This window comes from Comamonas halotolerans (genome assembly GCF_030162935.1).
In the GTDB taxonomy this organism is placed as follows: domain Bacteria; phylum Pseudomonadota; class Gammaproteobacteria; order Burkholderiales; family Burkholderiaceae_C; genus Comamonas; species Comamonas halotolerans.
In genome coordinates this window covers 57,672-171,724 of sequence record NZ_JASAUZ010000045.1, presented here as the reverse complement: position 1 = coordinate 171,724, position 114,053 = coordinate 57,672, and the positions used below count along the sequence as shown (strand labels likewise).

Annotated in this window: 108 protein-coding genes and 1 tRNA gene (2 of these 109 cut by a window edge); 40 read left to right on the top strand and 69 right to left on the bottom strand. The window is 56.8% G+C overall.

All coding sequences use genetic code 11. The annotated features are described in order from the left end of the window. Together QEP11_RS15145 and QEP11_RS15140 are read left to right on the top strand one after the other, a co-directional pair. Nucleotides 1–1,092, top strand: partial view of a phenylacetate--CoA ligase family protein gene (locus tag QEP11_RS15145; protein ID WP_284337482.1) — the 3' portion only. 156 nt of this gene lie to the left of the window's left edge; only the last 1,092 of its 1,248 coding nucleotides appear in the window; its start codon lies beyond the left edge, outside the window; its stop codon occupies nt 1,090–1,092. Nucleotides 1,093–1,413: 321 nt separating this feature from the next. Then, a complete protein-coding gene (locus tag QEP11_RS15140; RefSeq protein WP_284337481.1) occupies nt 1,414–2,403 on the top strand; it encodes a tripartite tricarboxylate transporter substrate-binding protein in 990 nt (329 codons plus the stop codon). 113 nt (nt 2,404–2,516) lie between these two features. Here the strand turns inward: QEP11_RS15140 and QEP11_RS15135 are convergent, their stop codons facing one another. From QEP11_RS15135 to QEP11_RS15125, 3 genes are all read right to left on the bottom strand, one after another. Further along, entirely contained in the window at nt 2,517–2,870 is a 354-nt protein-coding gene (locus QEP11_RS15135) for a DUF1840 domain-containing protein (protein WP_284337480.1), read from the bottom strand. A 4-nt stretch (nt 2,871–2,874) separates the two neighbouring features. Further along, nucleotides 2,875–4,140, bottom strand: coding sequence for a class I SAM-dependent methyltransferase (locus QEP11_RS15130; RefSeq protein WP_284337479.1), 1,266 nt, complete (start codon nt 4,138–4,140; stop codon nt 2,875–2,877). Nucleotides 4,141–4,266: 126 nt separating this feature from the next. Continuing rightward, on the bottom strand, nt 4,267–4,881 hold the full coding sequence (locus QEP11_RS15125) for a hypothetical protein (protein WP_284337478.1): 615 nt from the start codon (nt 4,879–4,881) through the stop codon (nt 4,267–4,269). A gap of 117 nt (nt 4,882–4,998) precedes the next feature. Between QEP11_RS15125 and QEP11_RS15120 the strand changes: the two genes are divergently transcribed. Beyond that, nucleotides 4,999–5,292: a polyhydroxyalkanoic acid system family protein gene (locus QEP11_RS15120; RefSeq protein ID WP_284337477.1), complete on the top strand. Its 294-nt coding sequence runs from the start codon at nt 4,999–5,001 to the stop codon at nt 5,290–5,292. Between the two features lie 141 nt (nt 5,293–5,433). Here QEP11_RS15120 and QEP11_RS15115 read toward each other — a convergent pair whose 3' ends face one another. Beyond that, complete coding sequence (locus QEP11_RS15115; RefSeq protein WP_284337577.1) at nt 5,434–5,688, bottom strand: acyl-CoA-binding protein; 255 nt, start codon at nt 5,686–5,688, stop codon at nt 5,434–5,436. Nucleotides 5,689–5,903: 215 nt separating this feature from the next. Here QEP11_RS15115 and QEP11_RS15110 point away from each other — a divergent pair, with 215 nt between their 5' ends. The 3 genes from QEP11_RS15110 to ycaC all read left to right on the top strand — a co-directional run bounded on the left by QEP11_RS15110 (nt 5,904) and on the right by ycaC (nt 10,051). Beyond that, on the top strand, nt 5,904–7,937 hold the full coding sequence (locus tag QEP11_RS15110; protein WP_284337476.1) for a molybdopterin-containing oxidoreductase family protein: 2,034 nt from the start codon (nt 5,904–5,906) through the stop codon (nt 7,935–7,937). Between the two features lie 8 nt (nt 7,938–7,945). Next, nucleotides 7,946–8,869 carry a LysR family transcriptional regulator gene (locus QEP11_RS15105; protein WP_284337475.1) on the top strand — a complete coding sequence of 308 codons (924 nt, stop codon included), beginning with the start codon at nt 7,946–7,948 and terminating at the stop codon, nt 8,867–8,869. 543 nt (nt 8,870–9,412) lie between these two features. Beyond that, nucleotides 9,413–10,051: an isochorismate family cysteine hydrolase YcaC gene (ycaC, locus tag QEP11_RS15100; RefSeq protein ID WP_284337474.1), complete on the top strand. Its 639-nt coding sequence runs from the start codon at nt 9,413–9,415 to the stop codon at nt 10,049–10,051. Between the two features lie 95 nt (nt 10,052–10,146). Here the strand turns inward: ycaC and QEP11_RS15095 are convergent, their stop codons facing one another. Continuing rightward, nucleotides 10,147–10,515: a winged helix-turn-helix transcriptional regulator gene (locus QEP11_RS15095; protein WP_284337473.1), complete on the bottom strand. Its 369-nt coding sequence runs from the start codon at nt 10,513–10,515 to the stop codon at nt 10,147–10,149. Between the two features lie 181 nt (nt 10,516–10,696). Between QEP11_RS15095 and QEP11_RS15090 the strand changes: the two genes are divergently transcribed. From QEP11_RS15090 to QEP11_RS15080, 3 genes are all read left to right on the top strand, one after another. Then, nucleotides 10,697–11,704 (top strand): zinc-dependent alcohol dehydrogenase family protein, encoded by a 1,008-nt coding sequence (locus tag QEP11_RS15090; protein WP_284337472.1) that lies wholly within the window; start codon nt 10,697–10,699, stop codon nt 11,702–11,704. Nucleotides 11,705–11,827: 123 nt separating this feature from the next. Continuing rightward, the gene (locus tag QEP11_RS15085; RefSeq protein ID WP_284337471.1) at nt 11,828–13,516 is read left to right on the top strand and encodes an ABC1 kinase family protein; all 1,689 of its coding nucleotides are present in this window, start codon (nt 11,828–11,830) and stop codon (nt 13,514–13,516) included. Nucleotides 13,517–13,525: 9 nt separating this feature from the next. Beyond that, on the top strand, nt 13,526–14,626 hold the full coding sequence (locus QEP11_RS15080; RefSeq protein WP_284337470.1) for a DUF3108 domain-containing protein: 1,101 nt from the start codon (nt 13,526–13,528) through the stop codon (nt 14,624–14,626). A 35-nt stretch (nt 14,627–14,661) separates the two neighbouring features. Here QEP11_RS15080 and QEP11_RS15075 read toward each other — a convergent pair whose 3' ends face one another. Beyond that, complete coding sequence (locus QEP11_RS15075) at nt 14,662–15,261, bottom strand: cytochrome b (protein ID WP_284337469.1); 600 nt, start codon at nt 15,259–15,261, stop codon at nt 14,662–14,664. A gap of 148 nt (nt 15,262–15,409) precedes the next feature. Continuing rightward, on the bottom strand, nt 15,410–16,435 hold the full coding sequence (locus tag QEP11_RS15070) for a fumarylacetoacetate hydrolase family protein (RefSeq protein ID WP_284337468.1): 1,026 nt from the start codon (nt 16,433–16,435) through the stop codon (nt 15,410–15,412). 127 nt (nt 16,436–16,562) lie between these two features. Between QEP11_RS15070 and QEP11_RS15065 the strand changes: the two genes are divergently transcribed. Next, nucleotides 16,563–17,372, top strand: a complete 810-nt coding sequence (locus QEP11_RS15065) for a DUF3108 domain-containing protein (RefSeq protein ID WP_284337467.1) — start codon at nt 16,563–16,565, stop codon at nt 17,370–17,372. Between the two features lie 157 nt (nt 17,373–17,529). Next, nucleotides 17,530–17,826: a BTH_I0359 family protein gene (locus tag QEP11_RS15060; RefSeq protein ID WP_284337466.1), complete on the top strand. Its 297-nt coding sequence runs from the start codon at nt 17,530–17,532 to the stop codon at nt 17,824–17,826. A 60-nt stretch (nt 17,827–17,886) separates the two neighbouring features. Here the strand turns inward: QEP11_RS15060 and QEP11_RS15055 are convergent, their stop codons facing one another. After that, nucleotides 17,887–20,229 (bottom strand): putative bifunctional diguanylate cyclase/phosphodiesterase, encoded by a 2,343-nt coding sequence (locus QEP11_RS15055; protein WP_284337465.1) that lies wholly within the window; start codon nt 20,227–20,229, stop codon nt 17,887–17,889. Nucleotides 20,230–20,282: 53 nt separating this feature from the next. Between QEP11_RS15055 and purU the strand changes: the two genes are divergently transcribed. From purU to QEP11_RS15040, 3 genes are all read left to right on the top strand, one after another. Then, nucleotides 20,283–21,131, top strand: coding sequence for a formyltetrahydrofolate deformylase (purU, locus tag QEP11_RS15050; RefSeq protein ID WP_284337464.1), 849 nt, complete (start codon nt 20,283–20,285; stop codon nt 21,129–21,131). Nucleotides 21,132–21,272: 141 nt separating this feature from the next. Then, entirely contained in the window at nt 21,273–22,193 is a 921-nt protein-coding gene (locus tag QEP11_RS15045) for a LysR substrate-binding domain-containing protein (protein ID WP_284337463.1), read from the top strand. A gap of 147 nt (nt 22,194–22,340) precedes the next feature. Next, entirely contained in the window at nt 22,341–23,825 is a 1,485-nt protein-coding gene (locus tag QEP11_RS15040) for an FAD-linked oxidase C-terminal domain-containing protein (protein WP_284337462.1), read from the top strand. A gap of 124 nt (nt 23,826–23,949) precedes the next feature. On the opposite strand, the gene QEP11_RS15035 is transcribed toward QEP11_RS15040, so the two are convergent. The 5 genes from QEP11_RS15035 to QEP11_RS15015 all read right to left on the bottom strand — a co-directional run bounded on the left by QEP11_RS15035 (nt 23,950) and on the right by QEP11_RS15015 (nt 29,545). Next, nucleotides 23,950–24,945 carry a TauD/TfdA family dioxygenase gene (locus tag QEP11_RS15035; protein ID WP_284337461.1) on the bottom strand — a complete coding sequence of 332 codons (996 nt, stop codon included), beginning with the start codon at nt 24,943–24,945 and terminating at the stop codon, nt 23,950–23,952. A 443-nt stretch (nt 24,946–25,388) separates the two neighbouring features. Next, nucleotides 25,389–26,336: an ABC transporter permease gene (locus QEP11_RS15030; RefSeq protein ID WP_284337460.1), complete on the bottom strand. Its 948-nt coding sequence runs from the start codon at nt 26,334–26,336 to the stop codon at nt 25,389–25,391. A gap of 8 nt (nt 26,337–26,344) precedes the next feature. Then, on the bottom strand, nt 26,345–27,421 hold the full coding sequence (locus tag QEP11_RS15025; protein WP_284337459.1) for an ABC transporter ATP-binding protein: 1,077 nt from the start codon (nt 27,419–27,421) through the stop codon (nt 26,345–26,347). Between the two features lie 27 nt (nt 27,422–27,448). Then, on the bottom strand, nt 27,449–28,492 hold the full coding sequence (locus tag QEP11_RS15020; protein WP_284337458.1) for an ABC transporter substrate-binding protein: 1,044 nt from the start codon (nt 28,490–28,492) through the stop codon (nt 27,449–27,451). A gap of 117 nt (nt 28,493–28,609) precedes the next feature. Further along, nucleotides 28,610–29,545, bottom strand: coding sequence for a TauD/TfdA dioxygenase family protein (locus QEP11_RS15015; protein WP_284337457.1), 936 nt, complete (start codon nt 29,543–29,545; stop codon nt 28,610–28,612). Nucleotides 29,546–29,747: 202 nt separating this feature from the next. On the opposite strand from QEP11_RS15015, the gene QEP11_RS15010 reads away from it, so the two are divergent. Further along, the gene (locus QEP11_RS15010; protein WP_284337456.1) at nt 29,748–30,182 is read left to right on the top strand and encodes a hypothetical protein; all 435 of its coding nucleotides are present in this window, start codon (nt 29,748–29,750) and stop codon (nt 30,180–30,182) included. A gap of 21 nt (nt 30,183–30,203) precedes the next feature. Here QEP11_RS15010 and QEP11_RS15005 read toward each other — a convergent pair whose 3' ends face one another. Together QEP11_RS15005 and QEP11_RS15000 are read right to left on the bottom strand one after the other, a co-directional pair. Beyond that, nucleotides 30,204–32,003, bottom strand: coding sequence for a phosphoethanolamine transferase (locus QEP11_RS15005; RefSeq protein WP_284337455.1), 1,800 nt, complete (start codon nt 32,001–32,003; stop codon nt 30,204–30,206). Between the two features lie 332 nt (nt 32,004–32,335). Beyond that, on the bottom strand, nt 32,336–33,280 hold the full coding sequence (locus tag QEP11_RS15000) for a siderophore ABC transporter substrate-binding protein (protein WP_284337454.1): 945 nt from the start codon (nt 33,278–33,280) through the stop codon (nt 32,336–32,338). 153 nt (nt 33,281–33,433) lie between these two features. Between QEP11_RS15000 and QEP11_RS14995 the strand changes: the two genes are divergently transcribed. Next, entirely contained in the window at nt 33,434–35,659 is a 2,226-nt protein-coding gene (locus QEP11_RS14995; RefSeq protein WP_284337453.1) for a FepA family TonB-dependent siderophore receptor, read from the top strand. A gap of 115 nt (nt 35,660–35,774) precedes the next feature. Next, a complete protein-coding gene (locus QEP11_RS14990; RefSeq protein WP_284337452.1) occupies nt 35,775–37,217 on the top strand; it encodes a class I SAM-dependent methyltransferase in 1,443 nt (480 codons plus the stop codon). Nucleotides 37,218–37,451: 234 nt separating this feature from the next. On the opposite strand, the gene QEP11_RS14985 is transcribed toward QEP11_RS14990, so the two are convergent. Beyond that, nucleotides 37,452–39,431, bottom strand: a complete 1,980-nt coding sequence (locus tag QEP11_RS14985; RefSeq protein WP_284337451.1) for a ligand-gated channel protein — start codon at nt 39,429–39,431, stop codon at nt 37,452–37,454. A 91-nt stretch (nt 39,432–39,522) separates the two neighbouring features. Beyond that, nucleotides 39,523–40,800: a DUF445 domain-containing protein gene (locus QEP11_RS14980; protein ID WP_284337450.1), complete on the bottom strand. Its 1,278-nt coding sequence runs from the start codon at nt 40,798–40,800 to the stop codon at nt 39,523–39,525. Nucleotides 40,801–41,104: 304 nt separating this feature from the next. Between QEP11_RS14980 and QEP11_RS14975 the strand changes: the two genes are divergently transcribed. Continuing rightward, a complete protein-coding gene (locus QEP11_RS14975) occupies nt 41,105–43,303 on the top strand; it encodes a TonB-dependent receptor domain-containing protein (protein ID WP_284337449.1) in 2,199 nt (732 codons plus the stop codon). A gap of 180 nt (nt 43,304–43,483) precedes the next feature. On the opposite strand, the gene QEP11_RS14970 is transcribed toward QEP11_RS14975, so the two are convergent. The 3 genes from QEP11_RS14970 to QEP11_RS14960 form a co-directional block, all read right to left on the bottom strand. After that, on the bottom strand, nt 43,484–43,888 hold the full coding sequence (locus QEP11_RS14970; protein ID WP_284337448.1) for an FKBP-type peptidyl-prolyl cis-trans isomerase: 405 nt from the start codon (nt 43,886–43,888) through the stop codon (nt 43,484–43,486). A gap of 34 nt (nt 43,889–43,922) precedes the next feature. Next, nucleotides 43,923–45,074, bottom strand: a complete 1,152-nt coding sequence (locus QEP11_RS14965) for an aminotransferase class V-fold PLP-dependent enzyme (protein WP_284337447.1) — start codon at nt 45,072–45,074, stop codon at nt 43,923–43,925. A 166-nt stretch (nt 45,075–45,240) separates the two neighbouring features. Further along, nucleotides 45,241–45,963, bottom strand: a complete 723-nt coding sequence (locus QEP11_RS14960) for a YggS family pyridoxal phosphate-dependent enzyme (RefSeq protein WP_284337446.1) — start codon at nt 45,961–45,963, stop codon at nt 45,241–45,243. Between the two features lie 93 nt (nt 45,964–46,056). On the opposite strand from QEP11_RS14960, the gene QEP11_RS14955 reads away from it, so the two are divergent. Further along, a complete protein-coding gene (locus QEP11_RS14955) occupies nt 46,057–47,100 on the top strand; it encodes a type IV pilus twitching motility protein PilT (protein WP_284337445.1) in 1,044 nt (347 codons plus the stop codon). A 24-nt stretch (nt 47,101–47,124) separates the two neighbouring features. Beyond that, a complete protein-coding gene (locus QEP11_RS14950; RefSeq protein ID WP_284337444.1) occupies nt 47,125–48,261 on the top strand; it encodes a PilT/PilU family type 4a pilus ATPase in 1,137 nt (378 codons plus the stop codon). Between the two features lie 63 nt (nt 48,262–48,324). Here QEP11_RS14950 and QEP11_RS14945 read toward each other — a convergent pair whose 3' ends face one another. The 3 genes from QEP11_RS14945 to QEP11_RS14935 form a co-directional block, all read right to left on the bottom strand. Then, nucleotides 48,325–48,987 (bottom strand): BON domain-containing protein, encoded by a 663-nt coding sequence (locus QEP11_RS14945; RefSeq protein ID WP_284337443.1) that lies wholly within the window; start codon nt 48,985–48,987, stop codon nt 48,325–48,327. Beyond that, nucleotides 48,987–49,583: an SIS domain-containing protein gene (locus QEP11_RS14940; RefSeq protein WP_284337442.1), complete on the bottom strand. Its 597-nt coding sequence runs from the start codon at nt 49,581–49,583 to the stop codon at nt 48,987–48,989. The genes QEP11_RS14945 and QEP11_RS14940 overlap by 1 nt, the downstream gene beginning before the upstream one ends. A gap of 97 nt (nt 49,584–49,680) precedes the next feature. Further along, nucleotides 49,681–50,076, bottom strand: coding sequence for a YraN family protein (locus QEP11_RS14935; RefSeq protein ID WP_284337441.1), 396 nt, complete (start codon nt 50,074–50,076; stop codon nt 49,681–49,683). On the opposite strand from QEP11_RS14935, the gene rsmI reads away from it, so the two are divergent. Then, nucleotides 50,076–50,999 carry a 16S rRNA (cytidine(1402)-2'-O)-methyltransferase gene (rsmI, locus tag QEP11_RS14930; protein ID WP_284337440.1) on the top strand — a complete coding sequence of 308 codons (924 nt, stop codon included), beginning with the start codon at nt 50,076–50,078 and terminating at the stop codon, nt 50,997–50,999. The two genes, QEP11_RS14935 and rsmI, sit on opposite strands and share 1 nt — an antisense overlap. Nucleotides 51,000–51,119: 120 nt before the next feature. On the opposite strand, the gene QEP11_RS14925 is transcribed toward rsmI, so the two are convergent. Further along, on the bottom strand, nt 51,120–52,370 hold the full coding sequence (locus QEP11_RS14925) for an Hsp70 family protein (RefSeq protein ID WP_284337439.1): 1,251 nt from the start codon (nt 52,368–52,370) through the stop codon (nt 51,120–51,122). A gap of 1,215 nt (nt 52,371–53,585) precedes the next feature. On the opposite strand from QEP11_RS14925, the gene QEP11_RS14920 reads away from it, so the two are divergent. After that, nucleotides 53,586–53,768, top strand: coding sequence for a hypothetical protein (locus QEP11_RS14920; RefSeq protein ID WP_284337438.1), 183 nt, complete (start codon nt 53,586–53,588; stop codon nt 53,766–53,768). A 580-nt stretch (nt 53,769–54,348) separates the two neighbouring features. Here the strand turns inward: QEP11_RS14920 and QEP11_RS14915 are convergent. Genes QEP11_RS14915 through QEP11_RS14905 form a run of 3 tightly spaced genes read right to left on the bottom strand, consistent with a single transcriptional unit; the run spans nt 54,349 to nt 60,048 of the window. Further along, entirely contained in the window at nt 54,349–55,761 is a 1,413-nt protein-coding gene (locus QEP11_RS14915; protein ID WP_284337437.1) for an efflux transporter outer membrane subunit, read from the bottom strand. Next, entirely contained in the window at nt 55,758–58,910 is a 3,153-nt protein-coding gene (locus tag QEP11_RS14910) for an efflux RND transporter permease subunit (RefSeq protein ID WP_284337436.1), read from the bottom strand. Before QEP11_RS14910 ends, QEP11_RS14915 begins: the two co-directional genes overlap by 4 nt. Before the next feature lie 10 nt (nt 58,911–58,920). Then, a complete protein-coding gene (locus QEP11_RS14905; RefSeq protein ID WP_284337435.1) occupies nt 58,921–60,048 on the bottom strand; it encodes an efflux RND transporter periplasmic adaptor subunit in 1,128 nt (375 codons plus the stop codon). Nucleotides 60,049–60,282: 234 nt separating this feature from the next. Between QEP11_RS14905 and QEP11_RS14900 the strand changes: the two genes are divergently transcribed. Together QEP11_RS14900 and QEP11_RS14895 are read left to right on the top strand one after the other, a co-directional pair. Further along, nucleotides 60,283–61,068, top strand: a complete 786-nt coding sequence (locus QEP11_RS14900) for an IclR family transcriptional regulator (protein ID WP_284337434.1) — start codon at nt 60,283–60,285, stop codon at nt 61,066–61,068. Nucleotides 61,069–61,096: 28 nt separating this feature from the next. Further along, on the top strand, nt 61,097–61,339 hold the full coding sequence (locus QEP11_RS14895) for a hypothetical protein (RefSeq protein WP_284337433.1): 243 nt from the start codon (nt 61,097–61,099) through the stop codon (nt 61,337–61,339). 24 nt (nt 61,340–61,363) lie between these two features. On the opposite strand, the gene QEP11_RS14890 is transcribed toward QEP11_RS14895, so the two are convergent. From QEP11_RS14890 to QEP11_RS14800, 19 genes are all read right to left on the bottom strand, one after another. Then, a tRNA-Met gene (locus QEP11_RS14890) sits at nt 61,364–61,440 on the bottom strand. Nucleotides 61,441–61,464: 24 nt separating this feature from the next. Beyond that, complete coding sequence (gene rplQ / locus QEP11_RS14885; protein ID WP_284337432.1) at nt 61,465–61,845, bottom strand: 50S ribosomal protein L17; 381 nt, start codon at nt 61,843–61,845, stop codon at nt 61,465–61,467. A 125-nt stretch (nt 61,846–61,970) separates the two neighbouring features. Beyond that, on the bottom strand, nt 61,971–62,969 hold the full coding sequence (locus QEP11_RS14880) for a DNA-directed RNA polymerase subunit alpha (RefSeq protein ID WP_284337431.1): 999 nt from the start codon (nt 62,967–62,969) through the stop codon (nt 61,971–61,973). 116 nt (nt 62,970–63,085) lie between these two features. Continuing rightward, on the bottom strand, nt 63,086–63,709 hold the full coding sequence (rpsD, locus tag QEP11_RS14875; RefSeq protein WP_284337430.1) for a 30S ribosomal protein S4: 624 nt from the start codon (nt 63,707–63,709) through the stop codon (nt 63,086–63,088). A gap of 90 nt (nt 63,710–63,799) precedes the next feature. Beyond that, nucleotides 63,800–64,201 (bottom strand): 30S ribosomal protein S11, encoded by a 402-nt coding sequence (gene rpsK / locus QEP11_RS14870; RefSeq protein WP_174862330.1) that lies wholly within the window; start codon nt 64,199–64,201, stop codon nt 63,800–63,802. 17 nt (nt 64,202–64,218) lie between these two features. Then, nucleotides 64,219–64,584, bottom strand: a complete 366-nt coding sequence (rpsM, locus tag QEP11_RS14865; RefSeq protein WP_284337429.1) for a 30S ribosomal protein S13 — start codon at nt 64,582–64,584, stop codon at nt 64,219–64,221. A 22-nt stretch (nt 64,585–64,606) separates the two neighbouring features. Beyond that, nucleotides 64,607–64,720 (bottom strand): 50S ribosomal protein L36, encoded by a 114-nt coding sequence (rpmJ, locus tag QEP11_RS14860; protein WP_003050535.1) that lies wholly within the window; start codon nt 64,718–64,720, stop codon nt 64,607–64,609. A gap of 142 nt (nt 64,721–64,862) precedes the next feature. Then, a complete protein-coding gene (gene secY / locus QEP11_RS14855; protein ID WP_284337428.1) occupies nt 64,863–66,176 on the bottom strand; it encodes a preprotein translocase subunit SecY in 1,314 nt (437 codons plus the stop codon). A 22-nt stretch (nt 66,177–66,198) separates the two neighbouring features. Beyond that, on the bottom strand, nt 66,199–66,630 hold the full coding sequence (gene rplO / locus QEP11_RS14850) for a 50S ribosomal protein L15 (RefSeq protein WP_284337576.1): 432 nt from the start codon (nt 66,628–66,630) through the stop codon (nt 66,199–66,201). A gap of 11 nt (nt 66,631–66,641) precedes the next feature. After that, complete coding sequence (gene rpmD / locus QEP11_RS14845; protein ID WP_284337427.1) at nt 66,642–66,824, bottom strand: 50S ribosomal protein L30; 183 nt, start codon at nt 66,822–66,824, stop codon at nt 66,642–66,644. Between the two features lie 14 nt (nt 66,825–66,838). Continuing rightward, entirely contained in the window at nt 66,839–67,360 is a 522-nt protein-coding gene (rpsE, locus tag QEP11_RS14840; protein ID WP_284337426.1) for a 30S ribosomal protein S5, read from the bottom strand. A gap of 15 nt (nt 67,361–67,375) precedes the next feature. Then, nucleotides 67,376–67,741, bottom strand: a complete 366-nt coding sequence (rplR, locus tag QEP11_RS14835) for a 50S ribosomal protein L18 (RefSeq protein ID WP_191722413.1) — start codon at nt 67,739–67,741, stop codon at nt 67,376–67,378. Nucleotides 67,742–67,752: 11 nt separating this feature from the next. After that, a complete protein-coding gene (rplF, locus tag QEP11_RS14830; RefSeq protein WP_284337425.1) occupies nt 67,753–68,286 on the bottom strand; it encodes a 50S ribosomal protein L6 in 534 nt (177 codons plus the stop codon). 24 nt (nt 68,287–68,310) lie between these two features. Next, a complete protein-coding gene (gene rpsH / locus QEP11_RS14825) occupies nt 68,311–68,706 on the bottom strand; it encodes a 30S ribosomal protein S8 (RefSeq protein WP_284337424.1) in 396 nt (131 codons plus the stop codon). 20 nt (nt 68,707–68,726) lie between these two features. After that, nucleotides 68,727–69,032 carry a 30S ribosomal protein S14 gene (rpsN, locus tag QEP11_RS14820; protein ID WP_054065032.1) on the bottom strand — a complete coding sequence of 102 codons (306 nt, stop codon included), beginning with the start codon at nt 69,030–69,032 and terminating at the stop codon, nt 68,727–68,729. An 8-nt stretch (nt 69,033–69,040) separates the two neighbouring features. Further along, entirely contained in the window at nt 69,041–69,580 is a 540-nt protein-coding gene (rplE, locus tag QEP11_RS14815; RefSeq protein ID WP_003050507.1) for a 50S ribosomal protein L5, read from the bottom strand. A gap of 10 nt (nt 69,581–69,590) precedes the next feature. Beyond that, nucleotides 69,591–69,908, bottom strand: a complete 318-nt coding sequence (gene rplX / locus QEP11_RS14810) for a 50S ribosomal protein L24 (RefSeq protein ID WP_174862324.1) — start codon at nt 69,906–69,908, stop codon at nt 69,591–69,593. A 9-nt stretch (nt 69,909–69,917) separates the two neighbouring features. After that, nucleotides 69,918–70,286, bottom strand: coding sequence for a 50S ribosomal protein L14 (gene rplN / locus QEP11_RS14805; protein ID WP_042417471.1), 369 nt, complete (start codon nt 70,284–70,286; stop codon nt 69,918–69,920). Nucleotides 70,287–70,674: 388 nt separating this feature from the next. After that, entirely contained in the window at nt 70,675–72,273 is a 1,599-nt protein-coding gene (locus tag QEP11_RS14800) for a glycerol-3-phosphate dehydrogenase/oxidase (protein WP_284337422.1), read from the bottom strand. A gap of 179 nt (nt 72,274–72,452) precedes the next feature. Here QEP11_RS14800 and QEP11_RS14795 point away from each other — a divergent pair, with 179 nt between their 5' ends. The 4 genes from QEP11_RS14795 (at nt 72,453) to proC (ending at nt 76,185) form a co-directional block, all read left to right on the top strand. After that, complete coding sequence (locus QEP11_RS14795; protein WP_461782049.1) at nt 72,453–73,256, top strand: DeoR/GlpR family DNA-binding transcription regulator; 804 nt, start codon at nt 72,453–72,455, stop codon at nt 73,254–73,256. Then, complete coding sequence (locus QEP11_RS14790) at nt 73,253–73,717, top strand: GNAT family N-acetyltransferase (protein WP_284337420.1); 465 nt, start codon at nt 73,253–73,255, stop codon at nt 73,715–73,717. Before QEP11_RS14795 ends, QEP11_RS14790 begins: the two co-directional genes overlap by 4 nt. 17 nt (nt 73,718–73,734) lie before the next feature. After that, nucleotides 73,735–75,231 carry a glycerol kinase GlpK gene (gene glpK / locus QEP11_RS14785; RefSeq protein WP_284337419.1) on the top strand — a complete coding sequence of 499 codons (1,497 nt, stop codon included), beginning with the start codon at nt 73,735–73,737 and terminating at the stop codon, nt 75,229–75,231. 129 nt (nt 75,232–75,360) lie between these two features. Then, nucleotides 75,361–76,185 carry a pyrroline-5-carboxylate reductase gene (gene proC, locus QEP11_RS14780; protein WP_284337418.1) on the top strand — a complete coding sequence of 275 codons (825 nt, stop codon included), beginning with the start codon at nt 75,361–75,363 and terminating at the stop codon, nt 76,183–76,185. A gap of 120 nt (nt 76,186–76,305) precedes the next feature. Here the strand turns inward: proC and ygiD are convergent, their stop codons facing one another. The 6 genes from ygiD to QEP11_RS14750 form a co-directional block, all read right to left on the bottom strand. Further along, nucleotides 76,306–77,181 carry a 4,5-DOPA-extradiol-dioxygenase gene (gene ygiD, locus QEP11_RS14775; protein WP_284337417.1) on the bottom strand — a complete coding sequence of 292 codons (876 nt, stop codon included), beginning with the start codon at nt 77,179–77,181 and terminating at the stop codon, nt 76,306–76,308. Nucleotides 77,182–77,371: 190 nt separating this feature from the next. Continuing rightward, nucleotides 77,372–78,268 (bottom strand): 4-hydroxybenzoate octaprenyltransferase, encoded by an 897-nt coding sequence (ubiA, locus tag QEP11_RS14770; RefSeq protein ID WP_284337416.1) that lies wholly within the window; start codon nt 78,266–78,268, stop codon nt 77,372–77,374. A gap of 104 nt (nt 78,269–78,372) precedes the next feature. Further along, a complete protein-coding gene (locus QEP11_RS14765; protein WP_284337415.1) occupies nt 78,373–78,900 on the bottom strand; it encodes a Dps family protein in 528 nt (175 codons plus the stop codon). 138 nt (nt 78,901–79,038) lie between these two features. Then, nucleotides 79,039–80,001 (bottom strand): LysR substrate-binding domain-containing protein, encoded by a 963-nt coding sequence (locus QEP11_RS14760; protein WP_284337414.1) that lies wholly within the window; start codon nt 79,999–80,001, stop codon nt 79,039–79,041. Between the two features lie 114 nt (nt 80,002–80,115). Next, nucleotides 80,116–82,239, bottom strand: coding sequence for an ATP-dependent DNA helicase RecG (gene recG, locus QEP11_RS14755; protein ID WP_284337413.1), 2,124 nt, complete (start codon nt 82,237–82,239; stop codon nt 80,116–80,118). Between the two features lie 253 nt (nt 82,240–82,492). Further along, nucleotides 82,493–83,626, bottom strand: a complete 1,134-nt coding sequence (locus QEP11_RS14750) for a sensor domain-containing diguanylate cyclase (protein WP_284337412.1) — start codon at nt 83,624–83,626, stop codon at nt 82,493–82,495. A gap of 234 nt (nt 83,627–83,860) precedes the next feature. Between QEP11_RS14750 and queA the strand changes: the two genes are divergently transcribed. After that, nucleotides 83,861–84,949, top strand: a complete 1,089-nt coding sequence (gene queA / locus QEP11_RS14745; protein WP_284337411.1) for a tRNA preQ1(34) S-adenosylmethionine ribosyltransferase-isomerase QueA — start codon at nt 83,861–83,863, stop codon at nt 84,947–84,949. A 108-nt stretch (nt 84,950–85,057) separates the two neighbouring features. On the opposite strand, the gene QEP11_RS14740 is transcribed toward queA, so the two are convergent. The 6 genes from QEP11_RS14740 to QEP11_RS14715 form a co-directional block, all read right to left on the bottom strand. Beyond that, on the bottom strand, nt 85,058–86,959 hold the full coding sequence (locus tag QEP11_RS14740; protein ID WP_284337410.1) for a DUF4153 domain-containing protein: 1,902 nt from the start codon (nt 86,957–86,959) through the stop codon (nt 85,058–85,060). Nucleotides 86,960–87,064: 105 nt separating this feature from the next. After that, nucleotides 87,065–88,774, bottom strand: coding sequence for an enterochelin esterase domain-containing protein (locus tag QEP11_RS14735; RefSeq protein WP_284337409.1), 1,710 nt, complete (start codon nt 88,772–88,774; stop codon nt 87,065–87,067). Between the two features lie 101 nt (nt 88,775–88,875). Then, nucleotides 88,876–89,634, bottom strand: a complete 759-nt coding sequence (locus QEP11_RS14730; RefSeq protein WP_284337408.1) for an iron ABC transporter ATP-binding protein — start codon at nt 89,632–89,634, stop codon at nt 88,876–88,878. Next, nucleotides 89,634–90,620 carry an iron chelate uptake ABC transporter family permease subunit gene (locus tag QEP11_RS14725; protein WP_284337407.1) on the bottom strand — a complete coding sequence of 329 codons (987 nt, stop codon included), beginning with the start codon at nt 90,618–90,620 and terminating at the stop codon, nt 89,634–89,636. Before QEP11_RS14725 ends, QEP11_RS14730 begins: the two co-directional genes overlap by 1 nt. Before the next feature lie 4 nt (nt 90,621–90,624). Beyond that, nucleotides 90,625–91,626 (bottom strand): ABC transporter permease, encoded by a 1,002-nt coding sequence (locus QEP11_RS14720; protein WP_284337406.1) that lies wholly within the window; start codon nt 91,624–91,626, stop codon nt 90,625–90,627. Next, nucleotides 91,610–92,539 carry a siderophore ABC transporter substrate-binding protein gene (locus tag QEP11_RS14715; protein WP_284337405.1) on the bottom strand — a complete coding sequence of 310 codons (930 nt, stop codon included), beginning with the start codon at nt 92,537–92,539 and terminating at the stop codon, nt 91,610–91,612. Before QEP11_RS14715 ends, QEP11_RS14720 begins: the two co-directional genes overlap by 17 nt. A gap of 269 nt (nt 92,540–92,808) precedes the next feature. Here QEP11_RS14715 and QEP11_RS14710 point away from each other — a divergent pair, with 269 nt between their 5' ends. Together QEP11_RS14710 and QEP11_RS14705 are read left to right on the top strand one after the other, a co-directional pair. Continuing rightward, a complete protein-coding gene (locus tag QEP11_RS14710) occupies nt 92,809–93,714 on the top strand; it encodes a DMT family transporter (RefSeq protein WP_284337404.1) in 906 nt (301 codons plus the stop codon). 55 nt (nt 93,715–93,769) lie between these two features. Beyond that, nucleotides 93,770–94,636: a Wzz/FepE/Etk N-terminal domain-containing protein gene (locus QEP11_RS14705; RefSeq protein WP_284337403.1), complete on the top strand. Its 867-nt coding sequence runs from the start codon at nt 93,770–93,772 to the stop codon at nt 94,634–94,636. A gap of 58 nt (nt 94,637–94,694) precedes the next feature. Here QEP11_RS14705 and QEP11_RS14700 read toward each other — a convergent pair whose 3' ends face one another. The 8 genes from QEP11_RS14700 to trpE form a co-directional block, all read right to left on the bottom strand. Beyond that, nucleotides 94,695–95,414 carry a uracil-DNA glycosylase gene (locus QEP11_RS14700; RefSeq protein ID WP_284337402.1) on the bottom strand — a complete coding sequence of 240 codons (720 nt, stop codon included), beginning with the start codon at nt 95,412–95,414 and terminating at the stop codon, nt 94,695–94,697. A 47-nt stretch (nt 95,415–95,461) separates the two neighbouring features. Further along, nucleotides 95,462–96,262 carry an indole-3-glycerol phosphate synthase TrpC gene (trpC, locus tag QEP11_RS14695; RefSeq protein ID WP_284337401.1) on the bottom strand — a complete coding sequence of 267 codons (801 nt, stop codon included), beginning with the start codon at nt 96,260–96,262 and terminating at the stop codon, nt 95,462–95,464. A gap of 256 nt (nt 96,263–96,518) precedes the next feature. Further along, on the bottom strand, nt 96,519–97,088 hold the full coding sequence (locus tag QEP11_RS14690) for a hypothetical protein (protein ID WP_284337400.1): 570 nt from the start codon (nt 97,086–97,088) through the stop codon (nt 96,519–96,521). 334 nt (nt 97,089–97,422) lie between these two features. Then, complete coding sequence (locus QEP11_RS14685; RefSeq protein ID WP_284337399.1) at nt 97,423–98,040, bottom strand: hypothetical protein; 618 nt, start codon at nt 98,038–98,040, stop codon at nt 97,423–97,425. Beyond that, nucleotides 98,037–99,071, bottom strand: coding sequence for an anthranilate phosphoribosyltransferase (gene trpD / locus QEP11_RS14680; RefSeq protein WP_284337398.1), 1,035 nt, complete (start codon nt 99,069–99,071; stop codon nt 98,037–98,039). Before trpD ends, QEP11_RS14685 begins: the two co-directional genes overlap by 4 nt. A gap of 144 nt (nt 99,072–99,215) precedes the next feature. Next, the gene (locus tag QEP11_RS14675) at nt 99,216–99,797 is read right to left on the bottom strand and encodes an anthranilate synthase component II (protein WP_284337397.1); all 582 of its coding nucleotides are present in this window, start codon (nt 99,795–99,797) and stop codon (nt 99,216–99,218) included. Beyond that, complete coding sequence (locus QEP11_RS14670) at nt 99,794–100,135, bottom strand: chorismate mutase (RefSeq protein WP_284337396.1); 342 nt, start codon at nt 100,133–100,135, stop codon at nt 99,794–99,796. The genes QEP11_RS14675 and QEP11_RS14670 overlap by 4 nt, the downstream gene beginning before the upstream one ends. Beyond that, entirely contained in the window at nt 100,132–101,631 is a 1,500-nt protein-coding gene (gene trpE, locus QEP11_RS14665; RefSeq protein WP_284337575.1) for an anthranilate synthase component I, read from the bottom strand. The genes QEP11_RS14670 and trpE overlap by 4 nt, the downstream gene beginning before the upstream one ends. Before the next feature lie 419 nt (nt 101,632–102,050). Between trpE and QEP11_RS14660 the strand changes: the two genes are divergently transcribed. After that, nucleotides 102,051–102,677, top strand: coding sequence for a chalcone isomerase family protein (locus tag QEP11_RS14660; RefSeq protein WP_284337395.1), 627 nt, complete (start codon nt 102,051–102,053; stop codon nt 102,675–102,677). Between the two features lie 63 nt (nt 102,678–102,740). Here the strand turns inward: QEP11_RS14660 and speE are convergent, their stop codons facing one another. The 3 genes from speE to rpe all read right to left on the bottom strand — a co-directional run bounded on the left by speE (nt 102,741) and on the right by rpe (nt 105,639). Continuing rightward, entirely contained in the window at nt 102,741–103,982 is a 1,242-nt protein-coding gene (speE, locus tag QEP11_RS14655) for a polyamine aminopropyltransferase (RefSeq protein WP_284337394.1), read from the bottom strand. Nucleotides 103,983–104,125: 143 nt separating this feature from the next. Further along, nucleotides 104,126–104,818 carry a phosphoglycolate phosphatase gene (locus QEP11_RS14650; RefSeq protein WP_284337393.1) on the bottom strand — a complete coding sequence of 231 codons (693 nt, stop codon included), beginning with the start codon at nt 104,816–104,818 and terminating at the stop codon, nt 104,126–104,128. Between the two features lie 137 nt (nt 104,819–104,955). After that, nucleotides 104,956–105,639, bottom strand: coding sequence for a ribulose-phosphate 3-epimerase (rpe, locus tag QEP11_RS14645; RefSeq protein ID WP_284337574.1), 684 nt, complete (start codon nt 105,637–105,639; stop codon nt 104,956–104,958). Between the two features lie 30 nt (nt 105,640–105,669). Here rpe and apaG point away from each other — a divergent pair, with 30 nt between their 5' ends. The 8 genes from apaG to QEP11_RS14605 all read left to right on the top strand — a co-directional run. Beyond that, a complete protein-coding gene (apaG, locus tag QEP11_RS14640) occupies nt 105,670–106,086 on the top strand; it encodes a Co2+/Mg2+ efflux protein ApaG (RefSeq protein ID WP_284337392.1) in 417 nt (138 codons plus the stop codon). Next, the gene (locus QEP11_RS14635) at nt 106,087–108,051 is read left to right on the top strand and encodes a site-specific recombinase (RefSeq protein WP_284337391.1); all 1,965 of its coding nucleotides are present in this window, start codon (nt 106,087–106,089) and stop codon (nt 108,049–108,051) included. Nucleotides 108,052–108,121: 70 nt separating this feature from the next. Further along, nucleotides 108,122–109,372 (top strand): cation:proton antiporter, encoded by a 1,251-nt coding sequence (locus QEP11_RS14630; RefSeq protein WP_284337390.1) that lies wholly within the window; start codon nt 108,122–108,124, stop codon nt 109,370–109,372. Between the two features lie 2 nt (nt 109,373–109,374). Then, nucleotides 109,375–110,499, top strand: coding sequence for a YbdK family carboxylate-amine ligase (locus QEP11_RS14625; protein ID WP_284337389.1), 1,125 nt, complete (start codon nt 109,375–109,377; stop codon nt 110,497–110,499). Nucleotides 110,500–110,600: 101 nt separating this feature from the next. Then, on the top strand, nt 110,601–111,569 hold the full coding sequence (thiL, locus tag QEP11_RS14620; RefSeq protein ID WP_284337388.1) for a thiamine-phosphate kinase: 969 nt from the start codon (nt 110,601–110,603) through the stop codon (nt 111,567–111,569). 155 nt (nt 111,570–111,724) lie between these two features. After that, a complete protein-coding gene (locus QEP11_RS14615) occupies nt 111,725–112,201 on the top strand; it encodes a phosphatidylglycerophosphatase A family protein (protein WP_284337573.1) in 477 nt (158 codons plus the stop codon). 15 nt (nt 112,202–112,216) lie between these two features. Next, nucleotides 112,217–113,782 (top strand): DUF4139 domain-containing protein, encoded by a 1,566-nt coding sequence (locus QEP11_RS14610; protein WP_284337387.1) that lies wholly within the window; start codon nt 112,217–112,219, stop codon nt 113,780–113,782. Nucleotides 113,783–113,810: 28 nt separating this feature from the next. Beyond that, nucleotides 113,811–114,053 carry the 5' portion of a CinA family protein gene (locus QEP11_RS14605; RefSeq protein ID WP_284337386.1) on the top strand. 249 nt of this gene lie beyond the right edge of the window, so only the first 243 of its 492 coding nucleotides appear in the window; it begins with the start codon at nt 113,811–113,813; its stop codon lies beyond the right edge, outside the window.

The window sequence follows — 114,053 nt, the reverse complement described above, 5'->3', positions numbered from 1 at the left end:
CGCGCGGCGCTGGCTAAGTTGCCCGTCACGCGCAAATACGAGTTGCTCGCGCAGCAGCAGGCTCAACGGACAAGCTCCCCTTTTGGTGGTTTCAATACCCAGCCCTTTGGCCCCCAAATGCCTCGCGTCTTTGCCAGCCCAGGCACGATTTACGAGCCTGAGGGCACACGCGCTGATTACTGGCGCATGGCCCGTGCCATCTACGCAGCGGGCTTTCGCACGGGTGAGCTGATTCACAACTGCTTCAGCTACCACTTTGTGCCAGCAGGCTCCATGATGGAAACCGGTGCCCATGCCTTGGGCTGTACCGTATTCCCCGGCGGCACAGGTCAAACCGAGCAGCAGGTGCAAGCCATGGCCGAGCTACGCCCTTCGGGCTATATAGGCACCCCCAGCTTCCTGAAGTTGATTGTGGAGAAAGCACAAAGCCTGGGCATTGCCATTCCCAGCGTACGCAAAGCGTTGGTCAGTGGCGAAGCATTTCCCCCTTCTTTACGCGACTGGCTGCGCGCCCAAGGTATCGAAGGCTACCAATGCTATGCCACCGCCGATTTGGGTCTGATTGCCTATGAGACATCTGCGCGAGAAGGTCTTGTCTTGGATGAGCACGTGATCGTGGAAATCGTGCGCCCCGGTACAGGAGAGCCTGTCCCTGAAGGTGAGGTCGGAGAGCTGGTCGTCACCACACTTAATCCCGATTACCCACTGATTCGATTTGGAACCGGTGATTTGTCAGCCATCTTGCCTGGCCGCTGCCCCACAGGTCGCACCAACCAGCGCATCAAAGGCTGGATGGGCCGCGCCGACCAGACCACCAAGGTACGCGGCATGTTTGTGCATCCTGGACAAATTTCGGATGTCATCAAGCGCTTTCCGCAAGCAGGCAAAGCTCGGCTGGTGGTCAGCGGAGCCATGGCCAACGACTGTATGACGCTGTTGGTGGAAAGCCAGGAAACCTCTGAAGGTCTGGCGCGTTTGATCAGCGAAGCCATGCGTGATGTCACCAAGCTACGTGCTGAGATTCAACTGGTCGCCCCTGGCAGCCTGCCCAACGACGGCAAAGTCATTGAAGACGCGCGCAGTTACGCCTGATTTTTTACATTGCAAAAACAGCTTTTCACCATGCAAAAACACGTTGTTCACACTTGCGAATAACGTTAAGTTTTGCATCCCTCTCCACCTTACCCACAGCAATCACCAAAAAGACAAAAGAGAACTTTTAGACAAAATTAAACACACAATCACTCGTTCTAAATACAAATGCCAAATTTGGAACTCTTGCTCATTGCTGATTCAGATCAAGCAAATCCTGTTCTTAGAATTTCTGCCACGTAACCTAGGGAATGTGCTGAGACTCTGCACTCCGTCCGTTTTCTAGCATCGCTACCCATTACAAGCATCGGAGATTCACACATGAAGCAAGTTTTCCAAATCAGCGCTATCGCATTGGCGACTGCAACCCTTTCGCTGGGCGCCATTGCCCAGGATTTCCCTGCAGCCGGCAAGAGCGTGACCATCGTGGTGCCATTCACTGCAGGAGGCCCGACCGACCGCGTGGCCCGTGATCTGGCTGAAGCCATGCGCAAGCCTCTGGGCACCACCGTGGTGATTGAAAACGCTGATGGTGCTGGTAGCTCCATTGGCACCGCCAAGGTGGCGCGCTCCAAGGCTGATGGCTACACCCTGCTGCTGAACCACATCGGCATGTCCACCATGCCTTCGCTGTACCGCAAGCTCTCGTTCAGCGTTCCCAATGACTTCGAATACCTGGGCATCGTCAATGATGTGCCGATGACGCTGATCACCCGCCCCACCATGGAAGCCAAGGACTTCAAGGAGCTGTCAGGCTGGATCTCCAAGGAAAAGGACAAAGTCAACTTGGCCCACGCTGGCCTGGGCTCGGCTTCACACCTTTGTGGCCTGATGCTGCAAAGTGCGCTCAATACGCAGATGACCACCGTGCCTTATAAAGGCGCTGCTCCTGCCATTACCGACCTGATGGGCAACACCGTGGACGTGCTCTGTGACCAGACCACCAATACCACCTCTCAAATCGAAGGCAAGAAGGTGAAGGCTTATGCCGTCACCACGCCCCAGCGTCTGAAGTCGCCCGCGCTCAAGGATTTGCCCACACTGGATGAAGTCGGCATCAAGAACTTTAACGTGGCCATCTGGCACGGTCTGTATGCACCCAAGGGCACCCCTGCAGATGTGTTGACCAAACTGAACAATGCACTCAAGGAAGCCGTCAAGGATCCGGAGTTCGTGCGCAAGCAAGAAGGCCTGGGCGCAGTGGTGGTTGCCGACAAGCGTGTGGAGCCTGCTGAACACAAGAAGTTTGTGCTGTCTGAAATTGAAAAATGGGGCAAGGTCATCAAGGCCGCGGGCCAGTTTGCCGACTAATCAAACTCATTTCAGACCTTGCTGTGCCAAGGTTTGATTCAATAAAAATGCCCGGCGCTTGTGCATCGGGCATTTTTTTGAAGGTGAAGCGCCGGGTCTCGGCAACCGGGCCCTCAGCCTACGGTCCAGGTCACCGCCTTGCCTTCTGCCGCACTGCGGCGCAGCATGTCCGAGAAGGGAACCACGCGCTGACGCAAACTCACAGGCCCTAGCTGGGCTGCCTCTGCAGCAACAGAGGCATGGTCTGCACCATCACCGCGCTCTTCCATCCCTTCTTTGATGGCCTGGCGACGAGCCTCGTCTTCCTGAACGGCTTTATCCAGCAACTCCAGCACTTGTGGGATCTGCTCCACCGTGATGATGCCGGACTCGTTCAAAGGTTTGTCCAACAGTTTCAATATCTGCTCTGCCGTACCCTTCAGCATGATCAGATCAGCCGTTGCGCGCGATTGGAAGGTGTATGCCATTTGCTTATCCTTTGGAGTACATGTATTGCCGTTGGAATGGATATTTCGATTGTGCGCCATGCAGTGCCCCAACGGCCAGATCGCCTGATGGGTGTGTGACCAATATTTGGTGCAAGCCCATCCAGCCTTGCTCAAACCCCATGGCAGACCCAGCCAGGTACAAACGGTAAGCACGCAGCGCGCGACCGGAGCGCTCTGCATCAGTCTGTGCCGTCAAAATCTGCTGTGCTTGCGGCAGCTGCATCTCCAGCGCATCCGACCACGCCCACAAAGTACGTGCGTAATGTGGGCGAAGGTTCTCGGTATCCACCATCTCCAATCCTGCATCCGCCATGGCATGCAGCACGGCGCTGACATGCACCAGCTCCCCGCCAGGGAAAATGTAGCGTCCGATGAATTCCCCCATTCCCGCACCCAGCTGACGATTGCGCGTACCTCCTGCGGTGATTCCATGAATCAGCGCCATACCTGCCGGTTGCAGCAATCTGCGCACCGTTTGAAAGTACGTGGGCAAATTGGCGTGGCCCACATGCTCGAACATACCGACCGAGGCCAACTTGTCATAGGGTTGGTCGCTCATTTGTCGGTAGTCACATAACTCCACCTGGACCTGCGCCTCCAGTCCCATCTCCCGGATACGCTGTCGCACATGGTTGTACTGGTTACGTGACAAGGTAATGCCTTTGGCTTTGACCCCATAATGCTGCGCAGCCCAGAGAATCAATCCTCCCCAGCCGCAGCCAATGTCCAGAAAACGCTCCTGGGGCTGCAAATCCAGCTTGCGACAAATATGATCCAGCTTGGCTTCCTGCGCCTGCGCCAGTGTCATATCCGGCTTGCGAAAGTAAGCGCAGGAATACACCCTGCGGGGATCGAGCCACAGCGCGTAGAAATCGTCGGATAAGTCGTAGTGAAACTGCACCTGGTGAGCATCACGCTCCAGCGTATGCAGCGCCATGGAGCGTGCACGGGCCATGGTCTGCGACCACCAACTGGCGTTGCCACGCAAGGGGTCTGCTTGCAGCAGGCTGCGCGCCGCCAACATGATGTTGCGCATGCTGCCTTGCAGGTCCACCCAGCCCTCCACCACTGCTGCCCCCAGTGAGCCTATCTGCCCTTGGCTCAGTGCCAGCAATGCAGCAGGCGAGCGCAGCGTGATATGGACATCCCCTTGCTCGGGGCCAAGACGTTGGCCGCTGGGCAACTCCACTGTCACACGAACAGGAAGTGCGGCAAGCCGATTCTCCAATGTGGCAAGCATGTTTTTCATGCTGCTATTTTTGGGACAGGCTGCCCGCCACGTCAATACGACAAAGCACTCGGGTTTGAAAGAAGTCTTCCGATTAAGAGCAGTTTGAGGTGATTAACGCAACAAAAACGCCACGTTACCGCAATGTCACGCTGCGCCAATCAAACGCTGGTAGGCCTTCAAAGTGCTCGGTGCCACAGACTTGAGCACTTGCTCATAAGGCGTCTTCTGTCTCGCAATCAGGCGCATGGAAGCAATGGTGCGCGTTTTGCAGAACCAGTGGCAAGTGTGTTGCAACAGCAGCAGTTCCGCAGTCATCGTGAAAGCCATCCGCTTGCGCGTGGCCAAATCCACATCATCAGGGGCACACGCGTCGCGCACTGCACGGGCATGCATTTTCAGCGCTTCGCGCATATCGAACGTATGCGAAGGCAGCAAACGATCAAAGTAAGGCAATGCCAAGGGCAAAGTGCTGACGCGCGTGTCTTGTGCAGGTTCCTGGGCAAAGGTTTCTGAAAGGCGCTGAAGCTGGTCTGCCAACGCTTTCTCGCTATTTTCAAGGATGGCCCAGACTTGCTTGCTGCGTTCAGCATCTTTTTCATCCAGCGCACGCATATAGCCTTCAATCAGCCCACCCATGAGCTTCTCCACTTGGGTCGATGCCAGGTGAGCCCCGAGCAAGCGTACGCGGCGGCGATGCTCCATACCTTGCAGCACATAGACGGCAATGGAGCCCACAATAATCCAAGTCAAAAAATCCATAGCGCAACGTTTGCCTGAGTGATAACCAAACCCTAAGTGTATTCAGCCCTTGCCAGCCTGAAGTCAAGCAGACTTTTATGATTCCGCCCTTATTCCTCGTTTTCAGAAATTTCACCTGTGTCCCACATCCTCATTGAACGCCAGCACACGCTGGGCTTGCCTGTCGCCCGCCAACACGCCCGGACTTGGGCAGATAAAGCCAGCGCCAAATTTGGCGTGCAATGCCGCTACGAAGAAGGCGAAAAGCTGGATGTGCTTCACTTTGCTGGCAATGGCATGGAAGGGCAGTTGCATGTCAGTGACCAACTGCTCAAACTGGAAGCCCAACTGGGCTTTTTGGCCGCCATGTTCCAGGAAAAGATTGAGGCCAAGCTGAATGCGCAGTTTGACGCCATGGTAGCCTCCCACTGAAGCTGCGGCTATTTTGCCTATACGCCACCAGCCCCTGTGGCCAACTCCTCCGCTCACCTTGCCTGACCAAGGACACAAAAAAAGCAGCCTCATGGCTGCCTTTTTTGGCGCAAGCTCGTCCAGGCTTGTGCTGGCGGCTGCTTAACGCAATGAATTGATCAGCTCAATGTACTGCTGCTTGGCTTCGTCCTGCGTGGTGTCCTTGAGCTTCTCCCAGGCATCCCATTTCGCACGGGCCACCATATCGGTAAAGCTGGGTTTTTTGGCCTCGTTGTCACCTTCGGTGGCTTGCTTGTACAAGGCATAGATTTTGAGCAGCGTGGCGTTGTCTGGACGCTCGCTGAGCGTCGTGGAATTTTTGACGGCCTCTTCAAAAGTGGCGTTGAGATCGGACATCATCAGTCTCCTTGTGATTGGTATTGGGTCAGTGTAGCGAAAAAAACCATAAAAAGCACGATCGTTCTAAACCAGAAAACTATCTCTCCTTCGCCAATGAAGCTGCATGGATACTGGCCGTCAGGCTTACAAATACATGCACTCACCGATGTGACTGAGGCCACTCGCGTGCTTAAATCTCAGCCTTGATGCTTGGCAGTAAATTGGCTGGTTTGATGACTGATAAAACAATTCTGGGCGCATGCCCCCACGACTGTCCTGATACCTGCGCCCTGGTCACCACCGTGGTCGATGGCGTTGCCACCCGTGTGCAAGGCAATCCTGCCCACCCCATGACGGGCGGCGTGCTATGCGCCAAGGTCAGCAAATACACCGAGCGCAGCTACCACCCGGAGCGCATCCTCACGCCACTCAAGCGAACCGGGGCCAAGGGCAGCGGGCAGTTTGCCCCCGTAAGCTGGGACGAAGCCCTGGGCGATATTGCCCAGCGCCTGCACACCATTGCCCAGCGCAACCCAGAGGCCATCCTGCCCTACAGCTACGCAGGCACCATGGGGTTGGTGCAGGGCGAAAGCATGGACCGCCGCTTCTTCCATCAATTGGGAGCGAGCTTGCTGGATCGCACCATTTGTGCCAGCGCGGGCAGCGAAGCCCTGCTGCACACCTATGGCGGCAAACTGGGCATGCATGTGCAGTTTTTTGCGGAAAGCCAGTTGATCCTCATCTGGGGCAGCAATTCGATTGGCAGCAACCTGCACTTTTGGCGCATTGCGCAAGAAGCCAAGCGCCATGGCGCCAAACTGGTGTGCATTGATCCGCGCAAATCCGAAACTGCCGACAAGTGCCATGAGCACCTGCAGCTGCTGCCAGGCACCGACGCTGCACTGGCGCTGGCCTTGATGCACGAGCTTATCGTGCATGACTGGCTGGATCATGATTACATTGCCCGGCACACCCTGGGCTGGGAGCAGCTCAAGGCACGTGCGCTGGAATGGCCACCCGAGCGTGCTGCCCAGGTCTGCGGCCTGCCGGTAGAACAGATCACCCAGCTTGCACGCGAGTACGGTAACACCCGGCCAGCCGCCATTCGCCTGAACTACGGCATGCAGCGCACCCGCGGCGGTGGCAATGCCGTGCGGGCAATTGCCTGCCTGCCTGCACTGGTGGGTGCCTGGCGACACCGCGCGGGTGGGCTGCTGCTGTCGGCGTCTTCGCATTCACCTGCCAATCGCACGCGCCTGCACATGCCACAGCTACTGGCAGAACGCCGCCCACGCCTGATCAATATGAGCACGATTGGCAATGCGCTGCTCGATACGGCTGCACCCATTGAGGCCCTGGTGGTCTACAACAGCAACCCCGTAGCCGTGGCCCCCGAGTCCGCCAAGGTGGTGCAAGGCTTTGCACGCGAAGACCTGTTCACCGTGGTCCTCGAACACTTCATGACGGACACCGCCGACTACGCTGACTATGTGTTGCCTGCGACGACGCAGCTGGAGCACTGGGACATTCATACCAGCTACGGCCACACCGATGTGCTGCTCAACCAGCCTGCGATTGCACCCGTAGGACAGTCCAAGAGCAACGCACAGATCTTTCGTGAATTGGCGACTTATATGGCACGCTACAACGATGCCTTTGCTGCACCCCATTTTCAGGACGACGACGAACTCCTGTGCCGTCAGGCACTGGAAGGCAGCACCATCGATTTCAACGCCCTGCTGCAGCACGGTTTTGCGCAGCAAGACCTGCCCGACGCACCTTTTGCAGAAGGCGGCTTTGCCACCCCCTCGGGCAAGTGCGAGTTTGTCAGCCCTGCCCTGGAGACGCTGGGTGTGAATCCGCTGCCAGATTACCTTCCCAACTATGAAATTCCCAGTGCAAAGCACCCGCTGGCCATGATCTCTCCGCCGGCACGCAATTTTCTGAATTCCACCTTTGTGAACGTCAAAACACTGCGCCACATTGAAGGCCGTCCGGAGCTGGAAATACACCCCGACGACGCGGCTGCCCGCGGCATTGCCAACGGTGACCTGGTGCGCGTATTCAACGACCGTGGCGAACATCTCTGTCATGCCACGGTGAATGGCCGCGCTCGCCCAGGCGTTGTCGTAGGTCTTGGTATCTGGTGGCGCAAGGACGGCACCAACGGCACCAATGTCAACGAGCTGACGCACCAGCATCTGACCGATATCGGCCGTGCGCCCACCTTCTATGACTGTGCCGTCCAGGTAGCTCGGCGACACTAAATCACGCCATGCCGTTTCACTTCCCGGTTTCGATGGACTTTAACGATCTGTACTACTTTGTGCAGGTGGTGGATCACGGAGGTTTTGCGCCAGCCGGCAGAGCGCTGAACCAGCCCAAATCCAAGCTGTCACGCCGTATTGCGCTGCTGGAAGCACGGCTGGGCGCACGGCTCATTCAGCGCTCCACCCGGCGCTTTGCAGTGACCGAGATTGGCCAAGCCTATTACCAGCGCTGTGTGGCCATGCTGGTGGAAGCCGAGGCGGCCCAGGCCCTGATTGCCAATACCCAGACCGCTCCACGCGGCGTGGTGCGCCTGGCCTGTCCCCCTGCCCTGCTGGACTACCACCTGGGCGATGCACTGGGCCGCTTTATGGTGCAGTGCCCCGAAGTGGAACTGCACATTGAAAGCACCAACCGGCGTGTAGATGTCATCCTGGAAGGCCTGGACATTGCCATCCGCGTGCGCTTTCCACCCCTGGACGACAGTGAACTGGTATTCAAGGTGTTGGGCGAAAGTCACCAGTGCCTGCTTGCCAGCCCGGATTTGATCTCCCGCATGGGCGGCCTGCCCACTATTGCCGATCTGGGTGAGTGGCCCAGCCTGGGCTCTGTGCAGGGCGGCAAAGACTTTGCCTGGAATCTTTGGGGCCCCGAGAATGCTCAGGCCCGCATTCTGACCAAGCCACGCATGGTGACCGATGACCGCATCGCCCTGTGGCGCGCTGCTTTGCACGGGGCAGGCGTCGTTATGTTGCCCACTGCAATGGTACAGACGGATATTGATGCCGGGCGACTGGTCCAATTGCTGCCCCAGTGGCATCCCCGCGCCGGCATTGTCCACGCAGTCTTTCCCTCCCGCAGAGGTCTGCTGCCAGCCGTGCGTGCGCTGCTCGATTTTCTGGCCCAGGAGTTCGTGACACGGCCTGCATAAAAATGCACGCATCCCCGAATGGTTCTGCATCCATCGTTCCTCCAATAGAACGATGAGACCAAATATTGACTCCTGGACGCCTCATCGTTGCACTGTCAAAGTACATACCTATGGCGCAGCAAGCTGCTGTGCAGCCCGACAGGAGTACACCATGAGCCAGACAGAGCAAAGCACCTACAGCCCGACCGACCCGCATTGAGTGGGCAAGGGCGCGCACTTTGACTGACCACACCTGCCACGGCGTTGGTCTCTACCTCCAAACGGGCTAGAAGCCGTAAACCTCGCTTGTGAATATGAAGCCCAATGGATGAATGGATAACTGCTGTCCGGCAAGACAGAAAAGGGCAGTTTGGCAATGAACACACTGCAGAAAGTGACACAAGCTTTTGACGATGTCTACGCCACCAGCTTCAGCCTGATGCCAGCAGCCGCTTAGTGGCATGCGCAACCCATTTTTTCGCCAGCCCACTGCGCCAACGTGTTGACGCCAAGGCTACTTCCCCGCGTTTTTACTCGCCAACTCTACTTCTCAAGGAGATTCCCATGCCTCAACACAAGCCTTATGTGCGTCTTGACAAGAACGATGCTGCTGTCCTGCTGGTCGATCACCAAACCGGCCTGCTCTCGCTGGTGCGTGACATCGACCCCGACAAGTTCAAGAACAATGTGCTTGCCCTGGCCGATATGGCCGAGTACTTCAAGCTTCCGACCATCTTGACCACCAGCTTTGAGAATGGCCCCAACGGCCCTCTGGTGCCAGAGCTGAAGGCCCAGTTCCCCGACGCACCCTACATTGCACGCCCTGGGCAGATCAATGCCTGGGATAACGAAGATTTCGTCAAAGCAGTGAGAGCCACAGGCAAGAAGCAGTTGATCATTGCCGGAGTGGTTACCGAAGTGTGCGTCGCCTTTCCCGTGCTGTCAGCGATTGCGGAAGGCTTTGACGTGTTTGTGATCACCGATGCTTCCGGCACCTTCAATACCATGACCCAGCAAGCCGCATGGAGCCGCATGGAACAAGCCGGAGCCCAGTTGATGACCTGGTTTGGTGCTGCCTGCGAGCTGCACCGCGACTGGCGCAACGACGTGCAGGGACTGGGAGAACTGTTTAGCAAACATATCCCTGACTATCGCAACCTGATGAACAGCTACGCGTCACTGGCCGCAGGCAAGCAAGCCTGAACGATCTGACGTAAAACCAGCAGGCCATTGCTCCTGCTGGTTTTTACACTTTTGCCGGCCTGCACGGGTTGGTGCGCATGAGACCAATCCACGCTTTACGCAGAGCCCACAGCGCATTGCTCACTCAGACTTTCGTCTTGTCCGCGTCCACTAGCGTACTCCGTGCCCCAATCGCGCATGGCGACCAGCACCGGCTGCAGACTATGCCCCAGCGGGGTCAGCTCATAGTCCACACGCGGTGGCACTTCCGCGTGAACGGTTCGCAGCACAATTCCAGCCTCCTCCAGCTCCCGCAACTGCAGCGTCAGCATGCGCTGAGTAATGCCCCCTATCAAGCGATTCAACTCACTGAAACGCTTTTTCCCATGCAGCAGATGGAACAGGACGACGGGCTTCCAGGTCCCACCCATTACGGACAGCGTCACCTCCACGGCGCAGCCACTCTTGCTGTTCAGTCGTTTCATAATTTGCCTTCAGTTTGCGCCACGGTCTGACCGCCGACAGAGAGCAGCATACTAGTGCCAGACCTGCATTCATGCATAACTTACATTTTTAACACTACCCCACAAATATGTTGGTTCTGGCAAAAGGTGATGCATCCGCGCAAGATGTAGACATCTAGGTTTCTCTCTTGGAAGGATAGCCATGAAAGCCATGCAGATTGCCGCCCCAGGCGGCCTCACGAACATCAAGACGGTCAATCTGCCGGAGCCTGCCGCCCCTGCAGCAGGCGAAATTCAGGTGCGACTGCACGCAAGCTCACTCAACTACCATGACTTGCTGGTGGCCACCACTCTCAATGCCACTGCCGATGGCCGCATCCCCATGTCCGATGGTGCTGGCGTGGTCATCGCCGTGGGCGCGGATGTGACAGACTTCGCCGTGGGCGATGCAGTGGTCTCCACTTTTTTCCCGCAATGGTTGGCGGGCCGCCATGCTCCATCGGATTTCAAGCTCGTGCCCGGCGATGGCTGTGATGGGTATGCACGTGAAATGGTTACCAGGCCTGCCACCGCGTTCACCCATGCGCCCCAAGGCTATAGCCACGAAGAAGCGTCCACCCTCACCACTGCAGGCCTGACCGCCTGGCGTGCACTGGTGGTAGATGCTCAGATCCAGGCCGGAGACACTGTGCTGGTATTGGGCACTGGTGGCGTTTCCATCTTCGCTCTGCAAATGGCGAAAAGCATGGGAGCGCGCGTCATAGCCACCACCTCCAGCGACGCCAAGGCCGGGCGCCTCAAGACCTTGGGTGCCGATGTCGTCATCAACTACAAGACCACTCCTGAATGGGGCAATGCCGTGCTGGAAGCCACCGGTGGCCGTGGTGCTGACATCGTCGTGGAGGTAGGTGGCCCCAATACCTTGCCCCAGTCCATCCGCGCCTGTGCCACGGGCGGACACATTGCACTGATTGGCGTGCTGACAGGAATGGCCGGACACATTCCCACGGTAGAACTCATGACCAAGCAGCAAACCCTCAAAGGTTTGATCGTGGGCAGCCGCGAGCACCAGCAAGAGATGGTGCGTGCTTTGGAGGGATTCAACTGGAAGCCGGTGATTGACCGCAGCTTTCCATTGACACAGATTGCTGAGGCTTTTGCGCATCAGCAATCTGGGCAGCACTTTGGCAAGATTTGCTTGCACTACTGACAGCGGGGCCCACACGCCACAAGCCGCGGCGTAATCAGCATCGCGACTGACCTGCCTATGCTTGCACTGCGTTTATGCTTCTGAGCAAAGGCTGGGCCTCCAGCCTGCTGGAGAATCTCTGCCATGCTGCATACCGCTGTTGTTGCTGTTCGTGATCGTGCCCGCCTGCAGGAAATCGTGGGCACTCTGCTGCGCTTTGGTCTGGCCGATCTGGTGCAGACACTTGGCCTTTCACGCTGGTCCAAGTGGCGCACCAGCGGCGAGCATCGCGCAGCCAATGAGGACGCCGCTCACCCCATGGCGCAGGCCAGCCGCCCAGAACGGCTGCGCATGGCGATAGAAGCCTTGGGCCCAACTTTCGTCAAACTTGGCCAGATTCTGGCCACTCGCTCTGACCTGCTACCCGCTGAGTGGACGCAGGCACTGGAACAGCTGCACAACAAGGCCACGCCGCTGCCATGGGCGCTGATGCAGCCACATATTGAAGCGCAGCTGGGCATGTCCATTGAGCAGGCTTTCACACGCTTTGACAGCACGCCACTGGCTGCGGCATCCATCGCGCAGGTCTATCGCGCGCAAATCCAGTGCGCAGACGGCAGCTTGCGCGAAGTTGTCGTGAAGGTACAGCGCCCCAGCATTCGTGCAGGCCTGGAGGCTGATGCCCGCTTGCTGCGCCACATTGCAGCTTTGGTGGAAGACCGTTTTCCGCAACTGGAGCGCTACCGCCCCACCGATGTAGCCCGCCAGGTAGGAGAAGCACTGCAAGAGGAGCTGGATTTCACCATTGAAGGGCGCAACAACGAGCTGGTCGCCCAGGCCTTTGTGCAGCAGCCCGAGATCGTCATCCCGCGCATTGCCTGGGACTTGAGTACTCCCGAATTGCTGGTACAGGACTGGCTTGACGGTGTACCAGCCAATCTCGCGGCTGCAGACCTGAGCTTTAATGGCCGTTTGCTTGCACAGCGCGGTGCCCAAGCGTTTTTGCACATGGTGCTGCGCGATGGCCTTTTCCACGCCGACCCACACCCAGGCAATGTGTTTGCATTGGACGGCAACCGCGTGGGCTTTCTGGACTTCGGGCTTGTAGGCCACCTCTCACCGCATCGGCGTGACCAGTTTCTGGTGCTGCTGCGGGCCATGGTGGAGGGGGATGCGGACGGACTGGTCATGGTGTTGCTGGAGTGGACGGGCGATGCTCGCGTAGAAATTGCGCTGATGGAATCGGCCGTGGAGCGCTACATCGCACGCCGCGACAATGGACCCTTGCGGTTGGGAGACTCCATCAAGGAGTTCATGGACCTGGCGCGTGAGTCACAGATATCAATGCCTGCCGATATGGCGCTGCTGTTCAAGGCACTGATCACTGCGGATCGGGTGCTGCTGCAGCTTGATCCTGACTTTGATGTCATCAGCACCGCCAAACCTTTGGTGAAAGAACAGATGCGTGCACGCTATGCGCCACAGCGCTTGCTGCGTGAGCAACGTGCCGCCGCCATGCAGATGTACGAAATGACGGCTGATGTGCCCAAAACCCTGCGCTTGCTGATGTACCGACTCAAACAAGGGCGGGTGGGCATCGATATGGAGGTGCGCCATCTGCACCGGGTCTCCTCTGCGCTGGAGCGCGCTGCCACGCGCCTGTCTCTGGCTGTAGTTGCTGGCGCATTCATTCTGGGTATTGGCCCCACATTGCTAGCCTGGGACGTGCGCTTGCTGGGCATTCCGGTCTTCCCGGTACTGGGCGGCCTGGGCGCTGTGGTCAGTCTGGCGGTCTTGGTGATGACCATGCGCAGACAAAGAGCACTGGATTGAGCTCCAGACATGCGCAAGCGCTCTGTTCTTTTTGTACTGGTCATTGTGGCAGCTGCGCATTGGGCGGCGATCTTTAGTCCATGGAAATGGAGCACACACTTGCCGTCTTTGACCGCTGAGGCAACTCAACGCATGGATACGGTCTGGGTCACACCTGCCCCACGCATGGAGCAGCCACCGCCACAGCCTCCGGCGCCCAGCGTTCAGCCCACCATGCCCCCCAAGCAAAAATTCGTCAAACGCCAGGCGGCTAATAGCCACGTCGTTGAGCCTGTGCCGGTATCACACACTGTCCAGGACAATCCCGCTGCACCAGAAGAGGAAGCCCAATCACTCCCTGAAGCCGAGCCATTCGCAACGCTAGCGCCACAGGCCGAAGCTGAATCGACGGGTCAACAAGAGAAATCCCCTTCAGGCCCCAGCTTTCAGGCGCTTGATGCCAGGGGAGATGCTGTGCCAATCATCTTCCCCGGCGGTGCGCCACCGCTGCAGCGGCAAATGCTGCTGCGCTTCAAGGTACACGGTTTTGTGGATGGCATGGAATACCACGCCAATGCCGAGTTGGAATGGACGCTACAAGGCGATCAGTACCAGGCACGCCAGTCGGTTTCCGCATTTCTGCTGGGGTCGATGGAGCAACGCAGCAGCGGCTCCATCACCCCTCAAGGGTTGCAACCTTTAGAGTTTTCCGATCGCCGCCTTGCCAAACGCCGCATGGTGCACTTTGATTGGCTGGCTGAGCACGCCACCTTCGACCCACCTCGCGCCGCCACGCCCATCGGCTCTGGAGCCCAAGACCGCTTGAGCGTTTTTCTGCAGCTGGCAGCCCTGCTCAAAGCCATGCCGGAGTTGCGCGTACCAGGCACACGCCTGGAGATTCCTACCCTGGGATCACGTCGCCTGCAAATGTGGGTGTTTGTGGTGCAAGCACAGGAACAGCTGGAGCTGCCAGCGGGTTCAGTGGCCACGCTGCGCCTGCAGCGTCTTGCGCAAGCTGGCGATTCAGAAAATGCGCAGTTGTGGGTCAACCTTGAACAAGGCTTTGTGCCTGCACGCATTCGGATTGAAGAGCGCAATGGTGATGTGATGGATTTTTCGCTCAAATCATGATGCTCTGGTCACCACCAGTTACGCCCCCAAAGCCGCTAAACGCGGCCGATCATTCGCTGCGGCACATCGTCTTTGCGCAAACAGTGCACCAGCACCATCAGGACATGGCCGCAGATCAGGAGCAGCAAAATCCAGCCTAGCAAACCATGGGCTGCACTGGCTGGAGCCGTCATCCATTCGACCTTCTCGCCCAGGCCATCGTTCAGGGGAATGATGCCAAACCAGCTGAAGGGGCGGTCATTGCCCAGCATGCGCAAGGCTGCCAGCAACGGCACCACCAGCATCAAAACGTAGAGCAAGGCATGCCCCAGCCATGCAGCTACACCGCCCAGCCCGGCGCCATTGGAAGGGCGGCGCCCTGTATTTACCAGTCCCCACGCCCCTCGCATCACCATCAGCACCAAAAGCAGCAAGCCTACATGGGCATGTGCGCCGGACAACATGGAAGTCAGGGGGGCATCACGGCCTAAAGTGACTTTGGCCAGCATGCCCGCAAACTGCCATGCCAACAACAGTGCCATGCCCCAATGCAACCAACGACTGATTCGTCCATAGCGCTGTGGTGAGTCACGCCACACACTGCCAGGAATCGGTAGCGCCGCCGAACTTGATTTGCTTTTGAACGATTGGCTCATGTGCTCTCTCCTGTTAAGGGAATCACTCTACTCACCACATCAACATAACATGGGTAAAGCTGCCTGCCACGCTGCAACACCACGTTAAATCACATCAACCAAGAAACTATTGGTGCTTTCCGCCAGCGCGATGAAAGAAGAACAATGCTTATGCCTCGCTGCTGCCCTCACCCAGAGGTGACACCATGGTGTGCTCCAGGGCGCCAAAAATGCTATGTCCATCCTTGTTTTTCATGTCAATGCGGACCGTGTCGCCAAACTGCATGTAAGAGGTGCTGACCTCGCCACTTTGCTGCAACTCCAAGGCGCGCTTTTCCGCAATGCTGTGATACCCCTTGGGCCAATCCATGCGACGGTCTTTACCTTTGCCACCAGGCACCCCCGCATTGCTCACCACACCAGTGCCCACAACACTGCCTGCTCCGATGGTGCGCGTTTTAGCCACATGGGCCAGCAATTGCGGAAAGGAAAATGCCATGTCCTCTCCCGCATCGCACATCCCCACCTTTCGACCATTCCAGCTGCTATGCACTGGCAGATGCACCTTCCCGCCGCGCCATGACTCTCCCAGCTCATCCACGGTCACTGCCACTGGACTAAAGCCTACGGCAGGCCAGCTGTTCAAATTATTCCAGACCGACACCCCTGAAGTGGGTATCAAGTTGCGCAGGCTGATCGTGTTGCTCAGCATCAGCAAACGAATGCCGTGAAGCGCCTGCTCTGTGGTCGCACCCATGGGGATTTCTGCAGTGATGGCTGCCAAACCCGTACCAAAGTCAATGCCCATGGCCGAGCTGCCAATGACCACTTCATCACAGGCTCCCACAAAGCAGTCTCCGCTACCTTGCCGCATGGTGGGTTCGGTCAGGCTCAATGCGCTTTCAGGCTGAATCAATGTCAGGTGCGATGGATAGGCTGCGGCCTCCACCCATTGATAGCTCCGCGGCAGCGGGGCCATGCATTGCGTAGGGTCGAACGCAAATGCGTGGGCGGCACGACCAGCGTTCAACTGGGTGTAGAGGTCTTGCAACTGAGGAGCCATGAAACTCCAGTCATCCAGCACTTGCTGCATGCGCGAGGCAATACCCGTGGCGTAATGGGCCAGGCGCAGGTCGCGTGAGACCACGATCAGTTGTCCATCGCGAGAGCCATCTTTGTAAGTAGCAAGTTTCATGAGCTAAGAGTTGTAGACGCTAAGGCCATACGGCAGCAGCCCTCAAAAGCTGCTGCCAAAATGAAAGAATTGGGGTGGGCCGCTATGCGCAGCCCACGGTATGTGCCATAAATTCTAAGGTTCCCCTATGCCATCACGTTTCTTGATGCTTCGCACGGCGCGACACTACCTGTCTCATTGTCTGGCACTCAGCATGACGCTGGTGACCGCCAGCGTACACGCACAAGCCACCACGCCCCCTGTCGAAGTGCGTACCGCCCAAGGGCAGCTTGTGCAAAAAACGCCTGCCTGGAAAGCCCCTGAAGCAGCACGCCTGCAATTCACTGTGCAGGGCAAATACAAGAATCTGCCCTATCAAACCAAGGCCCAGCTTGACTGGCTGCCACAAGGCCAACGTTACGAAGCAGCACAAGAAGTACAGATTCCGATCGTCGGCAGCCGCCGTCAGGCCAGCGTAGGTGCGATAGGTACGCATGGCCTGCAGCCTGAAATATTCATTGATCGGGGCCGCAAGGAATACAGTGCAAGCTTTGACACGCAAGCTGGGCAGATACGTTTTAGCCGTGGCAGCGATCCTGCGAAACTCGTGGCTGGCACGCAAGACCGCATGAGCGTGTTTTTTCAGGTGGCAGGTATGCTTGCTGCCGCTCCCCAGCAATACCCTCAGGGCACAAAAATCATTGTGCAGGCAGCCAGCAGCAAAAGGGTTTCTCCCTGGACATTCACTGTGCGCAGCACAGAAACCTTGCAATTGCCCGCAGGCAGCATGGCCGCTATCAAACTCGAACACAACTCCGAAAACAATGATGCAGAGGGAGTGCAATCGGCATTGTGGCTAGCACCTGGTTTGGGGTATTTGCCCGTACGCATTCGCATGCTGGAAGACGATGGGCGTGACGAGCTGGACTTGAAGCTGCTGTCTCACAGCAAACCCTAGTGTTTGCTGACTGCGCGTGCGCGCACGGTTTTCGTATTCATGGAATACTGGGCCTGCATGCAGCAATTCCTTCATGCACCTTGAAACTGCCTGTTCGACACCCATCTGGAAGCCACCAGATTCATTGCTGTACAACAGTCAAGAAAGGAGGACCACCATGCAAATGCTTTACGACTCCGACACTTTTGTGGTGCTCCATCTCAAGCCAGACTTGGGCTTGCCCACGGAAGTGCTGCTGGCGGACGGGCAAACTCCTGCCCCGGCATTACCTCGCCACGGCTTTGAAATTGTGGACAAGCGCTCTGGCAAAGAGGTCTACCTGGATGGTTCCTGGGCGGAACTGTTCCAGCAAGTCATCCAGGAATGGCAGCGCGAATCGCCCAGCGAGGAAGAAGTCGAGGACACCTTGGAGCGCTACGCCCAACTGGCGCAAAACCCTGTAGTCATTCATTAATCCACGAAAAAAGAGGTCTTCAAGACCTCTTTCAAGAAAAAGTGAGAGTGAAAGGCTCCATCAAATCTCGAAGTTGCTGCAGAGTTTGGCATGCTCGAGACGGCGTTGCTCTCCTTGCAGGAGTTGAGTGAATTCAGCCCCTGTAATAGGTTTGCTGCAAAAGAATCCCTGGTAATAATTACAGCCATGCTGGCGTAAAAATTCCAGCTGCGCAGCCGTTTCGACTCCTTCTGCCAATACTTTCAGCCCCATGTTCTGCCCCATGGCGATCACTGCCCTGCTAATGGCCATGTCATCCGCGCTGTCGGGTATGTCACGAATAAACCCCTGATCGATCTTGAGCAGGTCAATCGGGAACTGCTTGAGATGTGCCAAGGACGAATAGCCGGTTCCGAAGTCATCAATGGCCAGTCGCAGCCCAAGCTCCTTCAGGCTTCGCAACACCGTCAAGGCTTCTTCGGGGCGCGCCGCCAAAGCACTCTCCGTGATTTCCAATTCCAGCCGCGCGGCAGGCAAACCGGAGCGTTCAAGGGCCTTGCGCGTGCAGCCGACAATATCGGTCAGCAAAAACTGATGCAGCGACATGTTCACCGCCATCGATATGGGAGGCAAACCCTGAGCAGTCCAAGCCTGCGCCTGACGGCAGACTTCTTCCAGCGCCCACTCGCCCAAAGGACCAATCAAACCTGAGGTTTCTGCCACCGGAATAAAGCGGGTAGGAGAAATCATGCCCTCTACGGGATCAAACCAGCGCATCAAGGCCTCACAGCCCACGACGTTTCCAGTATCAATGTCAATCTGGGGCTGGTAGAACATCTGTAAATGCCCTTGCTCCAATGCATTGCGCAGCCGGGACTCCAGTGCAATGCGCTCCCGCGCAGCCCGAGTCATGTCTTTGTTAAAAAAGCACCACTGGTTGCTCGTGCCCTTGCCTCTTTTTGCTCCATATACCGCCGCATGTGCGCCTTGTACCAGTGATGTCGCATTTTGCGCGTGCTGCGGATAGCAACAAATACCGGCGCTCACACTGGCTACAACCGCAAATCCGTCGGGTGATTTCCATGGCTGCGCCACTGCATTAATCAAACGCTCTGCAATGACGCCAGCATCCTTGGCACTAGTGAGTCCGCGCGTCAGCACCACAATTTCATCACCGGCCATCCGCGCGATCAGATCTCCTGGTGTCAAGGCCGATTGCACTTGGCGAGCGCAGTGTCGCAACACCTCATCTCCGATGGAGTGACCATAGCTGTCATTCACATCCTTGAAGCGATTGAGGTTGAGCAAGATGACGGCAAATTGCTCTTTTTCGCGTTGTGCTGCTTGAACACAACGCTCCAGCTCCTGCACAAACCAGGCCCTGTTCGACAAGCCCGTCAAGGCATCGCGGTGTGCCAAAAACTGCAGTTGCTCCTCGCGCTTTTTTTCCTGCGAAATGTCGCTGAACATACACACATAGTGGGTCGTTTCGCCCTTGGCATCCTTGACCGCGTTGAGTGACATGCGCTCCGGAAAGATCTCGCCATTTTTTCGACGGTTCCAGATCTCCCCCCGCCATTGGCCTGTACTGAGCAAACTCGCCCACATGGCCTCATAAAACGCTTTGTCATGCCTGCCGGACTTGAATGTCGAGGGGCGCTTCCCCTTCAGCTCCCAAGCCTCATAGCCCAGCAAGCGCGAAAACGCAGGATTTGTCGAAATGATATTGGTGTGCACATCGGTCACCACAATGCCTTCGGCTGTGTTATCCACCACCGCTGCTGCCAGACGCAACCGCTCCTCCTCCGTCCTTTGCTTGGTTTTGTCCACCAATATCCCGGAAAAACGCACCGGCCGACCGCCTGTATCCAAGTGGCGATTGCCACGCGCTTCAAACCAGCGATATTGATCGTCAAAGCCCTTGATACGAGCCGTAAGCAAGAAGGGCACCCCGTCTTGCAGCGAGTGGCGGGTTTGTGCCTTCACCATCGCCAGATCTTCGGGATGTATGCGTGAGCGCAGATCAAAGTCCCGCGCAAAGTCATCCCCCTCATAACGCATCATGCTGGACATTCCACCGGAAAAGCTATGACGCCGCGACACCATGTCCAGGTCCCACATGCCAATGCCGCTGGCCTCCAGCGCCAGACGCATGTGCTCTTCGCTTTGCGCCAGGGCTTGCCGCGCCACTTCACGGCGCTCGTTGGCACGTATGGCGCAGGCAACCAGCCACGCTGCGTAACAACCGGAGAGCAATACAAAGATGTAATCCTGCGCACGCTGCAGCATGATGTATAGCTGCTGGTCCTTCACCAGCAGTGGCATCACAGCATCGCCAGCTCCAAACCACAGCAAGCCCGCGACCAAATACAGCACCAACGCGCGCCAGCACGCTTGGTGCAGAACTGATCTTTCTTGTTGCATGTATTTCCTCAATTCACTCTCAGCTGCGGCCATGCTGCGACAATTGCGTTGCTATGACCCAAGCCTACATCCTTACTCTTTCCTGCCCAGACCGCCGCGGCCTGGTGCATGCCGTCTCCGGCTTTTTGCTGGAGCAAGGTGCCAACATCGAAGAAGCCTCCCAGTTCAACGATAGTGCCACCGGCCTGTTTTTTATGCGTGTCCAGTTCGCTTGTGAAAACACCGACATTGCAGCACTCAAAGAAGCAACCGCCGCCCTGGCGGAACCCTATGGCATGAAATGGAGTCTTCACTCCATGGCTGAACGCATGAAAACCGTACTCATGGTCAGCCGCCAAGGCCACTGCCTGAACGACTTGTTGTTCCGTTGGAGTTCTGGTCAGCTGCCGATCGACATCAAAGCCATCATCAGCAATCACCGCGACTTCTACCAACTCGCGGCCAGCCATAACATCCCCTTTCACCACATTCCTGTGACGGCTGCCACCAAGGCTCAAGCCGAAGCGAAACAGTTTGAGATTATCCAGGCTGAAGGGGCTGAGTTGGTGGTGCTAGCACGATATATGCAGGTGCTTTCCAATGATTTGTGTCAAAAGTTATCCGGCAAAGCCATCAATATCCACCACAGCTTCCTGCCGAGCTTCAAGGGAGCCAAGCCCTACTACCAGGCTAACGAGCGTGGAGTGAAGCTGATTGGTGCCACTGCCCACTATGTGACGGCGGACCTGGACGAAGGGCCGATTATTGAGCAGGATGTGGCCCGCGCAGACCACACTGATACCGTGCAAGACCTGACCACGCGCGGCCAGGATACCGAAAGTCAGGTACTGGCCCGTGCGGTGAAATGGCACAGTGAGCACCGCGTCATCTTGAATGGTCACAAGACCGTGGTGTTCCGCTAAGGTCGTACTGCCCATCAAAGCAAAGCGTACTGCGCTTGTTGCCTCATACTTTTCGAATTGCCAAATTAGGGAAGTTCAGAGCAACAAGCGTTTTTTGCTTTCTAAAGCATAGCGTTTGCGCTCAGTTTTTTTGTCAGCACCATGTCAACACCTCGTAACAACGGCCAGCGCCCCACCCGTTTTTTTGACAGTCGCTCGGCCCGCCGTATCCCTCCGATTCAGTGTCTGCTGACCTTTGAAGCCTTGGCTCGCCTGCGCAGCGTCACCCTCACGGCGGAAGAACTCAGCGTCACCCCCAGCGCCGTCAGCCATCGCGTGCGCCAACTCGAGCAGGTGCTGGGCACACAACTGTTCGGGCGCACTGACTTTTCGCTCACCACTGACGGACAGAACTACCTGCAACAAGTACGCGAAGGCTTGGGCGCACTCCAGTGCTTTCCCAATCATCCTGTTGCCTCCGGCCGCGCACGCCTGAAAATCGCAGTGACGCCCACTTTTGCACGCTGCATGCTGATTCCTCGTCTGGCCCAATTCACCGAGGCCTATCCCGAAATCGACATCACGCTGCAAGTTGCCATTCCGCTGCTCGACGTTGTCGCCGAAGATGCCGACCTCATGGTGCGTTATGGCGTTGGCCACTATGCCGATGTAGAGCACCAGGAGATTGCCCGCGATGTCTACACACCGCTGGCCTCTCCCACTTTTTTGCGCCAGCACGGTCCCATCGAAAAGCCCGAAGACTTGCAAGAGTTGCCGCTGCTACGCAGCCCATTGGAATCCTGGCGGCCATGGTTTCAGGCTGCTGGCCTGGACTGGCCCGAACCCACCGAAGGCTCGCAGTTCAACGATGTCGGCCTGCTGTGCGATGCCGCCTCTGCGGGCTTGGGGATAGCTCCTGTGCGCCTCAAGCTCGGCGCACCATGGCTGGACAATGGCACTCTGGTGCGCTTGTTTGACCTGGATGTGCCCAGCCCTCACGCGCACTATTTGTGTTGGCGCACCGGCACCATGGACCGCTGGGAGTGCCAGGCATTTGCCGAATGGCTTGCCAAAACCATGTAGACCTGAGCTGCTCGCCACGTTTCTGGCTCACCCCACACCCCCTGTATGTTGCTGGAAAAGCAGCGTCGTCTCATACGCGACGCTTTCACGCAGTCTTGCAAGAAAAATCACAGCGCTGCGCCCAAGCTTGCCCTACAGTCATCCACCATGACATCCGCCAGCCTTTCCGAACGCGCAACCCGCCAAGCCGAGGTCGTGCAAGCCCTGTCCCAGCACGTGCCAGCGCATGCCTTGCTGTGGAATGCCGAAGACACCACGCCCTATGAGTGCGACGGTCTGACCGCCTACCGCCAGCGGCCTTTGGTAGTGTGCCTGCCAGAGACTTATGCACAAGTACAGGCTGTACTCAAAACCTGCCATGCACTGAGCGTCCCGGTGGTGGCCCGTGGCGCGGGTACGGGGCTGTCCGGGGGGGCCATGCCCCATGCCATGGGTGTCACGCTGTCACTCGCCAAGTTCAACCAGATTCTTCAGGTCGATCCTTACAGCCGCACCGCAGTGGTGCAGTGTGGGGTACGCAATCTTGCTATCAGCGAAGCAGCTGCACCCTATGGCTTGTACTACGCACCTGACCCCAGCAGCCAGATTGCCTGCACCATTGGTGGCAACGTCGCTGAGAACTCTGGCGGTGTGCACTGTCTGAAATACGGTCTGACCGTGCACAACATCCTGAAAGTCAAAGGTTTCACCATTGAAGGGGAACCCGTGGAGTTTGGCTCAGACGCGCTCGACACCCCCGGTTATGACTTGCTGGCCGCACTTATTGGCAGTGAAGGCATGCTGGCAGTAACCACCGAAGTCACCGTCAAACTGATCCCCAAGCCACAACTGGCACGCTGCATCATGGCCAGCTTTGACGATGTGCGCAAAGCCGGCGATGCCGTGGCCGCCGTGATTGCAGCAGGCATCATCCCTGCGGGACTGGAGATGATGGACAAGCCCATGACCGCCGCGGTGGAAGACTTTGTGCGCGCAGGCTATGACCTGAGCGCCGAAGCCATCTTGCTGTGCGAGTCCGACGGCACGCCCGAAGAGGTGGAAGAAGAAATAGCCCGCATGAGCGATGTGCTGCGCACTGCTGGCGCAACCGCCATTGCCGTAAGCAACAGCGAAGAGGAGCGTATGCGCTTTTGGAGTGGGCGCAAGAATGCCTTCCCGGCCTCTGGACGCATCAGCCCTGACTATATGTGCATGGACTCCACCATTCCGCGCAAGCGCCTGGCCGACATTCTGCTGGCCATCCAGGAGATGGAAAAGAAATACGGTCTGCGCTGCGCCAACGTGTTCCACGCGGGCGATGGCAATCTGCACCCGCTGATTCTGTTTGATGCGAACGACCCCGATGAGCTGCACCGCTGTGAGCTGTTTGGCGCCGACATTCTGGAGACCAGCGTGGCCATGGGCGGTACTGTGACAGGCGAGCATGGCGTGGGGGTGGAAAAGCTCAACTCCATGTGCACGCAGTTCACCACGGAAGAGAATCTGCAGATGTTTGCGCTCAAAGCCGCGTTTGACCCAGCGGGTTTGCTCAACCCTGGCAAAGTCATACCGACACACAACCGCTGCGCAGAATACGGCAAGATGCTGGTGCGTGGCGGGCAAATCAGCCACCCCGACCTGCCGCGCTTTTGACAAAAAGGCTACCAAAGACTTGGCGGCCTTTCATGGGCGCATTCCTTGCCCAAGACATGCGCTTTATCGCATCGCCATCACTGGGTAGCAGCAACTGCGTGGGGCAGGTAAAAAGGCCTGTGAGTCAGGCCACCGCAGCCACTTGCTCCGGAAAGCCATTGCGTCCAGGGAACTCCGGCGCCAATGCACGGGCGTTGGGCATCTTCAACCACAGGCGCAGCAGTTTGCGGCGCTGCTCGGGTTCGTCAAAGTCTTCAAATCCATTGCGCGAATGCAGCACCGCATAGTTGTTGGCAAACTGCATGTCACCGGGCTCCAGCATCATGTCCAGGCGTAGCTCGGGCATATGGATGATCTGGTCAAACAGGTCCAGCGCCTCGATCTCCACCGGACTCAACGGCAGGTTTTTCATTTCATGGCCCAGCTCCAGATACTGGCGCAAATAGCGACAGCTGAGCTTGCCCTGATGGAAGCTAAAAATAGGCGTCAGGCCCGGCTCATCACCCTGTTCGCACAGGTGTGCGCAGTACCACTGGCGATAGTAAAGTGCCAGGTACTCCGGGTGTGTACGCAAGATTTCGTTGTAGATCGCACCCACGCTCACCAAGCTGGACAGCCCGCCTTCCTTGGCTTTGCGCACACACAGCAGACCCACTACATCCGATGGATCCGTGTGATAGGGCAAATAGCTGTTGGTTTCATAGACACGCGTGGTTTTTTTGGTCTTGTCGCCCACGTTCATCACCAAACCCAGCAAATCACCGCGCGGATTCTGGCGTACAGGCTGGCCCAGATGCAGCCCGACGCCGTAATAGATGGCATTGATCTCTGCGTCGCTATAGCGCTCAACGGGCAAGCCGCGCAGCACCAGAAAGCCACGCCCGTTTTCCAGTGTGTCCGCATGGGCGCGCAACGCTGCACGGAAGTTTTCAGACAAAGGAAAGTCTGTTTGCGAAAAATGGGGGAATGCCAAGCCTTTGGCCTTCAGGTGTGCCAGCGCAAAATCCAGCGCAGCAATCGCGTCTTGACTGAGCTGGTGAATCCATGAAGTATCACCGGCCAGATCTTCGCCGCGCCATGCTGCGGGGCCAGTTAAAGGTTTTTGAAGAATGATGCTCACGCTGTATTACCCAAAAGACAAGGGTTAACCCGAAAGCTTCATCCTAGACTGCATGGCGCAAACCTGCAGTGCTTGGCAGTGCTGGCGGTTAAATCTAGCTTTGCAGTGCCACCTTCACGGGCACTGCATCCAAATGCTGCCCCGAACAGGCATTCGGCACACCGCAAAACTGCTGCGTCTTTTTTCTGGAGTTGGAAAGATTTTTTCAAGGAACAATCCAGACACGCTCAAAAACTCACCCCTCTTTGCACCTAACACAGCGCGAGCAATTCTTCTGGCACAGCGCCAAAGCACCTTCACATGGTCAGTTATGCGCTGCACGACAGAAACTGCAAGCTCAGCCACACGCACTCCATCTATAGCGACTAAACGCCACTGCTGCCAGTTTCAAATACCGCAAACCGCTTTGCGACAAGCTTGCGTACAGGCCGTGCTGAACAGCTTTAACGCTGTGCCCCCCATTTACGTACTGTCAGCCGCTCCAGCGTGTGAAAGCCCAGAGTCTCGACCAGCAAGCCGATTCCAATCACCGTCAGCAAGCCTGCGAACACCTTGTCGGTATAGAGTTCATTGCGGTTCTGGAAGATGTACCACCCCAGCCCGCCTTTGCCAGAAGATGCGCCAAACACCAGCTCCGCTGCAATCAAGGTACGCCATGCAAACGCCCAGGCGATCTTGAGCCCAGAAAGAATGGAAGGCAAAGCGGCCGGGATGAGGATTTGCACCACATACCGCACACCGCTCAACCCATAGTTGCGCCCGGCCATGCGCAAGGTATCGGGTACAGCCTGAAAGCCCGCATAGGTGTTGAGTGCCAGCGGCCACAAAACCGAATGCACCAGCACAAACAGCAAGCTGCCCTGGCCCAGCCCAAACCACAACAATGCCAGCGGCAACAGCGCAATGGCTGGCAATGGATTGAACATGCTGGTGAGCGTGGTGAGCAAATCTCGCCCCAGCTGCGTCGACACCGCCAGCGTGGTCAGCACCAGTGCCCCCACAATTCCCAGCAGATAGCCCTGCACCAACACACCAAGCGAAATAGCAACTTTTCCCAGCAATTCACCGCTGCCCCAGCCATCCAGAAGAGCTTGCAACGTCGAGGTAAAGCTGGGCAATAGCAACTCGTTGTCTTGCCATACTGCCAGTGCCTGCCAGGCTAGCGCCAGCAACCCCAGGATCAACAAACGGCGCACGGCGGCCAGCCTCCAAAGCCTCGCTGTCCACGCCAGTGGACGAGTTGGAGTTACATCCCCCAGCGGCGGCAAGGCACGCTCATATTCGGCACGAATGGGCGGTACCGCCGCTGCATGCTCACTGGATGCAGGATGGGAGTGAGTTTGTGCAGAAGCAGAAGCAGAAGCTGCAGTAGGCAAAGGCAAAACAGACATGGCTACACTCACAAGCTGACAGGAGTCGAGACCCAGGCGGGAGCACGGGTGGCTTCAGCTTCTCGCTCCACCGCTGAAGGCATGGGCTGTGTGGCAGGTATGACCGTTACCCCAGGGGCGGGCTCAAACAGCAAACGGTGAATGCGCTGTGCCGTCGCCTGGAATGCCGCACTGCCTTGGCTGGACAAATCAAACTGGTGACTGTTGATCTCCGCTCGCACCCGCCCTGGATGGGGTGAGAGGATGGCAATGCGGTTGCCCACCACCAGCGCCTCTTCAATGGAATGGGTCACGAAAACCAGCGTGAAGCGAAACTCTTCCCACAGCGCCAGCAACTCCTCTTGCATGCGGCGGCGTGTCAGCGCATCCAGCGCAGCAAACGGCTCGTCCATCAGCAGCACGCGCGGTTGCATGGCCAGTGCGCGGGCAATGGCCACACGTTGTTTCATCCCCCCAGAGAGCTGGTGCGGATGCGCATCGGCAAATTGCGCAAGCCCCACCTTCTCGATCACCGCATCGGCGCGGGAACGGGCTGCCTCGCGGCCCAACTGCCCCGAGGCCAGCAAGGGAAACATCACGTTCTCACGCACGGTTTTCCACGGAGGCAGCTGATCAAACTCCTGAAACACCACCACGCGATCCGGCCCTGGTCCATACACGGCCTTACCGTCCAGCAAAATCTGCCCTTCTGCTGGATCGATGAAACCACCCAGCGCTTTGAGCAAACTGCTTTTGCCGCAACCTGATGCGCCCAGCAGCACAAAGCGGTCACCTTCATGCACATCCAGACTCACACGGTGTGTGGCACGCACCTGCTGCTTGGCGGTGGCATAGATCAGACTCACATCCTGGATTTGCAACAACGGTGTCACCACAGCAGATACAGCACTTGATTCAGGCGCATTCACAGCTCCTGCGCTGCGACCAGAGGCAAGCCTATCGTCCGGCTCTGCCAGATCGCTACTCCAGCTACCGCTTGGGCCTTCCCATTCAGCGGCCCAGCGCTGCCAGAACCGCTGGGCCAGGGAGGGCTTCACCGGCGCGACTGCTGTGCTGCGAACGAAGGCATGTGCAAGACGTGGCATGGGAGGCTCCTTTCCTTGGGTTCCAGATCAGTTGCCGCCCGTCACACGCGGGTCGTCAAAGAAGTAGTCAGACAGCTGCGTGGGTGAGTTCTTGATGACTCCCACGCTGTGCATGAATTGCCCCAGGCCCAAGGTGCGCTGTGGCTGCACGGTGAACTGCACCAGCGGATCCTTGATCACCTCCAGCACCAGTTTGCGATCCTGTTTGGCACCGCTGGCTTTCAAATAGATGTCGGCGGCCTGCTCCGGGTTTTGCTGCACAAACTGCGCAGCTTCATACAGCGCATCCAGGAATGCGCGGTAGGTTTTTGGGCTCTCGTTCTTGTACTTTTCCGTGGTGTACAGCACTGTGGACGAGGCCGGACCACCTTGAACGTCGTAAGAGTTCAGCACCACATGTGCGTCAGGATTGCCTGCCAGTTCCTGCTGATGAAACGGTGGGCTGCCAAAGTGCGCATTGATCTCTGTACCCCCTTTGAGCAAAGCCGCGACTGCTTCCGGATGGGGTAAAGCCACCTGAAATTTATCCAGCCGCTGGAATTCCGAAAGCCCCCATTGCTTGGCCACCGCCATTTGCAACAAACGTGCCTGCACAGACACTCCCACCGCAGGCAGCGCGATGCGGTCCTTGTCGCTGAAGTCGGCAATCGTCTTGACCTTGGGGTTGATGCTCACCAACTGGTAGGGAAAGTTACCCAGCGAAGCCACGCCTTTGACGTTCTGCCTGCCCTTGGTGCGATCCCAGAGCGTGAACAGCGGGCCTACGCCAGCACCGGCAATGTCCACCTTGCCCGCCAGCAAGGCGTCGTTGATCACCGGCCCACCGGAAAATTGCAGCAGCTCCACCTTGATATCCACGCCCTGTGCCTTGCCGTGCTTTTCAATCAGTTTTTGTTCCTGCGCCACATTCAGCAGCAGGTAAACAATGCCGAACTGCTGGGCAATGCGCAGCTCGCCCTCTTTGGCATGGGCTGCCACAGGAGCGCTGAGAGCGGCAGCCATGACAGTAGAAGCGGCGAATGCGCCCGTGAGGGTGCGGCGTAAACGGAAGAAAGACGGAGTCAAAGACATAGAGAGTTCCAATTCGATACAGAAGCAGTGGCCGGATTTCAGAAGGCGCGGCTACAGCCACTCGCAGCGTGCGTGGCGAGAGCAACTTCAAAGCGCATGCGGGAAGAGCGGTGGCGATCAGGCCTGGGGTTTGCTGCCTTCAACCGTGGTGCGATAAAGCTTGCGGCGCAGATGCTCAGGCGTGCCCGCTGCCAGATGCAGCACCGAACGGTTGTCCCAAAACACCATGTCGTGCGGTTGCCAGTGGTGACGGTAAACAAACTGTGGCTGCACGCTGTGTGCAAACAGCTGCTGCAGCAAATCACGACTTTCGTCTTCCGGCAGGCCGACAATCCGGCTGGTGAAATGCTCGCTGACAAACAACGCCTTGCGACCATTGCCAGGGTGCGTGGTCACCACCGGGTGCACTGCCGGTTTGACTTCATCTATCTGCGACTGGGTCAGCTTGGGCCGCCATGGGCTGTTGGCGTTGTAGTGCAGCAGATAGCTATGCTCCGCCTGCAGCCCCGCCAGTTGCTGCTTCAGAGCCAGGGGCAAAGCGTCGTAGGCGGCATGCTGATCGGCAAACAAGGTATCGCCCCCTTCGCAGGGCAGTTCCTGCGCATGCAGCAAACTGCCCAGACTGGGCACTTCCTTGTAAGACAGATCGGAATGCCACATCTGACCAGCATCGCCCAGGCCTTCAGGGTGGCCTTTGGAGTCGCGGATATTGGAGACCTGCAGGATTTCTGGATGACCGGGCAACTGAAACTGGCGCAATACATGAATTTGCAGCGGTCCCCAAAGACGGCTGAATGCAACCTGCTGCGCCGGAGTGATACGCAGGTCGCGAAACACCAGCACATGGTGCTTCCAGTGCGCCTGCTGCAGGCGATCAAAATCAACGGCGGACAGCGGTTGGGACAGATCCAAACCCACTACTTCAGCGCCCAGCTCCCCCACACTGCCTTGCAATGGAATGATGCGAAACGCTGCCGTGTCTGCCACACGGTCAGCAACCACAGAGGTACGAGATACAACAGCAGGAGCCTCGACGGCAAAAGCAACAGACATGGCGCGATTCCTTCCAACAATCACAAGACTGCAGCCAGTCTAGAAATTGCGTCCTCTGCTGTGAACGAAGCTTTTCAAGCATGCTTATGCATAAAACGAGTAAGCCCGACGCACCCGGGCTCTCGGGCGAAGAAGTCAGCTGTCGCGCACGCTTAAACGCTGCAGGTCACAATGCACATCTCTGAGAGACTGCCTTCGCACCATGACTGCATTGAGTTTTGAACAGCACCTGCAATCCGGCAACGCCTTGGTTGCACAGGCCCAGCAGGCCGCCACCACCGACTTCCAACGCGCTCGCGCACTGTGGCAGGAAGCGGGCAAACATTTTTTTCATGCTCACAAAGCCGAGCCCATGCACGCAGAAGCCGCTTTTCGGCTCGCTCAGGCGTGGATGGCAGAAGCCTATGCACTCCAGAAAGAAGAATCCGCCAACGCCTTGGTGATGTGGAGCAACGCGGCAGCTCAGTGTGAACTGGCTTTTGACCTGGACCCTGAAAATGGGCGCATCGCCATGACAGCCGCCAGCTGCCACCACTTTGCTGGCGAACACGATGCCGCCAAGGCCTGGAAGCAAATTGGCGAGCACCTGCTGGCTGACGAAAAAGCGGCCGCTGAGCAAGATGCCAGCAAGAACTGACCACAGCCCGAACCGCTCTTTTTAACGCTTCTGAGCCAGCCAGCGCTGCTTGTCTGGAGCGTCAAAGGGCTCCATGGCATGCGTTGAGCGACAGGGTGCAAGCAGATCCAACGCAGCCTGATAGTGCGGCGTCTGCACATCCAGCAAACCCAACACCGTATGGAAGTAGTTGTCGTGCGAAATCGGTGTCCCTGTCGCTTTCGCTACGCAGCCCAGGTCCACGCCGGTACGTGATGGCAATTGGCCCGGCCACCACACCCAGGGGATATGCGTTTGCGCGCTGGGAGCCATGTCGTAAGGTGCTGCGTGCATGTACACACCACCCTCTCCCAAAGACTCGCCATGATCGGACACATACAGCAAGCTTGTGGCGTAATGGCCTGCCTGCGATTGGAGCCAGTCAATGGTCTGCGCCAGAAACTTGTCGGTTTCCGCCATGCTGTTGTCGTACGCATTCACCAGTGCCTCATGGCTGCAACTGGCGATCTCGTTGCTCTGACACTCCTCCTGAAAACGCTTGGTATCCGCTGCTGAACGTCGGTAGTACGCAGGACCGTGGCTGCCCATCTGGTGCAAGACCAGCACTGCACCCCGCTGTCGTGCCACCGCTGGCAAGCTCGCCAGTTGCTTGTCCAGCACCTCCACCATCAAACGATCCAGACATTCACCATTCTTGCACCATCGCTGAATGGCATCGGGTGTTGCCACATGGTCGGCCTGCAGATAAGGAATCCGCGCGCACACACCCTGACAGCCTGCCTGGTTGTCCAGCCAGCTCACCCCCAGCCCTGCGTTCTGTAGCAAATCCAGAAGATTTTGATAGTCTGCAGCACGGCGCTTGAACTGCGTCCGTCCCAGGTGCGAGAACATGCACGGCACCGAGACATTGGTGCTGGTTCCGCAAGACTGCGCATTGCTCCAGTTCAGCACATCGCGTGCGGCCAATTCTGGTGTTGTGGAGCGTGGATAGCCATTCAGCGAGAAATGGTCGCCCCGCGTGGTCTCTCCCACCACCAAAACCAGCAGCGGAGGTTTTTCAGTCATCGCCTGCTGTGGATTTTGCACATAGCTTCTACCCAGAGCCAACCCTTCGCGAATGTCGTGCAGCGGTCTTCTTTCCTGCCACAACGGTTTGATCACCACATCATGGGCCGAAACCAGCGCAGCCAGAGGATTCATCATGTAACGAATGGCTTTGTGCGTCCGCACCATCGGCGCTGTCATCTGATAGCCCACCGCAACCAGCAACGCTGTAACCATCACCATGGCTGCGCCCCAGGCCACAGAGCTTCTGAGTGCTTGGCTCCAGGACTGTGCCTTGAAATGCACACACAACCACAGCCACGCCATGGGCACGCCTGCAAACACCAGCACATGCCACAGCAATGCAGAAGTCAGCAAGGCCAACGCTTCATGGGTATTCGTATTGAGCACATTGCGCACCATGGACGTATCCATCATCACGCCATAACGCAACATATAAAACTGCACCAGAGCTGCTAGCAACAGCGTCGCAGACCACATCCAGCGCCGCACTTTGGCCCATGACCACAGCAACAGCCACAGATAACAGCCACAAGCGAGCATGGCGGCAAGCACCAGCCGCTTCGCACCCCAGGCATCATCCAAATCAGGCAGCGCCCAAAGATGCTTCCACAGTGCCTGATTGAGAAAGAGCGTGATCCACAGTGTCAATACCAGTGCTGCGGCCTGAGCAGATAACCGATGTGCAAACCAGACAGATTGCGTGCGAGCGCCGAGTTGCCTTTTTTCTTTGTCCGGCATGTTGTAAGAGAGAAAAAGTGTGCGCAAAGTCTTCATAGCGGCAGGCACTGTGCGCGTTGAAATTGAAGAACGCCTGAACCCGCGGTTCAGGCAGTGTTCAGCTAGGTCTGCGATAGAGGTGGCTATTGCTCACGCCACAGCGGCCGCAGCGCTGCCCCCCTGACTGAAAGCGATGCTGCGTGCAACTTCCTGACCTCTTGCGTGCGCCGTACGCCATGCGCAAGCGGTTGGCAGATTCAGGAAAGCCCTCTCACGAGGGCTTTCCTGGCCAAGCGGTTATGGAGATGCAAAGCAGCTGCCTTCAACGGCTGGAGCCATACCTAGCTGTGATACAGGACGAGAATGGAGCGCTGCTGCGCGCCGCATGATTACTGCTTCAGTGCAGTGCTATAGGCTTGTTTGAGCTGAGCCACGTTATTGAGCAACGCAGTAGGGCCAGCGCTGCCCATGAGATACCAGCCCTTGGGATCCAGGAAAACCACCTGCCCCTTTTGGCCTGCAGGTGTTGCCTTGACCTTGTCGTTATCAAACACCTTGGTGGAAGGAATGATCTCACCACCGCCCGCAGCAGATCCAACCGCCGTGTTGCGGTCAATCACATAAATCCACTCCGGCTGCAGCTTGGCCAGATCATCAAAGGTGTAAGCCGGACCACCACGGGCAGGCACATCTTTGGCCGTCAGCGCAGACTTGGCCCCAAGAACATCAAACAGGAATCCAAAGCGCGCACCAGGGGCTTGCGGCATGATTTTTTCATTCACAGCCATCAGCAAAACACCGGGCGCCGCCTGGCTGGAGAGCTGCTTCAACTCCGCAACTTCCCGCTGAATCCTAGATACCAAAGCTTCGCCCTGAGCCTGCTTGCCATACATGCCAGCAATCTTGGCGATATTGCGCTCCATGTCTTCCAACATGGTGGCTGGTTTGACGCTGAAGTCCAGTGTGGGAGCCAGCTTGCCCAGCACTTCTGCCTTGGCGGCAGAGCGGCCTCCCACGATGATCAAGTCGGGTTTGATTTTGCTGAGCACATCGTAGTCAGGCTCAAACAGTGACCCTGCCACCGTGTACCTGGCATCGGCATAACCAGCCATATAGGCCGGAAACTGCGCCTTGGGCACACCCGTCACCGCAATACCCAGCGCCTGCATGGTATCGAGTGTGGCGAGGTCATAAACCACCACGTTCTGAGGCTGGCCGGCTCCGGACATCCCACTCTGCGCAGACTGTGCATGGCCAGAAACGCTCCATGCCAAAACACACAGAGCAGCGCCTGTTCGCCAATGACGCTGCATACGGTTGTTGCCCAAAGCCATTTCAAGGTCCCTTCAATAAAAAAACAAAAAGAAGGTCTGTGTAGTCACTGGATGTATCAGTGAAACCACAAAGATCAACTAGGAATCAATCTCATTATCATCTTTTTACATACAATTGAATAGGAAACGTTCTCATTATCAAAACTTACCAACATGACGAAGCACCCTAAAAACCGCTTGTTCGCATTGTCTGCCGTTGCCTTCGCGGCGCACAGCTTTGTAGCAGTCCACGCTCAAGAGACTGTGATGAGCGAAACCACCGTCCGCTCCACTGCAGAAGAAGAACTCAAGCAGGCTTTGGGGGTGTCTGTCATCACACAGGAAGAGTTGACCGAGCGTCCCCCCGCCAACGACATTTCCGAATTGGTGCGCACCATGCCCGGCGTGAATCTGACCGGGAACTCTTCGTCTGGTCAGTACGGCAACAACCGTCAGATTGATCTGCGCGGTATGGGCCCTGAAAACACCTTGATCCTGATTGATGGCAAGCCTGTGCAATCTCGCAACGGAGCCAAGATGGGGCGCAGCGGTGAGCGCGACACACGTGGCGACTCCAACTGGGTCCCTGTTGAAGCCATTGAGCGCATTGAAGTCATCCGTGGCCCTGCTGCAGCACGTTACGGCTCGGGTGCTTCTGGCGGTGTGGTCAACATCATCACCAAAAAGCCTACTGACAAGCTCCAGGGCTCTGTCACCGTGTATGGCAAGTTCCAGGAAGACTCCAAAGAAGGTGACACCAAACGCGGCAGCTTCAACCTGTCCGGACCGCTTGCAGAAAACCTGTCATTCCGTGTGTACGGCAATGCCGCCAAGACTGACGCTGACAGCCCTGATCTGAACCGCACTTCCGCGACCACCACAGCCATCGCGCCCGCCGGGCGTGAAGGTGTGGAGAACAAAGACATCAATACCATGCTGCGTTGGGATCTGACACCCCAGCAAGTGCTGGAGCTGGAGCTGGGAGCCAGCCGCCAGACCAACCAATACGCTGGCGAAACGCCGGTCAGCATCGATGCCAACGCGCCTATCCGTGAGTCGCTGTTCGGCAAAGAAACCAACCGCACCAACCGCAACACCATTTCTCTGAATCACCGCGGCAAATGGGACTGGGGCACATCGCGCTTGCTGCTGCAGCATGAAAACACACGTCGCTGGCAAAATCCTGTCGGTCTGGCTGGCGGCCCGGAAGGTTCCATCAACAGCGCTACCGACAAAATCACCTCCAAACTAAGGAACACCTTCCTGTCGGGTGAAATCAATACGCCGCTGAACCTGGGCAACACCAGCCACATGCTTACCAGTGGCTTCGAATACCGCGATGAGCGTCTGGAAGACGCCGCAGCGAATGCGCAATCGACAACCGCCGGTGGCGGCAACGATATTTCTGGCGTCATTGGCGCCTCTGGCGAGCGCAGCGGCAAGGCCGATGCTCAAACTTTTGCGCTGTTTGTGGAAGACAACTTTGAGGTCGTCGAGAACCTGATCCTGACCCCAGGCCTGCGTTTTGACCACCACAGCCAATCCGGCAACAACTGGAGCCCCAGCCTGAATGCCACCTACCAGGCCAATGACAACTGGCAGGTCAAAGGTGGTATTGCCCGTGCATTCAAGTCGCCCAACCTGTACCAGACCAATAACAACTACCTGTACTTCACCATGGGTAACGGCTGCCCTGCCAACTCTCCGAATGCGGGAGGTGGCTGCTACATCATGGGCAACCCGGATCTGAAGGCAGAAACCAGCATCAACAAGGAAATTGGTGTGGCCTACACCAACCACAGTGGTCTGGATGCCAGCCTGAGCTATTTCCAGAACGACTACAAGAACAAGATCTACGCAGAGATGAACGACGGCAGCCCCATCTGGGTCGGCACCTCGCAGGTCTATGAGTGGATGAATGCCAGCAAGGCTGTCGTGAAGGGCTTTGAAGGTAATCTGACCGTTCCATTGGACGGCAAGGATGGCAGCACATTGAAGCTGGTGAACAACTTCACGTACATGCTCAAGAATCACAACAAGCAAAGTGATCAACCTCTGTCGCTGATTCCCAAGTACACCGTCAACTCCACATTGGATTGGCGCGTGAACGATGTGTTCTCCACACAACTTAACGCCACCTTCTATGGCCGCCAAAAGCCTCGCACTGTGCAAACCGGTGGTCAGGCATCCACTGCGGAACAATTGAAGGAAGTCGCGTCTTATGCACTATTTGGCATTGGTGCCCAATACAAGATCAACAAGGACTATTCGTTGAACTTCGGCGTTAGCAACCTGGCAGATAAACGCCTGTACCGTGAATCAAACAGCTCTGGAGCGGGCGCTGCAACCTACAACGAACTGGGCCGCGCATACTATGTCTCGCTGACTGGACGCTTCTAAGCTGCCAAGGTACGCCTGAAGTCCCCTGCAGCTCATGCTGTGGGACTCACCCTCTGCTGACCAAGCCTGTGGCATCGCTACAGGCTTGGTTCCATTTTTTCCAAGCTGATCGGTCATGCACACCTTCGCTGCCTCCCGTACCTCTGACGGCTATGTCACCGATGTGGCTTATCCTGACTATGTTCATCGCGAACTGATGCCTCAGTGGATGTGCAGCGCACTGCAGGCACTGGGCCGACGATCACCCGACATCCAGCAGCCGTTTACATGGCTGGAACTGGGCTGCGGCACAGGCATGAGTGCCGTCATCGCTGCTGCGACCTATCCCAGCGGACACTTCTTCGGCATTGATGTCAACCCGCAAGCCATTCATCAGGCGCAAGCGATGGCTGAGGCAGCAGGTCTGGGCAATGTGCAGTTCATCTGCACGGATTTCGAAACACTATTGCGTGAAAAACAGGTGCCATGGAAGGGATGTGATTTCATCGTCTCGCATGGCGTCTATTCCTGGGTCAGCCCCCACAACCGCCACATCATGCGGCAACTGCTAGAGCGCTGGCTCTTGCCGGGCGGTGTGTGCTATCTGGCCTACATGAGTCACCCCGGCTCCGCCACTGTGGCAGCAGCCCAAAAACTGGCGCAGTTGCATGCAAAGCGCAGCAACACGGTCAGCTCCACGAAGCAGGTGCAAGCCGCTCTGGCCTTGCTGCAACGCACTGCTGCAGCAGGCACTGGCTACTTTACCGAGCACCCACGCCTGACCAGCCAGATTGACACCCTGGCACGCATGGATCCCCGCTATGCAGCCCACGAATTCCTCAATGACCACTGGGACTGCCTGCACGTTGCCGACGTGATTTCCGATATGGCATCGGTGCAATGTGAATGGGCTGGCAGCGCCACATTGCTGGAGAACATCGATGCAGCATCCTTGCCGCAAGGCGTGCTGCCTTTGCTGATGGAGCTCAAACAGCAAGGCGCAGATGCACGCGAGCAAGAAACCCTGAAAGACATTGCGCGCAACCAGAATCAGCGACGCGATCTCTACCAACGCGCACATCCACAAGGCAACGTGCTGACAGCTGACGAGCACCGCCAGCAACTACTGCGCCAGCGCATCACGCTCACCCCAACAGCACCAGCGCCTGATGCACCTTCAGGCCACAGCCTTCGATTGGACACCCGTATTGGCCCCGTGGACATGCCAATGGCACATATTCAGCCCCTGCTGACACACTTGCAGCAAGGGCCTTGCTGCTATGCAGATTTGCTGCAGCACCCCTTGTATGCCAAACAGCCCGCACTGGTCAGCCAATTGCTGCAGACCCTGTGCTGGGCAGGATGGATTCAATTCGTACACAACACGGCCCCCGATGCACAAACACTCGCCCGGGTGCACCGCTTGAACCAGGTACTGGCCACTCGCCCGTGCGAGCAGCCTTCAACCAGCTTTCTGGCAGCTGCGGCAACAGGTAGTGCGACTCCGGTGCCAGGCCTAGCGCCATCTCTCTGGCTGCAGCAGCGCATGCATTGGCTGGGCATACCAAGCGATATCTAAAACCTGGCACGCAGTAGCTGGTACCTTGGACTTTGTCTGTCACAGGCAGCTCCAAACTGGCTCATCCCTTCGCTTGCGCAGCACGACAATAGAGGTGCGGCCTCGTATCACACGGCCCTCACGCTTCTGAGTTTTCGTGCAATCTGAAAAATGAGAAGCCCTCCGGAGGAGGGTCTGCCTGGGTAATGCTCACAGCAGGAAACCATTGCTGATAGGCCCGCAGGCCCATCAGCGTCAGAAGCCTGCAGTCACGCTCACCCAATAGCGGCGGCCATCGTATTGCGCCCCGTAAGTCGAATCATCAACCTGCTTGTCGAACAGGTTATAGATGCCTGCGCCCAGCTTTGTATTCTTTGCCACCTGATAGTTCAGGCCAACATCAACAAAAGTGAACGATGGCGTTCCCTTTGCCATCGATGTACGGCTGAGGTAGTCGGAAGTCTTGCTGCGGAAGTTCATCCGGCTCCACAGACCAAGGTCTGCCGTAGCCCTCCAGTCCAAGGTGGCATTCAGCATATGCCTTGGCATCTTGCTCAGAGGCTGACCTTTGAACTGACCACTTTTTTGCTCCGAGTGGGTATAGGTGTAATTGGTCGCCAGACGCACAGCATCGCTGACAGACCATGTTGCAGTTGCCTCAATGCCTCGCATATTGGCTTTATCCACATTCACACGGTCACTCAGGAATTTGTAATTCTTGCCGTTATAGACACAGTTGCCCGTCTGAATGGACTGTCCAGCACTTGCCGTGTCACTACAGGACCGAATTTCCGTGATCTTGTCCTTGAACTCGGTATTGAACAACATGAAGCTGGTGCTCAAATTGCTGCGGTTGTCCCACACCACGCCCAATTCTTGGCTCAAACTCTTTTCTGGCTTCAAGTCGGGGTTGCCGATAATCCAGGCAGGGTCTCCGCCACCACCCGTCACCTGTCCGGCTGCAGATCGCAGTCCAGGCGCCTTGAAACCACTGGAGATCCCGCCCTTCAGACTCAGTTGCTCGGTCGCCTTCCACACGCCATACACGCGTGGCGTCCAGTGCGTGCCATAGTTTTCATCTTCGTTCATGCGCAGACCTGTCGTCAGCGCAAAGGCATCAGAGATGCTCCACTCGTTCTCGGCAAACAATGCCCACTGATAGCGTTCAATCTGTCCCAGCTTGTTGCTGTTATCCACCAAGTCTTCGTTCTTGTAAGAAACACCCAACGTGGTCAGATGTTTGCCCAGAGGCATCGTGATCTGGCTATTGAACTCTGTGTTCTTCAGGTACATCTGACGGCCAGGATTGTCGATGCTTTCCTGCTGTACATACGTATTGGTAGTGCCCAAAGCAAAACGACCAGTGTGCGACAAGGCATACAAGGTTTTGTCGTAATTGTTCTCCGAGACTGAATTCGGGGTGCAGCGGCCTCTACGGCAACTTTCAAGCGCTGCAGACTTGCCCGGTGTAGAAATCCGGTCTTGCATCGTACGCCCAACTTCCAGCACGATATCGTGGTCCTTGTTGGGGGTCAGGCTCAGCTTCGCAGTACCACTCAAGGTGTCTTGCTCATTAAAGCCGCCCACAAACTTGTCTTCAATGCGGCGAGATTTGTTGCCATACAGCTGCAAGCCCATCACGTCATCCTTGATAGGGCCTGACAAGTAAAAGCCTGCTTGATACATGTCTCCTGCGGCAGCTTCTTCCTGCTGGGTTGTCTCGGCCCTCACCGAGCCAGACCACGTTTTGGCAACCTTGCGGGTAATGATGTTGATAACGCCGCCCATCGCATCAGAGCCATACAGTGATGACATGGGGCCACGCACAACTTCGATGCGCTCAATGGCGCTCACAGGCGGCAGCCATCCCTGTTCAATCCCAGAGCCATCGCTGTTCGGACGTGTTTCGCGCGAGTTTTGACGACGCCCATCCACCAGCAGCATGGTGTAGCCAGCTGCCATGCCACGAATACTGATATCGCTGGAACTGCCACCACCAGTCACAACAACACCAGGCACATCACGCAGCGCATCCGTGATGTCCTTGTAGGACTTCTTTTCCAATTCTTCGCGTGTCACCACAGTGATGGAAGCCGGCGCATCTTCTACCGCCTGCTCAAAACCTGAGGCGGTCACCACCACAGCGCCTAGTGACTGCTCCTGGGCTGCCATTGCAAAACCTGATGCGAACAGCGCTGCAGCTAGCGCAGGAAACTTCATTTGAAATCGAGTCATCACTCCCTCACAATTAAAACGAATAAGAATTATTATTATTCAATATGCAAGAGAGATTTACAAAACCACATCAGCATCCGGCGCATCACCTCTACTGCCGTTTTGCGATTTCCGTCACAGCAAACAGGAGCAATCCAATGCACCCTCCCACCAGCGTGCCATTGATGCGGATGAATTGCAGGTCCTTGCCGATGTGTTGTTCCACCAAGGCTGAAAGCTCCTGGGCATCCCAGCGCTGCACAGTATCTTGAATGTGTTTGGCGATGAAAGCAGAGACATCCGGCGCCAGCCCCTGGGTCCAGCGCTCCAGCCTTTCATTCATTGACGAACGCAGCGCTGCATCCTGGATCAGAGAATGCCCCAGCCACTGACCTACTGAGGCAAATTTGCGAGCAACCCAGGAATGCTCCTTGGTCAGATCTGCCTGCAGCTTGCCTCTCAGGCGTGACCACAAGCCACTCAGGTATTCGCCCAACTTCTCATCGTGCAGGATGTAATCGCGAATCTGCTGCGCCTTGTCCATGTAGACCGGATCTTTCTGCAACCTCTCTATCCACTGCTGCAACTGCACGTCAAAAGCCTGCCGCAGGCGGTGCTGCGGATTCTGAGCGACATCTGCCAGCACACTATCCAGCGCCTGGGCAATGACATCCGCGCCCTTTTCGCTCAGCCAATCTGTAGGGAGCACTTTTTCCTTGAGGGGATGCTCTCGCTTGAGCCACTGCACAATGGTTTCACCAATAAAAATCCGGGCGCGCTCTTCGCGCAACACTTGGGAAAGCTTGACCAGCACATCATCGAGCACCGCCTGATGCCGCCCTCCATGGGTCAATGCCGCCAACACTGCCGCCACGGACTGGCTGAGGTCGACATGCGACAGCGCGGTGCGCAGCGTTCGCTTCAGCCAGCGCTCCACTTGCTGGTCTTGCACCATCTCCAAAACTCCCCCAGCCAGGCGGGCCACCTGTTTGCCCAGCAGTTGGGAGTTGCGTGCATCCGAAAGCCATTCGGCCATCAGCTGAGCCGGGTCATGCTGGCGCATCAAGACCACCAGCGAGGGGGCATCCAGAAACTTGTCCCGAACAAAAGTGGCCAGATTCGCACCAATGCGGTCTTTGTTGCGCGGAATGATGGCAGTGTGGTGCCCAACCAAGGGCAAAGGTATACGGCGAAACAAGGCCGTCACCGCAAACCAGTCTGCCAGCGCCCCCACCATTGCCGCTTCCGCAACAGCTTTGATACAGCGCACCACCAATGTCGCAGGCAGAAAATGCGTACCTACAAATACGGCGCTCACCATCAGCAGCAAGCCCGTGGCCCAGCGCTTCGCACGTCGCAGGTCAGAACTGACTATGTGGCTTGGTAGCATGGGAAATCTCTCCTGGCCTCCAAGCCTAGCAATTTACAAGCAGCCCCATGCATATGCCCTGACGACGATTCAGGTAGGAATGGATGCCAGCTCCCAGCATTTCATAGAAAACACGCGTATCGCATAAGCGACAAAATGCACAAATATAGTTAGATACTGAGAATTGTTTCTATTTGCATAGCCATAATCAGCCACTTTCGTCCACATAACAAGCAATAACACGGACATGCTTGAGCAGCCTTTGGGTTGCAACTTCCCACTAACACCATTGCCTCAATGCCAGGAGAAGCTGGCTGAAATTGCTATGTCTATTGCAAACCGATTCCTCGCCAAACCCTCGCTTATCGCATTGGCTGCTGCAGCCTGTGTTTCCGCCATCGCGCAAGAGAGCACACAAACCATGTCTGAAGTGGTGGTCTCTGCATCTGGTTTTGAGCAAGAGCTCAAGCAAGCCCCCGCTTCCATTTCCGTCGTGACACGTGAAGAGCTGGAGAAGAAAAGCTTCCGCGATCTGGCCGAAGCACTGCAAAACGTCGAAGGCATTGACGTGCGCGGCAGCACGGGCAAGACCGGTGGTTTCAATATCAGCATGCGTGGCATGCCCAGCGAATACACGCTGGTGCTGATTGATGGCCGCCGCCCCAACCCAGCTGGTGAAACCACCCCCAACGGTTTTGGTGAGGCCCTGACCTCGCTGATCCCTCCGCTGTCCGCCATTGAGCGTATTGAAGTCATCCGTGGGCCCATGTCCACGCTGTACGGCTCTGATGCCATGGGTGGCGTTATCAACATCATCACCCGCAAAGTCGCCAAGAAATGGGGCGGCAGCGTACAGATCGAAGGCTCTGTGCCAGAAGTCGATGGTCAAGGTGCCGTGCAAAAGGGTAGCTTTTACCTGAATGGCCCTATCGCCCAAGATCGCCTGGGCCTGGCTGTGCGCGGCAGCATGATGAAGCGCCAGGGCTCACATCTGGAGCCATCCTCGGCGGGCGGCACCATCAGCACACGCGGCCCCAGCCCCACCCAGAGTGACCAGCACAACATTGGCGCACGCCTGACGTACACACCTTCTGCGGCACATGAGTTCTGGCTGGATGTAGAAAGTGCCCGCACCTCGTTCAGCAACGGCGATTGTGAACTGGGCACCAAAGACGGTTTTGACCGCAACTGCAACCCCCAGGCACCGAATCGTGGGAGCGCCTCTGGCTACACCGATGAGCTGGAATTCAATCGTGACCAATATGCCTTCGGCTACAAAGGCAATCTCGATATCGGGCGCCTGGAAGCCAGCATCAGCCACGTGGACAATGACACCCGCGGCCGCACCCTGCCTTCCGAAGCCTTCACTCCAGGCATGGACAGCAGCCGCGCTGGCCGCCACCGTGAACTCTCGACCGTCAGCACCATCGCAGATGCCAAGCTGATCACACCCATTGCCGAACAGCATTTGCTGACTATCGGCACCCAATACGCGCACAACACGGCCAAGGACGGTATTGTGAAGTTGTATGGGCAAAACAAGCTCACGCAGAAAACATGGGCCTTGTTTGCTGAAGATGAGTGGAGCATCACGGACAAGCTGACCGCTACCGGCGGCCTGCGCTATGACCACCATGACAAGTTTGGCGGCCACTGGAGCCCTCGCGCCTATCTGGTGTGGGCCACCAATGACTACATCACACTCAAGGGTGGTGTCAGCCGAGGTTTTGCCGCACCCAAAATCAACCGCATGGTGGACGGACTCTCCGGCATGAGCGGGCAAGGCACTTCCCAAAGCTTTGGCAACCCGAACCTCAAGCCAGAAACCAGCACCAGCACTGAAATCGGCATGCTGTTCGACAACCTCAACGGCTGGACGGGTAGTGCCACGCTGTTCCACAACAAGATCAAGAACAAAATGATCAGCAAGGACTGCGTGGAAAACAGCCCGAGCAACGTCGCAGGCTGCAACCAGCTGGACTACACAGACCCAGACGTCAGCGGCTCCTTCTACACCAACGGCGACGAAGGCAAAACATGGGGCCTGGAACTGAGCAACAAGATTGTCTTCAACCCTGCCTGGTCGCTGACCGCGAACTACACCTGGACAGACAGTGAATTGATCCAGTCTGGCCGCGTCACCGGCAAGTTGGGCGACACGCCCAAGCACAAGGCCAGCGCAACCCTGAACTGGGATATCAACAGCCAGTGGAGCTCCTGGCTGCAAGCCGAGTACCGTGGCAAAAGCCGTCGCGCAGACACCATTGACTACAACAGCGCCGAATACAAGGCCATGGGTGCTGATCTGAAGGCTTACAGCCTGCTTCATCTGGGCGCCAAGTACCAAGTCAACCAGAACGTGTCCCTCAGCGCCACCATCTACAACTTGCTGGACAAAGACTTCCGCAAGTTCACCCAGGTCAATGGCACCTGGTACAGCCCATATATTGCAGGCTCACGCAGCACCAAGGGCAGTCTGCCCGATGGCCGCACTCTGTGGCTGCGTGCCAATATCCAGTTCTAAGACTGCAGGCATCAAAAAAGGGAGGCACTGCCTCCCTTTTTTTATGCTCCATCACTGAAAAGCCTATGGTGCAAAAAAAGTTACGTGACTCCAACTGAAAGACTATCCGAATAAAAACGCCACGTCACATTGCTGCAGCGCTTAGTGCTATGAACGCCTTCCGTCTGTGATAACACGCAATTACTTGCCATTCACGCCCAGCAGCTCGACCTCAAAATTCAAGGTCGCATTGCCTGGAATTGGCCCCATGCCACGGCTGCCATAGGCAATGCTGGCAGGACAGGTCAGCTTGGCTTTGCCCCCTACTTTCATTTTTTGCACGCCCTCTGTCCAGCATGGGATCACCCGGTTGAGCGGAAAGTCGATCGGCTGACCACGGGCAATCGAGCTGTCGAACTCCTTGCCACTGTCTGGAAACCATCCGCGATAGTGCACGCGCACCGTATCCGATGCCTTGGGTTGAGCACCCGTACCTTCGGTGATCACTTCATAGACCAGGCCACTGGCCGTGGTTTCTGGCACTGCATGAGCAAAACCTGCAGCGAACAGGCAAGCGGCGGACAAGGCCCAAATATGTTTTTTCATGGCATTTGCTTTCTATCTTGGTGCTAATCCCGCATCATGCCCTGGCTGGTGGCACGCCCATCGCATCCAGCGCAGCACGCAAGTGGCCCACAGTGCGATCCACGTTGTGCCACTTCTCCAGACCAAACAAGCCAATGCGGAAAGTCTGGAAATCTGGCCCCTCATCACACTGCAATGGCACGCCAGAAGCAGTTTGCAAACCGACGTCCAGAAATTTCTTGCCACTTTGAATGCCGGGATCGGTGGTGTAGCTGACCACCACACCAGGGGCCTTGAATCCTTCTGCAGCCACACTGGGAAATCCACGTGCCTCCAGCAGGGCTCGCACTTTGGTACCCAGCTCAATCTGTTCCTCACGCACCTTGGCAAAACCATAGGCACGCGTCTCCAGCATCACATCACGCAGGCGCACCAGCGCGTCGGTCGGCATGGTGGTGTGATAGGCATGCTTGCCCTGCTCATAGCCTTCAGCGATTTGCATCCACTTCTTCAAGTCGCAGGAGAAACTTGAGCTTTGCGTCGCTTCAATGGCAGTGCGAGCGCGTTCGGACAACATCACCATGGCACAACAAGGCGAGCTGCTCCATCCCTTTTGCGGTGCAGAGATGAGCACGTCAACACCCGTCTGGCGCATGTCCACCCACATGGCACCTGAAGCCACGCAGTCCAGCACAAACAATGCGCCGACCTCGTGCGCAGCATCGGCAATCGTGCGCAGGTAGTCATCTGGCAAGAGAATGCCACTGGCCGTTTCCACATGCGGCGCGAACACAACTTTGGGCTTTTCCGCGCGAATCGTGGCTGCAACATCTTCAGCAGCACAAGGCGCCCACGGATCTTGGCTGCCTGCGCCTTGTTTGCGCGCTTTGCACACCACTGCGCCGCCACCCAGGCCAAAGTTGCCGGCTTCAAAAATCTGCGTCCAGCGATAGCTGAACCAGCCATTGCGCACAATCAACACCTTTTGCCCATTGGCGAACTGACGTGCCACCGCCTCCATGCCGAATGTGCCGCTGCCGGGGACCAAAACTGCAGTGTGCGCTCCGTACACCTCTTTGAGTGTCCCAAGAATGTCCTGCACCACACCCGTAAAGCGTTGAGACATGTGGTTGAGTGCGCGGTCGGTGTAGACCACCGAAAATTCCAGCAGGCCATCAGGATCGATATCGGGCAAAAGTCCGGGCATGGTTTCTCCAAATAATCAGGCCGCAATGCGGCCATGTTGCTATGGAAAACAGCTTAGCACGCCCCTTTTTCAAGGGCGAGTGAGCTTTCGTTTTTCATATGCACAGCATATGCCGTTGTGTATATATGGTTTGCGCCATCTCAAAATATTGCGCACCCTGATGTCCCTAGGTCCTGGCGCTGTAATCACGCGCACCAAAAATGCCGCTACCCACCCGTACCATGGTGCTGCCCGCAGCAATGGCAGACGACATGTCTGCAGTCATCCCAAGGCTGATTGTGTCCCACTGCTCCAGCCCTGAAATACCTGCTGCACGAATGTCTGCAAACACTTGCACCACACGGCGATGAACGTCCAGCATGGCTTGCTCTGTCGGCTGGGGATCAGGAATACTCATCACGCCACGCAGCTGTAGCCTGGGTAACGTAGCAATCAATTGGGCAAGTTGTAGCGCATCTTGCGGCGAGCAACCAGACTTGGTGGCTCCACCATCGACATTCACCTGAATACAAACCTGTAGTGGAGGCAAGCCATCTGGGCGCTGCGCATTCAAACGCTGCGCAATCTTGTCGCGATCCACGGTATGCACCCAGTCAAAGTGTTCGGCCACCAACTTGGTTTTATTGCTTTGAATCGGGCCGATGCAGTGCCACTCCAGCGCAGGCACATCCGGCATGGCCCGCAAGGCAAGGATCTTGTCGACACCTTCCTGAATATAGTTTTCCCCAAAAGCACGTTGTCCCGCCATGGCGGCTTCATGCACAGCCTCTGCCGGAAATGTTTTGGACACCGCCAACAACGCAACATCGGAGGTTTGCCTGCCGAACTTTTGACATGTGTCGTTAATCTGGGCGCGAACGCTTAAGAGCTTGCTGGCAATCATCGTCATAATCATCCAAAGCGTACCAAACCATAAAACCGCTCACAGCGAGTCGCGCCAAAGAAGTGCGCAAGCAGTGCGGTATTGAGAGGGAGAACTGTTGTGGACATCACCACGTTGCTGGCTTTCAGTGTCAAAAACAAGGCTTCAGACTTGCATCTGTCTGCAGGCCTTCCTCCAATGATCCGCGTGCATGGCGATGTCCGTCGCATCAATGTGGAGCCTTTGGACCACAAAACCGTGCATGCCATGGTCTACGACATCATGAACGACAGCCAGCGCAAGGCCTACGAAGAGAACCTGGAGGTGGACTTTTCGTTTGAGATAGCTGGCCTGGCACGCTTTCGCGTGAATGCCTTCAACCAGTACCGTGGCTCCGCAGCCGTGTTCCGCACGATTCCAAGCAAGATTTTGACACTGGACGACCTGAACGCTCCCAAAATCTTTGCAGACCTGGCACTCAAGCCTCGAGGTCTGGTCCTGGTAACGGGCCCGACGGGCTCCGGGAAATCCACCACCTTGGCTGCCATGGTGGACTATTTGAACCACAACCAGCACGGCCACATCCTCACGGTGGAAGACCCGATCGAATTTGTGCATGACTCCAAGAAATGTCTGGTCAACCAGCGTGAAGTGGGGCCCATGACGCATTCTTTTTCTGCTGCATTGCGTTCCGCATTGCGCGAAGACCCGGACTGCATCTTGGTCGGTGAGCTGCGTGACCTGGAAACGATTCGGCTGGCCATGACCGCAGCCGAAACCGGGCACTTGGTATTTGGCACACTGCACACGTCCAGTGCAGCCAAGACCATCGACCGTATCATCGACGTCTTCCCGGGTGAAGAAAAAGAGATGATCCGGGCCATGCTCTCGGAGTCTCTGCAAGCAGTGATTTCCCAGACGTTGTGCAAAACAAAAGATGGCAGTGGTCGTGTCGCAGCCCACGAAATCATGCTGGGAACCAGTGCCATTCGCAACCTGATTCGCGAATCCAAGGTGGCCCAGATGTACTCGGCCATACAGACTGGCAGCAATGTGGGCATGCAGACCCTGGACCAGAACCTGGCTGAGCTGGTACGACGCAACAGGATCAGTGCCGCCGAAGCGCGCAGCAAGGCCAAATCGCCCGAAAACTTCCCCGGCTAAGCCCCTGCATTTGGAGACAGCGATATGGAACGCGATCAGGCCAGCAAATTCATCAATGACTTGCTCAAATTGATGTTGGCACGCAAGGGCAGTGACCTGTTCATCACCGCCGATTTTCCTCCCGCCATCAAATCCGACGGCAAGGTCATTCGACTGACGGATCAACCCTTGGTGGCAGCACATACGCTGACACTGGCACGCTCCATCATGAGTGACAGACAAGTGGCGGAGTTTGAGCGCACCAAAGAGTGCAATTTCGCGATCTCCCCTGCAGGGATTGGCCGATTTCGGGTGAATGCTTTCCTACAGCAAGGGCGTGTGGGGATGGTGCTACGTACCATCCCCACCAATATTCCCACCATTGATCAGTTGGGGCTTCCCCAGGTGCTCAAAGAAGTGGCCATGACCAAACGTGGTTTGTGCATCGTGGTGGGCGCCACAGGTTCGGGAAAATCCACCTCGCTGGCTGCCATGGTGGATTGGCGCAACGAGCATTCGCAGGGGCACATCATCACGGTCGAGGACCCCATTGAATTTGTGCATCCTCACAAGAACTGCATCATCACCCAGCGAGAAGTAGGCCTGGATACCGACAGCTGGGAGATCGCTCTCAAGAACACGCTACGCCAAGCCCCTGATGTGATTCTGATGGGTGAAATCCGCGATCGGGAAACCATGGAGCACGCCATTGCGTTCTCGGAAACGGGGCACCTGTGCCTGGCCACTTTGCATGCCAACAACGCCAACCAGGCGCTGGACCGCATCGTGAACTTTTTCCCCGAAGATCGGCGCGAGCAATTGCTCATGGACTTGTCGCTGAACCTGCGCGGCATGATCTCTCAGCGCCTGCTGCCTAAGGAAGAAGGCAAAGGCCGTATTGCTGCGCTGGAAGTACTGCTCAACACCCCGCTGATTTCCGACCTGATCACCAAGGGCGATGTGGTGGAAATCAAGGAGATCATGAAGAAGAGCCGTGAACTGGGCATGCAGACCTTTGACCAGTCACTGTTTGACCTGTATGAAAGTGGCGCAGTATCTTATGAAGATGTGCTGCGCAATGCGGACTCCGTGAACGACTTGCGCCTGCAAATCAAGCTACACAGCCAACGCGCCAAAAATACCGACTTGGCGGCTGGCACCGAACACTTCCGCATTATCTGAAGGCATTTTTCGTGCCACAAAAAAGCCCGGAGGATCCGGGCTTTTTTTAAGTGGTCAATGGTCTCAGTTCTGCGCTGCAGGATCTTGCTCAACCGGCGCTTCATCGCTGCGCGTGCGGTAGGTGGCCAGCTCTTCCTCAGAGATAGTTTCAAACACACGCACCACTTTGCGGACATCATTCACGCCACGCGCAATTTCTGCAGCACGCTTGGATTCACGCGGCGTCACAAGCCCCATGAGATAAACCACATTCATCTCGGTCACCACCTTGATGGTGTTGGCTTGCAAGTCCTTGGCGTCCAGAATGCTGGCCTTGACCTTGCTTGTGATGAAAGTGTCTTTGCTACGCTGGGTAATGGAGGAGATAAACGGTACAACTTCCAGCTCGTTGATCACGGTGCGTACATTGTCCACGCCCTTCACCACGTTCTCAAAAGCTGCTTTTTCTTCTTCAGTGCGCACTTCCCCCGTGATCAATACCAAGCGATTAAAACTGGTAACACTGACTCGGGCACCGTTCTTTGGGATATCACGCAATAGCGCTGCAGCTTTTTGCTCAATGCGTTCGTCTTCCAGATACATGCCCGAAGTTCGACGATCCGAAGCCACCAGCACGCCAGTGACAGCGCCGCCTCCCACCAGCAGGGGCACACAAGCACTCAAGCTTCCCGCCAGCGTCCCAGCTACCACGATGGCCAAACCTGCTCGCCGCCATTGCTCTTTCATTACATCTCCTGTTCGCCAAGTAATTGAGTGTCTACGCCATCACATAGGCAGTTGAGCACCAGATCGTGCACTTCGCGCACACGCGCTGGCCGCTCATGCGGCACGCAGATCAAAACATCCGTCTCTCTGACCCGGCCTGCCAAAGCTCCTCCGGTATGGCCAGTCAGCACCACCACCATCATGTCACGCTCGTGTGCGGCATCCACAGCCTCCAGCATGCTCGTTTCTTGACCCGTGATAGAGATCAACAGCAACACATCACTGGCTTGCCCCAATGCCCGTACTTGCCGCGCCACATAGTGGTTGGACAAGCTTGCGGCCCCAGACAACGAGCCGAGGAAACCGCTGTCAGACGTCAGCGCCACAGCTGCCAATTCAGGGCGATCACGCTCAAAACCGCTCACGCAAAGACTTGCAAACATTTGCGCCTGACTGGCCGAAGCGCCAGAACCACAAGCCAGAATTTTTCCGCCGCCAGTGATACAAGCCAGCAAAGCCTGTACCGCCGAAGAGATAGGCAGGCTCAATGCTTGCGCGGACTGGTATTTCAAGTCCGCACTGTCAATGAAATGTTGTTGAATTTGTTGCTCAAGCATGGGATGGTGATGATAACTGTGCGCCTTATCTAATTTTGTAGCGTTCGGTTAACACCGTGTGCGACTGCGTCAACTTTAAGAAGTTCCAGGCAGCGCCTTAAACGGCATCAAAGGCAGCACGGAGCCACTGTAGATGCGGGCCATCAAGCAGCACCACATCGAAACGGCATGCCGCACTATAACCAGTGCAATGCAGCCAATGTTCTGCGGCGAACACAATACGCTGGCGCTTGGCGGACCCGATGCTGGCCCCAGCACCGCCAAAACTGTCATGGCTGCGACTGCGCACTTCAACAAACACCACAGTGCCGTCCCTTTCTTGCAGGATTAAATCAATTTCCCCACCCCCTCGACCAGGCGTCCGATAATTGCGGGCAATCAGTTGCAGGCCCTGCGCTTGCAAATAGCCCAAGGCCTTGTCTTCAGCCACCTGCCCACGGGCTTTGCTTGTAGATGCCCCATCGGGCCTGGACTTTTTCCCAAGGAAGAACATTGAGTGCCTCTTTCGCTTCGGCATTGACAGCAGCGCGTGATGCAGCTGCTTCGCAAAATTATCCTCAGGGTGTCCTGTATGTCATAGCTACGCCCATCGGGAATCTGGCTGATATCTCGCTACGTGCCCTGCATGTGCTGCAAATCGTGGATGCGATTGCCTGCGAGGACACCCGCCACACCCAAGGTATGTTGCGCAGCTACGGCCTGGAGCGTCCGGGAAATCAGCTCCTGGCAGTGCATCAGCACAATGAAGCCGAAGCCGCTGCAGGCATCATCGCTCGCCTGCAGCAGGGGCAGCGCATTGCCTATGTCAGCGATGCCGGCACACCTGGAGTGAGTGACCCTGGTGCCCGCCTGTGCGCTGCCTTGTGTGCGCACGGTCTGCGCAGCATGCCATTACCTGGTGCCAGCAGCATCACCAGCGCCATCAGCGTGGCCGGTTGCGTGCCACCGGGTCAAGGCGATGGCGGCTTTGTATTTGCCGGCTTTTTGCCTACAAAAAATGCCGAGCGCCAGACTGCCGTGCAAAAGCTGGCTGGCGAAGCCCGCTGCGTGGTCCTGCTGGAAGCGCCCCACCGCATTCAGGAAATGGCCAAAGCCCTGGCTGTCCTGGGCGAACGCAAAGTGACGCTGGCACGCGAGATCACCAAGCAGTTTGAACAAGTCACCACCCATGCCGCGCAAGATGTGACCACCTGGCTGGATGCCGAAGCCAACCGCAGCAAGGGCGAGTTTGTGATCGTGCTGCACCCCGTCGAAGTGCAGCAAGAAAGCGGCGAGGCCGAGCGCGTGTTGCGTTTGCTTCTGTCGGAACTGCCAACCAAGACAGCGGTGAAGTTGACCGCTGAAATCACAGGTGGCAATCGCAATACGCTCTATGAACGCGCTTTAGAGATAAAGCGCGAAAGTGAAACCACGTAATTCTTGCTTTTTTTACTTAGCATCTGCTTTGTCTAGGATGGCCGGAGCCTGCGCGAACAGACATCACCGGCCACCATCCCAAACACTGCTGCCCAAACAAAAGCGCGCATCGTTCAGGGCTTACGCATAAGCCAGTCCCGATGCCACGCCTCCGAACAGATCGCCCACTACTTGTGGCGTATCTGGAAACGCCACCTGCAACGCATCGCGCAACGTCTGCAAGGCGGAGGAACCACCCGTCAGATACACCGCCGTAATCTGCTCCTTGCGCAAGCCTGCTTTGCTCACACAGTCCTGCGCACACTTCACCACATCAGCCAGCAACAGATGCAAATGTTGCGCCAGGCCCTGCACGGTGATCTGCGCGTTCAAGCCCTGCTCAATCCAGCCCAAATCCATCAGCGCATCGGCCGCCATTCTGGACGCACTGATCTTGCCCTGCTCCACCGCATCAGCCAGACGATGACCTGCCTGTTCGTTCAATACGCGCATAAGACGATCATGCAGTTTGCGATCGGTGTAATCAGTGCGCAGCGCCTCTGCTTCGCGCATGGACTTTGCGGTATAGAGCCACTGGATAAGATGCCAGGTCGACAGGTCATAGAACACCCGGCTGGGCACTTCACGACCGCTAGGCCCCACGTGCCCAAGCCCCAGCAAGGGCTGCACTTGCGCCACATTGAGCTTGTAGTCAAAGTCTGTACCACCGATGTGCACGCCGGTGGTAGCCAGGATATCTTGTGCACGGTCATGCTTGCCTGCAAATTGAGGCCCCAGCCGCACCACGGTGAAGTCTGAAGTACCGCCGCCAATGTCCACCACCAAAATGCAAGCCTCTTCGCTCAAACGTTGCTCATAGTCCAGCGCTGCAGCAATCGGCTCCAGCTGAAATGCCACCTCCTGAAAACCCGCAGCATGCGCAGCCGCTTCCAGCGAAGATTGCGCCAACGCATCGCGCTCGGGGTTGCCATCAACAAAGTGAACGGGGCGGCCCAGCACCACGCGCTCAGGCAAACCACCCATGTGCTGCTGCGCCTGTTCCGCCAGGTGTTTGAGAAACATGGCAATGATGTCCTGGTAGCTCACCAGCTTGCCGTGCACCGCCGTCTTGTCTTGCAGCAAACTGCTGCCCAACAGGCTTTTGAGGGAACGCATCAAGCGCCCTTCTTCTCCCTGAAGGTACTGCTGCATGGCATCACGCCCGTAATGCGTGCTGCGGTCTTCGTAATTGAAGAACAAGGCTGTGGGCATCGCAGTCGCCTTCCCCTCCAACTGCACCAACTGCGCTCTCTGCCTAGCCAGGCGCCAAGACATGGCGGAGTTGGACGTACCAAAATCAATGCCCAGCGTGGTGTGGGGAAGTATCTGCATCTCGTAAATCTCTCACTCAGGCACTGCCGGAACATGAGCTGCAGGCGCTGGAAAAATAAGGTTTTCAGATTAAGCAGATCTGAAAACCTTATTTCACAAGCACGGGAAACCATGAAGGGCAGGCGCGCCAATCAAACAAAGGGGCGCCATTGTGGCAGCTTGGGGAAACCCTTGCAGGGATGAAAAAGTGCCTGAGCTTGTAAAGCCGCTTCATGACCTCCAAGGTCAAATATCGGAAACGGGCAGAAGCGAAATTCTGGCAAACCTATTTCAGTTTCGACTTCAGGCTGTCCGTCATTGCTCACCACGGAAATACCAATGGATCCCCATGCCCACTTGCAGCAGATTGGCACGTTTGCTTAGTTAGGACACTTTGAACTGACATAGCCTCCCAATCCGCCGGAATGCGCAACAAGTGGCAGCGTCTGCGACGCCCGGGCCAACCACATGACCTTTGGTAGAGCGTATTTCCAGGCAAGTAGCGCATACGCAGCAAGTTCTGGCGGATATTGCCAGCCAATGCTCCACCCATTGCGCTAACTCACAAGCGAATTGGTAGCGGCTGCTACAAAAGGCAATTACTGCATGGTTGCAGACGTGGCAGCGTGAAATTGAGCCACCACAGCGAACCCAGTCCCGCCATCCATCCAATTTTACGGCTTAGTCCCTGGCAAGCAATGATCATCAGCCCACGCGTATGGCGTATGGTCTTCTCGGCAATCTCAACCAAGGGCTTCGGGAAGCATTGAGCGCTGCAGAAAAAGACTGGTTGTCCAGTTTGATGTGGCTCGAATGCAATTACCGAAGAACACAGTATCGAACACGTAAAGGAATAAACCTTTCACGTTTCAACTATGCACTCGACGCACGAGGATCTACCGTTTTGGCGTGTGCGCTGGACACGGTCAACAACATCATCCAGATTCTGTTGCTACGTCGTCTGAAGAGTGACCGCTTTGGGTGATTTGCGACAGTCGCAGAACGGCCAGCAACTGTCATTTTCAGTATTCACCAAAGGCTTAGATCGAAATTTTTAGGTTTGTCTAAACATGGCAACAACTAATTTGTCTTTCGAGCTGCGCACTCATACAGTGTTAAGCGAACTAAACATGTACACCACATGTCTTCTTAATCTAGTTAGCCAATATTCTTTCGGTGTATTTCTTGTACCGGCTGGAAATATGCTTTTTCAATCACCCAGCAAGGAGTTTGTATATGAGCAAAGGTGGAAGTACAGGCGGTGGTCATAGTGGTGGTGGACGCTCGGGCGGAAGTGGTGGCGGCGGTAGCAGTGGGGGGCGTGCTCAAGGCAACGGTGGTGGTTGGCCAAGCGGTACGGGCAATCCGTCTGGTGGTGGTCGCAGTAACGCGCCAGCGGGTGGTGGTGGTAAAAAATAGTAGCTAACCCTGCGCTCAAGCCGGCCCGCATTCTCCTGGCGGCTTACCTAGTCCATTAGTTTGCTCATCCAGGCTTCACAAGAGAACAGTTGTCTGCTCTGGGTCGATAGCGCCATTTCCTATCCCGTAATAGCGGACATTCGGCGCCTTCTCGACTAGCCTGCGCATACTGTCCACTGCTTAACAGAAGATAGCATTCGAGGATCAGCAGATGTAGGTGCCTGGGGTGACTACTTTGTGCCTGGAACTGCTACTTTGACTTGCATGTAAGAACTGCCGAAATTTCTGCGCAGCAGACATACACGCCGAAACACGAGCGGCAGCAAGGAATCGATCGCCCTCACCTGCACACACAAGCGTCGCGTCTCCTTGCTGGATATCTGTCCTATTTCCGGCAACTGTTAAGTAAAAAGATGCTAAAGAACACAGCGAGCTTCACCGAGCAGTGCTGCAAACTCACCTCACTTTTGCTTCCTTTTCTTTGGCGCACTGAAAACAAAAAAGGTCACTCCAGCAAGACCAGAGTGACTTTCGTTATAAAGCCTGAAAAAGAACTTTGCAGAAAAAACCGCTCAACGCATCATTTGTCGGGCTCTGCCTCCAGCATCCCGCCCCCAAGTGCCTTGAACAAATTCACTTCGCTCAACGCTTGCTGCAAAGCCGTTTGCACCGTACCCAGCTCCGCACTCAGCAAATTGCGCTGGGCATCAATCACGGTCAGGTAGCCCTCCACACCGGCGTCATAGCGCAACTGCGCCAAATCGAGGTACTTGCCCGAGGTTTGCACCAGATTCTGATTCGCCTGCAACTGCTTGCCATAGGTGCTGCGGGCCGACAAACCGTCGGCTACTTCACGGAAGGCAGTTTGAATGGCTTTTTCATACTGCGCCACGCGCACGTCTTTTTGCAGCGTTGCGTAATCGAGATTGGCCGCCAGACGGCCTGCACTGAACAGTGGAATATGAATCTGCGGCGCAAAGCTCCAGGTACCGGAGCCGCCTTTGAACAGCCCCGACAAGTCGCTACTCACCGTACCCGCGCTCGCAGTCAACGAGATACTGGGATAGAACGCCGCACGGGCCGCACCAATGTTGGCGTTTGCAGCTTTCAGTTGCTGCTCGGCGGCCAAAATGTCTGGTCGTTGGGCCAAGACACGTGAAGGCAGGTCGACGGGCAATGCTGCCAGTTGCCAGTCTTGAGCATCCACCCTGGCATTGCGTATTGATTCTGGTAGCTCCGTGCCCACCAACAACTGCAGCGCGTTCAGGTCTTGCTCCACCGCACGTGTGTACTGGGCATGTTGAGCCTGTGCGCTGTCTACAGCACTTTGCGCCTGGTGACGCTGCAAATCGGTGGCAATGCCGTTGTCCACCTGCGCCACGATCAACTCCAGCGCTTTCTCATTGGCCGCCAATGTGCTCGTGACCACATTGAGCATTTGCTGATCTGCCTGCCAGCTCAACCAGGCACTGGCCACTGCTGCCACCAGACTCAGCTCGGTCGCCTTGCGCGTGCTGTCCATCGACAGATATTGTTGCAAGGCCTGCTCGTTGAGCGACTTCACACGCCCGAACAGGTCCAGCTCATACGAGGTCACGCCCAGGCCCACGGTATAGGTGCTGGAGATGACCGCATCGGGTGCGTTAGCCACATCGGCAGGCAAACGCTGCCTGCTGCCTGTCCCCTGTACTCCTATCGCTGGCCAGCTATCAGCCTTCTGAATACGGTACAGCGCCTGGAAAGCGTCGACATTCAATGCGGCGACACGCAAGTCGCGGTTATGTGCCAGTGTCAGACCAATCACTTCTCGCAGTTGCGCGTTGCCAAAGAATTGTTCCCAATGCACCGGTGCGACGGCTTCAGCCGTGGTTGCAGCGGTCGATGACCATTGCGCAGGCACAGGTGCTGCGGGTGTTTCATATTTCGGGGCCATGGAGCATGCGCTCAACAGCCCCGCCAGCGCCAAAGCGCCGGTCAGGGTGTGAAATTTCATACGTTGTTGCCCTCGCTAGAGGTCACGTTCTGCGCAGGCTTTACCTTGCGAAAACGCTGCGTGATGCTACCGATCACAAAGAAGAACAGCGGCACAAAGAAGATGGCCAGGAAGGTGCCCGCCAAGGTACCGCCCACCACACTGGTGCCGATGGAATGCTGGCTGCCACTGGATGCGCCAGTGGCGATAGCCAGCGGCAGCACACCCAGCACAAAGGCCATGGAGGTCATGATGATGGGGCGCAAGCGCAGGCGGGCAGCTTCAACAGCGGCCTGGAACAACGGCTTACCCTCTTCTTCATGCAGCTCGCGCGCAAATTCCACAATCAAAATTGCGTTCTTGGCGGCCAGCCCCATGGTGGTAATCATGCCGATCTGGAAGAACACATCATTGGTGAGCCCGCGACTGAGTGTGGCCAGCACCGCACCCAGGATACCCAGAGGTACAACCAGCATCACAGAGAATGGAATCGACCAGCTCTCGTAGAGGGCTGCCAGACACAGAAAGACCATCAGCATGGACAAAGCCAAGACCCAGGCGCTCTGATTACCCGCCTTGATTTCCTCATACGACAAACCTGTCCACACGAGGTCAACGCCAGGAGGAAGCTGCTGGGCCAAGCCTTCCACAATCGCCATGGCTTCACCCGTGCTCACGCCTGGAGCTGTGCTGCCCACGATTTGCACTGCCGGAACGCCGTTGAAGCGCTCCAGCTTGGCGGGTCCATAAACCCATTGGCCTGTGGCGAAGGCACTGAAAGGCACCATCTTGCCCATGCTGTTGCGCACATACCATTTGTCGAAGTCCTCAGGCCCCACGCGCGCATCGGCCTTGCCCTGCAAGAACACCTTTTTGACACGCCCCCGGTCAATAAAGTCATTGATGTAGGCAGACCCCCAGGCAATCGACATGGTGGAATTGATGTCCGCCAGACTCAGCTGCAGCGCCCGGGCCTTTTCTTCATCGATCTCGACTTGATACTGTGGCTCATCAGACAAGCCGTTCGGACGCACCATCGCCAGCTTTGGAGATTGCGCCGCCATTCCCAGCATCTGGTTGCGTGCTTGCATAAGCACTTCATGCCCCACACCGCCGTTGTCTTGCAGGTAGAAGTCGTAGCCTGTGGCATTGCCCAGTTCCACAATCGCAGGTGGCATGATCGGAATGATCATGGCGTCGTTGATCTGGTTCACGAACTGCCAAGTACGCTCGTAGAGGGTCTTGAGGTGCTGTTGCGGAGCCTTGCGCTCTTCGAACGATTTCAGCCCTACAAAAAGCAGACCGTTGTTCTGACCACGACCGGCAAAGTTGAAGCCATTGACCGCCATCACGCTCGAAACGGTGTCTTTTTCATTCTCCAGCAAATGCTGGCTCACTGCCTGCAACACCTGGTCGGTCCGCGCTGCCGTTGCATTCGGAGGCAATGACACCTGAACCATCATCGTGCCCTGGTCTTCCTCGGGCAAGAAGGCTGTGGGAATGCGGGCAAACAGTGCCACCAAGGCTGCCAGCAGCAGCACATAGACCAGCAAAAAGCCTTTGTTACGCTTCAAGATTCCTTCTACACCAACTGCATAGCCAGTGGCTCCGCGGTTAAAAACACGGTTAAACCATGCAAAAAAGCGCGCTGGCTTCTTACCGTGCTCTGGTGCCTTCAAGATCGTGACGCACAGTGCAGGCGTGAAGATCAATGCCACCAGCACCGAAAGCCCCATGGCCGCCGAAATGGTGATGGCAAACTGGCGATAGATCACGCCGGTGGAACCATCCATGAACGCCATGGGCACAAAAACCGCAGAAATCACCAGACCGATACCCACCAGGGCACCCGAGATCTGCCCCATGGATTTGATGGTGGCCTCCTTCGGCGACAGATGCTCGTCATGCATCAGGCGCTCCACGTTCTCCACCACCACAATCGCATCGTCCACCAGCAAACCAATGGCCAGTACCATGGCAAACATGGTGAGCAAATTGATGGTGAAGCCCGCAACCAGCAAGATTCCGAAGGTGCCCAGCAACACCACGGGCACCGCCAGCGTGGGAATGATGGTGGCACGCACGCTTTGCAGGAACAGCAGCATCACCAGGAACACCAGGCCAATGGCTTCCAGAAGGGTGTGGATGACCGAGTCGATCGACACCTGCACCACAGGCGAGGTGTCGTAGGGGTAGACCACTTCTACACCGGGCGGGAAGTTGGGCTCCAACTTGGCAATGGTCTCGCGCACAGCCTGGACTGACTCCAGCACGTTGCCACCCGTGGCCAAACGCAATGCCAAGCCTGCCGCCGGCTTGCCATTGAACTTGCCGGAGATTGCCGAGAACTGGCCTCCCAGAGCTATATCAGCCACATCCTTGAGCCGGACCTGTGCACCATTGGGTTTGACCTTCAGCATGATTTCGCGGAACTCCTCCGCCGTTTTCATGCGTGTCTTGCCCAGCACAGTGGCTTGCAACTGCACCTTGTCATTCATGGTGGGCAAGCCCCCCAACTGGCCGGCAGAAACCTGCACGTTCTGGCTCTGTACAGCAAGAATCACATCCGAAGGCGTGAGCTGGTGTGCATTGAGTTTGGCAGGGTCCAGCCAGATGCGCATGGCATACGGTGCGCCAAATAACTGAAAGTCGCCCACTCCCTTGGTGCGCGAAATCGGGTCTTGCATATTGGAGGCAATATAGTCTGCCAAGTCCTCCGAATTCATGCTCCCGTCTTCGGATACCAGGCCTACCACCAGCATGAAGTTCATCTGGTATTTGGCCACGCGAATACCTTGTTGCTGCACTTCTTGCGGCAGCATGGGCGTTGCCAGATTGAGCTTGTTTTGCACCTGCACCTGCGCAATGTCCGGGTCGGTGCCCTGCTCAAACGTCACCACAATCTGCATGGAGCCATCGGACTCGGACGCCGAAGTGATGTAGCGCAGCCCATCAAGACCGTTGAGCTGCTGCTCAATCACCTGAACCACCGTGTCCTGCACAGTTTGTGCTGAGGCCCCCGGGTAAGTCACAGAAATGGAAATTGCAGGCGGTGCCACATTCGGATACTGGTTGATGGGCAGGCTCTTGATCGCCAGCACACCTGCAAGCATGACCACAATGGCCAGCACCCACGCAAAAATGGGGCGGTGGATAAAAAATTTAGACATACCGTTCCCTTCAAGCGCCCTGGGCCACTGCGTAAAGGTCGGTCACGATATCCACATTGGTCGCAGGCACAGCTTGCACAGGCATCTCTCCGCGCAGCTTCTGCAAGCCTTCGGTAATCACCTTTTCACCAGCTTGCAGCCCGCCTTCAACCAGCCATGTATTGCCCACAGTGCGCACTGCGTTCACAGGCCGAGGCTTGGCTATACTGTCCTCTCCCACCACCCAGACCATCGACTTGCCCTGCGAGTTGCGCCACACCGCCTGCTGCGGCACCAGCAATGCGTCCTCTTTGGTTGCTGTCTGAATCTGCGCACGTACAAACATGCCTGGACGCAGCACTCCATCCGGGTTCGCAAATGTGGCCCGCAAGGTCACAGAGCCGGTGGTCTCATCCACATTCATTTCACTGAACTTGAGCGTACCCACCTGGGGATAAACGCTGCCATCCTCCAGCAATAGCTGCACCTGAGCATTGCCCTTGCCGTTCGAGTTTTGCGCTTGCAAACGCAAAATCTCCACCATGGACTGCTGCATGTCCACGTGAATCGGATCCAGTTGCTGCACGGTCGCCATCGCCTCGGCCTGTCCCACACCAACCAGCGCACCCTCTGTCACGCTAGAGCGGCCAATACGCCCTGTAATCGGTGAAAGAACCTTGGCATACACGGTGTCAATGCGAGCCAGTTCCACATCGGCCTGGGCATTGCGCCAGGCACTTTGCGCATCGTCATATTGCTGCTGGCTGATGGCATTTTTCTCGCGCAGCACAGCGTAACGTTTTGCCAGATTTTCTGTACTTTGCAACTGCGCTTGTGCCTTGGTCAGACGTGCATTCATCGTGGCTGGGTCAATCTGATAGAGCGCTTGCCCTTTTTTGACCACCGTGCCTTCTTCAAACAAGCGCTTTTGAACGATTCCGCTGGTCTGAGGGCGCACTTCTGCCACGCGCGAGGCAACGGTGCGGCCTGGTAACTCTGCCCCCAAAGACACCGCCTGTGTCTGCACTTCATAAACCCCCACCGCTGCAGGCCCCTGCGGGTTAGCCTGATCGCCAGCTTTATCGCCACATGCAATCAACATCGCTGTTGCGGCCACGGCCAAAGCCGTACGCGCCGCCCTCGGAAGCTTCACGCTCATGAATTCACTCTCTTTGAAAGACCAGCGGTGCGCTGGCAGAAGTTAGACGACAAAAGGACGGCATTCTTGAAGAGAATTGCCGCCCATCTGTACCGCAATGCGATGCAGTGTATCACTTTGTGATGAAATCAGCTTTGCAATGCTTCGTAACAACCTTGTTCGCCCGGAAGGCGATAAGCTTTCAAACTTGGGATTTGCAAAAAACTTTGAACAACTTTCTTTCCACGACTTGTAATGATCGATTCACCTGCTTGCGACAACGATGACCGCCAACAAGGAGGGATTCAGGTCATTGCCCGAACCAGCAAAATCATGCGCACGCTGAGCGCTCAAGCCCAGCCCCACGGTATGAGCTTGGCAGCTATTGCGAGCGCTGTAGATTTGCCGCGCTCGACAGTGCAGCGCATCATCAATGCCTTGGTGGCAGAACACTTGGTCGAGCCTGCAGGCCCCTCCGGTTTCCGCATTGGCCCGGCTTTGGGACAAATGCTGTACCAGACCAATTCTGATGTGCTGCCATTGCTCAAGCCCTATGTGGAACAACTCTCCATCAAGCTTCAAGAAACCGTCTGCCTGGCAAGACTGCAGATGCAAAAGCTGCATGTGGTGGATTCCGTAGTGGGCGAGCAAGTCCTGCGCGTTGTGCCCCAGATTGGGATTGCTCCGCCGTTGCATGTCATCGCACCAGGTCAGGTGCTTCTTGCACGTATGGATGAAGCATCAATCCTGCAGTGGCGGCTGGACGCGGGACAAGAGTCTGAAATCAGCAGTGAAGCGCTGCTGGAGCGCATTGCTCAAGTTCGTGCACAAGGCTACGCTGTGGATATGGATCAGGTCATCAACGGCGCCAGTGGCATCTCCGTCGCAATCAGCACCTATCGCGGCGTTTATGCCCTGATGATTCTGGCGCCCACCGTACGCTTGGTAGCGCAGCTGGAGACTTTCAAGCAAGAGCTTTTCACGGTACGTGACACCATCGAAAAGCTCCTCGACAGCCCACACCTCAACAATGCACGCTAAGGCTTGTCATGTGAGTTCATGAGCTGAAGTGACGGATTTCACGCTAAACCTGAGCGCACTCAAGCAAGGTGACTTGCTTTCAGGGGCCGCTGTTCGCAGCATTACCCTACCCAAAATGGGCTATGCAAAATGGGGGCCTGCAATCACCACAACACAAACACTGGAAGACTCGACAGGCTTAACCACACCCCAGACCTGCACCGTGATGGCAAAAGCCGATGCATCACGGCATGTGGGCAAAATTAGAATGCCCAACAAAAAACCCTGTTGAACTGCTTCAACAGGGTTTTTGATTTGGTTGCGAGGGCCGGATTTGAACCAACGACCTTTGGGTTATGAGCCCAACGAGCTACCAGACTGCTCCACCTCGCGATATGTCCAAATTATAGCACAGAATTATTCTGCTGCTTGAGTTTCTTCAGCTTGTTCAACCAATTGAACGAAAGCCATAGGAGCATTGTCACCCACGCGGAAGCCCATCTTCAGGATGCGTGTGTAGCCACCAGGACGCTTTGCGTTGCGAGGGCCCAGCACGTTGAACAGCTTGGTCACGCTGTCGCGATCACGCAGGCGGTCAAATGCCAGACGGCGGTTAGCCACGGTGTCCACCTTGGCCAGAGTGATCATGGGCTCGATCACGCGGCGCAGTTCCTTGGCCTTGGGTACGGTGGTCTTGATCGCTTCGTGTTCGATCAAAGAATTCATCATGTTCTGCAGCATCGCCTTGCGGTGAGCAGAAGTACGGTTCAGTTTACGCAGGCCATTTCCGTGACGCATGGTGCTTTCCTTTTAAATAGTTTGGTCGGGTGGCCGTATCAGGTACCACTCGGTGCACTTGGGTAAAAATTCTGGCTCTTCACCCTTACAGGCAAAGAGCCAGCGATTATAGCTTGATCAGCGAATTAACGCTTTTCCAAGCCTGCTGGTGGCCAGTTCTCGAGCTTCATGCCCAGAGTCAGACCACGGGAAGCCAGAACTTCCTTGATTTCATTGAGCGACTTGCGACCCAGATTAGGTGTCTTGAGCAACTCGTTCTCGGTGCGCTGAATCAGATCACCGATGTAGTAAATGTTTTCTGCCTTCAGGCAGTTTGCAGAACGAACGGTCAGTTCCAGCTCGTCGACAGGACGCAGCAGGATCGGGTCGAACGTTTGTGCGTTCGAGCGGTTGCCGCCAGACTGCAGAATGCCGCCTTCGCCAAACTCGCCGTCCAGCTGAGCGAACACTGCCAGTTGCTCCACCAAAATCTTGGCAGATGCACGCACTGCGTCTTCAGCATTGATAGCGCCGTTGGTTTCGATTTCGACAACCAGCTTGTCCAGATCGGTACGCTGTTCCACACGTGCAGATTCCACGGTGTAGCTCACACGACGAACGGGAGAGAACGATGCATCTAGCACGATACGACCGATCGACTTGGTCGACTCGTCACCGTAGCGACGCACGTTACCGGGCACATAGCCACGGCCTTGTTCCACCTTGATCTGCATATCCAGCTTGCCGCCTTGCGACAGGTTGGCGATCACATGGTCAGGATTGATGATCTCGACGTCGTGGGGAGTCTGGATGTCACGCGCAGTCACTACGCCTTCGCCATCCTTACGCAGACTCAGAGTCACTTCGTCGCGGTTGTGCAGCTTGAACACCACGCCCTTCAGGTTCAGGAGGATGTTCACCACATCTTCTTGCACGCCATCGATGGACGAGTACTCGTGCAGCACGCCAGCAATCGTGACTTCCGTCGCTGCGTAACCCACCATGGACGACAGCAATACGCGACGCAGCGAGTTGCCCAGCGTATGACCGTAGCCACGCTCAAAAGGCTCCAGCGTCACCTTGGCACGGTTGTGGCCAAGCTGCTCAACATTAATCGTCTTGGGTTTCAGCAGATTTGTTTGCATGCAGACTTCCTCTCAATACCCCCGGCTCGTTACACCGGTAAGGCTGGTGAAGCACCTAAACCGCGATGCCTCGCGGTTTAGGAACGGGATGGTTGATTGCTCAACCGAAACTACGATTAACGCGAGTACAACTCAACGATCAGAGATTCGTTGATGTCGGCGCCGAATTGATCGCGGTCAGGCACTTGCTTGAAAGTACCTTCAGCCTTGTCCAGGCTCACCTCAACCCAAGCGGGGAAGCCAACTTGTTGAGCCAGTTGCAGGGCTTCAACAATACGGGCTTGCTTCTTGGACTTTTCACGCACAGCAACCACATCACCAGCCTTCACCAGATAGGAAGGGATGTTCACGGATTGACCGTTCACAGTGATCGCCTTATGGGATACCAGCTGACGTGCTTCAGCACGAGTGGAACCAAAGCCCATGCGGTAGACCACGTTGTCCAGACGAGTTTCCAGCAGACCCAGCAGGTTCGCGCCGGTGTTGCCCTTCTTCTGGTCAGCAGCTTCGAAGTAGCGACGGAATTGCTTTTCCAGCACGCCGTACATGCGCTTGACCTTCTGCTTTTCACGCAGTTGCAGACCGTAGTCAGAGGTACGCTGACCGGATGTGCGACCGTGTTGGCCGGGCTTGGTGTCAAACTTAGCCTTGTCCGCGATGGAGCGACGAGCGCTCTTCAGGAACAGGTCGGTGCCTTCACGGCGAGAGAGCTTGGCCTTGGGGCCGATATAACGTGCCACTTGAGTTTCCTTTATTCATCTACCGTGCTTACACACGGGAGCCACCCGGGATGCTAAAAAACAACCCGGGTGGCGGTGGGCTTACAAAAATTAGATACGACGACGCTTTTGAGGGCGGCAGCCGTTGTGGGGAACCGGTGTCACGTCCGCAATGGAAGTGATACGGATACCCAGAGCACCCAGGGCGCGAACCGAGGATTCACGGCCAGGACCGGGACCCTTGATTTCGACGTCCAGGTTCTTGATGCCCTGTTCGATAGCAGCACGACCAGCCACTTCCGAAGCAACCTGGGCTGCAAAAGGAGTCGACTTACGCGAACCCTTGAAGCCCTGGCCACCCGACGAAGCCCACGACAGAGCATTACCCTGACGGTCGGTGATGGTGATGATCGTGTTGTTGAACGAAGCGTGCACGTGTGCAATACCGTCAGAAATGTTCTTGCGAACTTTCTTACGTACACGTGCTGCAGCGTTGTTTTGTGCCTTAGCCATAGTGATCTCTCAATCCCTTATTTCTTCAGTGCCGCTGCGCCTTTGCGCGGACCCTTACGAGTACGGGCATTGGTGCGTGTACGTTGACCGCGCATAGGCAGACCACGACGATGACGGAAACCGCGATAGCAGCCGATGTCCATCAAACGCTTGATGTTCATGGTTGTTTCGCGACGCAGGTCACCTTCCAAAGTCATGGGAGCCAGCACGTCACGGATCTTTTCCAGATCAGCGTCCGACAGGTCCTTAACCTTCTTGGAGTAATCAATGCCGCAAGCTTCGCAAATCTTGCGAGCAGTCGCACGACCGATACCGAAAATGGCGGTCAGGCCGATTTCAGCATGCTTGTGGGGCGGGATGTTAATACCAGCAATACGTGCCATATTAGTCCTCTAATACTTTCAATCAGCCCTGGCGCTGCTTATGGCGCTGGTCTGTGCAGATCACGCGTACCACACCTTTGCGGCGGATGATCTTGCAGTTGCGGCAGATTTTCTTGACCGAAGCCGAAACTCTCATTTCATTCTCCTAAAACTTTGCATCCGTATTCACTCTTTCGACCTGGACACTGCCTGTGACCGTGAAAAAGTGCAGAGCACTCATACTTGCCTGTTATTGGATTCCTCCTGGAAAACTCCAGGAGGAATGCCCTTCACATATCTCAGTGACCTGATGCCTTGAAGTTGGCCTTCTTCAGAAGGGACTCGTACTGCTGCGACATCATGTAGTTTTGTACCTGTGCCATAAAGTCCATCGTCACCACCACAATAATCAGCAGCGACGTACCACCGAAGTAGAACGGAACGTTGTACTTCAGGATCAAGAACTCAGGCAGCAAACATACAAATGTAATGTAGATGGCGCCAGCCAGTGTCAAACGCACCAAAATCTTGTCAATGTAGCGGGCAGTCTGGTCGCCGGGACGAATACCGGGGATGAAAGCACCACTCTTCTTCAGATTATCAGCGGTCTCGCGGCTATTGAACACGAGTGCTGTATAGAAGAAACAGAAGAAAATGATTGCGGCGGCGTAGAGCATCACATAAATCGGCTGACCGGGGGTCAACGTTGCAGCAATGTCCTTCAACCAGCGCATGGATTCCCCTGCACTGAACCAATTCACCACGGTTGCTGGCAGCAAGATGATCGACGAAGCGAAAATGGGAGGAATCACACCTGCCATATTCAACTTCAGTGGCAAGTGCGAAGACTGACCACCATACACCTTGTTGCCGACTTGGCGGCGCGCGTAATTCACCAGGATCTTCCGCTGACCACGCTCGACAAACACGACGAAGTACGTCACTGCTGCCACAACGAGGACGATGAAGATCGCGGCCAGGATGCTCATGGCACCGGTACGAACCAGCTCCAGCAATCCACCAATCGAGCTGGGCAAGCCTGCGGCAATACCAGCGAAGATCAGGATAGAGATGCCATTGCCCAGACCACGTTCAGTGATCTGCTCGCCGAGCCACATCAGGAACATAGTGCCAGCAGTCAGGCTGACCACCGCAGTCATGCGGAAGCCAAAGCCTGGATCCAACACCAGACCAGGAGAGCTTTCCAAAGCCACGGCAATACCCAACGACTGGAAAAGTGCCAGGGCCAGTGTGCCGTAGCGGGTGTATTGGGTAATCTTGCGACGACCCGCCTCACCTTCCTTTTTCAGTTGCTCAAATGTAGGGACGACATAAGTCATCAGCTGCATGATGATCGATGCCGAGATGTACGGCATGATCCCCAATGCGAACACTGTGAAGCGCGAAAGCGCTCCACCCGAAAACATGTTGAACAGGTTGAGAATGCCCTGCTGGCCATTGAACAGCTGCTGCAGCTGCGCTGGGTCGATACCCGGCACGGGGATATGTGCCCCGATACGGTATACGACCAGCGCAAGCAACAGAAAAACCAGTCGGCGACGCAAGTCACCAAACTTGCCGGTTTTTGCAATTTGAGCTGCGCTAGTAGCCACGGATGTCTCTTTCAGAACTTAATCAGGCGATGCTGCCACCGGCAGCTTCGATGGCAGCCTTGGCGCCAGCTGTGGCACCAATGCCATTCAGCTTAACAGCCTTGGTCAGCTCACCGCTCTTGATAACCTTCACCACCAGGGCGTTGGAGGCTACCAGACCTGCTTGCTTCAGTGCTGCGACGTCCACTTCGGCCAGACCCAGCTGCTCCAGAGCAGCCAAGGTCACTTCAGCGTTGAACTTCAAAGTCATGGACTTGAAGCCGCGCTTAGGCAGACGACGTTGCAGGGGCATCTGACCGCCTTCGAAGCCTACCTTGTGGTAGCCACCCGAACGCGACTTCTGACCTTTGTGACCACGACCGGCAGTCTTACCCAGACCAGAACCGATACCGCGACCCACGCGACGTGCTGCGTGCTTGGCGCCTGCTGCGGGCTTGATGCTATTGAGTTCCATCATCAATCCTTTCACAGAACCTTCACCAAGTAGGCGATTTTGTTGATCATGCCGCGCACTTCAGGGGTGTCCTTCAGTTCGCTGACGCTGTTCAGCTTACGCAGACCCAGGCCACGCACAGTCGCACGGTGCGACTCTTTGGTGCCGATGGGGCTACGAACCAGCTGAATCTTGACAGTTTGTTGTGTTGTCATGTGCTGGACTCCGATCAGGCGGTGAAGATGTCTTCAACCGACTTGCCGCGCTTTGCAGCCACTTCCGCAGGGGTAGTGGAGTTCTTCAAAGCGTCGAGTGTGGCGCGAACCATGTTGTAAGGATTCGAAGAGCCATGGCTCTTGGCCACGATATCGGTCACACCGACCACTTCGAATACAGCGCGCATTGGGCCGCCGGCGATGATACCGGTACCCTTGGGAGCTGGGTGCAGTTCCACACGAGCAGCACCATGATGACCCACCACAGAGTGGTGAATGGAACCGCTCTTGAGCGATACCTTGATCATGTTGCGGCGGGACTCTTCCATGCCCTTTTGCACAGCTGCAGGCACTTCCTTGGACTTGCCCTTACCCATGCCAATGCGGCCATCACCGTCGCCAACCACGGTCAGTGCAGCGAAGCCGAGAATACGACCACCCTTCACAACCTTGGTGACGCGGTTCACCGCGATCATTTTTTCGCGCAGACCGTCGTCACGACCTTCGTCTTGCACCTTGGGGGAAAACTTTGCCATTTTTGTCCGCTCCGCTTAGAACTGCAGGCCCGCTTCGCGAGCGGCTTCTGCCAAGGCCTTCACGCGGCCGTGGTATGCGAAACCAGCGCGATCGAAAGCCACTTTCTCAACGCCGGCAGCCTTAGCACGCTCGGCAATCAGCTTGCCGATTTGTGTGGCGGCAGCCACGTTGCCACCCTTGCCAGCGGCGCCCAGTTGTGCGCGCACAGTGGCTTCGGCAGTCGAAGCTGTGGCCAACACCTTGGTGCCATCTTCGGAGAAGACGCTGGCGTAGATGTGGAGGTTCGTGCGGTTCACGCTCAAACGTGCCACGCCTTGCTGTGCAATGCGGATACGTGTTTGACGTGCACGACGCAGACGCTGCTCTTTCTTGGTCAACATATTGCAGCTCCTTACTTCTTCTTGGTCTCTTTGATCACGACCTTCTCACCCACATAGCGGATGCCCTTGCCCTTGTAAGGCTCAGGTGGACGAACGGCGCGGATCTCAGCAGCCAGCTGACCCACCACTTGGCGGTCAGCACCCTTGATCACGACTTCAGTCGGAGTGGGGGTAGTGATGGTGATGCCTTGGGGAGCTTCAAAGTGCACAGGGTGCGAGAAGCCCACGTTCAGGTTCAGCTTGCTGCCCTGCACGGCGGCCTTGTAACCCACGCCGATCAGGCTCAGCTTCTTTTCGAAGCCTTCGGTTACGCCCTTCACCATGTTGTTGACCAACTGGCGGAAAGTACCGGCCAGCGCGTCAGCGTCACGGGAATCGTTAGCAGGGGCAAACGACAGCTTGCCTTCGTTGTTGCTGATGGTCACCAGAGGGTTCAGCGCCTGGGTCAGTTCACCGCCCTTGCCCTTGACCTTGATGGAGTCAGCATTGATAGACACATCCACGCCAGCGGGGATGGTCACATTTGCTTTTGCTACGCGAGACATTTCAGTATTTCTCCTTAATGTCCGTTAGGCCACATAGCACAGCACTTCGCCGCCGACACCGGTAGCACGTGCTTTGCGATCTGTCATCACGCCCTTAGGGGTGGTAACAATGGCCACGCCCAAGCCGTTCTGGACTTGAGGAATAGCGTCACGGCCCTTGTACACGCGCAGGCCAGGACGGCTTACACGTTCGATACGCTCGATCACAGGGCGACCAGCGTAGTACTTCAGGGTAATAACGAGTTCAGACTTGCCGTCTTCGGTCTTGACTTCAAAACCGTCAACATAGCCCTCGTCCTTCAGCACTTGTGCGATGGCAACCTTCACCTTAGAGGAAGGAACCGACACGGTGGCCTTGGACACCAGTTGGGCGTTGCGAATACGGGTCAGCAAGTCGGCGATAGGATCACTCATGCTCATCTTGTATCTCTCCTGCTTGCTTACCAGCTAGCCTTGGTAACACCGGGGATGTCACCAGCAAAGGCCAGTTCACGGATCTTTGCGCGACCCAGACCGAATTGACGGAATGTGCCACGTGGACGACCAGTGATTTCGCAACGGTTACGTTGGCGAGTTGGGTTTGCGTTGCGTGGCAGCTTCTGCAGACCCAAACGGGCTGCATCACGCTCTTCGTCGGTACGCTTTGCGTCGCCGGCGATTGCCTTCAGTTCTGCGTACTTGGCAGCGTACTTAGCTGCCAGCTTTTCGCGCTTCAGTTCGCGCTCGATCAAAGCTTTCTTAGCCATGCGCCACCTCAGTTCTTGAAGGGGAATTTGAACGCTGCGAGCAGTGCCTTGCACTCTTCGTCGTTCTTAGCCGTTGTCGTGATGCTGATATTCAGACCACGCAGAGCATCCACTTTGTCGTATTCGATTTCAGGGAAGATGATCTGTTCTTTGACGCCAACGTTGTAGTTGCCGCGACCGTCGAACGAACGACCCGAGATACCGCGGAAGTCGCGCACACGAGGCAGGGCCACGGTCACGAAACGGTCCAGGAATTCGTACATTTGAACGCCACGCAGGGTCACCATGCAGCCAATTGCTTGACCTTCACGGATCTTGAAACCGGCGATAGCCTTCTTGGCCTTGGTCACCACGGGCTTTTGACCTGCAATCTTGGTCAGGTCTGCCACGGCGTTGTCCATCACCTTTTTGTCGGCCACGGCTTCGCTCACACCCATGTTCAGAGTGATCTTGGTCAGACGGGGCACTTCCATAGCGGAGGTGTAGCCGAACTTTTCTTTCAGTTCTGCCGCGATTTTTTCGCGATACAGTTTTTGCAAACGTGCCATGTGTTACTCCTTAGGCGGTGATTTCAGCGCCATTGGACTTGAACACGCGAACACGTGTGCCGTCGGCGTTCACCTTGATGCCCACGCGATCGGCCTTGCCAGTCGCTGCATTGAAGATAGCCACGTTGGATTGATGGATAGGCATGGCCTTTTCCACGATACCGCCGGTGGTGCCCTTCATGGGGTTGGGCTTGACGTGCTTCTTAACCAGGTTCACGCCTTCGATCACCAGGTGAGAGTCGTCCTTGCGCGAAGCAACTACGCCTTGCTTGCCCTTGTCACGGCCAGTCAGCACGATGACTTTGTCGCCCTTGCGAATCTTGTTCATAGTGCTTCCTTAGAGAACTTCAGGTGCCAAGGACACGATCTTCATGAACTTCTCGGTACGCAGTTCACGTGTCACGGGGCCAAAAATACGAGTGCCGATGGGCTCCAGCTTCGCGTTCAGCAGAACAGCGGCATTGCCATCGAACTTCACCAAAGAACCGTCGCCACGGCGGATGCCCTTGGCTGTACGAACTACCACTGCGCTGTAAACCTCGCCTTTTTTGACGCGGCCACGGGGAGCGGCTTCTTTGATGCTCACTTTGATGATGTCACCAACACTTGCGTAGCGACGATGAGAGCCGCCCAGCACCTTAATGCACTGAACAGACTTCGCGCCCGTGTTATCGGCAACCTCTAAACGAGATTCTGTTTGGATCATTTCAATATTCCCAACTTGCTCCAGCAGACCCGGACAGCCCCAGAGAACTTCTCAAGGGCCGAACGAAGCAGCCGGTCAGTCTTGGGCCCGTCGTCCACCTTCTGGACCATTCCAAAAGGCTTCCCGCTGGGCAGAAAGTTTCACGCTTTTAGACGTGAAGCAGGCGATTATTGCAAGAAATTCCTTGCGCGTCAACTGCTTAGACACCGAAAACCACCACATTCACAGGGAATGCGCAGCACTTATCGATGATTTGGAAAATAGTAGCAAGAAACGTTGAAATCACAATGATTTCAAACAAGTTTTCAATTCAGCCACACCATCCAGTTGCAACACTACTACTGTTTGTAACGCGCATGCATTGTGCATGCACGCCACAACCGATTTTTTATGCCTGGGGTGGAATGTACTGCTGGGCCAATGCAAGGAAGTCAGCCAGCTTCACATCCACACCGGGCAGCTCTTGCTGCAAAATGGCCGCAACGCTTGGTGCGACACTGGCTGCCAGACGAGCATCCAGGAACAACATGCGGCAACGGCGTGCCAGCACATCTTCCACGGTGCGCGCATATTCGTAGCGCGCAGCAAAACGCACCATAGCCTCGGTCAGTCCATCAGCCAGGAACTTATCCGCTCCTGCCAAGCTGTGCACAGCTGCAGCCTCTGTACCATAAATGTGCTCGCCTTGTGCGCCATTCATGCGGTGCTTGACCTGCTCTGGCTTGGGCGCCCCCACGAGCGGCATTTTTACCGTCACACCAGCCGCACGGGCGGGCAGCAGCTTCTGATCAAAGCACTCTTTGAGCACATCCTCGGCCATGGCTCGGTATGTGGTCCACTTGCCCCCAGTCACTGTCACCAGACCCGACTTGCTGGTCATGACCGTGTGCTCGCGGCTGATCTTCTTGGTGTTCTCACCATCATCGTCCTGCGGCTTGACCAAGGGACGCATACCCACCCAGATGCTGCGCACATCGGCGCGCGTAGGACGACGGCACAGGTAATTGCCCGCCTCCTTCAGAATGAACTCGATCTCCTGCTCAAACGCCAGCGGCTCACGCGCCAGATCATGGCGCGGCGTATCGGTGGTTCCCAGAATGACTTTCCCCAGCCATGGCACAGCAAACAGCACACGGCCATCGGCCGTCTTGGGCACCAGCAGTGCATGATCGGAAGGCAGAAATTCACGATCGACCACCACGTGCACTCCCTGACTGGGTGCCACCATGGGCTTGACGGGCTTGCCCAGCATTTCTGCATCTTGCTGGCGGAACAGGTCCACCCACGGACCCGTTGCATTCACCACACATTTGGCATGCACTTCATAGCGGGTACCGGTTTCGGCGTCTTCACAGATCACTCCTGACACCTTGCCACCGGTATGCAGCAGCTCCTTCGCAGGGCAATAGTTCACCAGCAGCGCCCCCTTGGCAGCAGCCGTGCGCGCCAGCACCAGTGCCAAACGGGCATCGTCGAACTGACCGTCCCAGTATTTCACACCACCCTTCAGACTGTCAGTACGCACGGTGGGCAGCAGACGCAGGGTTTTGTCCTTGCTGAGGAACTCGGTGCGCCCCAGACCATCTTTGCCAGCCAGTGCGTCGTACATTTTCAGGCCCGCGCCGTAAAACGGCGTGTCCAGCAATTTGTAGGACGGCATCACAAATGCCAGAGGCTGTGCCAGATGCGGCGCGTTGTTGAGCAGCGTGGTGCGCTCATGCAGCGCCTCACGCACCAGCGACACATTGCCCTGTGCCAGATAACGCACTCCACCGTGCACCAGCTTGGTAGCGCGTGACGAAGTGCCCTTGGCAAAGTCATGCGATTCCAGCAAGCACACCTTGAAGCCGCGTGCCGCAGCATCAACAGCAGTCCCCAAACCGGTGGCTCCACCACCGATAATCAGCAGATCATAGGTTTCGGGCTGGGACAAGCGAACCAATAGTTCCGCACGGTCAGTGGTCAAAGGAGTGGTGGCAATCGTCATGGCACTTCAGGCTGGGCTGGTGACTGAGGGTAAGCAAGAGGCAACAGCGAGTGCGCATCGCATTCGCATGCCGCGCACGTGAGCATATGCCCGATTAGATAGCACATATTGTCATGCTTTTTGTTCGTTTGTGATTGGTTTTTTTCGATTTCCAATATTTTGATTTCGGTTTTACGATCATTCACCTTCCTTTTTTTTCATCCGAGCGCACCGTGAACAGCAACAACAACCCTCGGCAGCTGCAACTGCTTGAAGAAGTACGTAATCAGCAATCTGCCACCGTAGAGCAATTGGCCGAGACCTTGGGTGTCACCTTGCAAACTGTGCGCCGCGATGTACAAAAGCTGGCTGCGTCTGGGCTTTTGGTGCGCTTTCACGGCGGTGTACGTGTCCCCAGTGCCACGGTGGAAAATCTGGCGCACACGCGCCGGGAAACGCTCAACGCTGACGGCAAGGCACGCATTGCAAAGGCAGTGGCCCAGGCCGTACCCAATGGTTGCTCACTGATTCTCAATATTGGCACCACCACCGAAGCCATTGCCAAAGCCTTGTTGCACCATCGTGGCCTGCGCGTCATCACAAACAACCTGAATGTGGCAGCCATCCTCAGCAGCAACGCCGACTGCGAAGTCATCGTGGCCGGTGGTGTGGTGCGCACGCGGGATCGCGGCATCATCGGCGAGGCCGCCGTGGATTTCATGCGTCAGTTCAAGGTGGACATTGCCTTGATCGGTATCTCCGCTATTGAAAGTGATGGAACGTTGCGTGACTACGACCTGCGCGAGGTGAAGGTGGCACAAACCATCATCCAGCAGGCTCGTGAAGTGTGGCTGGCCGCTGACCACAGCAAGTTTCAGCGCCAAGCCATGGTGGAATTGGCCAGCCTGCACCAGATTGATCGCCTGTTCACCGACTCCCCTCCGCCCGCACCCTTTGCCCACCTGTTGGAAGAGGCAGAGGTGCAATGCGTGGTGGCGCAATGAGCGCTGCCGTGCACATCCGTCCCGCTTGCGCAAGTGATGCCCGCGCACTCTCAAGCCTGCTGGCCAGCATTGGCTGGTTTGCGAGCTTTCAGAACGGTACCGCTGATGACCATGTAAAGCACATCGCGCCACTGCTTGCGCCCAGCGAACATCATTTGCACATGGTCGCCTGTGACATACAAGGGCAACTCCTGGGCTACTGCGCCGTGCACTGGCTCCCCCTGGCCATTCTGCAAAGCTGGGAAGCCTATGTGAGCGAGCTTTTCATTGCAGACAGCGCCCGTGGCCTGGGTGTTGGCTCCCAATTACTGGATACTGCTGTCGACGCAGCGCGCAGCAAAGGCTGCAGCCGCATCTGGCTGGTGAACAATCGAGACCGAGATTCATACCAACGAGGCTTTTATGCCCGACAAGGCTGGTCTGAGCAGCCCCAAGCAGCCCGTTTTGTCCTGAACCTGTGATTTCGCACACACCGCATATGACCACTTACCTGCTCGCCTTAGACCAAGGCACCTCAAGTTCTCGCGCTATTGTTTTCAATACCCAAGGGCAAATCGTGGCTTCTGCACAGCAGGAGCTGCCCCAGATCTACCCGCGCCCAGGCTGGGTCGAGCACGACCCCCGCGAAATCTGGCGCACCCAGCTCACCACCGCCAAGGAAGCACTGGCCAGATCAGGACTCACCGCTCGCGACATTCGCAGCGTAGGCATTACCAACCAGCGCGAGACCACGATTGTCTGGAACCGCAAAACCGGGGCCCCCATCCATCACGGCATCGTCTGGCAAGACCGCCGTGCCGAGCCCACCTGCCAGCAATTGCGCGAAGCAGGCCACAGTGACACCATCCTGCAAAAGACCGGTTTGCGCATTGACGCCTACTTCTCAGGCACCAAGCTCAAGTGGCTTCTCGACAACGTTCCTGGCGCACGCACAGCGGCTGAGCGCGGTGAACTGGCCTTTGGTACGGTGGACTGCTGGCTGATCTGGCAACTCACGGGCGGCAAGCGCCATGTGACCGATGTCTCCAACGCCAGCCGCACCATGCTGTTCAATGTGCACGCCAACCAATGGGATTCCGATCTGCTGGCCCTGCTGGATATTCCTGCCAGCCTGATGCCTGAAGTACTCCCCTCCGCCGCTGATTTTGGCAAGACCGATGAAACAGTGCTGGGCGGAGCCATCAACATCGGCGGGGTGGCGGGCGACCAGCAAAGCGCCCTCTTTGGCCAAGCCTGTTTCCAAGCGGGCATGGCCAAGAATACCTACGGCACGGGCTGTTTCATGCTGATGCACACCGGCGGCCAGTTTCAGACCTCGGCCAACGGTTTGCTGACCACTTCCGCAGCACAGGACAGCGCTGTGCCCCAGTTTGCACTGGAAGGCAGCGTATTTGTGGGCGGAGCCGTGGTGCAGTGGCTGCGCGACGGCTTGCAAGCGATTGAGCACAGCGGCCAGGTGCAGCAGCTGGCCGAGAGCGTGCCCGACTCAGGGGGCGTCATGCTGGTGCCAGCATTTACTGGCTTGGGAGCCCCCTACTGGGAGCCCGATGCGCGCGGCTCTATTACCGGCTTGACACGCGGCACCACACTGGCCCACATTGCCCGCGCAGCCCTGGAATCCATTGCTTACCAAAGCGCAGCCCTGCTGCTGGCCATGAGCCGCGATGCCGTGGCCAATGGCGGTGCAGCTGTGAGCGAATTGCGCGTCGATGGCGGTGCCTGTGTCAACAATTTGCTGATGCAGTTCCAGGCCGATTTGCTGGGCATACCCGTGGTGCGTCCTGCCTGCGTGGAAACCACGGCACTTGGTGCAGCCTATCTGGCGGGGTTATCGTCAGGCGTGTACCAGAGCACGCAAGAACTGTCTTCGCTTTGGAAGGCAGAACGGCGCTTTGTCCCCACCATGGACAAAGCCCGAGCCGACGAGTTAATGGCTCGCTGGGAGCGGGCCGTACGCCAGACCACCGCGCAATAGCCCACTGTGCGCAAAGCATGCTGCTTGCAATGCCGTGACAGACACCTGAACGCCCACACACAGAAAATCTGTTCCACGGCTGCAAGCCGCGTCTATTTGTGAGATTTGCACCTTTTCGAAAGCATTGTTATGAGCCAGACACCTTCCACCCGCATTGCCTTCATCGGCGGCGGCAATATGGCCAGCGCCATCATTGGCGGTTTGATTGGACGGGGTTTGCCTGCAGACCACATCACCGTGGTGGAACCCTTTGAAGCAGCACGCACCGCACTGAAGGCCAAGTTCGGCATTGATGCGCTGCCCAGCGCCACCGAAGCGCTGGCTGGGGCTGACCTTGTAGTCTGGGCCACCAAGCCCCAGACGTTCAAGGATGCCACTTCCGATGTTGCTCCACACACCACGCACGCCTTGCATCTGAGCGTGGCGGCAGGCATCACCACCGGCAGCATTGCCCAGTGGCTGGGCACTCACCGCATCGTGCGCGCCATGCCCAACACCCCTGCGCTGGTGGGCAAGGGCATGACCGGTTTGTTTGCATGCCCAGAAGTGGATGCACCGGGTCAGGCACTGATTGAGCGCGTGATCGGCACCACCGGCCAGTTTGTGTGGGTGGATGCTGAAGACAAACTGGATGCAGTCACCGCTTTGTCTGGTTCCGGCCCTGCTTATGTATTCCTGTTTCTCGAAGCCATGACGCAGGCTGGTGTCGACATGGGTTTGACGGCAGAGCAGTCTTACCAGCTGGCCATTGCCACCTTTCAGGGTGCCTCCGAACTGGCTGCACAATCGGATGAACCCGCCAGCGTGCTGCGTGAGCGTGTCACCAGCAAGGGCGGCACCACCCATGCTGCCATCACCCACATGCAGCAAACCCGATTGCCACAGCATTTCATTGATGCGCTGCGCAAGGCAGAAACCCGCGCCAAAGAGCTGGCTGCAGAGTTTGGCAAGTAAGCAACTGCCCCATCAACTATCAAAAAGCCCCGCAACTTAAACCTTGGCGGGGCTTTTTCTATGCTGCTCGGGCTGACTCGATGCTGCAGGCCTTCCCAACCCCGACCCGCGACTCTTTCCCTAAGCGCCCCAGATCATGGAACGCATGGAGATGGATGCCATCTGGAAGTCCGCATTGAAAAACTGCGCTTCCTCGCCTTGACCCACCGCACCGGCCGCATACAGCAGCGGCAAATAATGGTCATATGTGGGATGCGCCAGCTGCGCCACAGCGCCCATCCGCTGAAAGTCTGCCAAACCAGCCAAGTCTTGCTGTTGAACCTTGTCAGCCACCATCTGGTCAAACTCGATGGCCCAGTCATAGGCCTGCAAAGGCGACGGCGTGCGCTGTAAAGCGCGCAGATTGTGCACGGCATTGCCGCTGCCCACAATCAGCACACCACGCTCGCGCAAGGCTTGCAATTGCTGGCCCAGCGCAAAATGCTCTGCTGGGGGACGGCTGTAGTCCATGCTTAGCTGCACAACTGGAATCGTCGCGTCCGGGAACATGGGTTTGAGCACACTCCAGGAGCCATGGTCGAGCCCCCATTCATGCGTATCCACGCCCAAAGCTTGCTGGTTGTAAGGGTTGTGCAACTGCGCTGCCAGTTGCTTCGCCACCTGCGGCGCTCCCGGCGCCGGGTACTGTTGCGCAAACAGCTCTTGCGGGAAACCACCAAAGTCATGGATGGTCTTGGGCTGCGCCATTCCTGTCAGCAGTGATCCTTGGCCCTGCGTAATCCAGTGGGCAGAGATACACAACACCAGTTGTGGCCGATGCGCATGCGCCAGCAATTGCTGCCCCAGTTGTTGCCAGCTTTGCCGGTAAGCATTGTCCTCAATGGCGTTCATTGGGCTACCGTGTCCAACAAACAGCACTGGCATGCGTGCTGAAGGTTTCAACGTGGTAATGCCCGCTTGCGAAACTGCATCATGAAGGTTGCTGGTCATCGTCATACTGGCTCCTGTGGCTGCCAAAATCGCCGCGCCCGCTGCTGCGACACCAAGCCACTGTCTGCGCTGCATCTTCGCACTTTCAAACAAACCCGTCAGGGTACAAAAATAGCGCTTGCGCCCTTGGATTCCACTTCAAGACAAAAGCCGGAGTTGCTGTGGCCATCCACATCGCTACTGCCAGCCGCTCTCTTCAGCGCAGAGCAAACCCCAATGCCACACCCGCAAAAATGGTCATGCCGATGTAGTGACTCTTGCTGAAAGCCACAAAGCAGCCTTCGCGCGTACGATCCTTGATCAGCGTGAAATGCCAGACGATCTGCCCCGCCGCCGCGGCCATGCCCAACCAAAATGGCCAGCCCAGCGCATAGGGCCACACCACCCACAGCGTCAGCGCCCAGGACAACAAGAAAAAGCCCATGATGCCCAGAACATCAAAGCGCCCCAAAGTGATGGCCGATGTTTTCATGCCAATTTTCAAATCATCATCACGGTCGACCATCGCGTATTCCGTGTCATACGCCAGTACCATGAACATATTGGCAAGCCACAGAATCCATGCTGCCCTGCCCACCTCTCCAGTCACCGCAGCAAAGGCGATCAAGATGCCGAAGTTGAACGCAATGCCCAAAAAAGCCTGTGGCATGGCGAAAAAACGCTTGGTGAATGGATAAAGGATGGTGAACAGCACCGCAGGTACAGACCAGGCCACTGCTTCCCAGCGTGTGGTCAACACCAAGACCAACGACGCCAGTGTGAGCACCACGCCAACCATGGCAGCTTCTTTTACGCTGATCTGACCACTGGTGATAGGGCGCTGTGTGGTCCGTTTGACATGTTTGTCAAAGTCGCGATCAGCAATATCGTTGATGGTGCATCCTGCGCTGCGCATCATCACCGTTCCAGCCACAAACACCAGCAGCAAATGCCAGCCGGGGAAACCATCTGCAGCCAACCACAAAGCCGTCAAGGTGGGCCACACCAGCACCAGCCAGCCAGCCGGGCGGTTCCAGCGGATCAGGTCAAGATACAGCGAGAGCTTGGAGCGTCGCGCAGCAGTCGCTGCGTTGTGGTGTGTGGAACTGGTCATGTCTAAATTGTCGCGTACAAAGCACAACGCCCGCTCAAGGCGGGCGTTGTGCATGCTAGGTGCAAAGATTCAAGCCTTGGCTTTCTCTGCACAAGGTGTGCAGATTACTCTTCCAGCAATGACCGCAACATCCAGGCATTTTGCTCATGCACGGTCAGACGCTGGGTCAGCAAGTCTGCAGTGGGCTCATCGCTGGCCTTGTCCGCCAATGGGAACAGCTCACGCGCTGTGCGCGCCACCGCCTCATTGCCTTCCACCAAAATGCGGATCATGTCCGTCGCTTTGGGAGGAGTTGCCGGCACGTCAGGCAAGCTGGTCAGCTTGCCAAACTGAGCGTATGACCCTGGTGCAAAGTGCCCCAGAGAGCGGATACGCTCCGCCACAGGATCTACCGCATTCCATAATTCGGTGTACTGCTCCATGAACATGGTGTGCAGCGTGTTGAACATGGGACCCGTCACATTCCAGTGGAAATTGTGAGTGGTCAGATACAGCGTGTAAGTGTCCGCCAGCAGACGCGACAAGCCTTCCGAAATCAGTTCACGGTCTTTGGTGCTGATGCCAATCTTGATCGGCATGCCAGCGGGTGCTGGTGCAGCTTTGACAGTTGGTTTCTTTGTTTCTTTAGCCATGATGCTTCTCCTCAGTCATTTTCAAACCAGCGCCGCCACGCAGGGCGCGCACTGGATGGGCATGGGTCTTACTGTAGCGCATACACATACATATGGCAGCGCCAGCTTTATGACTTATGGCAACGGTGGGAAAAGCGCTCAGGTAAGCAGTTCCACGCCCGTTAGCTCGCAGGCATAGACTGCGTTGCGCAATGCTGCAATGGCTTCATAGCGGGTAAAGCTACGCCGCCACACCAACACCACGCGGCGACTTGGAGGCTGGTGTCCATCTTCATCGCGAATCGGCAAATAGCGGATATGGGGATCATCTGTTGCGCGGCGACGCTGTGTAGCCAATGCATCCTCGGGCACCGACAGTCGAGGCACCAAAGTCACGCCCATCCCTGCTGCCACCATATGTTTGATGGTTTCCAGCGATGAGCCTTCGAACGTGCGACGAATGCCCTCCGCATTGCTGGCGTAGCGGGCAAACTCCGGACACACTTCAAGCACATGGTCACGGAAGCAGTGACCAGCACCTAGCAGCAGCATGGTTTCGTTTTTCAGCTCGGTGGTCGTAACCGATTCCTGCCGTGCCAAAGGGTGGGTATTGGGCACCGCAGCCATGAACGGCTCGTCATACAGTGGCGCCATGGCCAACCCCGTATCCGGGAAAGGCTCTGCAACGATGGCGCAATCAATTTCTCCCGTCCGCAGCATTTCCAGGAGCTTCACCGTGAAGTTCTCCTGCAGCATCAAAGGCATCTGCGGCGTCATCTTGATGGAATGACGAACCAGTTCGGGCAAAAGATAAGGGCCAATGGTGTAAATCACACCCAGTGTCAGCACGCCCGACAGCGGATCTTTGCCACGCTTGGCAATTTCTTTGATCTCAGCGGCCTGCTCCAGTACGCTTTGTGCCTGCCGCACGATCGACTCACCCAGAGGTGTCACTGAAACCTCGCCGGCACTGCGCTCAAAAATCTTCACATCCAGCTCGTCTTCCAGCTTCTTGATGGCTACTGACAAGGTAGGCTGCGAGACATAACATGCCTCAGCCGCACGGCCAAAGTGCTTCTCGCGAGCAACGGCAACAATGTATTTCAGTTCTGTAAGCGTCATGGGGTTTTACTGTGCTTCTTGATGAGCGATCGGCTATTGTGCATTTATGTAATCGAATGTAGATGCTCGGGAGCACGAATGCACATGCTCCACAAGCCCATTTCAGCCCGTGTCCTACGCTTTCAGGAACTCCGCTTTCGAGCCTAGCCACCTCTGTATGTGCTGTTGCGCCAAATGCGGGTGGCGCGCCAGCATTGCGGGAGCCAATTCCTTGGCCCACTCCAGCAAAGCGTAATCCTTATCCAAATCTGCAAAACGCAACAGCGCATCACCCGACTGGCGTGCCCCAAGAAACTCCCCTGGTCCACGAATCTCCAGATCTCGCCGTGCAATCTCAAAACCGTCATTGGTTTGCGCCATGGCTCGCAGCCGCTCCTTACCGGTGTCGGAAAGTCGCCCATTGTCATTGACCGAATACAACAGCACACAAGCCGACGCTGCCGCGCCACGGCCCACCCGACCACGCAACTGGTGCAACTGGCTCAGGCCAAAGCGTTCAGCGTGCTCAATGACCATCAGCGAGGCATTGGGCACGTCCACCCCCACCTCAATCACCGTCGTAGACACCAACACTCCCATGATGCCAGCAGTGAACAACTCCATCACCGCTTTTTTTTCTGCCTGTGGCATGCGCGAGTGCAAAAGCCCAACAGTCACACCGGGCAATGCCTCGCTCAAGTCAGTGTGCGTGGCCGTGGCATTGGACAAATCCAGCGTTTCACTCTCTTCAATCAAGGGGCACACCCAGTACACCTGACGGCCTGCAGCCACTTGTGCCCCGATCCGTGCAATCACCTCGTCTTTGCGACTGTCCGAGATCACTTTGGTGACGACGGGGGTTCGCCCGGGCGGTAGCTCATCAATGACGGAGACATCCAGGTCCGCGTAATAGCTCATGGCCAAAGTACGCGGAATGGGTGTGGCACTCATCATCAGCAGATGCGGCTCCAGCCCCTGGTGCGCCAACTTCTGACGCAGGGCCAAACGCTGTGCGACTCCAAAACGGTGCTGTTCATCAATCACCGCCAACGCCAGGTTGTGAAACTGCACCTGCTCTTGAATGACTGCATGCGTCCCAACCACCAGTGCGGCTTGTCCGCTGGACACCAGCTCCAGCATGGCTGCACGCTCTTTCTTCTTCTGAGCACCCGACAACCATGCCACCTTCTTGCCCAAAGGCTCCAAAATGGGCTCCAGCCAGCCCACCAGCTTGCCAAAGTGCTGTTCAGCCAAAATCTCTGTAGGAGCCATCAGCGCGCACTGCCATCCCGCGGCAATACACACCATGGCCGACATGGCGGCCACTACCGTTTTCCCCGAGCCCACATCTCCCTGCAGCAAGCGATGCATGGGCATGGGGCGGGCCATATCTTGCGCAATCTCACGACACACGCGCTGTTGCGCCTTGGTCAACCCGAATGGCAACTGCTGCAAAAACTGCTCAACCAGAGTCAGTGCACCAGCTTCAGGCTCTGGCACCTGCAGCATCGGTGCCTTCAGCGCTGCACGCTCTTGCTTGGCCTGGTATTGCGAGAGCTGCTGTGCCAGCAACTCCTCCGCCTTCAAACGCTGCCACGCCGGATGCGAATGGTCTTCCAGCGTGGCCAGCGCCACATCCGGTGTGGGGTGGTGCAAAAAAGCCAGGGCTTCTCGCAAGCTCATCAGCGGCTGCAGACCATGCTCGCCCCAGTAACTCATCACAGGAGGAGGGGTGTCCGGCGGCAAGGTTTCCGGTAGTTTCACACGCTGCATGGCGCTGGCAATGGCTCGGCGCAAATAGGGTTGAGACAAGCCTGCAGCGGTCGGATAAACAGGTGTCAGAGCCTGAGGCAACTCTCCACCTGCCGCCTTGAAGGCCGGGTGCATCATCTGGCGCCCCCAAAAACCGCCCTTCACTTCGCCACGGATCCGCAGTGTCGTACCGACGGCCATGGTTTTCTGCTGCGACGGGTAGAAACTAAAGAACGTCAGCACGCATGTGCCAGTACCGTCGTCCACCGTCACCTTGAGCATGCGCCGTGGACGCAGTTGCACCTCACACTGCGTCACCGTGGCTTCGATTTGAACGGTGTCGCCATCCCTTGCATTGCGCAATAGCGTTATCTTGGTTTCATCTTCATAGCGCAACGGCAAATGCAGCACAAGGTCGATATCACGCACCAGACCCAACTTGTGCATCGCTTGCTGTGCGGCACTGGGTGCAGTCTTTTTGGTGCTGGCTGTCGACATAGAAGGCATGAATCGTGAACAGTTGAGAGGCGCTGCTGGATGGATGAGGATGGAAAGGCTACCACCATGCATGGTACGTGTTTCCCTCGCTTGCCTGCCCATACCGAAGGCAAGATAAACCAAGCCAGAAGCACTCAACCATGCAGCAAATTTTCGCCACCGACAATTTTTGACAATGATGACCCAGCCTTGAGCGCTTTTTTGACAGATTCTGTACCTGCCGCTTACTGATGCGAGCCTCTTCGCATATCAACAATTTTGTTTAGGTTGACGCAAATTGCCCTGCAGCCTTCACGCAGTTTCGTCCTGCACCCTTGGCGCGATACAGAGCGACATCAGCCTCCCTCACCAGCCGCTTGGCACCCTCTGCCGCTGGTTTCAGGCTGCACACACCAGCACTGATAGTCACTACAGAAGCGATGGGTGAGTTTTCATGCGTCCATCCCATCGCCTGAACTGCTAGCACCATGCGCCTGGCCACTTCCCACGCTCCATTCATGCCCGTTTCGGGCAAGATGACGGCAAACTCCTCGCCTCCGTACCGCGCCAACAGATCCGTTTCTCTATGGACACAGCTTTGCAAGGCTTTCACCACTGCCTGCAAGCAGGCATCACCTTGCACGTGGCCGTAAAAATCGTTGTAGCGCTTGAAATAGTCCACATCGATCAGCACCATGCCTACCGGATTTCCACTGCGCCTTGCAACGGCGCAAGTCTGCTCCAGTCTTTCATTGAAGTACGCTCGATTGGCAATCCCCAGCAGCGCATCGGTATTGGACAGTGCTCTCAATCGGGCATTCGCCTGCTCTAGCGCACGCGTACGGCGCATCACCCGTGCCTCCAGCGTCTGGTTGGCAAGGGCCAGCTGGGCGTTCTGAGCCGTCAAGGCGGTATAGAGCTTGCCAATCATCTTGAGCAGGGCTTGCGTACCATTGTCATGGTTCCCCCGCTCTTTTTCATAGGCATCCGCTGGCGACATACCTTCCACAATCGACTGGATTTGCCTCGCCATGGACTGATCAATGCCCAGGATATGCAGGCCCAGCCAGGATGTCAGAAAGCCCACCAAAGTCGTGGCTGGATCCGTCATGGTGGTGCGCTGCGCCCAAAGCATGACCACCTGCTCAACAAACTGCCGGTGCATCATGCAGTGACTCTCGACGTGCCGTGGATCCAGCCCGTACTCCGCCATCAGCGCTTCCTCCTCCTCAAAGTGCAGTTCGGTATAAGCCAGCAGCCTGGCATAGGTATCCGCCAAAACGACTTCACGGTCACTGCACTGGGAGAACAGGCCCTGGGTCAGCGCATTGAACAAGTCCACCAACACATGGTGCTGCTCGTCCACGGCTGCCAGGCCTGTGACAAAGTGCTGATCCCATACGAATGCGGTGTCCATGATTGATAGTTCGTGCCCAGAAATTGCTACGCCAGAGAATTTGTAATCAAGTGTAATAATTCTATTCTCACCATTCGTGATGCGCATCAAAAGATGCCTGAGCAGGACCCGCTAGTTACCCAATTCCATCAGGGATATGGATGCAACTGGCTGCGCGACAAGCCCCATATTTGCGAGAATTCCGGTCTTTGGTTTTTGCTTGGAACGGGCCTTGTTCAGCCCTCAAGAATTCGCATGTCTCTCAGCCCACGCGCTCATACCCTTAGTGATTTTGACTTTGTGCTCCCCGAGCACCTGATTGCCCAACACCCTGCAGCCGAGCGCAGCGCATCACGCCTGCTCGACGCTCGGACGCCTGAACTGGTCAACCGCATCTTCAAGGAACTGCCTGATTTGCTGCACGAAGGCGACCTGCTGGTGTTCAACGACACCAAGGTCGTCAAAGCCCGCGTATTTGGAGAAAAAGCCTCTGGCGGCAAGCTGGAGTTGCTGATTGAGCGCGTACTGCAAGGCAATGAAGTCGTTGCTCACATGAAAGTCAGCAAAAAGCCCTTGCCTGGGGCCAAAGTACATCTGCACGGTGGCCTGGGCAAAGGCGGTTTTGACGGCACCTTGCTGGGTCGCTGGCCCGATGAAAGTGGCCCCCTGTTTCGCTTTTCATTGCAAGGAGAAAATGGTGAAACACCTTGGGAGCTGATGGATCAGTTTGGCCATCTGCCTCTGCCGCCCTACATTGCCCGCAACCAAAACAGTGACGAAGACCCGGACGAGGCTGAAGACACCGAGCGCTATCAGACCGTGTTTGCCAGCCACCCTGGGGCAGTGGCTGCGCCCACGGCTGCGCTGCATTTTGACGATAAAGTGCTGGCAGCACTCAAAGACAAAGGCGTGGAAACAGCCGCTGTCACGCTGCATGTGGGCGCGGGAACCTTCCAGCCTGTGAAGACTGAAAACCTGTCCGAACATCAGATGCATACCGAGTGGTACAACATCCCTCTTAAGACCCTGGCTGCGCTGGAGCGCTGCCGACAGCGTCGTGGCCGCATCATCGCTGTGGGAACAACCAGCGTGCGCACGCTGGAGTCCTGGGCACGCACGGGGCAGATTTCTGGCGACACCAATATCTTCATCACGCCGGGCTTTGAATTCCGTGTGGTGGACTGTCTGATCACCAACTTCCACCTTCCAAAAAGCACGCTGATGATGCTGGTGAGCGCCTTTGCTGGCTATAAGCACATCATGCACACCTATGAGCATGCGATTGCCAATGCCTACCGTTTCTTCAGCTATGGCGACTCGATGATTCTGGAGCGCAAGCGCTAAATCATCCGCTCCCAAAAAAAGCATGCACCGTCTGGCTTTCAAGGTTTTCGTCGAATTTCAGCATTGAAAACCTTGTGCGGCCAGTACGCACTCTCAAGGGGCGGTGGCTCAGCGATGTCTCTGCAGTTGTCCTCGCCAGGGTTTGGACAGGCCTTGCTGGGCATCCCCCACATCTGCCTCCCACGAGGGCCAGCGCAGTGGCCGGGGCTGTAGCTGTCCATTGCGCACGGCATCGATCAAGCGGCTGACCTCATCAACCGACTCTGGGAAAGCCCAATCCACCGCGCCTTCATCTGCCCATGCACCGCGATCGGACTGTCCGGTCATGGGCGCCCGCGCAGTCAATCGGCAAGCGGGCGTAACAGGATCATCCAGAGAGCACAACAAGTGGTCTATCTGCCCATCGTTGTCCCAGTCCTGTGAAAGCAGCACGCATTCCGCACTATCGAACAGGCACTCACTCGCCCAATGCCGGCTGTGCGCTTGATCCAGCAACCATGGCCACCAGTCCGCATCCGGCTCAGGTCCAGTCACCGTGCGAATACGCGCCTGCGCAGTCGGTACATCCACCCATTCGCTATCCTCGTGAACAGATGGCACATCATCGCGCGATGCGCTGTCACTAATTTGGCGCACCCAGAGCATCACCTCCTCGGTCTGCGCCAAGGGGGAGTTTGCCAGTTCTTCCAGAGCTGCCTCCCCATAAGGGCCATGGTTGAACTTGAGGTCTTTGAGGCGTTCGTGGGTGATGCTTTGCGCACCGGATTGCAACTGCGCCAACTGGCTGCGCGCGCCCAGTCGATCCGGATCCAGCACAGGCGTTTGCAGCGCCAGCAACACAGCCAGCACTGCCAGCGAAAGCCCGCGATTGACCGGGCTGATGGCTGCCAGCCATGGCCTCTCCTGCACCCGTCTCCAGCTTTGCACAGCAGCCCAGGCATAGCCCGTGGCATACAGCCACAGCAAACCACTGCCCACAGCGGCCCACAAGCGCTCTGCCGTCCACCCATACTGCTGGACACGCAGCCCCACTGCCACACAAGCCAGCGTGGCCAGCACCATCATGGTCAACAAACTGGCTTGCACCAGATGCTGCACCCATTGAGGGTAAGGCCCCTGCGCTGCACTGCCGTCCTGATATACGGCATTCACCAGCCAGATGTGAAAGATCAGCACCCCCATCAACAAGACTGCTGCAAAACGCGTAGCCCAAAGCGTCTCCAGCCCAGTCAGCATCAGTGCCAGAGCAAACAGCACCAGCACCCAAGCCATCAGCGGAAGCACCAGGCGCCCCAGAGCCTGTAATACAAGGCGGGCCATCTGGATCGGGCGTTCTTGCGTACGCGCAACCCATACACCCAGCCCCACCATCAGCCCAGTCATTGGAAAGGCGAACCATGATTCACTGAAGAGCTGCATGAACGCTTGTACACCGAGCAGCGCGAACAAGCCGGCCCATAGCCAGAGCACCAGCCAAATCAGCTGCACGCACACAGCCGCCAAAGCCATGACCAGTGCGTTATTCCATGCGTAAACAAACAAGCGCTGGTAAGGAATACGCCAGCTGCCTTGCTCCAGATAGGCCTGGAACCATGCCAGAGCCACGAACCACCACAGCGCCATGGCCACCCCCAAACGTAGCAAAGCGCCCTCGTAGCCCACGTCACTGTGCGTGTTGCGCCACAGTGTCCAGCCCGCCATGAGCAACACCACCAATGCCATCACAGCGCCGCCTGCCCATAATGCGGGTTGGTGCCATCGGCTAACCGCCATGCCCATGAACAGCGGCACCTGCACCACCAGCAACATCAGCAGGGCCAGCCAGCTGCGATCGACGGCACCAAACAGTCCATCACCCCACTCCATCACTGCAAACAAGGCCAGACCTTGGAGCGCCCCCATCACCATCAAGCCCCGCTGTGAAGCAGGTGGTTGTGGCGAGCGTAGGCGCTCAGAAGCAGGGGATGAGAAGGGAGCGGAAGGCGACGACGGGTCGGAAAAAACATGCATGCCAACAGTCTATCGGCTGCGTCTCGAGCTCCCCAAATAGCGTGGGGTTACAGCATGTATCCACCCTTTGAGTGAATCATCTTCCCGCCTTTTTGCAAGCCATGATTATTGAGACACTCCCTGACAGCTTTGCATGCGCGCATCAATCAGATTCTGCGGTGCAAGCAACGCCACTAAGCCACAGCCCAGCGAGCCTTGCCATTGCACATAGTCATGCCCACTGACCCACTCGCGCTGGACCACAGACATCTGGCGTGCACGCAGCACATCACCGAGTTCGCGCGAAGTTTCCAGGATGCCCGCCCGCCCTCCGCGGCCGCCTTCAAACAACCCGGCATCTAGGTAAAAATTCACCTGCGGCATAGGCGTTGGTAAATTCTTCCATGCTCGCTGCATCCAGCCAGGCTGTTCACCGTCTGGTGCCCACCAGTAAGAGCCTGACATGCTCAGCACATTGCCAAACAGCTCCGGATGCATCAGCCCCAGGTAGCTGGAGACCAAGCCACCATAACTGCTGCCCGCCACCACGGTATGGCGTGCCAATTGCCCCAGACCTTGCTGCCGCACCCAGGGCATCAGCTCCTCAGCCATGAAACGAGCGAACTTGGGGTTCGGCGGCAATTCCTCCCCGCGCGCTTCAGGACTGGCGTTACCCACGATGACAGCCGCCGTAGCGGGCAACATGCCATTGACAATCAAATTGTCCAGAATGCGCGTAGCAGGTACGTCACCCGCAAATGCGTGCGCATCAAACAGCACCAACAAGGCCTGAGGCGCAACGTCTGCAGGCACATACGTCCACACATCCCGCAGGTTCGCAAGAACCTGACTGTGCACCACGTGGCGTGTCAGCTGACCTTGGCGAACGCCTGCCTGAGACACCCAAGGCTGGGCAGGAGCTTGCTCCAACACAAGCACGGAGCGCCCTTGGTAGATGTCCTTGGCGCTCCATTGCAGCCGCTGCGGGAAAGTATGCGGGTTGAATGGATCACGCTGCAAAGTGCTCAATATCATGCGTCGCTGCTGCGCTGCATTGTCAATTTGGGGAACATCTGGGGCCAGCGCATAACTGAGGCGGGCACGTGGATCCATGACTACGCTGGTCCACCAGACATCGCTACCCGCCAGTTTGCGCAACGGGTTGTGGTCACCGCTGGGGCTGCCAAACAGCCGCACATTGGTATTCCCCTGATCACGCCACAAAAAAGTGACCAGCTGCTGACCGTTCTCCCAAGGCTCTACCAGGGGTGTACCTTGCTGCTGCACATCGGCCCAGAAGGCGTCTGTCCCCATTCCACGGGCAAGCGCCTGTTGCAAAGCTTGCAAATGCGGACCCATCGGTGTTTCTTCAGACTTTGGCTGCTCCATACCTTCAGAAGCCCACGTTTTAAGCACCTCCAATTCAAAGGTGTGCATGGGTTCCGTTTGATCGGCATGAGACAGCCACAGCTGCTCCTGCTGTGCACCACGGCTGAGCCACATAGCGGTTTGCACGCCACGTCCATCTTCTGCGAGGCGGCGCAGATGCTGGCCATTTGCATCCTGCAGATCCAGGTTCAGCCCCGCGCCCCGAAAACGCAGCTGCACCACATGACCTTCTGGCACTTGCAGCTGCACCACCTGCCCGGAGCGGGGGGCATCACCCTGCAAAGTTTTTTGCAACACCAGCGGTGCTCCGTCACCAGGGCTGTTTCCAACCATGTAAGCCTGAGCCTCCGGAGACCACGCAGCTACCACGTTCACCACTGTTGCAGCCATAACAGCCGCTACAGCGGCAGGGGCGTGTTTACGCCAGCGTTGAAAAATTATCGGCATGGCGTTCAGAACTTTTGCATCAAAAAAACCAAGATATCTGGAAGCGCACTCCATGTAAGGTCCCCTGTGCGAGGCCTACGGTTGCGTGCCTTGACTAGCCGCTAGGCAAAGTAATGGCACAGGCGCTGCCCTTTGATCTCATGCACGCTGACCTCAATGCCATACAGCACAGAGAGCACCTCATCACGCACGACTTCCAATGGCGGTCCTTGATTGGCCACATGACCGCTCTTCATCGCGATGATGTGGTCGGCATAGCAGCTGGCAAAGTTGATGTCATGAAGCACCACCACCACGGTCTTGCCGCGCTCATCCACCATACGGCGCAGCAGCTTCATCATGCTCACCGCATGCGCCATGTCGAGATTGTTGAGTGGCTCGTCCAGCAGGATATAAGGAGTGTCCTGGCACAACACCATCGCGATGTAAGCGCGCTGACGCTGTCCGCCGGACAACTCATCCAGATAACGGTCAGCGAGTTCTTGCAACTGCAAAAAATCCAGTGCCTGATTCACATGCTGCACATCCTCAGGAGTCATGCGACCCTTGCTGTGGGGAAAACGGCCAAAGCCAACCAGATCTCGTACCGTCAGGCGCAGCGCCGACTGGTTATCCTGCCGCAAAATGGCCATGACCTTGGCCAGCGCATCACTGGCTGTTTTGCTCACATCCAGGCCCGCCACATATGCGGTTCCGGACGTGATGGGCGCCAAGCGGCTCACCATCGACAGCAAAGTGCTTTTACCTGCGCCATTGGGGCCAATGATGGCCGTGAACTGCTTTTCCGGAATTGTTACGCTGACGCCATGCAGCACCGTGGTGCTGCCATGGGTTTTGACTACGTTTTCAGTCTCGATCATTACTTGCCTTTGCGCATGAGCAGGTAGATAAAGACCAATCCGCCCACAAACTCCACCACCACCGACAGCGCCGAGTTGAAGCCCAGCACGCGCTCCAGTACCACCTGTCCTGCCAGCAACAAAACACAGCCCCAGAGCACTGCAGCGGGTAGCACCCATGCATGACGACGCGTACCCATCCACTGGTAAGCCATGTTTGCCACCAGCAGCCCAAAAAATGTGACCGGCCCCACCAGTGCCGTGGAAACCGCCACCATGGCACACATCACCACCAGCAGATGCAGCACTTGGCGCTGGTAATCCACACCCAGGTTCACTGCCGCATCGCGCCCCAGGGCCAAGACATCAAGCACGTGGCGTTGGTGCCAGAAATACACGGCGCCCACGGCCAGCAGCACCAGCGAAGGTGCCAAAAGCTGTGTATGGATGGTGTTGAAGTTCGCAAACATGCGGTCTTGCAAGGTGGCGAACTCATTGGGATCAATCATGCGCATGGCAAAGCTGGTCATGCTGCGAAACAGAATGCCCATCACCATGCCCACCAGCAGCATGAGGTGCAGGCTGCTGGCATGCCCGGTGAACAACCAGCGCATCAATGCCACACTCAGCGCAACCATGAGCAAAATTTCCACAGCGAACTTGGGCAGCACACCCAGGCTCACCACGCCCACAGAGCCAAGCACCAGCACCAGCACGGCCTGCAGGAACAGATACAACGCATCCAGTCCCATCACCGCTGGCGTGAGAATGGTGTTGTGCGTGACAGTCTGAAATACCACGGTGGACATGCCCAATGCACAAGCCACCACCAGCATGGTCAAAACCTTGGTGCCACGATGTTCAAGCACAAAAGCCCAGTCGGCTTCAACACCCACAGTCATGAAGGCAATGATGGCCAGCACCGTCAACACCACCAGCACATTCAAGCGGGTACTGCGCCTGCTCCACCACCCTGACTCTGCTGGCATATACAAATCTTGCCCCATCGCATCAACCTTGCTTTGCGCGACGGCGCAACAAAATCAGCAAAAACATGGCGCTGCCCACCACACCCATGACCGTGCCGACAGGAATCTCATAGGGTGCAATGATCAAGCGGCCAAACAGGTCACACAGCAGTGTCAGGGCTGCCCCCGCCAGCGCCACCCACAGCACACTACGGCGCACGTTATCTCCCACCATCAGGCGCACCACATTCGGCACAATCAGACCGACAAAAGGGATGGAGCCCACCGTGACCACAATGCATGCTGTCACCACCGACACCACCACCAGACCTTGCAGCACCAGCCGCTTGTAATTCAAGCCCAGATTGGTGGCAAACGACTCTCCCAACCCAGCCACCGTGAAACGATCTGCCATGACAAGAGCCACCAGGGTGACTCCCAGCGACAGCCACAACAACTCGTACCTGCCTTCCACCACCACCGAAAAATCACCGTTGGAAAACGCGCGTAGCGCTTGAATCATGTCGTGCTGGTAGGCCAAAAAAGTACTGCCTGCCTCAATCACGCCCGCCAAAATCAAACCCACCAGCGGCACAATCCAGGCAGATCGCAAGCGGATACGGCTGAGCACTGCCATGAACAAGGCCGTGCCCGCCATGGCTGTCAGCGCAGCTACGCCCATCTTGGCAAACACGGGCAGACCAGGCGCCCACAACATGCAAAACAGCATGCCCAAGGTGGCAGATTCCACTGTGCCCATGGTGGAGGGCTCGACAAAATGGTTGCGCGCCAGCATCTGCATGAGCAAACCTGCCACAGCCATGGCACTGCCCGCCAGCATCAGCGCTAGCGTGCGGGGCAGCCGCGAGAACATCAGCACCTGCGCAACCATGTCGTCTTCGTTATTGCTCCACAACGTGTTCCACGACACATCACTCACGCCAACCGAAAGACTCCACAGCGCCAATGCAAAAAGGGCCGCGAGGGCCCCTGTCCACGCCAGCGCATTGCGACCGGCGGGAGTGTGATTACCTGGAGAATGCATCAGACAACTGCTTCAGGTTCTCCTTGAGTGCCGTCGGACTGGCGTTCGACATGGTGTACCAATTGGCTGCATTCAAATAAACCACATGCTGATTGCGCCATGCCTTGGTCGCATGCACAAGCTTGTTGTCCAACAGCTTCTTGGCTGCATCACCATCCTGGCCGACAGCAGCATCTCGGTCCAGCACAAACAGCCAGTCTGGGTTGGCCTTCAGGAGATATTCAAACGACACGGCCTGACCGTGTTTGGAAACTTCAATCTTGTCCTTCGTTGGGCTGACTCCAAACACTGAGTACAGCATGTCAAAGCGCGAGCCTGGCCCATACACGCTGAGCTTGCCACCATTTGTCATCAGGAACAATGCCCCACCCTTGCCTGCAGCCTTCGCCTTCACATCGGCAATGGCAGCTTCAATTTCCTTGATTTCCTGCTCACCCTTGTCTGGGACGCCATAAATGGCAGCCAAGCTACGGATGTTGCGAAAGACGTGGGCCATCTGGTTCTGATTGTCGATGGTCACATCCAGCACCGGCGCGAACTTCTTGAGTTCGTCCACCTTGGGCAAAGAGCGATTGCCCGCAATGATCAGGTCGGGCTTGAGTGCTTTGACCTTTTCATAGTCCGGTTCAAACAGCGTCCCGATATTGGCGTACTTGTTTTCATCAGCGAACTGCTTGAGTGCAGGTGGCAGGGCCTGCTGCGGATTTCCTGAAACGTGACCACCCAAAGTCTGAATGATGTCCAGCGCACCATAGTCATAGACCAACACGGTTTTGGGCTTCACCGGCACTTGCACTACACCCGTGTTGTCTTGCACCTTGATAGTTTCTGCAGCATGGGCTGCAGCAAAAGGCAGAGTCAAAGCCAACATCAGACCAGCCACCGTTTGGCGGCGATTCCACAGAGCAATCATCTTCAATTTCCTTTGCCGCAACTTTTCCGCGTGCGACTTCACGAACCAAGATATTGTATGAGAATCGTTCTCAACACCAGTCACATGGACATATAAAGTTGCGCAAAGTCAGAAGGAGGGCTAGTCGATTTGGAAAACAACCGGCAGCTCTTGACACCTAGAATGCGCCCGCAGTGCATGCATGGCGCATGATTGCGCTGGCAGCTTTTTTGGCTCCGACTTTATCGCCAGTCCGGCGGTTTTTTTGTTTTAGAAAGTGGGTGGACGGCATGTCCTCCGCAGAAGGGGCTCAGCCCACCTCCTCATCCGCACAAGCCGCGCTCACAGGCATTGGCCTGACCGTTGTGGCCTGCGCCTTGTTCGCACTGCTGGACAGTGGCACCAAATTTACCGGTCAGTACCTGCCCATGCTGATGGTAGTTTGGCTACGTTTTATATCTCAAGCGCTGGTTACGACTGCATGGGTGCTTCCGCGCCAAGGGATAGGCGCCTTACGAACCGAACACCCTCGATTCCAGATCAGCCGTGCACTCAGTGGCGTGATGACCACCGTTTTTGCGTTCTATTGCATCCAGAACATGCCCCTGGCGAACTTTACGGCTGTGTGGTCGGCAGGGCCTTTGCTGATTGTGGTGACGTCTGCCCTGTTGTTTGGAGAAAAAGTAAGTTCCATGCGTTGGGGATTGCTGGTGATTGGCTTGCTGGCAGTCATTGCCATTGTGCGTCCAGAACAGGACGGCATGCCCCTGGGCTGGATGGCTCTGGCACCCGTTGGCGTACTGCTTTGCGGCACCACTTACCAACTGCTGGGCAGCAGGCTGGCACGGCTGGATCCGCCCACTACCACACAGCTGTATACAACCTGGTTACCTGTCATTGCCACGGCACCATTCATCCCCTGGATCTGGGAAAGCGTACACAACTGGCAGGTATGGGTTGCAGTCGTAATGATGGGCGTATGCAGTGGTATTGGTCACTTGCTTCTTCTTCAGGCATATGCTCACGCCACGCCATCTGTTGTTTCGCCGTTTCTCTACAGCCAAATTGGCTTTGCCATGCTGATGGGATGGTTGTTCTTTGAGCAGGTGCCAGACAGCATTTCACTGGTGGGGATAAGCGTGATTGCCCTGTGTGGATTTGTAAACATATGGATCAGTGTGTATCAACGTCGTTAGTTTTGCCTGCTGCCATGCTAGATTGGATCAAATTACTGCCTATCTCATTACATCTATGGCGGACCCCACTGCCCCACACTCCTCCAGCGATGAATTTGACCTGCTGGATTTACTCATTGTCGTCGCAGAAAATCTCAAGCTCCTCGTTTTAGTTCCCCTGATCGTTGGCTTGGCTGCACTCGGGATTGCATTTGCCATCCCGAAGACCTATGAAAGCCAGTCCATCCTGAGCCCCAGCAAACCTGGCCTGGATATTTCGGGTCAAGTGCTTGCCAGCTATATCAAGTCTGCGGACATCCTGGAGGCGGTAGCCAATGACATAGGTCTTGAACCCAATGCGAGTGCCGAGCAGCGCTTCAAAAAGCTGGAGCAGCGCATCAGTGTTTCTGTAGGGAAAAACGACCAGCTTGTCACCCTGAAGACTCAGGGGAACTCTCCTGAGTCCGCCCGAGATCTGAACACCACCATCTGGAAGCATGTTCTTCCCTTAACCATCCCTCGCTCCAGGGACATGGAGCGCTTGCAAGCACAGCTGAAGGCAGAGCAGGAGCGATTACAGGCTGGTGTAAATCTCGAGGCCCAGATGACAAAACTGGTCGCTCAATCAGAATCTATTACCGAAGGAAATGCCAATCTCTATGGAGAGCTTCTGGCTGCAAACAGCGCTCGTCTGCGCGCGATTGCGACTCTGGAAGCACAGATAGAAGGTTTAACCACCGAAAACCTGGCCCAACAACCCACTCTGCCTGAAGCGTCCGTCAAGCCCCGCAAGGCCATGATTGCAATTGGAGCCACAGTCGCGACAGGTTTTGTACTGCTGCTGTTTGTTTTTGCACGCCATGCTTTGCGCACAACCGCTCAAAACCAGGAACAGGCTGCAAAAATTCAACGATTACGTCAAGCCGCTGGTCTGAAGGACTAGACAGTTTGTTTAAAAAATAATGCGCCATGAAGGCGCATTATTTTTTGCAAGTGCCGCATCAATACCCATGCTGCTGCCTGAACGCTTTGGCCAGTCCAAAGTGCCCATTGCCAATAAATGGCACAGGAGGGCGCAGAGCGGACAAGGGGGACGGGTGATTGCTCATCAACACCAGATGTCCGCGATCTTCCGGGATCAATACCCGCTTGGATTGGGCGTGACTCCCCCAGAGCATGAACACCGTTGGGCGGCCCTGTTCGGCCACCTGACAAATGATGGCATCGGTGAGAACTTCCCAGCCGCGTTTGCTGTGACTGGCGGCTTGCCCCTCCTCGACGGTCAAACATGTGTTGAGCAAGAGCACTCCGTTCTGAGCCCACTTGACCAAGCTTCCCCCCGGTTGTGGGAACGGAGGAAATGGCACACCCAGATCGCGCTGTATTTCCTTGAAGATGTTTTGCAGCGAAGGCGGCAAACGCACACCCGGGGCTACGGAAAATGCCAAGCCTTCAGCTTGCCCACGGCCATGGTACGGATCCTGCCCCAAGATGACCACGCGGACATCCTCAGGTGCTGTCAGCTCCAATGCACGCAATGGCTGAGGAGGAAAAATGACCGCCCCCGCATCCAAGCGCTGCTGCAAATAGCCCAGCAACTGCAGGCCTTTGGAGGAGGCAAAAAACGCATCTACTACGGCCTGCCAACCCGGAGCCACATGCCAGTCGGCAGGCTTGGCACTCAACAACTGGGTAGGGGCTAACGCGGAGGATTCGGTCATGGCGAAGACATTTTCATCAAAATCTCACAAAGACAAACGCAAGGCCATCATGCAAACAGCTTAGCCAGCGCTTCACCAGGCTCTGGGGCGCGCATAAAGGCCTCGCCCACCAAGAAGGCGTTAATTCCTGCATCGCGCATGGTTTTGACATCATCCGGGGTGAGGATACCGGACTCAGTCACCAGGAGACGATCTGCTGGCACGTCTTTCTTCAGCGCAATAGAGGTTTGAATATCCACCTCAAATGTGCGCAGATTGCGGTTGTTGATGCCCACCAGCGGTGTCTTCAACTTCAATGCGCGTTGCAGCTCTTGTGCATCATGCACTTCCACCAGCACCGCCATTTCCAGACTGTACGCAATCTGTTCCATCTCGGCCATTTGCGCATCGTCCAGGCACGCGGCAATCAGCAGCACACAGTCTGCGCCCATCACACGTGACTCATAAATTTGGTAAGGGTCAACCATGAAATCTTTGCGCAGCACGGGCAGCAAAGTGCTGGCACGAGCTTGCTTCAAGTAATCAGGCTCGCCCTGGAAAAACTGGCGATCCGTCAGCACCGACAGACACGCTGCACTGATCTTGCCATTTCCGACCATATAGCTTTGCGCGATGTCCACAGGGTCAAAATCAGCGCGAATCACGCCCTTGCTGGGACTGGCCTTCTTGACTTCGGCAATCACACCCGCCTGGCCTTTGGCTATTTTGGCGCGGATAGCACCTACAAAATCGCGCGTCGACACGCGGCTTTCCGCATCGCGGCGCATGTCTGCCAGCGAGGTGACTTTCTTGGCTGCGGCTACTTCCTGGACTTTGACGTCGCAGATTTTTTTCAGAATGTCAGACATGTTTTTCCTTGATTGTTGTGTCGGCACGGTTCCTTTGCACCGCTCCACTTTGGGCGCTATTGTCGGTGTTTCTGCCGAGAGACCGAGCAAGGAAGGCCATAGCTCTGGCTCACGCACTTGTCCTTACGAAAACAGCGCTTCCCCCATAACTGAGACGAAAGGGGCTAGAACAAAGAGATTTTGACTTCGAGTTGCCGTTGCAGATCATGCAATGTAACTTGACGTGGCACCGACTGCACGTCACCTGTTCGTTCACTCAGTACTTGCTTGCCTCTGTCTGATGAGAAGAGCGCGCCGACAATGGCGCCATGCGTGAACCTGAGCGCCGAACCCCCAAACACTCCGCCATCGTATCTACCAGCGCATCAATCGCCAGCAAGTCTACGCGCTGCGGGCGGAACGAACAGTGCAGCGTGCACAAGATACCCACGGGGCCTTTGCGCACATGACGCAGTTCAATCTGATAAAACAGCTCGCGCCGCCCCCCAATCGCATGCACACCCAAACTCCACGCCTGTGCTTCACGTACATCCGCATCCCAAGCTGATTGCGCCCCTAGCGCCTGAATACTCTGCGCAGGCAAGTCCACCACACACCCTTTCCAATGCGCCTGACCTTGGTACGACGGCTCCATCTCCAAGCGAGCAATGGCCGCGTGCCGCAGCCCTTGACGCCACTGCACAACGCCATAAACAAGCACTGTTGCCAAGAACAGCAAGAAGTACAGCAGCACACCGTGCACCGCCATCGGATAGAAAGCCAATACACCAGCTGCGATGATCAGCAGCTCCAGTTCCAACGAAGACATCTGTGAGGCATGCTGCATGCACCGCACCTCTTGTGGCAAATGCCACAAGGCTTGATGACGCAGCGTTTGCGCCCAAATAGACAGAACATGGGTTTGAAGCTGGGTCATTGGTCACAGCGCAGGAACGCGCCAGCAATTACAGATACGCCGATGACTGTGGGCGTCCGTCTCGGCGCCCATCACAGTGCTCACAATTGCATCGTGCACTAGCTACCACAGCATCCATTGAGGCACATCATATTGGCTGCGTGCTGGCCCTTCAAGAACAGCGCTTGCCAATAGGCGGAGTATTGGGAAGAGCTGAACATGAGCGGCGCACTATGCCTCCTTTGCGAGAACACTGCCTCGCTTTCTATCGTTGAAGCTTTCCAGAGCTACTGCTTAAGGCTGCACGTCGAATGCCCAAACGCTCAACCATCGTATCGGCCAGCGCCTGTACCGCTTCAGGCTGCAGTACCGCATGCCCTACGTGTAGGACTGTACACAAACGCACCACCGGCCCTTTGCGCACATGGCGTAATTCAATGCGCCAACCGTGGCGCATACGTGGCCGATCGGTAAAAGCGATGACGCCCACACTCCACTCCTGTGGAGCATCCAGCACCCATTGCTGAGGAGGCTCAACGCCTTGCGTGCGCACGCAACGCTGCGCCACATCCACACAACAGCCTCGCCCTTGATGGGCCCGTAAACTACCTTCCCCCAAGGGCAGGCTGCGCCGGCGACGCATGCGCATCACCACCACAGTGGTGAGTGCCAATACGGTCAAGGCAATCGCCAGCTCCGTACTACTTGCACCTTCCGCGAAAGACCACAGCAGCACGCAAGCAATGCCTGCAACCAGCACGCGCGGCAGCAGCATCCAGTCAGGTGGTGAGAGTTGCACATACTCCGGCAGTTGCCACACGTCCTCAAGCTCCACCCGTTGCTGCAGAGGCGCCAGCGCCTCGCGCACCGATGGTGAGGTCATGCTGCCAGCTGGGTGCTGTAGGCCACCAACTGCTGCAACTTCTGGAGGGCAGCGCCGCTATCGATGGTCGCCTGTGCACGCTGCAAACCGTCTTCGATGCTGCTGGCCACATTGGCCGCATACAGTGCCGCTCCTGCATTCAGACAGACGATATCGCGCGCTGGCCCCTTCTCTCCCTGCAACACGCCCATGAGCATGACTTTGGATTCTTCGGGGTTGTCCACTTTCAGCGCACGTGTACCTGCCATGCGCAAACCGAAATCCTCGGGGTGAATTTCGTACTCGCGCACCACGCCGTCCTTGAGCTCACCCACCAGCGTGCCTGCACCCAAGCTGATTTCATCCAGGCCGTCACGGCCATAAACCACCATCGCATGCTCCGCACCTAAACGTTGCAGTGCTCGCACCTGAATACCTACCAGATCTTCGTGGAACACGCCCATCAAAATATTGGGGGCACTGGCCGGATTGGTGAGTGGACCCAGAATATTGAAAATGGTGCGCACGCCCAGCTCACGGCGCACGGGAGCGACATTCTTCATTGCAGGATGATGGTTGGGCGCGAACATAAAGCCGATGCCCACATCGCGAATGCAATCGGCGATCTGTTCAGGCTTGAGGTTGATGTTCACACCCAGTGCTTCCATGGCATCTGCGCTGCCGGATTTGCTGCTGACACTGCGCCCGCCGTGCTTGCTGACTTTGCCACCTGCTGCGGCGATCACGAAGGTGGAGCACGTAGAAATATTGAAGGTGTTGGCACCATCGCCACCAGTGCCCACGATGTCCACCAAATTGCTCTTGTCGTGCACATGCACCTTGTTGGAGAACTCACGCATCACCTGTGCAGCAGCGGAGATTTCACCAATCGTTTCCTTCTTCACGCGCAATCCCGTGATGATGGCAGCGGTCATCACGGGCGATAGCTCGCCGCGCATGATTTGACGCATCAGCGCCAGCATTTCATCGTGGAATATTTCACGGTGTTCAATCGTGCGCTGCAGCGCTTCTTGGGCGGTAAAAGTGATCATTTTCAAATCCTTGGGAAATGCGCTCCAAGCTGCTGGCGTTTACGGTTTGTCAGAACGTCCATCCTGTGTAAAACCGCATTGCACTGGGAGCAACACTTCAAAAGCAAGGCCGCGAGCTTGATGCACAGCGGCCTTGGTGGGAGGTTATTTCTGGTCCAAAAAATTCTTCAACATGGCATGGCCATGCTCGGTCAAGATGCTTTCCGGGTGGAACTGCACACCCTCCACAGCCAGTGACTTGTGTCGCACCCCCTGAATCTCACCGTCTTCACTGGTGGCAGTGATCTCCAGGCACTCAGGCAACGTCTTTTTGTCGATGACCAAAGAGTGGTAGCGATTCACCGTGAACTGAACAGGCAGACCGGCAAACACGCCTTTTTGATCGGTACTGATGACGCTGGTTTTCCCGTGCATTTGCTGGCCCGCACGAATGATGTCCCCACCAAAAGCCGCGCCAATGCTCTGATGGCCCAGACACACGCCGAGCACCGGCAGCTTGCCTGCAAAGTGCTGGATCGCTGCCACCGAAATACCGGCTTCTGCCGGCGAGCTGGGACCGGGCGAAATCACCACGCGCTCAATCCCTTGGTCCGCCACCAGAGCGATCACTTCATCCAATGTGATCTCGTCGTTGCGCACCACAGTCACATCGGCGCCCAGCTCACCAAAGTACTGGACGATGTTGTAGGTAAAGCTGTCGTAGTTGTCGATCATCAAGAGCTTCATGCGACATCTCCTCGGGGTTGCAAGCCTTGTGCACGCAAGCGTGCCAGCTCCTGGTGTTCGTAGTCGATGTAGCACTCCATCATGGCGCGATACAGACGCTCCATCAGGTCGGCATCGCCTCCATGCGCAGCTGCCATGGGCCGTACGCGGTCGACAATCGCCTGGATACGCGCTTCATCGCGCACCAGGCTTGCATCGTTTTTGACCTTGGCGGCCTGCGTCATATAGGCGCTGCGCTCCACCAGCAGTGGCACCAGAATGTCGTCCAGCGCATTCACGCCTGCACGCACCTCAGCCATGCAGTTGCAGTCCTTCACTTTATCGATAGCGCGGCTCATTCCAGGCCCTCCTCCACCAGTTCTGCCGCGCGCAGCACCGCACGGGCTTTGTGCTCTGTTTCTCTCCACTCCATCTCGGGCACAGAGTCGGCCACCACGCCAGCGGCGGCCTGCACATACAGATAGCCGTCCTTGATCACGGCCGTGCGAATGGCAATCGCCATGTCCATATGGCCTGCAAAACTGAGGTAGCCACACGCACCGCCGTAAATGCCGCGCTTGGTGGGCTCGAGCTGGTCAATCAACTCCATGGCATGCACCTTGGGGGCTCCTGAGAGCGTGCCTGCAGGGAAGGTAGCTTTGAGCACATCCATGCTGGTCATACCATCTTGCAGCACGCCTTCCACATTGCTCACAATGTGCATGACATGGCTGTAGCGCTCCACCACAAAGGCTTCGGTCACCTTGACACTGCCAGTTTTGGCAATGCGCCCAATGTCATTTCGCGCCAGATCAATCAGCATGACGTGTTCTGCACGCTCCTTGGGGTCAGCCATCAACTCCAGTTCTGTGGCCTTGTCCTTTTCCGCAGTGGCTCCCCGTGGACGCGTCCCTGCCAAGGGGCGAATGGTGATCTTTTCACCCTCGTCCACCTTTTCTTGGCGCACCAGGATTTCAGGGCTGGAGCCCACCACCTGAAAGTCACCGAAGTTGTAGAAGTACATGTATGGCGACGGATTGAGCGAACGCAGGGCACGATACAGGCTCAAGGGCGACTCGGTATAGCGTTTGTGGATACGTTGCCCCACCTGCACCTGCATGAATTCCCCGGCGGCAATCAACTCCTTGGCGCGTTCCACAGCTGCCAAGTAATCGGACTTGGCAAAACTACGCTCGGCGGGGTGGCTATCCCCCCCCTTGATCTGCGGTACGCTGACCGAATAACGCAGTTGCTCTTTGAGCTGGCGCATGCGTTTTTTGCCTTTGCTGTATGCCTCAGCCTCTGCCGGGTTCACATAGACAATGAAGTACAGCTTGCCCGAGAGGTTGTCGATCACGGCGACCTCTTCACACAGCAGCAGCATGATGTCGGGTGTGCCCAAGGTATCCGGTGGGCAGGTGGCCTCGAGTTTTTTCTCCACGTAGCGCACCGCATCGTAGCCAAAATAACCCGCCAAACCACCGCAAAAACGCGGCAGCCCGGGAACCAGCGCCACGTTGAAGCGCTGCTGGTAGGCGGCAATAAAGTCCAGCGGATTGCCAGCATGGCTTTCCACCACAGTGCCATCTGTAACCACCTCGGTCTTGGCCTGCGCTCCAAAACCACTGGCTCGCAGAAAAGTGCGGGCAGGCAGGCCAATGAAGCTGTAGCGCCCAAAGCGCTCACCACCCACCACTGACTCCAGCAAAAAACTGTGCTTGCCATCGCCATGAGCGTGTGCAAGTTTGAGGTACAGCGAGAGTGGGGTTTCGAGGTCGGCAAACGCCTCAGTCACCAAAGGAATGCGGTTGTAGCCTTGGCTGGCCAAGCTTTTGAATTCAAGTTCTGTAATCACAGAGCAGGTTTCCCAGTCGGGGCATCGCACTGCGTAGTCCTGAGGACAGCAAAAAGGCAGGCGCTGCAATTCATTCAAACCGTCCGCAGCGGTGGCGGACATGGGTGCACCCGTGCTGGCGGGCGCCATCAAACGGTCATAGATGCAGGCTTACGCCAGGGCCAGGCTCCCCGGTCCGCGCAACCTGTGATGAACACGTGATGAATGAACATAGTGGGCAAGTGTAGCGCATCTGGTGATTGCACCCAAGGCCTCTTCCTTACTCAGCCACGATGGTGCACTTCACCTTTAGACGCAGCATGGCACGTGGTTTTCCTGCCAAAGCTTGACAAGCGCTTGTACACGCCAGACCTGCGACGCACAATAAAACGTCCAAAAGCACGCTCGTGCACTTCCAAAAAACTTGGCAAGGAACTCTCATGCTGACTGCGTACGCTGCCCCTGGATTCCGCCTGCTGCGCCTTGTGCTTGCAAGACTGCTCTTGATACTTTGCGCGACAGGGCTGCCGAGTTGGTCTCAAACTACAGAGTCAGCAGAGCTTGCCGCACATCCAGAGACCATAGAGGTGCAGGGCCAGACACTGCATCGCAACGGTGTGGGAGTTCGCACCAAGGGCGATTCCCAACTCTATTCTGCGGCGCTTTATCTGGAAAAACCCACCGATTCGCTACAAGCAATTGGCCAACTTTCAGGCCCTAAACGCATCTCTGTGCACATGTTGCGCAACATCAATGCCTCCGAGCTTGGTACCTTGTTTGCACACGGCATGGAAAACAATATGGACAAGCGCCAGCTGTCCCTGCTCATTCCCGGGGTGATGCGCATGAGCGAGGTGTTCAACCGCTACAAAGGACTTAAGGCCGGTGACTCGTTCACCCTTGACTGGATTCCCCAAAAGGGCATGCAGCTGAGCATCAACGGCCAGCCCGACACGGGGCAGTTTCCTGAGGCCGCGTTCTATCAAGCAATGCTTGGCATATGGCTTGGCCCTCAACCCGCGGACAGTCGCCTGAAAGCACAGTTGCTGCATAGGTCCGTGGAATAGGAAGATCGACCGTGTGAGCCTTGCACCTCCAGACCACCGCGGCCTGCAGTGCAGGCCAACCACTCAGGCTCGCCCCACCAATTGAGCGTAGTAATTGGGCAGTGCAAACAAGGCTCCATGCACCGCTGCGTTGTAATACTGCAGATCCTGCACGCCACGCTCACTCAGACGTTGCTGCACCACCTCAGAAGTCACGGATTGCGCATCGATGGTGTCTGAACATACGGCCATGCCCCAGTAAGCTCCGTACAGCGGCACATACACCCCATAGCAGCGCACATGCTGGAACAGACCGTGCAAAGTCTGACTCAAATGCTGCACTTGCTCAGGATGAAACACTGGGCTGCCCAGATGCAGGACCAATGCCCCACCGTGTGCCAGTACACCTTTCATGCGCTGAAGAGCAGCCGCTTCATACAGCGAGCCTGCAGGCGTGTCCGGATCCGTCAAATCCATGAGTAGCAGGTCAAAGCGCTCTGCAGTGCTATCGATGAACGCCATGCCATCACCGATTTGCACATGCAATCGCGGGTCATCCCACGCATTGCGATGCACTTTCTCCAGCTCTGCCTTGCTGGCCTCGATCACCGCTTCGTCCAGCTCAGCCAGCACCACACGCTGCATGGTGGCGTGCTTGAGCAACTCTTCGGCCAGCCCCCCATCACCCCCGCCAATGATCAATGCGCTGCGTGGCTGTGGATGGGCCATGGCTGCAGGGTGTGCCATGCATTCATGATAGAAAAACTCATCGCGCTCACTGGTCATGAAACAGTTATCCAGACGCATCACACGACCAAAACTGTCGGTATCCATCATCTCCAGCGTCTGAAAAGCAGTTTGTCGCCGCGTGACATTACTGGCGCGAAACCCGAAAGCCGCATTGGGTGTGAGTTGCTCCATCGCCCAGGGATATTGGCCCACTCCATCGGTGGCGATATCACCGCGCCACAGCTGCTGACGCACAGCGTGCTTCGGGGCGTATGCGTTGACCACGCCATCCATCAAGGCTTGTGCTTTCGTGGAGTTGTCATCCGAAAAATTGCAGACATATACATCCACTGTCACATTGCCGGTTTCAGGCCAGGTATGGATGGCCAGATGCGACTCTGCCAGCAACACCGTACCGGTGACACCGCCGGGCTGCCCCTGCCAGTCCGGAAACTTCACCCAACGATCATCCACCAAGGTCAGGCCTGAGCTCTCTGTCTGCCTTCGGCACAAGCTGGCGATCGTCTGTGCATCCAGCATCAGTCCGTCGTCACAAGCACATTGATACAAATCAGCGGTCAGGTGCAAACCTTGCATGTCGTGAAGTCCTCCCGGTCACAACGCACCAGGGGTGAACAGCTTCTCCCCCAGGCGAAATTCATCATTTGAAAAGGCAAAGACTGCGAATACTAAACAAAACCCCAGTAGCGGCCAAATCCAGGGTTTACCAAGGCCACCGCTCAGAGCATGTGCAGCTCGGTCAAGCAATCCACAAAACCATCCGCATCCACACTGCGAATTGGTTCACCATGGTTGTAACCATAGCTCACCAGCACCACCGGACAACCCGCAGCGCGTGCAGCTTGTGCGTCGTTGCTGGAGTCGCCCAGCATCAAGGTGCGTGCAGCAGCCGTGCCCAGAGCTTCACAGGTTTTCAGCAGCGGTAATGGATCAGGTTTTTTCTTGGCAAAGGAGTCACCACCGAACACATGGCTGAAATACGGTGCCAAGCCCTTGGCTTGCAACAAAGGCTGGGCAAAGGACAACGGCTTGTTGGTCAGGCATGCCATGCGCAGGCCTGCTGCTTGCAGTTTTTCCAGGCCTTCGATCACCCCCGGATACACCTGCGCATACTGTCCATTGATGTCCAGATAGTGGTGCTGGTAACGCTGCCAAGCAGTTTCATAAACCGCTTCAATATCTGCCGCCCCGACATAAGCCAGCACCGAGCGAATCAGATGCTCCGAACCTTTGCCCACCATGTTTTCAATGGCTGATGCGGGTACAGCCGGCAAAGCCAGATCCTGCAGCATGCGGTTGAGGGCTTGGGCAAAATCGCCGAGCGTATCCACCATGGTGCCGTCCAGATCCACAATCACGGCATCCAGTGGGCCGATGGCAGGCACGCCATCCAACTTCAATTTCACAGACATCTTGTCCACCTCACAGAAAGTTGCTGCTGTGTGTGCCGCACAGACACCAGCAACCTGCGTTTTTCCCAACAAAAAGGCCTGCGCATAGCAGGCCTCACAGCGCGCTGCAGCACTCACGGCACTGCAAACAACCAGCCTCAGGCTGCCAGATTCGCTCTCATCTGGTCAATCACTGCCTTGTAGTCCGGCTTGCCGAAAATAGCGCTGCCCGCCACAAACGTGTCCGCACCAGCGTTGGCTACCGCTCGGATATTGCCTTCCTTGATTCCGCCATCAACTTCCAGGCGAATGTCTTTGCCGCATGCATCAATGCGCTTGCGCACAGCCTCAATCTTGCGCAAGGTGCTGTCGATGAAGCTCTGGCCGCCAAAGCCCGGGTTCACGCTCATCAGCAAGATCAGGTCCAGGTCTTCAATCACCCAGTCCAGCACATCCAGGGGCATGGCGGGGTTGAAGGTCAGACCGGCCTTCACACCATGGGACTTGATGTTCTGGATGCTGCGATGCACGTGGGCCGAAGCGTCGGGATGGAAGCTGATGTAGTCCGCTCCCGCCTTGGCAAAGGCCGAAGCCAGTTCGTCCACTGGCTGCACCATCAGGTGCACATCAATCGGAACGGGCTGGCCGTCGGGTGTCACTGCATGGGGCTTCAAAGCCTGACAAATCATGGGGCCGAATGTCAGATTGGGAACGTAGTGGTTGTCCATCACGTCAAAGTGAATCCAGTCTGCGCCGGATGCAATGACAGTGCGCACTTCCTCACCCAAACGGGCAAAGTCGGCAGACAAAATGGAGGGGGCGATGCGGTACGTGGGGTTCATGCCGTCAATTGTCGCAGTTACCATAGCCACATGCCTATGTATGAGTTTCTGGTTGAAGCACACGCCCATTACGAGGCGGAGCAGTCCATGCCCCAACAGGGGCTTTATCGCTTTGCTTACACCATCACCGTCACCAACTCGGGCGATGTTGCCGCTCAATTGATTGCCCGGCACTGGTTGATCACCGATGCCAACCAGGAACAGCAAGAAGTCCACGGTCTGGGCGTTGTGGGCCGCCAGCCTTTGCTGCAACCCGGAGAAAGCTTTAGTTACAGCAGCGGCTGCGAGCTACGCACTGCCACCGGCAACATGCAGGGTCGCTACCTGTGTATTACGGAACATGGCGACACCTTCGAGGCGCTCATTCCCTTGTTTGTGCTGGATGCCAGTGTGTCTTCGGGCAGCGCCCCATCCATCCCACAGCCTTCCTCTCGCACTTTGCACTGAATGCGCAGCAAAAAACATGACTTGCCCCGTCTGCTCGCGGAACTAGACCCGAGCGCCGACATTGCCGAACGCCATCTGTGGCTGATCCACGTCCTGGAATGGGTGCGTGCTTCTGAGCCTTCTATTGAAGTGGCGCTGTCTCGTGTTGAGGCTTTTGTATCCGCGCTGGAAAATGACAGTGAAGCACGACAGCGCTTGCAAGCCTGGTGGCTGACCTTTATCGACCGTGTCGATATCACCACCCTGCTCGCTGACCTGGGCTTTGCCCCGCGCACGGCCATGATGAATGAGGTCTCTGAGCGCATTCGCAACAAGCTGCTACCAGGCACTCCAGAGACCATTGATGCATCGGAGCTATTCACCATTGCCATGCCCAGCGAGTTTGATGCCCGCTGGCTGACAGCGTTGCCCGAGCCCTTGCTGCAGAGGCTGGATGCGCTGCTCATTCCCGAGGACGGTCAGGGTGCCAGCTTTTGGAAGCATGCACTGCTCAACGCCATCACGTATTGCGCTGGCCAGATCCTGTCGAACGGTTTTGCCCCCGAGTTGCGACTGCGCATGAGTGAAGAGGCTCGCGATGCACGCCCATTTCATGACCTGATTCGCGATGTTGAAAGCCTGCGCATTGAAGTGCTGCACGGCTTGCGCACACCGGATCGCCTGATCGAAGCAGAAAAGCGTTTGCGCGAGCGTCTGGACGCGTGCCGCGCTGCCATTGGCACGGTTTACAACCATTTCGGCGACGATGGCATCTCTGTCGGACTGGTGTTCCGCGTGCGCCAGCTTCGCACTCGCATTGTGCGCATTCGCCAGTTGTTGGACTGCCTGACCAGCGAACACCCCGAACAAGAAGCCATGCGCTTGCTGGCTGGCTTTGTCAGCGTTGCCCGGGAGCGCCGCAGTCTTCGCTCACTGATTTCCACCAATACTTCACTGCTGGCCGCCAAGGTCACCGAGCGCAGTGCAGAAACGGGCGAACACTACATCACCCGCAACGGCAAAGAGTATCTGCAGATGGTTCGCCAGGCCGCAGGTGGTGGCCTGGTCATGTCGGTCACCACCATGGTGAAGTTCGGCCTGGCCGCACTCGCCTTCTCAGCGTTCTGGGGTGGCTTCTGGGCTGGCATCAATTACGCCATCAGCTTTGTGCTGATTCAACTGCTACATTTCACAGTAGCCACAAAACAACCGGCCATGACCGCTCCGGCCATGGCCTCCAAACTCAAAGACATCAATGAGCAAGGCGCCATTGAAGGCTTTGTGGATGAGGTAGCGAATCTCACACGCACCCAGGTCGCGGCAATTCTCGGGAACGTGCTGGTAGTCTTTCCTGCGGCCCTGGCACTGGCTGTGCTCTTCAACTATGTCTTTAGCAAACCACCGCTCGATGAAGCCCACGCCATCCAGGTTCTGGACTCTCTGAGCTTGCTCGGCCCGTCGGTACTGTTCGCAGCCTTCACCGGTGTGCTATTGTTTTTAAGCAGCTTGATTGCGGGCTGGGCCGAGAACTGGTTTGTGCTCAACCGCATGGACTCCGCCATGCGCTACAACCCCACCATCACCAGCCTCCTGGGTAGCCAGCGCGCCAAGCGCTGGAGCATCTTCTGGCGCAACAATATCTCGGGCTTTGCCGCCAATATCTCGCTGGGATTGATGCTGGGGCTGTCACCCGCGATTGCAGGGTTTTTCGGCTTGGGCCTGGAAGTGCGACATGTCACACTGTCTTCTGGACAGCTTGGCGTTGCAGGAGCCACCTTCGGGTGGGAGATCATCCATGACGACGCATTCTGGTGGGCAGTGGCCATGCTGCCCTTCAATGGCGCCATCAATGTCATGGTGAGCTTTTACCTCGCATTTCGCATGGCACTGCGTGCACAAAACGTCACCGGCGTAGAGCGCTCCCGCATCTATGCAGCAATTCGACAACGTCTGCGCAAACGACCACTGAGCTTCTTCAAGCCTTGATGGTTGCAGACTGTACGCATGCAGCGCTTGCGCTGCTCTGACTCAAGGAGACACCGATAAGGATGAAGGCATGACCGAAGACCTCCACTTCTGGACCCAGTGGCTCAAACCGTCAGCGGGCTTTGACACCTTGCACTGGTCATTGTTGCTGGCATTGGCCGCTTTGGTGGGCTATTTGTTCCAGCGCCACCTGCGCATGCCCAAGGTGCTTGGCTACGCCGTGGTCGGCACACTGGCGGGCTTGTTCGGCTTTAGCGCAACAACCTGGCCGCTGCAAGGGCCAGTGTTGTTCCTGCTTGAGCTGGGTGTGGCCATGGTGCTGTTTGAGTGTGGGGGGCGCATTACCCTGCGCTGGTTTAAGCACAACCCCATGGTGCTGGTGCAAAGTCTGGTTGAAGCGGCTCTGACCTATATAGCGGTGTACTTCACACTTCGGTGGCTGGACATTCCACCTGCCACAGCAACGCCTTTGGCCCTGATTGCCATGGCTTCATCTCCCGTCGTGCTGGCACGTGTCATCAATGACACCCGATCTGTCGGACCAGTCACCGACCGTGCCATGGCATTGGCCACTCTGTCCACCCTGTACGCGCTGACTCTGGGTAGCGCCAAAGCAGAAATTTTTGCACGCCCCAGCGCCTCTTTATGGCACGACATCACCCCTGTTCTCGTGGTGTTGGGCGTATCAATCACCGTCGCTGCCTTGCTATGCCTGACCATGCGTCTGGCGCTGCACCTGATGAGCCCCACCAGCGAAAACACTTCTTTGCTCATGCTGGCATTGATTGCCGCCGCCACTGCGATTGCGGCGCATCTGGGTGGCTCAGCCCCCTTGGCTGCATTGCTCGGCGGCATGCTGCTCAAACAGCTGCACCGACGACCTTGGGCCTGGCCGCGTCAGCTAGGTACTGCCTCATCACTGCTCACCATGCTGATGTTTGTACTGGTCTCCACCATTGCCGCGCAAGCCTCCTGGTCAGGCGCGGTCACCATCACCGTGCTTGCGTTGATTGTGGCCCGCCTGCTGGCCAAGGCCGTGGGAGTAGGCGTGGGCAATATCGGCACGGGGGCCAGCTGGCGTCAAGCCGTCTGGGTCGCATGCGCCATGACCCCCATGTCGGGTGTTGCTCTGCTGATTGCCTCGCAGTTTGCGCAGGCAGCGCCAGAAGCGGCGCAAACCATCACGGGAACGGCGCTTCCTGCCATTTTGCTTTTGGAGCTGCTGGGCGCTGTCCTGGCTACCCTTGCACTGCGACGTGCCGGAGAAGGATCCCTTCGAGTGGATCGCAGCACACCCCCACAACCTGCAAACGGAGACTGAAGATGCCCTTAGAAGCCTTTCAACAGTCCGAACCGCTGACCCTGGGCGTCGAGTTGGAGTTGCAGCTGGTCAATACCAATGACTACGATCTGGCACCCTACGCCACCGACATGTTGCGCCTGATGGGCAAACATGCGCTGCCCGGCAGCGTGGTGCCAGAGATGACCAGCAGCATGATCGAAATCTCCACCGGCATTTGCAAAAGTGCTGCCGAGGTGCTGAGCCAGCTCACCCCCATTCGCAATGCGCTGGTCAAAAGTGCCGACAAACTCAACATCGCGGTCGTCGGGGGAGGTACCCACCCCTTTCAGCAGTGGCACCAGCAACGCATTTACGACAAGGCACGCTTTCATGAGTTGTCGGCGCTGTATGGTTATCTGTCCAAGCAGTTCACCATTTTTGGACAGCACATCCACATTGGTTGCCCCGATGCCGACGCAGGCTTGCTCATGCTGCACCGCATGAGCCGCTACATCCCGCACTTTATTGCGCTGTCGGCCTCCAGCCCGTATGTGCAAGGCCAAGACACTGAGTTTGAATCGGCACGTCTGAACTCGGTTTTTGCCTTCCCGCTGTCTGGCCGAGCCCCCTGTGTGCTGACATGGAAAGAGTTTGAAACCTACTTCGACAAGATGACCGCCACTGGCGTGGTCAAAAGCATGAAGGATTTCTATTGGGATATCCGGCCGAAACCCGAATTCGGCACCATTGAAATTCGTGTCTGCGATACACCACTGACGATTGAACGCGCTGCTGCCCTGTCCGGTTATGTGCAGGCGCTTGCAGCATGGTTCCTGGAAACGCAACCGTTCACTCCCCAGGAAGACGACTATCTCGTCTATACCTACAACCGCTTTCAAGCCTGCCGTTTTGGTCTGGATGCTGTCTATGTCGACCCCGGAAGTGGCCAACACATGCCTTTGTCTCAGCACATTCTGCAGACCATGGACCAGATCACCCAGCATGCGGCCCGCCACGGCGCAGCGCCAGCGCTACAAATGCTTCGCACCGATGTGATGAACAGTCACAATGATGCACGCTGGCTGCGTGAGCGGCAGGCCAAGGAGCAATTGCTCGGTGAAGTCACACGACAGGCATCGCTGCGCTTTCGGGGACAAGCGGTTTAACCTTGCCCAAAACATAGCTGCTCAAGCATGTAGAACAATCCTTCCCGTACTCCATCGATCTAAGATGCACTCTGCTCCTGCCTAAACGGCCACTTTTCATCATGGGCGAATTCGAACTCATCCGCAAATTCTTCCAGCGCAACGCGCGCCGCTCGCCATTGGGTGTAGGCGACGATTGCGCACTGCTGGCACCTGCACCCGGCATGCAGCTGGCCGTCTCCACCGACATGCTGGTCGAAGGGCGCCACTTTTTTTCGGATGTGAACCCCAAGTTTCTCGGCCACAAAGCACTGGCGGTCAATCTGAGCGATCTGGCTGCCAGCGGCGCCAAACCGCTGGCCTTCACCCTCGCTTTGTCACTGCCTCGAGCGGATGCCACCTGGTGTCAGGCTTTTGCCGAAGGCATGTTTGCTCTGGCTGACCAGCATCATTGCGAGTTGGTAGGGGGCGATACCACGCAAGGCCCATTGAACATTTGCATCACCGTTTTTGGAGAAGTGCCTGCAGGCCAGGCCCTGCTGCGCAGCGGCGCCCAGGTCGGCGACGACATCTGGGTCAGTGGCAGTCTGGGTGATGCGCGCATTGCGCTGGACGCTCTGCTACGCCAGCACGCGCTGCCCCCCATGGTGCTGGCGCAGGCCCGCCAACGCCTCGAACAACCAACACCCCGCGTGGCACTGGGCATGGCCCTGCGCGGTATTGCCAGCAGTTGCCTGGACATCAGTGATGGACTGCTGGGCGATTTGAACCACATCCTCGAAGCCAGCGGTGTCGGCGCACGGATTGATGCCAACATCACCCGCGGCCTGATGCAGGCACGCCGCCACTCCATGATGGCTGCACTCGCCCTCAGCCGCATTGATGCCTGCACGCTGGCTGGCGGTGACGATTATGAGTTGTGTTTCACCGCGCCCGACAGCGCCCAGACCGCAGTGCGCGAAGCCGCGAAGCAAGCAGGTGTGCCGGTGACCTGTATAGGTCGCATTGAAGCCGAGCGCGGCATCCGTGTCATGGCTCCCGGAGGTCAGCAGCTTCCACTGCGCTTCGCTTCTTTTGACCACTTCGCCTGAAGCACGGGCAGCACGACTTCTACAATCTGCGCATGGAACCTATTACCGACGTGGAGCCCAAGCGCTCCACCGAATTTGAAGCATCCGCTCGCTCCACGTTCGGGCCCGCAGCAAACACTTCCGCGGGTTCGCGCACGCGGCCAACCCTCGGTTTTATGCTGCAGCACCCGGCACACATGATTGCCTTGGGTTTTGGCTCCGGATTGGGTCGTGTGGCACCGGGTACTGTCGGAACATTATGGGCATGGCTGGCATTCTTGGTGCTGCAGCTTTGGCTGACACCCTCACAAATAGGCTGGCTGATTGCAGCCAGCATTCCTGTTGGCTGGTGGGCCTGCACCATCACTGCGCGCCATATGCGCGTGGCAGACCCCGGGCACATCGTCTGGGATGAAGTGGTGGCCATGTGGCTCATCCTGTGGCTGGCCATGCCCATGGGCTTTTGGGGGCAACTGATCGCCTTTGCACTGTTCCGCTTTTTCGATGCAGTCAAACCTCAGCCTGTGAAGTGGGCCGATCAACTGTTCAAGGGTCTGGGGCCACGAGGCGGCTGGGGCATCATGTTTGATGATCTGGTTGCTGCGTTCTGTACGCTGCTGGTGATTGCCTTCTGGCGCCACTTATTTTTCTAAGGACACCCCTGCTTCATGCCAACGTCTCCATCTCTTCGCTTGCTGGCAGTCCTGGCCGTCGGCATGGGTACAGCCTATGCCCAGACATCTCGCATCACCCAGGTGACGGTGTACCCCGGCAGTGCGTCCATTGAACGTACCCTGCAAATACCTGCAGGCGCTCAGCAAGCCACCTTTGCCTGCCTGCCCGCCGGCCTGGATGCCCAGACCCTGCAAGTGCGCACCAATGACCGCATTGCGGTCGGCGAGATTGCAGTGCGCCAGCAGCCACGTGCATTGATTGCTGGCTGCGCCCACAGCCAGCAAAGCCGTGTTCGCGAACTGGAAGACAAGATTGCAGCGCTGCAAGCAGAGGCCCAAGGGCTGGAGCAGGCAGGTGCCTGGCTCAACCGCTTTGAGCAACCTACCAGTGCCTCGCAAATTTCTGCCACTGCGGACGCACTACGCCGCACCGGACAGTCGGTCGCCCAGCGCCAGCACGCCATCAACCGGGAGCAGGAAGCACTACAGGCTCAACTGGATCCGCTGTTGGCCGACCAGGAACGCACCGGTGGAGCCACAGCCCAGGCCAGCATCGTGCAAATTACAGTCTCTGCGCCACAAGGTGGCAACCTGGCCTTGAGCTACCAGGTTCGCGGTCCCAGTTGGCAGCCTGGCTACCGCGCCGCATTGAATGTGGAGCAGCAAAAACTGACACTGGAACGGACTGCCCAGGTATCGCAAAACACTGGCGAAGACTGGCGCGATGTGGCACTGATTCTGTCCACTGGTCAGCCCAACTCCGCTGCGAACAGCCCACTGCCTCGCCCCTGGCGCATCAGCGAAGCCGCACCTGCCAACCGCAGCCCCGACGCAGAGTTGCGCAAGCCCGCACCTGCGGCCCCAGTCGCACGCATGTTACGCGGCGCAGAAATGGCTACGGCCTCTGCTCCGGATTTCGATGCCAGCGTCTTCGAGGGCAGCCATGCCACCACTTTTACACTGCCTCAGCGCATTTCCATTCCCTCCAACGCAGAGCAGCTGAGCTTCAGCCTGGGCCAGCAGCAGTTGAACGCACGCCTGCTGGTGCGCACCACGCCTGCGCTGGACACGGCCGCTTATCTCATTGCCAGCTTTGATCTGCCAGAGGATGGCATCTGGCCCAGTGGCCCCATGCGCTTGTACCGCGACGGTGCCTATGCCGGTGCCAGCCGTTTGGATGCACAGTCCACCGCCCAGAATGGCATCGGTTTTGGCAAGGATGAGCGCGTTTCGGTCCGAGCCTTGCCCGCCGAAACCTTGCGTGGACATACAGGTTTGATCGGACAACGCCAGCAACGCGTGGAAAACCGGACCTGGGAAGTGCGCAATAACCACCGCACAGCCATCAATCTGCAAGTACTGGATGCTGCGCCGGTATCGGAGCAACAAGACATCCGCGTGGAATCCAGCTACAAACCGCAGCCCAGCGATATCGCCTGGAATGGACAACCGGGCACAGTACTGTGGGAGAAAACGCTACCTCCGGCAACGAGCGAGCGATTCTCCAGCAGCCACACGATTTCATGGCCGCAGGACATGAAGTTGCATGAACGCCGCTGACACAACCGACTGCGCAAGGTAGCTGCCCATGCCCCAGCCATTCCCTCCTTTGGCCCCCTTAGTACAGCAACTCGCAGACCTCTTGCGTGCACGCGGCTGGATGATGGCAAGCGCCGAGAGTTGCACCGGGGGCATGATTGCCGCCGCCTGTACGGATCTCGCAGGCTCCAGCGAATGGTTTGAGCGTGGCTTTGTGACCTATTCGAACGCCGCCAAAACAGACATGCTGGGGGTGCCTGCAGCGTTGATCGCACAGCATGGCGCGGTAAGC

What these genes read in the sequence shown, in the direction of transcription:
- QEP11_RS14760 (WP_284337414.1), bottom strand. Translation starts at nt 80,001, where the DNA reads ATGACGCTTACAGAACTGAAATACATTGTTGCCGTTGCTCGCGAGAAG.
- rpsM (WP_284337429.1), bottom strand. Translation starts at nt 64,584, where the DNA reads ATGGCACGTATTGCTGGTATTAACATCCCGCCCCACAAGCATGCTGAA.
- QEP11_RS15060 (WP_284337466.1), top strand. Translation starts at nt 17,530, where the DNA reads ATGCAAATGCTTTACGACTCCGACACTTTTGTGGTGCTCCATCTCAAG.
- QEP11_RS14765 (WP_284337415.1), bottom strand. Translation starts at nt 78,900, where the DNA reads ATGGCTAAAGAAACAAAGAAACCAACTGTCAAAGCTGCACCAGCACCC.
- trpC (WP_284337401.1), bottom strand. Translation starts at nt 96,262, where the DNA reads ATGTCTGACATTCTGAAAAAAATCTGCGACGTCAAAGTCCAGGAAGTA.
- rpmJ (WP_003050535.1), bottom strand. Translation starts at nt 64,720, where the DNA reads ATGAGAGTTTCGGCTTCGGTCAAGAAAATCTGCCGCAACTGCAAGATC.
- QEP11_RS15000 (WP_284337454.1), bottom strand. Translation starts at nt 33,280, where the DNA reads ATGGCTTTGGGCAACAACCGTATGCAGCGTCATTGGCGAACAGGCGCT.
- rplX (WP_174862324.1), bottom strand. Translation starts at nt 69,908, where the DNA reads ATGAACAAGATTCGCAAGGGCGACAAAGTCATCGTGCTGACTGGCCGT.
- proC (WP_284337418.1), top strand. Translation starts at nt 75,361, where the DNA reads ATGAGCCAGACACCTTCCACCCGCATTGCCTTCATCGGCGGCGGCAAT.
- QEP11_RS14800 (WP_284337422.1), bottom strand. Translation starts at nt 72,273, where the DNA reads ATGACGATTGCCACCACTCCTTTGACCACTGACCGTGCGGAACTATTG.
- QEP11_RS15005 (WP_284337455.1), bottom strand. Translation starts at nt 32,003, where the DNA reads ATGAAGACTTTGCGCACACTTTTTCTCTCTTACAACATGCCGGACAAA.
- QEP11_RS14940 (WP_284337442.1), bottom strand. Translation starts at nt 49,583, where the DNA reads ATGCTTGAGCAACAAATTCAACAACATTTCATTGACAGTGCGGACTTG.
- QEP11_RS14995 (WP_284337453.1), top strand. Translation starts at nt 33,434, where the DNA reads ATGACGAAGCACCCTAAAAACCGCTTGTTCGCATTGTCTGCCGTTGCC.
- QEP11_RS14980 (WP_284337450.1), bottom strand. Translation starts at nt 40,800, where the DNA reads ATGCTACCAAGCCACATAGTCAGTTCTGACCTGCGACGTGCGAAGCGC.
- queA (WP_284337411.1), top strand. Translation starts at nt 83,861, where the DNA reads ATGTCTCTCAGCCCACGCGCTCATACCCTTAGTGATTTTGACTTTGTG.
- QEP11_RS14960 (WP_284337446.1), bottom strand. Translation starts at nt 45,963, where the DNA reads ATGACGATGATTGCCAGCAAGCTCTTAAGCGTTCGCGCCCAGATTAAC.
- QEP11_RS14990 (WP_284337452.1), top strand. Translation starts at nt 35,775, where the DNA reads ATGCACACCTTCGCTGCCTCCCGTACCTCTGACGGCTATGTCACCGAT.
- QEP11_RS15085 (WP_284337471.1), top strand. Translation starts at nt 11,828, where the DNA reads ATGCTGCATACCGCTGTTGTTGCTGTTCGTGATCGTGCCCGCCTGCAG.
- QEP11_RS14735 (WP_284337409.1), bottom strand. Translation starts at nt 88,774, where the DNA reads ATGCCGATAATTTTTCAACGCTGGCGTAAACACGCCCCTGCCGCTGTA.
- rplO (WP_284337576.1), bottom strand. Translation starts at nt 66,630, where the DNA reads ATGGAACTCAATAGCATCAAGCCCGCAGCAGGCGCCAAGCACGCAGCA.
- rplF (WP_284337425.1), bottom strand. Translation starts at nt 68,286, where the DNA reads ATGTCTCGCGTAGCAAAAGCAAATGTGACCATCCCCGCTGGCGTGGAT.
- QEP11_RS15020 (WP_284337458.1), bottom strand. Translation starts at nt 28,492, where the DNA reads ATGTCTTTGACTCCGTCTTTCTTCCGTTTACGCCGCACCCTCACGGGC.
- QEP11_RS15055 (WP_284337465.1), bottom strand. Translation starts at nt 20,229, where the DNA reads ATGCAACAAGAAAGATCAGTTCTGCACCAAGCGTGCTGGCGCGCGTTG.
- QEP11_RS14700 (WP_284337402.1), bottom strand. Translation starts at nt 95,414, where the DNA reads ATGACCGAATCCTCCGCGTTAGCCCCTACCCAGTTGTTGAGTGCCAAG.
- QEP11_RS15015 (WP_284337457.1), bottom strand. Translation starts at nt 29,545, where the DNA reads ATGTCTGTTGCTTTTGCCGTCGAGGCTCCTGCTGTTGTATCTCGTACC.
- QEP11_RS15095 (WP_284337473.1), bottom strand. Translation starts at nt 10,515, where the DNA reads ATGAAACGACTGAACAGCAAGAGTGGCTGCGCCGTGGAGGTGACGCTG.
- QEP11_RS14690 (WP_284337400.1), bottom strand. Translation starts at nt 97,088, where the DNA reads ATGCAGCATGCCTCACAGATGTCTTCGTTGGAACTGGAGCTGCTGATC.
- QEP11_RS14685 (WP_284337399.1), bottom strand. Translation starts at nt 98,040, where the DNA reads ATGACCTCACCATCGGTGCGCGAGGCGCTGGCGCCTCTGCAGCAACGG.
- QEP11_RS14635 (WP_284337391.1), top strand. Translation starts at nt 106,087, where the DNA reads ATGCGCAGCAAAAAACATGACTTGCCCCGTCTGCTCGCGGAACTAGAC.
- rplQ (WP_284337432.1), bottom strand. Translation starts at nt 61,845, where the DNA reads ATGCGTCACGGAAATGGCCTGCGTAAACTGAACCGTACTTCTGCTCAC.
- QEP11_RS14670 (WP_284337396.1), bottom strand. Translation starts at nt 100,135, where the DNA reads ATGAGCCGCGCTATCGATAAAGTGAAGGACTGCAACTGCATGGCTGAG.
- QEP11_RS14720 (WP_284337406.1), bottom strand. Translation starts at nt 91,626, where the DNA reads ATGCATTCTCCAGGTAATCACACTCCCGCCGGTCGCAATGCGCTGGCG.
- QEP11_RS14705 (WP_284337403.1), top strand. Translation starts at nt 93,770, where the DNA reads ATGGCGGACCCCACTGCCCCACACTCCTCCAGCGATGAATTTGACCTG.
- QEP11_RS15010 (WP_284337456.1), top strand. Translation starts at nt 29,748, where the DNA reads ATGACTGCATTGAGTTTTGAACAGCACCTGCAATCCGGCAACGCCTTG.
- speE (WP_284337394.1), bottom strand. Translation starts at nt 103,982, where the DNA reads ATGCAAGGTTTGCACCTGACCGCTGATTTGTATCAATGTGCTTGTGAC.
- rpe (WP_284337574.1), bottom strand. Translation starts at nt 105,639, where the DNA reads ATGAACCCCACGTACCGCATCGCCCCCTCCATTTTGTCTGCCGACTTT.
- ygiD (WP_284337417.1), bottom strand. Translation starts at nt 77,181, where the DNA reads ATGACGATGACCAGCAACCTTCATGATGCAGTTTCGCAAGCGGGCATT.
- ycaC (WP_284337474.1), top strand. Translation starts at nt 9,413, where the DNA reads ATGCCTCAACACAAGCCTTATGTGCGTCTTGACAAGAACGATGCTGCT.
- rpsK (WP_174862330.1), bottom strand. Translation starts at nt 64,201, where the DNA reads ATGGCTAAGGCACAAAACAACGCTGCAGCACGTGTACGTAAGAAAGTT.
- QEP11_RS14625 (WP_284337389.1), top strand. Translation starts at nt 109,375, where the DNA reads ATGCCCTTAGAAGCCTTTCAACAGTCCGAACCGCTGACCCTGGGCGTC.
- QEP11_RS15065 (WP_284337467.1), top strand. Translation starts at nt 16,563, where the DNA reads ATGCCATCACGTTTCTTGATGCTTCGCACGGCGCGACACTACCTGTCT.
- QEP11_RS14985 (WP_284337451.1), bottom strand. Translation starts at nt 39,431, where the DNA reads ATGACTCGATTTCAAATGAAGTTTCCTGCGCTAGCTGCAGCGCTGTTC.
- purU (WP_284337464.1), top strand. Translation starts at nt 20,283, where the DNA reads ATGACCCAAGCCTACATCCTTACTCTTTCCTGCCCAGACCGCCGCGGC.
- QEP11_RS14920 (WP_284337438.1), top strand. Translation starts at nt 53,586, where the DNA reads ATGAGCAAAGGTGGAAGTACAGGCGGTGGTCATAGTGGTGGTGGACGC.
- QEP11_RS14630 (WP_284337390.1), top strand. Translation starts at nt 108,122, where the DNA reads ATGACCGAAGACCTCCACTTCTGGACCCAGTGGCTCAAACCGTCAGCG.
- glpK (WP_284337419.1), top strand. Translation starts at nt 73,735, where the DNA reads ATGACCACTTACCTGCTCGCCTTAGACCAAGGCACCTCAAGTTCTCGC.
- QEP11_RS14880 (WP_284337431.1), bottom strand. Translation starts at nt 62,969, where the DNA reads ATGCAAACAAATCTGCTGAAACCCAAGACGATTAATGTTGAGCAGCTT.
- QEP11_RS14910 (WP_284337436.1), bottom strand. Translation starts at nt 58,910, where the DNA reads ATGTCTAAATTTTTTATCCACCGCCCCATTTTTGCGTGGGTGCTGGCC.
- trpD (WP_284337398.1), bottom strand. Translation starts at nt 99,071, where the DNA reads ATGATCACTTTTACCGCCCAAGAAGCGCTGCAGCGCACGATTGAACAC.
- QEP11_RS14740 (WP_284337410.1), bottom strand. Translation starts at nt 86,959, where the DNA reads ATGCATGTTTTTTCCGACCCGTCGTCGCCTTCCGCTCCCTTCTCATCC.
- QEP11_RS14965 (WP_284337447.1), bottom strand. Translation starts at nt 45,074, where the DNA reads ATGCCCGGACTTTTGCCCGATATCGATCCTGATGGCCTGCTGGAATTT.
- QEP11_RS14945 (WP_284337443.1), bottom strand. Translation starts at nt 48,987, where the DNA reads ATGAAAGAGCAATGGCGGCGAGCAGGTTTGGCCATCGTGGTAGCTGGG.
- QEP11_RS15140 (WP_284337481.1), top strand. Translation starts at nt 1,414, where the DNA reads ATGAAGCAAGTTTTCCAAATCAGCGCTATCGCATTGGCGACTGCAACC.
- QEP11_RS14710 (WP_284337404.1), top strand. Translation starts at nt 92,809, where the DNA reads ATGTCCTCCGCAGAAGGGGCTCAGCCCACCTCCTCATCCGCACAAGCC.
- QEP11_RS14650 (WP_284337393.1), bottom strand. Translation starts at nt 104,818, where the DNA reads ATGTCTGTGAAATTGAAGTTGGATGGCGTGCCTGCCATCGGCCCACTG.
- QEP11_RS15080 (WP_284337470.1), top strand. Translation starts at nt 13,526, where the DNA reads ATGCGCAAGCGCTCTGTTCTTTTTGTACTGGTCATTGTGGCAGCTGCG.
- QEP11_RS14970 (WP_284337448.1), bottom strand. Translation starts at nt 43,888, where the DNA reads ATGAAAAAACATATTTGGGCCTTGTCCGCCGCTTGCCTGTTCGCTGCA.
- QEP11_RS14950 (WP_284337444.1), top strand. Translation starts at nt 47,125, where the DNA reads ATGGAACGCGATCAGGCCAGCAAATTCATCAATGACTTGCTCAAATTG.
- apaG (WP_284337392.1), top strand. Translation starts at nt 105,670, where the DNA reads ATGCCTATGTATGAGTTTCTGGTTGAAGCACACGCCCATTACGAGGCG.
- recG (WP_284337413.1), bottom strand. Translation starts at nt 82,239, where the DNA reads ATGCCTTCTATGTCGACAGCCAGCACCAAAAAGACTGCACCCAGTGCC.
- QEP11_RS14790 (WP_284337420.1), top strand. Translation starts at nt 73,253, where the DNA reads ATGAGCGCTGCCGTGCACATCCGTCCCGCTTGCGCAAGTGATGCCCGC.
- QEP11_RS14610 (WP_284337387.1), top strand. Translation starts at nt 112,217, where the DNA reads ATGCCAACGTCTCCATCTCTTCGCTTGCTGGCAGTCCTGGCCGTCGGC.
- rplN (WP_042417471.1), bottom strand. Translation starts at nt 70,286, where the DNA reads ATGATCCAAACAGAATCTCGTTTAGAGGTTGCCGATAACACGGGCGCG.
- QEP11_RS15090 (WP_284337472.1), top strand. Translation starts at nt 10,697, where the DNA reads ATGAAAGCCATGCAGATTGCCGCCCCAGGCGGCCTCACGAACATCAAG.
- QEP11_RS14660 (WP_284337395.1), top strand. Translation starts at nt 102,051, where the DNA reads ATGCTGACTGCGTACGCTGCCCCTGGATTCCGCCTGCTGCGCCTTGTG.
- QEP11_RS14615 (WP_284337573.1), top strand. Translation starts at nt 111,725, where the DNA reads ATGCTGCAGCACCCGGCACACATGATTGCCTTGGGTTTTGGCTCCGGA.
- rplR (WP_191722413.1), bottom strand. Translation starts at nt 67,741, where the DNA reads ATGTTGACCAAGAAAGAGCAGCGTCTGCGTCGTGCACGTCAAACACGT.
- QEP11_RS14905 (WP_284337435.1), bottom strand. Translation starts at nt 60,048, where the DNA reads ATGAGCGTGAAGCTTCCGAGGGCGGCGCGTACGGCTTTGGCCGTGGCC.
- QEP11_RS15115 (WP_284337577.1), bottom strand. Translation starts at nt 5,688, where the DNA reads ATGTCCGATCTCAACGCCACTTTTGAAGAGGCCGTCAAAAATTCCACG.
- thiL (WP_284337388.1), top strand. Translation starts at nt 110,601, where the DNA reads ATGGGCGAATTCGAACTCATCCGCAAATTCTTCCAGCGCAACGCGCGC.
- QEP11_RS14725 (WP_284337407.1), bottom strand. Translation starts at nt 90,620, where the DNA reads ATGGGGCAAGATTTGTATATGCCAGCAGAGTCAGGGTGGTGGAGCAGG.
- QEP11_RS14715 (WP_284337405.1), bottom strand. Translation starts at nt 92,539, where the DNA reads ATGATTGCTCTGTGGAATCGCCGCCAAACGGTGGCTGGTCTGATGTTG.
- QEP11_RS14750 (WP_284337412.1), bottom strand. Translation starts at nt 83,626, where the DNA reads ATGGACACCGCATTCGTATGGGATCAGCACTTTGTCACAGGCCTGGCA.
- QEP11_RS14900 (WP_284337434.1), top strand. Translation starts at nt 60,283, where the DNA reads ATGATCGATTCACCTGCTTGCGACAACGATGACCGCCAACAAGGAGGG.
- QEP11_RS14675 (WP_284337397.1), bottom strand. Translation starts at nt 99,797, where the DNA reads ATGAAGCTCTTGATGATCGACAACTACGACAGCTTTACCTACAACATC.
- QEP11_RS15130 (WP_284337479.1), bottom strand. Translation starts at nt 4,140, where the DNA reads ATGAAAAACATGCTTGCCACATTGGAGAATCGGCTTGCCGCACTTCCT.
- QEP11_RS15040 (WP_284337462.1), top strand. Translation starts at nt 22,341, where the DNA reads ATGACATCCGCCAGCCTTTCCGAACGCGCAACCCGCCAAGCCGAGGTC.
- QEP11_RS15135 (WP_284337480.1), bottom strand. Translation starts at nt 2,870, where the DNA reads ATGGCATACACCTTCCAATCGCGCGCAACGGCTGATCTGATCATGCTG.
- QEP11_RS15110 (WP_284337476.1), top strand. Translation starts at nt 5,904, where the DNA reads ATGACTGATAAAACAATTCTGGGCGCATGCCCCCACGACTGTCCTGAT.
- ubiA (WP_284337416.1), bottom strand. Translation starts at nt 78,268, where the DNA reads ATGACCAGTTCCACACACCACAACGCAGCGACTGCTGCGCGACGCTCC.
- QEP11_RS14935 (WP_284337441.1), bottom strand. Translation starts at nt 50,076, where the DNA reads ATGTTCTTCCTTGGGAAAAAGTCCAGGCCCGATGGGGCATCTACAAGC.
- QEP11_RS15045 (WP_284337463.1), top strand. Translation starts at nt 21,273, where the DNA reads ATGTCAACACCTCGTAACAACGGCCAGCGCCCCACCCGTTTTTTTGAC.
- QEP11_RS14925 (WP_284337439.1), bottom strand. Translation starts at nt 52,370, where the DNA reads ATGCAGATACTTCCCCACACCACGCTGGGCATTGATTTTGGTACGTCC.
- rplE (WP_003050507.1), bottom strand. Translation starts at nt 69,580, where the DNA reads ATGGCACGTTTGCAAAAACTGTATCGCGAAAAAATCGCGGCAGAACTG.
- QEP11_RS15025 (WP_284337459.1), bottom strand. Translation starts at nt 27,421, where the DNA reads ATGCCACGTCTTGCACATGCCTTCGTTCGCAGCACAGCAGTCGCGCCG.
- QEP11_RS15105 (WP_284337475.1), top strand. Translation starts at nt 7,946, where the DNA reads ATGCCGTTTCACTTCCCGGTTTCGATGGACTTTAACGATCTGTACTAC.
- QEP11_RS14915 (WP_284337437.1), bottom strand. Translation starts at nt 55,761, where the DNA reads ATGAAATTTCACACCCTGACCGGCGCTTTGGCGCTGGCGGGGCTGTTG.
- QEP11_RS15125 (WP_284337478.1), bottom strand. Translation starts at nt 4,881, where the DNA reads ATGGATTTTTTGACTTGGATTATTGTGGGCTCCATTGCCGTCTATGTG.
- QEP11_RS14730 (WP_284337408.1), bottom strand. Translation starts at nt 89,634, where the DNA reads ATGATCGAGACTGAAAACGTAGTCAAAACCCATGGCAGCACCACGGTG.
- rpsH (WP_284337424.1), bottom strand. Translation starts at nt 68,706, where the DNA reads ATGAGCATGAGTGATCCTATCGCCGACTTGCTGACCCGTATTCGCAAC.
- rpmD (WP_284337427.1), bottom strand. Translation starts at nt 66,824, where the DNA reads ATGACAACACAACAAACTGTCAAGATTCAGCTGGTTCGTAGCCCCATC.
- rpsN (WP_054065032.1), bottom strand. Translation starts at nt 69,032, where the DNA reads ATGGCTAAGAAAGCTTTGATCGAGCGCGAACTGAAGCGCGAAAAGCTG.
- QEP11_RS15075 (WP_284337469.1), bottom strand. Translation starts at nt 15,261, where the DNA reads ATGAGCCAATCGTTCAAAAGCAAATCAAGTTCGGCGGCGCTACCGATT.
- QEP11_RS15030 (WP_284337460.1), bottom strand. Translation starts at nt 26,336, where the DNA reads ATGTCTGTTTTGCCTTTGCCTACTGCAGCTTCTGCTTCTGCTTCTGCA.
- QEP11_RS14975 (WP_284337449.1), top strand. Translation starts at nt 41,105, where the DNA reads ATGTCTATTGCAAACCGATTCCTCGCCAAACCCTCGCTTATCGCATTG.
- rpsE (WP_284337426.1), bottom strand. Translation starts at nt 67,360, where the DNA reads ATGGCAAAGTTTTCCCCCAAGGTGCAAGACGAAGGTCGTGACGACGGT.
- QEP11_RS15070 (WP_284337468.1), bottom strand. Translation starts at nt 16,435, where the DNA reads ATGAAACTTGCTACTTACAAAGATGGCTCTCGCGATGGACAACTGATC.